This window comes from Filimonas effusa (genome assembly GCF_004118675.1).
Lineage (GTDB): Bacteria > Bacteroidota > Bacteroidia > Chitinophagales > Chitinophagaceae > Filimonas > Filimonas effusa.
The window spans coordinates 173,015-288,357 of sequence record NZ_SDHZ01000004.1; the positions used below are offsets into that span (position 1 = coordinate 173,015).

114 protein-coding genes and 1 pseudogene (2 of these 115 running past the window's edge) are annotated in these 115,343 nt (G+C 45.6%); 85 read left to right on the forward strand and 30 right to left on the reverse strand.

Translation table 11 applies throughout. The features are described from left to right. The 14 genes from ESB13_RS20355 to ESB13_RS20425 all read left to right on the forward strand — a co-directional run. Window positions 1-1,675, forward strand: the 3' portion of a protein-coding gene (locus tag ESB13_RS20355; RefSeq protein WP_129005542.1) for a TraG family conjugative transposon ATPase. Its footprint begins 791 nt before the window's first position; 1,675 of the gene's 2,466 nt are visible here — the last part of the coding sequence; its start codon lies off the left edge, out of view; it ends in the stop codon at window positions 1,673-1,675. 29 nt (window positions 1,676-1,704) lie between these two features. Then, on the forward strand, window positions 1,705-2,388 hold the full coding sequence (locus ESB13_RS20360; protein WP_129005543.1) for a conjugal transfer protein TraI: 684 nt from the start codon (window positions 1,705-1,707) through the stop codon (window positions 2,386-2,388). Window positions 2,389-2,397: 9 nt separating this feature from the next. After that, on the forward strand, window positions 2,398-3,045 hold the full coding sequence (locus ESB13_RS20365; protein WP_129005544.1) for a hypothetical protein: 648 nt from the start codon (window positions 2,398-2,400) through the stop codon (window positions 3,043-3,045). A 33-nt stretch (window positions 3,046-3,078) separates the two neighbouring features. Next, window positions 3,079-3,477: a BAR domain-containing protein gene (locus tag ESB13_RS20370; protein WP_129005545.1), complete on the forward strand. Its 399-nt coding sequence runs from the start codon at window positions 3,079-3,081 to the stop codon at window positions 3,475-3,477. Window positions 3,478-3,487: 10 nt separating this feature from the next. Next, on the forward strand, window positions 3,488-4,114 hold the full coding sequence (locus ESB13_RS20375; RefSeq protein ID WP_129005546.1) for a TerB family tellurite resistance protein: 627 nt from the start codon (window positions 3,488-3,490) through the stop codon (window positions 4,112-4,114). A 35-nt stretch (window positions 4,115-4,149) separates the two neighbouring features. Then, entirely contained in the window at window positions 4,150-5,229 is a 1,080-nt protein-coding gene (gene traJ, locus ESB13_RS20380) for a conjugative transposon protein TraJ (protein WP_129005547.1), read from the forward strand. A gap of 99 nt (window positions 5,230-5,328) precedes the next feature. Continuing rightward, a complete protein-coding gene (gene traK / locus ESB13_RS20385; RefSeq protein WP_129005548.1) occupies window positions 5,329-5,946 on the forward strand; it encodes a conjugative transposon protein TraK in 618 nt (205 codons plus the stop codon). A 12-nt stretch (window positions 5,947-5,958) separates the two neighbouring features. Further along, on the forward strand, window positions 5,959-6,420 hold the full coding sequence (locus ESB13_RS20390) for a hypothetical protein (RefSeq protein ID WP_129005549.1): 462 nt from the start codon (window positions 5,959-5,961) through the stop codon (window positions 6,418-6,420). A 5-nt stretch (window positions 6,421-6,425) separates the two neighbouring features. After that, entirely contained in the window at window positions 6,426-7,775 is a 1,350-nt protein-coding gene (traM, locus tag ESB13_RS20395; protein ID WP_129005550.1) for a conjugative transposon protein TraM, read from the forward strand. A 30-nt stretch (window positions 7,776-7,805) separates the two neighbouring features. After that, window positions 7,806-8,678, forward strand: a complete 873-nt coding sequence (traN, locus tag ESB13_RS20400; RefSeq protein WP_129005551.1) for a conjugative transposon protein TraN — start codon at window positions 7,806-7,808, stop codon at window positions 8,676-8,678. 22 nt (window positions 8,679-8,700) lie between these two features. Further along, window positions 8,701-8,970: a hypothetical protein gene (locus ESB13_RS20405; protein ID WP_129005552.1), complete on the forward strand. Its 270-nt coding sequence runs from the start codon at window positions 8,701-8,703 to the stop codon at window positions 8,968-8,970. Between the two features lie 11 nt (window positions 8,971-8,981). Then, window positions 8,982-9,884, forward strand: coding sequence for a hypothetical protein (locus ESB13_RS20410; protein WP_129005553.1), 903 nt, complete (start codon window positions 8,982-8,984; stop codon window positions 9,882-9,884). 658 nt (window positions 9,885-10,542) lie between these two features. Further along, entirely contained in the window at window positions 10,543-10,833 is a 291-nt protein-coding gene (locus ESB13_RS20420) for a DNA-binding protein (RefSeq protein ID WP_129005555.1), read from the forward strand. A 138-nt stretch (window positions 10,834-10,971) separates the two neighbouring features. Further along, window positions 10,972-13,605: an HD domain-containing protein gene (locus tag ESB13_RS20425; protein WP_129005556.1), complete on the forward strand. Its 2,634-nt coding sequence runs from the start codon at window positions 10,972-10,974 to the stop codon at window positions 13,603-13,605. Between the two features lie 226 nt (window positions 13,606-13,831). Here ESB13_RS20425 and ESB13_RS20430 read toward each other — a convergent pair whose 3' ends face one another. After that, on the reverse strand, window positions 13,832-14,179 hold the full coding sequence (locus ESB13_RS20430) for a hypothetical protein (protein ID WP_129005557.1): 348 nt from the start codon (window positions 14,177-14,179) through the stop codon (window positions 13,832-13,834). Window positions 14,180-14,430: 251 nt separating this feature from the next. Here ESB13_RS20430 and ESB13_RS20435 point away from each other — a divergent pair, with 251 nt between their 5' ends. Further along, window positions 14,431-14,922, forward strand: a complete 492-nt coding sequence (locus ESB13_RS20435) for a hypothetical protein (RefSeq protein ID WP_129005558.1) — start codon at window positions 14,431-14,433, stop codon at window positions 14,920-14,922. 84 nt (window positions 14,923-15,006) lie between these two features. Here the strand turns inward: ESB13_RS20435 and ESB13_RS20440 are convergent, their stop codons facing one another. The 4 genes from ESB13_RS20440 to ESB13_RS20455 form a co-directional block, all read right to left on the reverse strand. Continuing rightward, window positions 15,007-15,825 carry a helix-turn-helix domain-containing protein gene (locus ESB13_RS20440; RefSeq protein ID WP_129005559.1) on the reverse strand — a complete coding sequence of 273 codons (819 nt, stop codon included), beginning with the start codon at window positions 15,823-15,825 and terminating at the stop codon, window positions 15,007-15,009. A gap of 16 nt (window positions 15,826-15,841) precedes the next feature. Beyond that, window positions 15,842-16,930: an aldo/keto reductase gene (locus tag ESB13_RS20445; RefSeq protein WP_129005560.1), complete on the reverse strand. Its 1,089-nt coding sequence runs from the start codon at window positions 16,928-16,930 to the stop codon at window positions 15,842-15,844. Window positions 16,931-16,949: 19 nt separating this feature from the next. Further along, window positions 16,950-17,969, reverse strand: coding sequence for an SDR family NAD(P)-dependent oxidoreductase (locus ESB13_RS20450; RefSeq protein ID WP_129005561.1), 1,020 nt, complete (start codon window positions 17,967-17,969; stop codon window positions 16,950-16,952). A gap of 218 nt (window positions 17,970-18,187) precedes the next feature. Then, complete coding sequence (locus ESB13_RS20455; RefSeq protein ID WP_129005562.1) at window positions 18,188-18,376, reverse strand: SemiSWEET family sugar transporter; 189 nt, start codon at window positions 18,374-18,376, stop codon at window positions 18,188-18,190. A gap of 128 nt (window positions 18,377-18,504) precedes the next feature. On the opposite strand from ESB13_RS20455, the gene ESB13_RS20460 reads away from it, so the two are divergent. Then, window positions 18,505-19,986 (forward strand): alpha-amylase, encoded by a 1,482-nt coding sequence (locus ESB13_RS20460; protein WP_129005563.1) that lies wholly within the window; start codon window positions 18,505-18,507, stop codon window positions 19,984-19,986. Window positions 19,987-20,070: 84 nt separating this feature from the next. Here ESB13_RS20460 and ESB13_RS20465 read toward each other — a convergent pair whose 3' ends face one another. Continuing rightward, on the reverse strand, window positions 20,071-21,102 hold the full coding sequence (locus tag ESB13_RS20465; RefSeq protein WP_129005564.1) for a hypothetical protein: 1,032 nt from the start codon (window positions 21,100-21,102) through the stop codon (window positions 20,071-20,073). 185 nt (window positions 21,103-21,287) lie between these two features. Here ESB13_RS20465 and ESB13_RS20470 point away from each other — a divergent pair, with 185 nt between their 5' ends. From ESB13_RS20470 to ESB13_RS20505, 8 genes are all read left to right on the forward strand, one after another. After that, window positions 21,288-22,601: an MFS transporter gene (locus tag ESB13_RS20470; protein ID WP_220399731.1), complete on the forward strand. Its 1,314-nt coding sequence runs from the start codon at window positions 21,288-21,290 to the stop codon at window positions 22,599-22,601. An 84-nt stretch (window positions 22,602-22,685) separates the two neighbouring features. Beyond that, window positions 22,686-23,303, forward strand: coding sequence for an RNA polymerase sigma-70 factor (locus ESB13_RS20475; RefSeq protein WP_129005565.1), 618 nt, complete (start codon window positions 22,686-22,688; stop codon window positions 23,301-23,303). 104 nt (window positions 23,304-23,407) lie between these two features. Next, window positions 23,408-24,556: a FecR family protein gene (locus tag ESB13_RS20480; RefSeq protein WP_129005566.1), complete on the forward strand. Its 1,149-nt coding sequence runs from the start codon at window positions 23,408-23,410 to the stop codon at window positions 24,554-24,556. A gap of 194 nt (window positions 24,557-24,750) precedes the next feature. After that, window positions 24,751-28,179, forward strand: a complete 3,429-nt coding sequence (locus ESB13_RS20485; protein ID WP_129005567.1) for a TonB-dependent receptor — start codon at window positions 24,751-24,753, stop codon at window positions 28,177-28,179. A gap of 11 nt (window positions 28,180-28,190) precedes the next feature. Beyond that, entirely contained in the window at window positions 28,191-28,985 is a 795-nt protein-coding gene (locus ESB13_RS20490; RefSeq protein WP_129005568.1) for a hypothetical protein, read from the forward strand. Window positions 28,986-28,995: 10 nt separating this feature from the next. After that, complete coding sequence (locus tag ESB13_RS20495; protein ID WP_129005569.1) at window positions 28,996-29,787, forward strand: hypothetical protein; 792 nt, start codon at window positions 28,996-28,998, stop codon at window positions 29,785-29,787. 182 nt (window positions 29,788-29,969) lie between these two features. After that, on the forward strand, window positions 29,970-30,713 hold the full coding sequence (locus ESB13_RS20500; protein ID WP_129005570.1) for a hypothetical protein: 744 nt from the start codon (window positions 29,970-29,972) through the stop codon (window positions 30,711-30,713). A gap of 569 nt (window positions 30,714-31,282) precedes the next feature. Further along, window positions 31,283-31,726, forward strand: coding sequence for a hypothetical protein (locus ESB13_RS20505; protein WP_129005571.1), 444 nt, complete (start codon window positions 31,283-31,285; stop codon window positions 31,724-31,726). Between the two features lie 61 nt (window positions 31,727-31,787). On the opposite strand, the gene ESB13_RS20510 is transcribed toward ESB13_RS20505, so the two are convergent. Together ESB13_RS20510 and ESB13_RS20515 are read right to left on the reverse strand one after the other, a co-directional pair. Next, complete coding sequence (locus tag ESB13_RS20510; protein ID WP_129005572.1) at window positions 31,788-32,177, reverse strand: DUF1801 domain-containing protein; 390 nt, start codon at window positions 32,175-32,177, stop codon at window positions 31,788-31,790. A 59-nt stretch (window positions 32,178-32,236) separates the two neighbouring features. Continuing rightward, window positions 32,237-32,737, reverse strand: coding sequence for a thioredoxin family protein (locus ESB13_RS20515; protein WP_129005573.1), 501 nt, complete (start codon window positions 32,735-32,737; stop codon window positions 32,237-32,239). A 169-nt stretch (window positions 32,738-32,906) separates the two neighbouring features. Here ESB13_RS20515 and ESB13_RS20520 point away from each other — a divergent pair, with 169 nt between their 5' ends. Both ESB13_RS20520 and ESB13_RS20525 read left to right on the forward strand, forming a co-directional pair. Then, window positions 32,907-34,595, forward strand: a complete 1,689-nt coding sequence (locus tag ESB13_RS20520; protein ID WP_129005574.1) for an RluA family pseudouridine synthase — start codon at window positions 32,907-32,909, stop codon at window positions 34,593-34,595. 28 nt (window positions 34,596-34,623) lie between these two features. Next, window positions 34,624-34,827: a hypothetical protein gene (locus ESB13_RS20525; protein WP_129005575.1), complete on the forward strand. Its 204-nt coding sequence runs from the start codon at window positions 34,624-34,626 to the stop codon at window positions 34,825-34,827. Between the two features lie 60 nt (window positions 34,828-34,887). Here ESB13_RS20525 and ESB13_RS20530 read toward each other — a convergent pair whose 3' ends face one another. Together ESB13_RS20530 and ESB13_RS20535 are read right to left on the reverse strand one after the other, a co-directional pair. Beyond that, a complete protein-coding gene (locus ESB13_RS20530) occupies window positions 34,888-35,574 on the reverse strand; it encodes a DUF481 domain-containing protein (protein WP_246022639.1) in 687 nt (228 codons plus the stop codon). A gap of 152 nt (window positions 35,575-35,726) precedes the next feature. Beyond that, entirely contained in the window at window positions 35,727-37,520 is a 1,794-nt protein-coding gene (locus tag ESB13_RS20535) for an alpha-L-fucosidase (RefSeq protein ID WP_164974294.1), read from the reverse strand. A gap of 221 nt (window positions 37,521-37,741) precedes the next feature. Between ESB13_RS20535 and ESB13_RS20540 the strand changes: the two genes are divergently transcribed. From ESB13_RS20540 to ESB13_RS20580, 10 genes are all read left to right on the forward strand, one after another. Next, the gene (locus ESB13_RS20540) at window positions 37,742-38,338 is read left to right on the forward strand and encodes a Crp/Fnr family transcriptional regulator (protein ID WP_129005578.1); all 597 of its coding nucleotides are present in this window, start codon (window positions 37,742-37,744) and stop codon (window positions 38,336-38,338) included. Between the two features lie 72 nt (window positions 38,339-38,410). Then, a complete protein-coding gene (locus tag ESB13_RS20545) occupies window positions 38,411-39,295 on the forward strand; it encodes an EamA family transporter (protein WP_129005579.1) in 885 nt (294 codons plus the stop codon). 609 nt (window positions 39,296-39,904) lie between these two features. Beyond that, window positions 39,905-40,768, forward strand: coding sequence for a DMT family transporter (locus ESB13_RS20550; RefSeq protein WP_129005580.1), 864 nt, complete (start codon window positions 39,905-39,907; stop codon window positions 40,766-40,768). Between the two features lie 289 nt (window positions 40,769-41,057). Continuing rightward, on the forward strand, window positions 41,058-41,177 hold the full coding sequence (locus ESB13_RS24220; protein ID WP_164974295.1) for a DUF1266 domain-containing protein: 120 nt from the start codon (window positions 41,058-41,060) through the stop codon (window positions 41,175-41,177). 264 nt (window positions 41,178-41,441) lie between these two features. Further along, window positions 41,442-41,735 (forward strand): hypothetical protein, encoded by a 294-nt coding sequence (locus tag ESB13_RS20555; protein WP_164974296.1) that lies wholly within the window; start codon window positions 41,442-41,444, stop codon window positions 41,733-41,735. 77 nt (window positions 41,736-41,812) lie between these two features. Then, window positions 41,813-44,137, forward strand: coding sequence for a TonB-dependent receptor (locus ESB13_RS20560; protein WP_129005582.1), 2,325 nt, complete (start codon window positions 41,813-41,815; stop codon window positions 44,135-44,137). Between the two features lie 21 nt (window positions 44,138-44,158). Beyond that, window positions 44,159-44,725: a hypothetical protein gene (locus ESB13_RS20565; protein ID WP_129005583.1), complete on the forward strand. Its 567-nt coding sequence runs from the start codon at window positions 44,159-44,161 to the stop codon at window positions 44,723-44,725. Window positions 44,726-44,835: 110 nt separating this feature from the next. Beyond that, window positions 44,836-45,732 (forward strand): pirin family protein, encoded by an 897-nt coding sequence (locus ESB13_RS20570; protein WP_129005584.1) that lies wholly within the window; start codon window positions 44,836-44,838, stop codon window positions 45,730-45,732. 198 nt (window positions 45,733-45,930) lie between these two features. Further along, on the forward strand, window positions 45,931-46,830 hold the full coding sequence (locus ESB13_RS20575) for a helix-turn-helix domain-containing protein (RefSeq protein WP_129005585.1): 900 nt from the start codon (window positions 45,931-45,933) through the stop codon (window positions 46,828-46,830). Window positions 46,831-46,931: 101 nt separating this feature from the next. Next, a complete protein-coding gene (locus ESB13_RS20580; protein WP_129005586.1) occupies window positions 46,932-47,771 on the forward strand; it encodes an SDR family oxidoreductase in 840 nt (279 codons plus the stop codon). A 117-nt stretch (window positions 47,772-47,888) separates the two neighbouring features. Here ESB13_RS20580 and ESB13_RS20585 read toward each other — a convergent pair whose 3' ends face one another. The 6 genes from ESB13_RS20585 to ESB13_RS20610 all read right to left on the reverse strand — a co-directional run bounded on the left by ESB13_RS20585 (window position 47,889) and on the right by ESB13_RS20610 (window position 54,592). Further along, on the reverse strand, window positions 47,889-48,521 hold the full coding sequence (locus ESB13_RS20585; RefSeq protein ID WP_129005587.1) for a phosphatase PAP2 family protein: 633 nt from the start codon (window positions 48,519-48,521) through the stop codon (window positions 47,889-47,891). After that, window positions 48,522-49,337, reverse strand: a complete 816-nt coding sequence (locus ESB13_RS20590) for an enoyl-ACP reductase FabI (protein ID WP_129005588.1) — start codon at window positions 49,335-49,337, stop codon at window positions 48,522-48,524. It abuts the gene before it with no gap. A 54-nt stretch (window positions 49,338-49,391) separates the two neighbouring features. Next, window positions 49,392-51,047, reverse strand: a complete 1,656-nt coding sequence (gene recN, locus ESB13_RS20595) for a DNA repair protein RecN (protein ID WP_129005589.1) — start codon at window positions 51,045-51,047, stop codon at window positions 49,392-49,394. 92 nt (window positions 51,048-51,139) lie between these two features. Then, a complete protein-coding gene (locus tag ESB13_RS20600) occupies window positions 51,140-52,633 on the reverse strand; it encodes a tetratricopeptide repeat protein (RefSeq protein WP_129005590.1) in 1,494 nt (497 codons plus the stop codon). A 65-nt stretch (window positions 52,634-52,698) separates the two neighbouring features. Next, window positions 52,699-53,454 carry a zinc ribbon domain-containing protein gene (locus tag ESB13_RS20605; protein ID WP_129005591.1) on the reverse strand — a complete coding sequence of 252 codons (756 nt, stop codon included), beginning with the start codon at window positions 53,452-53,454 and terminating at the stop codon, window positions 52,699-52,701. 40 nt (window positions 53,455-53,494) lie between these two features. After that, entirely contained in the window at window positions 53,495-54,592 is a 1,098-nt protein-coding gene (locus ESB13_RS20610; RefSeq protein ID WP_129005592.1) for a Nif3-like dinuclear metal center hexameric protein, read from the reverse strand. Between the two features lie 70 nt (window positions 54,593-54,662). Here ESB13_RS20610 and ESB13_RS20615 point away from each other — a divergent pair, with 70 nt between their 5' ends. From ESB13_RS20615 to ESB13_RS23850, 3 genes are all read left to right on the forward strand, one after another. Continuing rightward, window positions 54,663-55,493, forward strand: a complete 831-nt coding sequence (locus ESB13_RS20615; protein ID WP_129005593.1) for an aminotransferase class IV — start codon at window positions 54,663-54,665, stop codon at window positions 55,491-55,493. A gap of 37 nt (window positions 55,494-55,530) precedes the next feature. Further along, the gene (locus ESB13_RS20620) at window positions 55,531-56,142 is read left to right on the forward strand and encodes a hypothetical protein (protein WP_129005594.1); all 612 of its coding nucleotides are present in this window, start codon (window positions 55,531-55,533) and stop codon (window positions 56,140-56,142) included. 109 nt (window positions 56,143-56,251) lie between these two features. Then, window positions 56,252-56,500: a hypothetical protein gene (locus tag ESB13_RS23850; protein WP_164974297.1), complete on the forward strand. Its 249-nt coding sequence runs from the start codon at window positions 56,252-56,254 to the stop codon at window positions 56,498-56,500. 543 nt (window positions 56,501-57,043) lie between these two features. On the opposite strand, the gene ESB13_RS20625 is transcribed toward ESB13_RS23850, so the two are convergent. Then, window positions 57,044-57,382, reverse strand: coding sequence for a hypothetical protein (locus ESB13_RS20625; RefSeq protein WP_164974298.1), 339 nt, complete (start codon window positions 57,380-57,382; stop codon window positions 57,044-57,046). 141 nt (window positions 57,383-57,523) lie between these two features. On the opposite strand from ESB13_RS20625, the gene ESB13_RS20630 reads away from it, so the two are divergent. The 3 genes from ESB13_RS20630 (at window position 57,524) to ESB13_RS20640 (ending at window position 60,671) form a co-directional block, all read left to right on the forward strand. After that, window positions 57,524-58,948, forward strand: coding sequence for a tetratricopeptide repeat protein (locus ESB13_RS20630; RefSeq protein ID WP_129005596.1), 1,425 nt, complete (start codon window positions 57,524-57,526; stop codon window positions 58,946-58,948). Between the two features lie 91 nt (window positions 58,949-59,039). Then, a complete protein-coding gene (locus tag ESB13_RS20635) occupies window positions 59,040-59,813 on the forward strand; it encodes a phosphosulfolactate synthase (RefSeq protein ID WP_129005736.1) in 774 nt (257 codons plus the stop codon). 126 nt (window positions 59,814-59,939) lie between these two features. Continuing rightward, window positions 59,940-60,671: a shikimate dehydrogenase family protein gene (locus ESB13_RS20640; protein ID WP_129005597.1), complete on the forward strand. Its 732-nt coding sequence runs from the start codon at window positions 59,940-59,942 to the stop codon at window positions 60,669-60,671. 161 nt (window positions 60,672-60,832) lie between these two features. Here ESB13_RS20640 and ESB13_RS20645 read toward each other — a convergent pair whose 3' ends face one another. Genes ESB13_RS20645 through ESB13_RS20655 form a run of 3 tightly spaced genes read right to left on the reverse strand, consistent with a single transcriptional unit; the run spans window position 60,833 to window position 62,996 of the window. Further along, the gene (locus ESB13_RS20645; RefSeq protein ID WP_129005598.1) at window positions 60,833-61,276 is read right to left on the reverse strand and encodes a thioesterase family protein; all 444 of its coding nucleotides are present in this window, start codon (window positions 61,274-61,276) and stop codon (window positions 60,833-60,835) included. A 26-nt stretch (window positions 61,277-61,302) separates the two neighbouring features. Beyond that, a complete protein-coding gene (gene rdgB, locus ESB13_RS20650) occupies window positions 61,303-61,893 on the reverse strand; it encodes an RdgB/HAM1 family non-canonical purine NTP pyrophosphatase (RefSeq protein WP_129005599.1) in 591 nt (196 codons plus the stop codon). Beyond that, window positions 61,890-62,996, reverse strand: a complete 1,107-nt coding sequence (locus ESB13_RS20655; RefSeq protein ID WP_129005600.1) for a mediator complex subunit 15 domain-containing protein — start codon at window positions 62,994-62,996, stop codon at window positions 61,890-61,892. Before ESB13_RS20655 ends, rdgB begins: the two co-directional genes overlap by 4 nt. 64 nt (window positions 62,997-63,060) lie before the next feature. On the opposite strand from ESB13_RS20655, the gene ESB13_RS20660 reads away from it, so the two are divergent. After that, window positions 63,061-64,125 (forward strand): branched-chain amino acid aminotransferase, encoded by a 1,065-nt coding sequence (locus tag ESB13_RS20660; protein ID WP_129005601.1) that lies wholly within the window; start codon window positions 63,061-63,063, stop codon window positions 64,123-64,125. 24 nt (window positions 64,126-64,149) lie between these two features. Here the strand turns inward: ESB13_RS20660 and ESB13_RS20665 are convergent, their stop codons facing one another. Beyond that, entirely contained in the window at window positions 64,150-64,347 is a 198-nt protein-coding gene (locus ESB13_RS20665) for a hypothetical protein (RefSeq protein WP_129005602.1), read from the reverse strand. Further along, window positions 64,325-66,868 carry an NACHT domain-containing protein gene (locus tag ESB13_RS20670; RefSeq protein WP_129005603.1) on the reverse strand — a complete coding sequence of 848 codons (2,544 nt, stop codon included), beginning with the start codon at window positions 66,866-66,868 and terminating at the stop codon, window positions 64,325-64,327. Before ESB13_RS20670 ends, ESB13_RS20665 begins: the two co-directional genes overlap by 23 nt. Before the next feature lie 572 nt (window positions 66,869-67,440). Here ESB13_RS20670 and ESB13_RS20675 point away from each other — a divergent pair. The 34 genes from ESB13_RS20675 to ESB13_RS20840 all read left to right on the forward strand — a co-directional run bounded on the left by ESB13_RS20675 (window position 67,441) and on the right by ESB13_RS20840 (window position 101,629). After that, entirely contained in the window at window positions 67,441-76,602 is a 9,162-nt protein-coding gene (locus tag ESB13_RS20675) for an Ig-like domain-containing protein (protein WP_129005604.1), read from the forward strand. Between the two features lie 104 nt (window positions 76,603-76,706). After that, on the forward strand, window positions 76,707-77,711 hold the full coding sequence (locus ESB13_RS20680) for a PorP/SprF family type IX secretion system membrane protein (protein WP_129005605.1): 1,005 nt from the start codon (window positions 76,707-76,709) through the stop codon (window positions 77,709-77,711). A 50-nt stretch (window positions 77,712-77,761) separates the two neighbouring features. After that, window positions 77,762-79,798: an OmpA family protein gene (locus ESB13_RS20685; protein ID WP_129005606.1), complete on the forward strand. Its 2,037-nt coding sequence runs from the start codon at window positions 77,762-77,764 to the stop codon at window positions 79,796-79,798. A gap of 279 nt (window positions 79,799-80,077) precedes the next feature. Further along, a complete protein-coding gene (gene rpsL, locus ESB13_RS20690; protein WP_027318727.1) occupies window positions 80,078-80,458 on the forward strand; it encodes a 30S ribosomal protein S12 in 381 nt (126 codons plus the stop codon). 79 nt (window positions 80,459-80,537) lie between these two features. Continuing rightward, a complete protein-coding gene (gene rpsG / locus ESB13_RS20695) occupies window positions 80,538-81,005 on the forward strand; it encodes a 30S ribosomal protein S7 (protein WP_129005607.1) in 468 nt (155 codons plus the stop codon). 181 nt (window positions 81,006-81,186) lie between these two features. Beyond that, window positions 81,187-81,885, forward strand: a complete 699-nt coding sequence (locus ESB13_RS20700; protein ID WP_129005608.1) for a response regulator transcription factor — start codon at window positions 81,187-81,189, stop codon at window positions 81,883-81,885. 117 nt (window positions 81,886-82,002) lie between these two features. Continuing rightward, on the forward strand, window positions 82,003-83,370 hold the full coding sequence (locus ESB13_RS20705) for a HAMP domain-containing sensor histidine kinase (protein WP_129005609.1): 1,368 nt from the start codon (window positions 82,003-82,005) through the stop codon (window positions 83,368-83,370). A 158-nt stretch (window positions 83,371-83,528) separates the two neighbouring features. Further along, a complete protein-coding gene (locus tag ESB13_RS20710; protein ID WP_129005610.1) occupies window positions 83,529-84,014 on the forward strand; it encodes a hypothetical protein in 486 nt (161 codons plus the stop codon). A gap of 278 nt (window positions 84,015-84,292) precedes the next feature. After that, window positions 84,293-86,443, forward strand: coding sequence for an elongation factor G (gene fusA, locus ESB13_RS20715; RefSeq protein WP_129005611.1), 2,151 nt, complete (start codon window positions 84,293-84,295; stop codon window positions 86,441-86,443). 162 nt (window positions 86,444-86,605) lie between these two features. Beyond that, complete coding sequence (locus ESB13_RS20720; RefSeq protein WP_129005612.1) at window positions 86,606-87,151, forward strand: ORF6N domain-containing protein; 546 nt, start codon at window positions 86,606-86,608, stop codon at window positions 87,149-87,151. Window positions 87,152-87,605: 454 nt separating this feature from the next. Further along, entirely contained in the window at window positions 87,606-87,911 is a 306-nt protein-coding gene (gene rpsJ, locus ESB13_RS20725) for a 30S ribosomal protein S10 (protein WP_129005613.1), read from the forward strand. A 352-nt stretch (window positions 87,912-88,263) separates the two neighbouring features. Then, window positions 88,264-88,881: a 50S ribosomal protein L3 gene (gene rplC / locus ESB13_RS20730; protein WP_129005614.1), complete on the forward strand. Its 618-nt coding sequence runs from the start codon at window positions 88,264-88,266 to the stop codon at window positions 88,879-88,881. Between the two features lie 16 nt (window positions 88,882-88,897). Continuing rightward, window positions 88,898-89,536, forward strand: a complete 639-nt coding sequence (gene rplD, locus ESB13_RS20735; protein WP_129005615.1) for a 50S ribosomal protein L4 — start codon at window positions 88,898-88,900, stop codon at window positions 89,534-89,536. 29 nt (window positions 89,537-89,565) lie between these two features. Continuing rightward, entirely contained in the window at window positions 89,566-89,865 is a 300-nt protein-coding gene (rplW, locus tag ESB13_RS20740; RefSeq protein ID WP_129005616.1) for a 50S ribosomal protein L23, read from the forward strand. Between the two features lie 57 nt (window positions 89,866-89,922). Further along, window positions 89,923-90,762 carry a 50S ribosomal protein L2 gene (gene rplB, locus ESB13_RS20745; RefSeq protein ID WP_129005617.1) on the forward strand — a complete coding sequence of 280 codons (840 nt, stop codon included), beginning with the start codon at window positions 89,923-89,925 and terminating at the stop codon, window positions 90,760-90,762. A 61-nt stretch (window positions 90,763-90,823) separates the two neighbouring features. Continuing rightward, entirely contained in the window at window positions 90,824-91,093 is a 270-nt protein-coding gene (rpsS, locus tag ESB13_RS20750; RefSeq protein ID WP_129005618.1) for a 30S ribosomal protein S19, read from the forward strand. Between the two features lie 24 nt (window positions 91,094-91,117). Then, window positions 91,118-91,462, forward strand: coding sequence for a 50S ribosomal protein L22 (gene rplV, locus ESB13_RS20755; protein ID WP_129005619.1), 345 nt, complete (start codon window positions 91,118-91,120; stop codon window positions 91,460-91,462). A 21-nt stretch (window positions 91,463-91,483) separates the two neighbouring features. Continuing rightward, window positions 91,484-92,284 (forward strand): 30S ribosomal protein S3, encoded by an 801-nt coding sequence (rpsC, locus tag ESB13_RS20760; protein ID WP_129005620.1) that lies wholly within the window; start codon window positions 91,484-91,486, stop codon window positions 92,282-92,284. 78 nt (window positions 92,285-92,362) lie between these two features. Next, window positions 92,363-92,782 carry a 50S ribosomal protein L16 gene (rplP, locus tag ESB13_RS20765; protein WP_129005621.1) on the forward strand — a complete coding sequence of 140 codons (420 nt, stop codon included), beginning with the start codon at window positions 92,363-92,365 and terminating at the stop codon, window positions 92,780-92,782. An 18-nt stretch (window positions 92,783-92,800) separates the two neighbouring features. Further along, window positions 92,801-93,010 (forward strand): 50S ribosomal protein L29, encoded by a 210-nt coding sequence (gene rpmC / locus ESB13_RS20770; protein WP_129005622.1) that lies wholly within the window; start codon window positions 92,801-92,803, stop codon window positions 93,008-93,010. Window positions 93,011-93,093: 83 nt separating this feature from the next. Continuing rightward, window positions 93,094-93,351 (forward strand): 30S ribosomal protein S17, encoded by a 258-nt coding sequence (rpsQ, locus tag ESB13_RS20775; protein WP_129005623.1) that lies wholly within the window; start codon window positions 93,094-93,096, stop codon window positions 93,349-93,351. A 116-nt stretch (window positions 93,352-93,467) separates the two neighbouring features. Continuing rightward, window positions 93,468-93,836: a 50S ribosomal protein L14 gene (rplN, locus tag ESB13_RS20780; protein WP_076379459.1), complete on the forward strand. Its 369-nt coding sequence runs from the start codon at window positions 93,468-93,470 to the stop codon at window positions 93,834-93,836. Window positions 93,837-93,946: 110 nt separating this feature from the next. After that, entirely contained in the window at window positions 93,947-94,285 is a 339-nt protein-coding gene (gene rplX / locus ESB13_RS20785; protein ID WP_129005624.1) for a 50S ribosomal protein L24, read from the forward strand. Beyond that, window positions 94,285-94,860 (forward strand): 50S ribosomal protein L5, encoded by a 576-nt coding sequence (gene rplE / locus ESB13_RS20790; protein ID WP_129005625.1) that lies wholly within the window; start codon window positions 94,285-94,287, stop codon window positions 94,858-94,860. The genes rplX and rplE overlap by 1 nt, the downstream gene beginning before the upstream one ends. Before the next feature lie 6 nt (window positions 94,861-94,866). Further along, complete coding sequence (gene rpsN, locus ESB13_RS20795; protein WP_129005626.1) at window positions 94,867-95,136, forward strand: 30S ribosomal protein S14; 270 nt, start codon at window positions 94,867-94,869, stop codon at window positions 95,134-95,136. Between the two features lie 48 nt (window positions 95,137-95,184). Then, the gene (rpsH, locus tag ESB13_RS20800; RefSeq protein WP_129005627.1) at window positions 95,185-95,583 is read left to right on the forward strand and encodes a 30S ribosomal protein S8; all 399 of its coding nucleotides are present in this window, start codon (window positions 95,185-95,187) and stop codon (window positions 95,581-95,583) included. Between the two features lie 119 nt (window positions 95,584-95,702). Then, complete coding sequence (gene rplF / locus ESB13_RS20805; RefSeq protein WP_129005628.1) at window positions 95,703-96,257, forward strand: 50S ribosomal protein L6; 555 nt, start codon at window positions 95,703-95,705, stop codon at window positions 96,255-96,257. A gap of 106 nt (window positions 96,258-96,363) precedes the next feature. Beyond that, complete coding sequence (gene rplR / locus ESB13_RS20810; protein ID WP_129005629.1) at window positions 96,364-96,720, forward strand: 50S ribosomal protein L18; 357 nt, start codon at window positions 96,364-96,366, stop codon at window positions 96,718-96,720. Between the two features lie 31 nt (window positions 96,721-96,751). Next, a complete protein-coding gene (gene rpsE / locus ESB13_RS20815) occupies window positions 96,752-97,273 on the forward strand; it encodes a 30S ribosomal protein S5 (RefSeq protein WP_129005630.1) in 522 nt (173 codons plus the stop codon). 3 nt (window positions 97,274-97,276) lie between these two features. Next, a complete protein-coding gene (rpmD, locus tag ESB13_RS20820) occupies window positions 97,277-97,456 on the forward strand; it encodes a 50S ribosomal protein L30 (protein WP_129005631.1) in 180 nt (59 codons plus the stop codon). Window positions 97,457-97,504: 48 nt separating this feature from the next. Beyond that, the gene (rplO, locus tag ESB13_RS20825; RefSeq protein WP_129005632.1) at window positions 97,505-97,954 is read left to right on the forward strand and encodes a 50S ribosomal protein L15; all 450 of its coding nucleotides are present in this window, start codon (window positions 97,505-97,507) and stop codon (window positions 97,952-97,954) included. Window positions 97,955-98,034: 80 nt separating this feature from the next. Continuing rightward, window positions 98,035-99,381 carry a preprotein translocase subunit SecY gene (gene secY / locus ESB13_RS20830; RefSeq protein ID WP_129005633.1) on the forward strand — a complete coding sequence of 449 codons (1,347 nt, stop codon included), beginning with the start codon at window positions 98,035-98,037 and terminating at the stop codon, window positions 99,379-99,381. Window positions 99,382-99,452: 71 nt separating this feature from the next. Further along, complete coding sequence (map, locus tag ESB13_RS20835) at window positions 99,453-100,280, forward strand: type I methionyl aminopeptidase (RefSeq protein WP_246022640.1); 828 nt, start codon at window positions 99,453-99,455, stop codon at window positions 100,278-100,280. 110 nt (window positions 100,281-100,390) lie between these two features. Continuing rightward, window positions 100,391-101,629, forward strand: coding sequence for a BaiN/RdsA family NAD(P)/FAD-dependent oxidoreductase (locus tag ESB13_RS20840; protein WP_129005634.1), 1,239 nt, complete (start codon window positions 100,391-100,393; stop codon window positions 101,627-101,629). 40 nt (window positions 101,630-101,669) lie between these two features. Here the strand turns inward: ESB13_RS20840 and ESB13_RS20845 are convergent, their stop codons facing one another. Further along, window positions 101,670-101,942: a hypothetical protein gene (locus ESB13_RS20845; RefSeq protein WP_129005635.1), complete on the reverse strand. Its 273-nt coding sequence runs from the start codon at window positions 101,940-101,942 to the stop codon at window positions 101,670-101,672. A 155-nt stretch (window positions 101,943-102,097) separates the two neighbouring features. Between ESB13_RS20845 and rpsA the strand changes: the two genes are divergently transcribed. Together rpsA and ESB13_RS20855 are read left to right on the forward strand one after the other, a co-directional pair. Further along, window positions 102,098-103,996, forward strand: a complete 1,899-nt coding sequence (rpsA, locus tag ESB13_RS20850) for a 30S ribosomal protein S1 (RefSeq protein WP_129005636.1) — start codon at window positions 102,098-102,100, stop codon at window positions 103,994-103,996. 86 nt (window positions 103,997-104,082) lie between these two features. Next, window positions 104,083-105,399 carry a cryptochrome/photolyase family protein gene (locus ESB13_RS20855; RefSeq protein WP_129005637.1) on the forward strand — a complete coding sequence of 439 codons (1,317 nt, stop codon included), beginning with the start codon at window positions 104,083-104,085 and terminating at the stop codon, window positions 105,397-105,399. Between the two features lie 251 nt (window positions 105,400-105,650). Here the strand turns inward: ESB13_RS20855 and ESB13_RS20860 are convergent, their stop codons facing one another. Together ESB13_RS20860 and mqnB are read right to left on the reverse strand one after the other, a co-directional pair. Then, entirely contained in the window at window positions 105,651-106,490 is an 840-nt protein-coding gene (locus ESB13_RS20860) for a 1,4-dihydroxy-6-naphthoate synthase (protein ID WP_129005638.1), read from the reverse strand. Between the two features lie 94 nt (window positions 106,491-106,584). Further along, window positions 106,585-107,346 carry a futalosine hydrolase gene (mqnB, locus tag ESB13_RS20865; protein ID WP_129005639.1) on the reverse strand — a complete coding sequence of 254 codons (762 nt, stop codon included), beginning with the start codon at window positions 107,344-107,346 and terminating at the stop codon, window positions 106,585-106,587. Window positions 107,347-107,416: 70 nt separating this feature from the next. Between mqnB and ESB13_RS20870 the strand changes: the two genes are divergently transcribed. From ESB13_RS20870 to fabD, 4 genes are all read left to right on the forward strand, one after another. Next, the gene (locus tag ESB13_RS20870; RefSeq protein WP_129005640.1) at window positions 107,417-107,827 is read left to right on the forward strand and encodes a 6-pyruvoyl trahydropterin synthase family protein; all 411 of its coding nucleotides are present in this window, start codon (window positions 107,417-107,419) and stop codon (window positions 107,825-107,827) included. 15 nt (window positions 107,828-107,842) lie between these two features. Then, window positions 107,843-108,259: a 6-pyruvoyl trahydropterin synthase family protein gene (locus tag ESB13_RS20875; RefSeq protein ID WP_129005641.1), complete on the forward strand. Its 417-nt coding sequence runs from the start codon at window positions 107,843-107,845 to the stop codon at window positions 108,257-108,259. Window positions 108,260-108,278: 19 nt separating this feature from the next. Further along, window positions 108,279-108,878, forward strand: a complete 600-nt coding sequence (gene folE, locus ESB13_RS20880; protein WP_129005642.1) for a GTP cyclohydrolase I FolE — start codon at window positions 108,279-108,281, stop codon at window positions 108,876-108,878. Window positions 108,879-108,965: 87 nt separating this feature from the next. After that, window positions 108,966-109,859: an ACP S-malonyltransferase gene (gene fabD / locus ESB13_RS20885; protein WP_129005643.1), complete on the forward strand. Its 894-nt coding sequence runs from the start codon at window positions 108,966-108,968 to the stop codon at window positions 109,857-109,859. A 159-nt stretch (window positions 109,860-110,018) separates the two neighbouring features. Here fabD and ESB13_RS24330 read toward each other — a convergent pair. The 5 genes and pseudogenes from ESB13_RS24330 to ESB13_RS20910 all read right to left on the reverse strand — a co-directional run. Then, window positions 110,019-110,285 (reverse strand): annotated as a pseudogene (locus ESB13_RS24330) (HipA N-terminal domain-containing protein); the annotation flags it as partial. A gap of 48 nt (window positions 110,286-110,333) precedes the next feature. Further along, window positions 110,334-110,546 carry a type II toxin-antitoxin system Y4mF family antitoxin gene (locus tag ESB13_RS20895; RefSeq protein WP_129005644.1) on the reverse strand — a complete coding sequence of 71 codons (213 nt, stop codon included), beginning with the start codon at window positions 110,544-110,546 and terminating at the stop codon, window positions 110,334-110,336. A 99-nt stretch (window positions 110,547-110,645) separates the two neighbouring features. After that, window positions 110,646-111,158 (reverse strand): GNAT family N-acetyltransferase, encoded by a 513-nt coding sequence (locus tag ESB13_RS20900; RefSeq protein ID WP_246022641.1) that lies wholly within the window; start codon window positions 111,156-111,158, stop codon window positions 110,646-110,648. A 59-nt stretch (window positions 111,159-111,217) separates the two neighbouring features. Then, window positions 111,218-111,658 (reverse strand): DUF2147 domain-containing protein, encoded by a 441-nt coding sequence (locus tag ESB13_RS20905; protein WP_129005645.1) that lies wholly within the window; start codon window positions 111,656-111,658, stop codon window positions 111,218-111,220. 33 nt (window positions 111,659-111,691) lie between these two features. Next, window positions 111,692-112,690 (reverse strand): beta-ketoacyl-ACP synthase III, encoded by a 999-nt coding sequence (locus ESB13_RS20910; RefSeq protein WP_129005646.1) that lies wholly within the window; start codon window positions 112,688-112,690, stop codon window positions 111,692-111,694. 161 nt (window positions 112,691-112,851) lie between these two features. Between ESB13_RS20910 and ruvA the strand changes: the two genes are divergently transcribed. Both ruvA and sov read left to right on the forward strand, forming a co-directional pair. Beyond that, on the forward strand, window positions 112,852-113,448 hold the full coding sequence (gene ruvA / locus ESB13_RS20915; protein WP_129005647.1) for a Holliday junction branch migration protein RuvA: 597 nt from the start codon (window positions 112,852-112,854) through the stop codon (window positions 113,446-113,448). A gap of 95 nt (window positions 113,449-113,543) precedes the next feature. Then, window positions 113,544-115,343 carry the beginning of a T9SS outer membrane translocon Sov/SprA gene (gene sov / locus ESB13_RS20920; RefSeq protein WP_129005648.1) on the forward strand. 5,412 nt of this gene lie beyond the right edge of the window, so only the first 1,800 of its 7,212 coding nucleotides appear in the window; it begins with the start codon at window positions 113,544-113,546; the stop codon falls past the right edge of the window.

Genomic DNA, 115,343 nt, shown 5'->3' on the forward strand with positions numbered 1-115,343 from the left:
TCAGTACCTGTTTATAGAAGATAGTGCAAAGACTATGAAAAAGCTGGAAAGTAAGCGGCTTCGTTTGCAGTCACTGGCAGCTTACTCACGGGAAAATGCTATATCAAGGGATGCCGTAAATGCCTTTCTTAACGAGGCTATCAGTGAACAACGCCTGCCGGTAAAAGCTCATTTCAATGTACTGGTCTGGACGGATAAGGAAGCTGAGTTGAAAGACCTGAAAAACATGGTATCCTCGGCGCTAGCCCAGATGGATGCTGTAGCGAAACAGGAAACAGCAGGTGCAGCACAGATATTCTGGTCAGGTATTCCGGGGAATGCAGGCGATTTTCCGCTGAATGATACGTTCGACACATTTGCGGAGCAGGCGGCCTGCTTTCTTAATATGGAGAGCAATTACCGTTCTTCTATCAGCCCGGTGGGTCTTCGTATGGGTGACCGGTTAACCGGGAGGCCAGTGCATGTTGATATATCAGACGAGCCGATTTTAAAGGGTGTCTGCACAAATAGGAACAAGTTTATTCTTGGCCCGTCTGGTTCTGGTAAAAGCTTTTTTACAAACCATATGGTTCGTAGCTATTACGAACAGGGGGCGCATATAGTTCTTGTTGATGTAGGCCATTCTTATAAGGGGCTTTGTGATATGGTGGATGGTTACTACTTCACTTACGATGAAAAGCACCCCATAAAATTCAATCCTTTTTATATCGGTGAGGGTGATAGTCTTGATACCGAAAAGAAAGAAAGTATTAAGGCGCTGTTGCTCGCCTTATGGAAAAAGGATACAGAACCTTTTACACGTAGTGAGTATGTAGCGTTATCCAATGCACTGCAATTGTACTATGATAAGCTGGATAAGGATAGCAGCATTTTTCCTTGCTTCAATAGCTTTTATGATTTCCTCAGACAGGACTTTGTGGAAGTTCTGAAACTGGAAAGGGTAAAGGAAAAGGATTTTGACATAGACAACTTTCTTTATGTACTTCGTCCTTATTACAGCAACGGTGAGTTTGATTACCTGCTGAATGCAACGGAGAATCTTGATATACTGCAACAACGACTGGTAATCTACGAGCTGGATGCAATTAAAGACCATCCCATACTTTTTCCAATTGCTTCGCTTATCTGTATGTCCGTATTCATTAACAAGATGCGTAAACTCAAAGGAGTGCGTAAGATGATTTTGATTGAGGAAGCGTGGAAAGCATTAATGAAAGAGGGGTTTGCTGAATATATCAAGTATCTGTTTAAAACGGTTCGTAAGTATTTCGGGGAGGCTATTGTAGTTACTCAGGAGGTGGAGGATATTATTTCTTCTCCTATTGTAAAGCAGGCCATTATCAATAATAGTGATTGTAAAATACTGCTAGACCAATCTAAGTATCAGAACAAATTTTCGCAGATACAGGAGTTGCTGGGGCTTACAGAAAAAGAAAAGGCGCTGGTGTTATCTGTTAATAAAGCCAATGACCCGGCGCTAAAGTATAAAGAGGTCTTTATTTCTCTTGGCGGTCAATTGTCGAAAGTCTATCGAACGGAAGTGTCCACAGAAGAGTATCTGGCTTACACAACAGAAGAGAGCGAAAAAGTAAAGGTTGGACAGTATACTGCCAAATACGGAAGCATACAGAAAGGTATAGCCATGCTGGCCGCAGAAATGCGAAGTAAGCGCTAATCATTACATCATTCATAAAAAATAGTTACATGAAAAAGTTATTACTGCTGATCATTATAGCAGGTATGGCTGCTGTTGCTCCATTGGAGAAAGCGCATGCGCAACTTGCTATTGCGGAAGTCATTAAAGCGGGTGTTAAAAAGGTGGTTAAAGCTGTTGATCTGAAAATTCAGCGCCTACAGAATGAAACGATCTGGTTACAGAATGCGCAAAAAGCGGTTGAGAATACCATGTCACAGTTGAAGTTGTCTGAAATTTCTGATTGGGTTGGCAGGCAGCGAACCTTATATGCCGATTACTTTCAGGAATTATATAAGGTGAAAAGCTTGATTACCTATTACCACCGTATTCGTGAAATTACTGGCATGCAGGTTAGCATTGTTCAGGAATATGGCAGAGCATGGAGTATCATTAAGCAGGATACACATTTTACCACTGACGAAATTACTTACATGGAAAAGGTGTACGGTGGCATTCTTGATGCTACGGTAAAGAATATCGATCAGCTTTCTCTTGTCATTAATTCCTTCACTACGCAAATGTCTGATGCAAAGCGTTTGGAAATGATTAATAACTGTGCATCAGAGGTGGAGCAGAACTATAGCGATCTAAAGCAGTTCAATTCGGACAATGCTATGGTTAGCATCAGGCGTGCCCGCGATTTACAGGATGCGATTACTCTTAAGAAGCTCTATGGACTGACTAATCCTTAAAACACATCTATGAAAAAGTGCTTATTCCTTATTACGCTTTTCGCTTCTGTGTCTGCTGCATTGCAAGCCCAAACGTTTGCTGAATGGTTTAAACAGAAAAAGACACAGACTAAATATTCACTGGCTCAGGTAGTTGCATTACAAGGGTATGCTGGTGTATTGCGGAAGGGTTATAACATAGCAAAGGACGGCTTAGGTATTATCAATTCCATCAAGTCGGGTGACTTCCGGCAGCATAGTGAATATTACAGTTCGCTGAGAAATGTAAGCCCTAAAGTAAAATCGGATGGAGCCTACATCACTACCGTAATGTTACAGTTGAGATTTATGGAGGTCTATAAACGCATCAAGTCCGATGCGTTGGGTAGTGAATGGCTAAGTGCTTCAGATAAATTTTACACGCAGAGGGTGCTAGATGGCGCTTTGTCTAAATGTTCTGAAAATGCGGAAATGCTTTCCAGTCTTTCTGCTGACGGTCAGTTGCAGTTGACAGATGATGAAAGGATGCAGAGGATTCATGCAGTTAAGGATGAAATGCAGGATTTATATGTTTTCATACAGCATTTTGCGGGCAATGTCCGTGTCCTGATGGCGAACCGGAAGACAGAGATTATGGAAAGCAGGAAGCTTCAAAAGCTCACCGGTGTCTCCCGGTAACACACTATTACTTAATCACATTAAAACATTATCATGAACAAAGGAAATATGATGACGGCTATTGTGGATGCCTGCACTTATATCAATGCTGCGTTGGCAAGAGTGGTAAGAAAATCCAAAGAGGCTGGAATGTTCACCGATGCAGAAAACAACTATATCATTTCTGTTTTTGGTGAAATGACTAAAGAGGGAAATCAATACATAGATAAAGTAAAAGAGTTGCTGGCACCTAAACAGCCGATTCCAGAAGATGAACTGCTGTCAACCTTAACCCGCATGTACACTATCATGCGTGGTTATTCCAATCGGGTTAAGAAGTTTGAAAAGGACTTCGATACCCTAATTAAAAAGCGAAGCAAACGCCTTACAGATATAGATGAGATTCAGAGGGTTTTCAAAACCAAACCATCCGTAACCGAAACGCTTACTTAAAAATATAGACATGCGAAAGATAGTATTATTTGTTTTGCTGTCTGTTTGCTTATCCAAAGCACAGGCGCAATCTTTTGAAGTGCAGCAGTTGATTCTGAACGTTGAAAAATTGGCGCAATTAAAACAGATTTTAACTGATCTGAAAGATGGGTATGAGATAGTGAGTAAAGGGTATAATGCTGTTCGTGATGTTTCTAAGGGAAATTTCGATTTGCACAGTGTTTTTCTGGATGGACTGATGCAGGTTAGCCCTACAGTTCGCAGGTACAGGAAGGTTGCTGAAATTACAGGTTTTCAGGTACGTATTGTAAAAGAGTATAAAACGGCTTACCGTGTTTTTTTACGCAGTAATCTTTTCAACTCTGCTGAAATCGGTTATTTGAATAAAGTGTATGATAACCTTTTCCAGAAGTCATTGAAGCACCTCGATGATCTTACTACAGTAATTACGGCAGGGCAGCTGCGTATGTCTGATGATGAACGGTTGCAGGCTATAGATGGCATCTATGATCAGATGCAGGATAAGCTAAGTTTTCTTAGGCATTTCAATAACAGTACTGGCATACTTGCCGTGCAGCGTTCAAAACAACAGAGCGAAGTAAGCCGTTTGCAGAAGCTGTTTGATGTTAAGAAATAAGGGCCGTCCATTTAGGTAACAAACAAAATCAGTTTATGAAAATGAGTGTTAGAATCATGCTTTGCATGATAGTAGGGATGAGTTTACCTTTTATCACCCATGCGCAGAGCGATGGTAGCTTGGCTGGAGATATTAAAAGTCTCCACACGGTTCTTGAAAAATTGCAGGATGAAATGTTGCCTATGTGCGAAAAGCTGATTGGCGTTGGCCGTGGAATCGGAGGCTTCGCAGCCCTGTGGTATATCGCTTCGCGGGTATGGCGGCACATTGCTAATGCAGAAAGCATAGACTTCTATCCGTTATTCCGTCCTTTTGTGGTGGGTGCTGCTATCGTAATGTTTCCTGCCGTCCTTAATATTATCGGTACAGTAATGAAGCCTACTGTGTCTGGAACAGCAGCTATGGTGAGCAATTCTGACAAGGCAATTGCTGATCTCTTAAAGCAAAAAGAAGAGGCTATCAAAAACTGTGACTTCTACGATATGTATGTAGGTGAAGATGGGCAGGGGGATATTGATAAGTGGTATAAATACACTCACCCGGAAGATACGGAGGGTAGTGCTGGTGATGGGATTTTTGCCAGCATTGGCAATGATGTAAGGTTTGCAATGGCTAAAGCATCTTATAATTTCCGCAATTCAATTAAAGCTTTTATGGCGGAAGTACTGCAACTTCTGTTTGCCGCGGCTTCGCTTTGTATAAATACTATGAGGACGTTTAATCTTGTTCTCCTTGCAATAATTGGCCCTTTAGTATTTGGGATAAGCATTTTCGATGGGTTTCAGCATACGCTGAAACAATGGTTAGCCCGCTATCTGAATGTGTTTCTCTGGCTACCTGTAGCCAATATTTTCGGCGCTGTGATAGGAAAGATTCAGGAGAACATGCTAAAGATTGATATATCACAGATAAATCAAACCGGAGATACTTTTTTCAGCAGGACAGATGCAGGTTATCTGATTTTCATGGTTATAGGTATCGTAGGATATTTTACTGTTCCCACTGTAGCAGGCCAGATTATCCACGTTGACGGCAGGGATAATTTCACAGGGAAGGTAACAGGTAATGCTGGTGGAAGTGTTTCAATGGCTTCGGGTGTTGCTGGTCTTAAATAGTTCTACCTGAACCGATCTGTATTTACGTAGAAAATGAGTAAGGCATGTTTGGATTCACCGTGCAAAGTGCCCCCTAATAATTAACTAAAGCTTACAGTCATGTTTACAAAATTCAAGCAGATAGACAGTGCTTTTAAAGCCGTGCGCTTATTTATGATGGTGGTAGTGGCTTGCTGCATTGCTTTGTGTGGTTTCGCGCTGTATAAAAGTTATGAACTGGCTGCCATTACGCAGAATAAGATATATGTATTGGCTAACGGAAAAATTCTGGAAGCGGTAGCCGGTGATAAAAAAGATAATGTTGCTGTAGAGGTGCGCGATCACGTTAAGACCTTCCATAGCTCCTTTTTTACACTTGACCCGGACGAACGGGTAATACAGGATAATATTACCAAAGCTCTGTATCTGGCTGACGGAACAGCGCGCAAGCAATATGATAATCTTCGTGAGAGTAATTATTATTCCAATCTTATATCTGCCAATATAAGCCAGCGCATAACAATTGATAGCGTGGACTTGAACCTCAATGTTTATCCGTATTACTTCCGGTGTTATGCAACTCAAAAGATTGTCCGTACTACCAGTGTGCTTTACCGCAATCTCGTAACCGAAGGGTATGCGAGGGATGTTAGCCGCTCTGATCATAACCCCCACGGTTTTCTGATTGAAAAGTGGAATACACTCGCAAATGTGGATGTGAAAATTGAAACAAGGTAAAATCATCGTTTTATGTTGAAATTATTCAAGCGCCGCAGTGCTGCACCACAGACTTCGGGTGCATGGGATAAGTTGAATGAAGCCATTCACAGACAGCAAAAGCGTTATTCCGATTTATTACAGTCAAAAACAGCTGGGTGGAGTAAGGGCAGATTGATCTTGTCGCTTGTTGCTTTCTGCTTTTTATTTGGAAGCAGTAGTATTTATGCTATCCTAAGTGCTTTTGATGAACCGACTTATTCAATAGAAGTGTCTACAATCACTGTGCCTACAACAGCTAATGCTTCTCCAGCCCACAAGCATGACCAGGTGCCGCCATCGATCACAAGGATGATAAAGTTTAAGAGGTATATGGACAGTCTTTCTTCCGCCCCCGGCGGCGTGCGCATTCATGACAGCTTAAATCAGGCAAGGCCGGGCTTACTGGATAGTGTAGAAGCTGCTATCCTTTTGTTTGAAACATCTAAAAAATAATCACAATGCAATCTCAGAATACCAAACAGGCTTTATCTGCCAAGACAGAACGCCAAAGGAAATTTTTGCTGTTCTTTCCACTATTTTCTTTTCCGCTGTTCACATTTGTTTTATGGTCACTCGGTGTCATTGTACCTGTTGATTCAACGGCCCAGACGGAACAAGCGCATAAAGGCATCAATATGACTTTGCCGGATGCCAGTATCAAAGATGAAAAGAATCTTACAAAGCTTAGTTTTTATGAACAGGCTGAAAGGGATTCTGCCAAATGGAAGGCACAGGCTAAAAATGACCCGTATTACAAGCTTCCTGATTCGGATTTATTGACTGATACTGCCGCTGGTCGTCCGTTTTCAACCGGCACCCATTTATCTTATGATCCTTCACCTTACGGACAACCCGGTTATAAGAATGATAAAGAAGCAAAGGTGTATGAAAAAATAGCGGCGCTTAATCGCCAATTAGAGCAGTCCGCAAGTGATTCTCAACCTACGGCTGTAAAAGCTTCGCCTTCGCCGGGTATGTCTGCCGGTGGCATGACTACTGCCGATGTTGACAGGCTCGAAGGCATGATGCGTTCGATGGCTGAGGGTAAAGAAGAAGACCCGGAATTGAAGCAGCTCAATGGAATGTTAGAATCCATTCTGGATATACAACACCCGGAGCGCGTACAGGAGAAGATCAGGAAGAACTCAGTTCGCAATAAGGAAAAGGTTTTTCCGGTTAACCGCCAGAAACAGCAGACAATTTCTTTATTGCAGTCTCCATCGACACCGCAGCTGCTCCCGGATACCCTTGTGAGGAAAGATAGTACTGCTCTGACGGTTAGCCCGCTGGCGCAGTCCAATGCTTTTTTCTCACTGGATGAGGATACGGATACCGGAGGTGATTTGCCAACTGCCATTGAGGCCGTTGTTCACGCTACCCAAACCATTGTGTCAGGTGCCACTATCAAATTACGTCTTACTACGGACGTATATATAAATGGACTGTTTATCCCTTCCGGAAGTTTTGTGTACGGTGCAGCAGCACTAAATGGTGAACGGCTTACAGTCAATATAAAATCTGTTGCATATAAAAATAATATCCTGCCTGTAGCGCTTTCGGTTTATGATATGGATGGTATGGAAGGTTTGTACATGCCGGGGGCTATAGCAAGGGATGTTATGAAACAGTCAACTGATCAGACTATTCAAGGCATCGGCCTCACTTCTTTAGACCCCTCTCTGGCCGCGCAGGCTACTTCTGCCGGAATTGGTGCTGCCAAAAGTCTGCTTAGTAAGAAGGTTAAGCTGGTTCGTGTAACAATCAAAGAAGGGTATAAGGTACTTCTTAGGGATAATAATGTTCAGTAATCTATTTATTCAAATATCAAATATCAAAGTATGAAAATGAAAACAGTTCGTTTGGGAGTTGTGATAGCTTTGCTATTCGGGGTGTTCTTTAATGATGTTGATGCACAGCTCAGTGGTCGTTTGCCTGTGTTCAATGAAATTCCCACATTGGATTTAGCGGTCGGTTATAGTAAAACTACAAATCTGGTTTTCCCTTATGAAATTAAGAGTGTTGACAGGGGTAGTAAAAGCCTGCTTGCGCAAAAGGCGAAGGGTGTAGAAAATGTATTACTGGTAAAGGCTGGTCAGGTTGACTTTGCAGAAACCAATCTGAGCGTTATTACTGGTGATGGGCGGCTCTACTCATTTCGTGTAGTCTATGCCGAAAATCCATCCTTACTTAACCTTTCATTCCAGCCTGATAGCGTGCCTGCTTTTGCCGCATGGCCAGAAAGAGTTCCTGCAAAAATAGATGGGGTGCTTGTAAATGATGACATTTTACATGCGGATGCGGATCATGCTAAACATGCAGCTACGTTTCTTAACAAGCGTACTAAGGAGAATAAGGTTGCTGCCGCATTACATAGCATCTATGTAAAGGATAAAGTAATGTGGTTTTCTTTGGAACTACAGAACTATTCATTGCTTGATTATGAGCCTGCATTTATCAGGTTCTTTCTGAAAGATAAAAAGAAAGCAAAGCGTACTGCTCAACAGGAAACAGAACTATATCCGGTATATCAGGAGAAAAGTTTGTCTGTTGCCGGTAACAAGTCGCTTACTACTACTATTGGCCTCCCTCAGTTTACTATACCGGCAGATCAGCAGTTGGTTATTCAAATTGGTGAGCATAATAACAGCCGATTATTGGAACTGACCATTAAAGGTGGCGTAATACTCAAAACAAGGCTGTTGAGGCCGTAGTGTTTACTGTAAAATTCTAGTTATGGACTTTGTGTTTGAAGAAACTGTGTTGATTGAAGTCTTTCTGGATGAACAGCGAACAGAAGGCAGGCACTGGGTTGCTTACGATGCGGCGCTGCCGCGGTTGGGGATGAATGATCTCTCCTGTTTTTCTGCTATATACGATGTAAAGCAATACTGTTTTGATAATTCAATTGGCGATGAACAGTTTGTTTACTGTACGATTGATAAGATGCTACAGACATTAGATAGCGCAGTAAACAAGGTTTCCAAAAAGAGTCGAAATCATTAAAAACTGTAGCTATGGAATTTGTGAAGAGTGATTTAAAACAGATAAAGGACTTTCTGGATAAGGAGCAGGTGAATGGCAACCAGTATGTAGTTTATTCCGGCGATGAACCGTTTCTTCGGCGTTGGGATATGGAATGTTTCAAAACCGAAGTTGCTGCAAGGGAGAACATACAGAAGCATGCACTTTACTTGGGTGAGTATGAATATAATTCTATCAGAAATGTGCAGTCGCAAGTCAATCTGGCGCTAAATAAACATGAGTTAACAGAACAGATCGGCCAAAGCAATATTGTAGAACGGTTTGATAATAACAGGGTGCCTTTGATTGTTGATGCTCTTCTTTATGATAATCCGGTATATGTTCATGTTCAGGATACTGTGGCCGTTCAGGATAAAGTCAGCCGGTATGATGTTGTTGCACATCCCGGCAGAACGGACAGGCAGGCTTCCCGGAATGACATAAAAGTAATTTCAACACATGGTAACTATGCAGATGCGGAAAGGGCTTTTGCTGGAAGTGTGCAGTTGGACAAACAGAAGTCAGAGGGCGAACGTAGCAATTATACGCTGATTGGCCGTTTTGAGGATGTTGAACCGAAAATGCTTGCAACCGGCCAGCCTGTTAACGGCACCGGTGTTACCATGAAGTTTGCCTACCAGTGCTATGATTCGGTAAAAAATCAGAAGGACTATGCGATTGCTACTGTTCATACTGAAAAGGATTTAGTACCGATTTATAAGCCCCGCTGGGTTACCGCCGAACCAGAAAGTAAAAAACTACAGTTCCACGAAAACAAGCCGGAGAAAGCAATGGACAGAGAGGGAAATACACTTTTCAGCAAAGAGGCTGACAAAACGCTTGTGCAACCCGGCGTTAACACCGGTAAAAAACGCGCTGATGAGTTAGAGCGGTGATTATCTAATTTTTAAAAGGGAGTGTTATGTATGTTACACAACTCACAGGCTTTTTCACAGCCATAGGTAGAGATGACAGGATTACCAGCATGCACATATCTGTATATATGGCGCTGTTTCAATTCTGGAATTTAAACAGCTTCCGTAATCCCGTGTATATCACACGCAGGGAGGTTATGCAGACTGCAAAGGTGCAGCGAAATTCCTATCATAAGTGCATGAAAGATTTACATGCTTTTGGATACATCCAGTATATACCTTCTTTTCATCCGATTTTAGGCAGTCAGGTGTATTTGCACAATTTGTTAACCACAAATAATACGTTATGCAATATTATCTCCTGATTGATAACGGTGAATATGTGATAATGAAGGTCAAGCCTGCGGACACTGACACGTTTCTGGCTTTGTACGGTAACAGATTGCTCATGCAGGCAAATAGCTTGTTTGAGTTGCTAGATATGTTTGAAGCTGATATAGTCCACAGTAATCGGTCACATTTGAATTAAGAGGTTTGCCGGAAAATGAAGCGGGCAATGCAGGAGTGCAACCCGCCAGCGATAAGGCAACAGGGTGGGATAATGAGGATAAGCCCCGCTATGGCGGGCCTTATCTCTCTTTTTCGCCCCGATTAACTAATCGAATTAAATATTTTACTTATGGGTTCTATTGATATAGTGACGAAACAGGATTTGGAACAGTTCAAAACTGATCTGTTAGCAGCGGTTAAAGTGCTGTTAGACGAAACAAGAAATGAGCCCCCACGGCGTTGGTTAAAAACCTATCAAGTGCGAGATATGTTGGGTGAAATTTCGGCAGGTACATTGCAAACTATGCGTAACAATGGGATGCTGCCATACTCACTTTTAACAGGTTTGGCATTGTATGAGTATGCAGATGTTACAAAATTAATGGATGAATTAAAGGTGCCTATAAAAAAAAGGGGATGACAACATTTAACTTAATAATGAACTAGCTGAAAAGTCTGTCCAAGTTGTTTGGACATGTTTAAGTCCATTTATTTTGGGTACGTCCGGATGAGATGTTATGAAAATCAGTATTTTGTGATTGCATAGCAAAATTTACCGATGGATAAACTCTTAGCAAAACTAGCCAATTCTCCAAAGCTTCTTGGAAGTATCCACGAATGTGAAGTTCAGGCAACTGAGGTACTAAAACATTACATTACAAATTTTCCTGAGTTCACGGATCATTCTATTGATCATTCAAAGAGTGTTCTTCGTTATGTCGAGTTTGTGCTTGGAGAAAATTTGAATCAACTTAATGTTGATGAAGCCTATATTCTGATAATGGCTGGATTTTTACATGATATTGGTATGTCCCCTACTAATAGAATGAAAGAGCAAATATTGGCCGGTGAAAAATTTAAAAAATACGGTAAAAGCTTTGAGGAATATTTAAGGGAATTTCATCACGAAATTTCATATGAATATATATCTACACATTGGGAAAACCTTAAGATTGTAAATCCAATTTACGCAGAAGCAATTGCTTTAGTGGGAATGGGCCATCGAGTTGTTAACTTGTTTGATTTTGCTAATTACAACCCAGAGTTTCCCGTTAAAAGCGGTAATGAGTATGTATGTTTACCTTATCTCGCGGGTGTTCTCCGACTAGCGGATGAATTGGATATAACCAATGATCGAACTCCAGACTTATTGTATGGGGGTTATTTTCCTACTAACAAAATCAGTCAAAAGGAATGGGATAAACATAAGGCGAATTATTTTGTAAATTTTGGCCAGAACACTATAAAAATCACAAGCGCTTGTTATAATAAGGATTTGTATTTTGCACTATTAAAGCAATATGGAAAAATCGAAGATGTAATAAAGTATCTTCAGAAACTAATTTTAGCAATTCCATTTAGAGATAGGTCGCTAAAAGTGGATTTTTATCGACTTGAGAAAGATGTGAAGGTACATGGATTTATTCCAAAGGAGATTGGTTTTACATTTGATATACAAAATACGATAGATACATTCGTTGGTCGTAATATTTATAATAGTTCTTTTGTAGCAATTAGGGAGTGTTTGCAGAATGCAATAGATTCTTGCCGTTTTAAAGCAAATAAAGAAACAATAAATTATCAGCCACTAATTAAGGTGGTTCTTCAAGATGGCACCTTAACTATTAGCGATAACGGCTTAGGCATGGATGATTTTATAGTAGAACACTATTTTGCTAAGCTTGCCAAAAGCTATTATCGCGAGGAAAGGGTGTCAAATAAATACGAAGCAATCGGTCAGTTCGGAATTGGTGTATTCTCATATTTTATGCTTTGTAATTACTTTGATGTTGAGTCAAAGCAGGAGGATAAGCAAACTATCAAATTTAGAGTAACAAAAGACGCAGGCTCTTATTTCCATTTCTATGATAGTGCTAACAGGAACTCTTCTGGAACGGATATTACGTTTCATTTGACAGATAATCTTGATTATGAATTTCTAATTGAAAAGGTACGGGAATACATTCGATATGTCGAAATTCCGATACACCTAATGTATAAAGATGATTTGTCTGTAGTTGAAAAAAAGGAAATGAATATTTCAATTCCAAAAATGCTAAGCCATGTTGATCGTTACCATTCAGGTGAACTTGCTGCGCTTCATGCTGTTGAGTTTGCTTATAGTGATTCAGAAGTTGATGGAAAAGTTGCCATTCTTTTCCAAAAGGACGGCGATGGTGTATTTTTGCCATTTGATAATTATGAAGTCTTAAAGACATATCAGTCATCCAAAGTAGAGGTTTCTCAAAAGGGAATTTTTGTCAAAAATTTTGATAACCGTGCTATGGACAATTGTATTGGTGTTTTGAACTTATTGAAGAAGAATGACATCAAACTTGGTCGTAGTGGTTTCAATGATCATGATTTTCTATTCAGAATCCTTGAACGTTTTTATGTGCCGATTCTTAATATGGTGTTTGATAATTGGAAATTATTAGATGCCAAAAGGAAGTGGGAATTGTCAAGGGAGCTTATGGGACATGTCTTTACTGATTCGCCTGTGCGCCCCTATATTAGAGAATTTTACGATCGACTGTACTATAGAGTATATCGAAATGAGCAATATGAATATCTTACAATTTCTGAAGTATTAGCCTTAGGTGAGTTTGCTTTAGTAAAAAGTAACTCAGGATTTGATAGACCACGCCAGAATATCATTGTTGAACTCGATCCTATCGCTCGAAATCTAAAGTTGCCACTTGTTTTCGATAGATGGGCCCCGCCGATGAAACTTTTATACAATTTATGCCAGTTTGAACGTTTTGATATTACTGTGCGATCTACTTCAAGGCATCTGTTTTTTTGTGTTAATTCAAATCAAAATGTTGAAGAATACAAGATAATTGATAGTAATAGAATGGAGTGCTTTGCCTTCGATGCACCTTATGTTTGCGGCTTTACTAACATTTCGATTGAGCGCCCTTTTAATACTGAGCATCGAATATTGAAGTATTATTTCCATAATTTGAATCTCATTAAATCCAACCCAAAGATTAACCGGCTTTATGATAAATTATTTTATGAAATTGGGCAGTTTATTTTTTCTACACATGCCTATCCCGGTGAAAAAGATCCAAAACAAGAGATTCAATATTTGCAGAATCTGCTACAAAAAATAAATGATTCAAGTGGTACAGATTTCTCATTAAAAAAAAGCGACTTCCCAATTTGGATACAATCTAATTTTGACTAAAAATTCTTATGTTTTGGCTATTATGATTTGTTGTCATTTCTGGAATAATGATTTTCAAAGGTTGCTTTCTGGATATGAGAGCAGGGAGCTAGTTTAAATGATTCTATTGTCGAAGGAGATAACGCCAACGCCTTAAATGGTGCCCATATACAAGGAGGTTCGGAAGCTGTTCAACCGATATAATAAAGTGCCTACCTCTCATAATGTAGGGGTAGGCTTTAAAATATTACCTACTCAGAAGCGATTTTTTTAAGTGCAGAAAGAGCGGCCTTATCTTTATACTCTGTTTTTGTTTTTCAAAAAGATGTTTTACGTTGTTTGGAATCGGGATTTTCTGACCAGTTACGTTTTCTATTGCTTCTGGAAACTTCACAGGATGGGCGGTTTCTAGGAAGAATCGCTTTTGAATGGCGTTGCTTTTTACCTGTTTATCCGTATTTTTGTCCTGTTCTTTGATCTCAAACTCTCGTGAGAAAGCGCGTGAGTGAATTTTATTATTGTCACTAAAAGGTTGATAACCACGATATTGCGGGGGCTGGTCGAATCCTGTCCTCCCGACTGACTTAAAAGCCATTACTCACCTGAAAAAGTTGGTAATGGCTTTTTTCTTTTTAAACCATTCTCTGAAACCCTTTGCTGGCCCCCAAGTTTTCAACTTGATCCCATTCCAGCTTTACGAAAATGTTTAGGGCTTTTTTAATGCGTGGTTTTTGACCGCCAGGAAAAGATATTTATACCAGTTTTATCAAATATTCAGATGCTTATCTTTCGTTACTATTTAGTAATACTGAAGATTATTTTTACCTTGTATCATCAATTAAATATATGGTACGCCCAGTCCTACTTTTATTCGCTATAATACTGGCAGGTTGCAGTTCTTCGAACATTGCCGTGCAGGATACGCCTATTCCCCGTGGTAAGACAATAGGGCTCGGTTACTTTAATATGCAGTTGGAAAAAAAGAAAAAACACAATACGGATACTGTATGTTACTGCATAGGGAAAACAATCCAGACAGCATTGATACCCTACCTTCAAAAAGCCCATTTTAAAGTAATAGACCTTCCCATTCCTGAAAAAGCAACCGACTTCCAGGCCGCAATGATCGCAGATTCCATGCATGTGGATTACCTGCTTACCGCAACCGGATTGGTAGATCTGGTAGGTAAGAGCAGTTTTGTGGATGCATTGTCTTTAAAAGCAGTAGACCTGAAATCGGGGGAAGTTGCATTTTCCGGGGCCTTTTCAGGTGTTGCTATACGCCCGGTGAAAGCTGCCGGAAAAATAGGGCAGGCAATAGTGGCTAAAATACAATAAGAAGCTTCGCATAGCAGACCTTTCATTGATACCAATCATACAAATAGAAACAAGGAAAAGAAGGAGTGCCCTACCAACAAAAAATTAAGTATTTAATTCCGTTGGTGCATATCCGAATTGCTTTTTAAATGCAAATGAGAAGTGTGAGAGATTTTCAAAACCTGTTTCAAGGTAAACATCTACGGGCCTTCTTTTATATTCCACAAGCTGGCGATGGGCAAGCTCCAGCCGTTTTTGTATCAGCCAGCGTTGCGGTGTGGTATGAAATACTTTACGAAAATCACGGTTGAATGTTGCCAGGCTGCGGCCCGTGAGATAACCGAATCTTTCCAACGGCATATTAAACATAAAGTTCTTTTCCATAAAGTCGGTCAGGTTAATCTTGCCTGGTTCTTCAAAATTGCCGAGGGAATTGAACAGCTCTTCGTCGATGAGCTTTAAGATGGAAATAGCTTCATCTGTCTTGGCTTCTGCAAGACTTTCGGGTAATTCGTTCTTTAGATCGAAATAGGGGACAAGTGAACTGAATAAACTATCAAGCAGCGGATGTTTTTCCATTTGCTTAATGCCCAATTTAGGCATCGTTGAAGAGGGTGTTTTGAGGTGGTGTTTTACAAAGTAGCCCTGCATGGCTTCGGGGGTTAAATAAATGGCCACAGAACTGTAAGGGCGCCCATCTTTCGCTGTCTTCAGCACCTTTGCCAGTTCATTTCTGGGAAAGAAAATGGTGTCGCCTGCACCAAGTACATAAGTGATACCGGGTAAGATGATCTTCATCTCACCCGATATCATTCTTATCAGTGTATTCTTTTGAACAATCAGCTCGTTGCTGTAATACGATTCCTCCGTGCAGGTGAGGAAAATATTGGCTTTTGCAACAGATCGTGTTGTATGCGATATCATACGCTAAAAATACAAATTAGTATTGGCCCGGCTGCATGTTTGAAAGCATAGGTAAGGCGGCTGGCTTAAATCCATTGATCTCTATGCCGCCATGCTGCATGATGGGGATCATGTCTTTATATTGCGACAAAAAAGTCTTCGGTGGCATAGAAAGCGCATCCAGTGAAGCGATCTCTTCAGGCGTTAAATGAATGGTTGTCGCAGCAATACTGGCTTCCAGCTGTTGCAGATCTCTTACACCGATAATGGTGGAGGAAACACCCGGCCTGTTGTTCACCCAGCTTAATGCAACTGCGGCTACATTGGTGTTGTGTAACTCTGCAATTCGTTGAAGTTCATCGATTATCTGCAGTTCTGCTTCTGTTGGTGTATTGCCGCCATTTCTTTCCTTCCATCTTCCATCGACGTTGCCGGCATTGGCACGTGTGTATTTACCTGACAGTAAACCATTCTTAAGCGGGCTCCACGGGGTGATACCCAGACCCAATTCTACAGCCATGGGTACCAGTTCCTCTTCAACGGTGCGCTGCAGTAAGGAATACTCGATCTGCAAGCCGATGAATGGCGTCCAGTCCTTAAAAAGGGCTGCGGTTTGTGCCTGGGCTACCTTCCAGGCCGGTGCATCGCTAACGCCAATATAACGGATCTTTCCACTTTTTACGGCATTGTCTAACGACCGCATGGTTTCTTCCATTGGTGTTGAAAAATCCCAGGAATGAATCCAGAACAGATCTATGTAATCTGTTTGTAGTCTTCGAAGGGAATGCTCCAGGTTCGTTATTAACGACTTGTTACCGGTGCCGGCTGTATTGGGATTGCCGGGAAATACATTGTTGGCGAATTTGGTGGCAATGACCATCTGTGTGCGGAGCGACGAATTTCGGCCTACTACATCGCCAATAATTCTTTCCGAATGATTGTTGGTGTAGATATTGGCGGTGTCGATAAAATTCCCTCCTTTTTCAATATAGGTATTGATGATTTTTGTGGATTCTTCTACGCTGGCGCCCCAGCCCCAGTCTTCGCCAAATGTCATGGCACCCAGGCATAGGGGACTTACCCGCAATCCTGATTTACCCAATGTTTTATATGATTGTAATGACATAGTTTGAATTATTAGTGAATTATAAAAAACTTGTTCTGGTTAGTGTTTCACTTAGCGACCAGAGCTTTGTCGCATTTTGGGCATCTACAGCATAAGGCATTACTCCAAATAGTTTTGTGATACCGTGTATTCTTTTCCGGGGATCGGAGCCGGTAAGGTCGGGCTCAGCTACTTCTGTATTTTCGCAATACACACCGCCTATTGCATTTAATTGTTGGCTGGTTGCACACCACACCGTTGTGGAAGCACCCTGGGCAATAGATTTTCTGCCTGTAGACGGGTCGTGTATCACCTTGCCTTCGGCATCGTATACTCCCATTTTCTTTAGATCTTCATCCGGTACGTAGCGTTTTAAATCGGTTTCTACAATAGCCCCGGGATGTAAGGAATAAGAGTGGACGCCATATGCTGCGCCTCTTTTATCCAGTTCTACGGAGAAGAGTATGTTGGCAGTCTTCGACTGGCCGTAGCCCAGCAAAGTATCGTATTCCCTATGCTCAAAATTGGGATCTTCAAAATGAACCGGGGAGAAATGATGCCCCCAGGAGGAAACATTGATAACCCTTGCTCCATTTGCTTTCTTTAATGCATCCCACAGTCTTGCTGTTAGTTGAAAATGACCAAGATGGTTGGTGGACAACTGCGATTCATAGCCGCGGCTGTCCCTTTGCAAAGGCACCCACATAATGCCGGCATTATTGATGAGCAAGTGCAGCGGACGACCCGAGGAGATGAATTTTTCAGCAAATGCATCTATGGAGTCGGGGTTCATCAGGTCAATTTCCTCCAACTCTATATTGCTGATACCGGCCAGATTCGTTTTTGCTTTTGCGGTATCTCTTGCAGGAACAATTACCGTTGCGCCTGCGGAGACGAACGTCTTCACTGTTTCCAAACCAATGCCGGCGTAACCGCCTGTAACAATAACTGTTTTCCCTGTTAAATCTATTCCTTCAATAACCTCTGTTGCGGTAGAAGCTGCGCTGAACCCTGAATTTACAGGCTTTTGTAATGCCCCGTTATAATTATTCAGTTCCATTTTATTTGTTTAATAGAACAAAATTAAAACGGAACGATACCGGCTTGTTTGTTTAAAATATCAAATTTGCTTTGTTGAGAATGTCAGTCGTTACGGTGCTTCTCCCCTTTGCCGGCGAGGCGACCAGAATATTACCGCACGTCATTGGTACAGGGCTTAGAAGCTACCGTGGCCGGCACTGCCACCCGCGATGTGGTTAGGGTTGCGGCAGGCAGTAGTTATCCATTGTTGCGATACAGGTAATTGCAGGTGTAGATCCGTAAGGCATTGCCTGTAAACATTACTATAAACATGAACAACGAAACATCCGGCGCTTTCTTTATTCGAATGATTTTAACCAGTTGTGGTAGTAATGAGGAGGCTGTGCAGATGCCTGCAACCAGGCCTAAAATATCAATGGATTCCATATTCATTCCCATTTTTATTTTTAAAGGTTGTCGTCATTCTGGTCGAAGTGATTATAAAATACTGTGACTTGCAATACATGGGCGATAGCAGGGAACAGTTTTTGCCTTTTGCATTTAAAAGTAGCCTTATGAATAACGGGACCTTACTGCAATTCTTTCATTGGTATATTACTCCGGAAGATGAACTATGGAAAAAATTAGCAAACGAAGCCTCAAGGCTTTCCGAAATGGGTATATCGGCGGTGTGGATGCCGCCGGCTTTTAAAGGAAGCAAGGGCAAGTATAGCGGAGGGTATGATGTGTATGATCTTTACGACCTGGGTGAGTTTGATCAAAAGGGGACCGTTGCAACCAAATTTGGAGCTAAAGAAGATTACTTAAATGCGATAGCTGCTGCGCATAAGCTTGGTATGCAGGTGTATGCAGATATCATCATTAATCATCTTTGTGGAGCGGATGCTACGGAACGGGTGCCGGTACGTAAAGTAAATCCGGAAAACCGGCTGGAGTTTATCTCCGATACATTCGATATAGAGGCGTATACCAAATTTACCTTTCCGGGAAGAAATCAATATTCCGATTTTAAATGGGACTTTCAATGTTTTAGCGGCGTGGATTGCGCGAAGGATCTGGATGAAAAAGGCATTTTCAGTATTCAGAATAACTATGGAGAAGGTTGGGAAGATGTTTCAAACCAGGAGCTGGGCAATTTTGATTTTCTTTTCGGTGCCGATATTGAATACCGGAATCCTGCTGTACAGGAGGAGGTCAAGCGCTGGGCCGCATGGTATTGGCAAACTGCACAGTTTAATGGTGTACGTCTCGATGCTGTAAAGCATGTTTCTCCCGGTTATTTAAAGGAATGGCTGCAGCATTTGCGAAGTGTTGCCGGCAAAGAACTGTTTGCGGTAGCGGAATTCTGGGCACCCGAACAGTTAGGAGATATGCTTCACTTTATCGACATTACGGAGAGGCAGATGTCGCTGTTCGATGCTCCTCTTAACCGTAATATGTATGAGGCTGGGAAGCAGGGTAAGGATTACGACCTGCAGACGATATTCAATGATACGTTGGTTGCAATACATCCCACCCTTTCGGTGACGCTGGTGGGAAATCATGATACACAACCGCTGCAATTGCTTGAAGCGCCGGTGGCAGACTGGTTTAAGCCGCTTGCATATGCGCTTATCCTGTTATGCGATAAAGGCTATCCATGCGTATTTTACCCTGATCTTTATGGAGCAAAATATAAAGGAAAGAATGATAAAGGAGAGGAGATTGAAATAGAATTAAAACCGGTAAAGGGACTGGAAGAACTGATCAGGGCGCGCAATCTGTTTGCGTATGGCATGCAGCGCAACTTTTTGGACTATCCTAACTGCATAGGCTGGACAAGGGAAGGTGATGAGGAACATGAACGATCTGGCTGCGCTGTATTGTTATCGAATGCCGATAAAGGACAAAAGCGTATGGAAGTGGGCAAACGGCATGCAGGAAAATACTTTTATGACATGCTTGGCAACAGCGAAGGCCGGATCTTGATAGCAGAGGATGGATGGGCTGAGTTTTATTGCCCGGCCGGAAGCCTTTCGTTATGGGTACGTGAATAAGAAGGTGTGTTGTTTATCAAATAAAAAGAGTCCGTTCCTGTGAGCGGACTCTTTTTATTTGAATGGCAGTGCTTTTATAGATCTTTATTTTACAAAAAGGCCTTCGCCGATCCCATTCTTGGTAGGATCACTCAAAGCTGTAGCCTTGCCATTCTTCCATAATTTAACAACGTCGATGTTTCCTTCCTTCTCATACCCGAGCACATAAACATCGCCGTCTTTTATAACTATGTAGCTGGCTTGTGCTTTGTTTGTGCCATCAGTAAGTGCTGTAGCAACGCCGTTTTTCCATACCATCGCCTTGCTATAGCGGCCAATTTCCTCAGATCCACAGGCATATACATCATTTCCGTTCACGAACAGGTCGGAAACAAACGCGTTGTTAGTACCGTCTGTGAGCGTGATAGGGCTTTGATTCTTCCATATTTTCGCAACCGTTTTATCGATGCTGTTGGCTTCAAATCCGCCAGCGTATACATCATTCCCGGAAACAAATACGGTTTCTGCTGAAGCATAAAAAGTGGCATCGGTGAGTGCCACTCCTTTACCGTTCTTCCATATTTTAGCTACGTTTTTTTGACCGTTGGGGGCAGTGGCTTCTCTGCCTGTCACGTACACATCGCTTCCTGCCACCATAATATCCGTGGCAGTTGCTAAATACTGGCCGTCGGAGATATTTGTAGCGACACCGTTTTTCCATACTTTGGCAACAACCGATTTGGTCTCTTTTTGGTATACCGACCCTGTTACATATACGTCTTTGTTTGCTACCCAAATGGCAGCTGAAGTCGCTTGGCTGATGGTCTTGGCAAGCGTATCTGCTTTCCCGTTTTTCCATAACAGTACAACACTGCTTCCGTCCGCAAAAGATTTGGAGCCGGAAGCATAAACATCATTGCCATCTACAAAGAAGCCCGATACTGAATAGCTGCTGATAAGATTGCTTACTGTGCCATCCTTCCATACCCTGCCAACGTAATCGTAACCTTGCGCAGTTGCGCTTTCATTGAAAGCTGCATACACTTTAAATGCCGGCTGTGTATCGGTGTCATCATCTTTACTGCACGACGTCAATAAACTGGCTACAATACATGTAGCTAAGAAAGTTCTTTTCATGTTGTTTTTATTAAATTATATGGTTTTAATTTGCCCTGCTTCGGTCAATGCATTTGCGTGTAGATTGGTGTTTCCTTTAAATTTAACAGGCAAACAAAATGTACCCGTCTGTTTGTATAAAGACATCTTATGGTGTTGGTATTTTCGGCAAAGCTCTTGAATGGCCTTGTTAATTTCGTTTACATTTGGCAAGATTTTCGGAATGCAGAAGCTGGCGAACCGCAGGTGCCCACTCTGGCGCTAAAACGCCTTTATGTATCTTTGCCATTCTTTTCGTATATATAAAGGATGAACGCACGATGAACAGCAGGAATGGAAGTGCCTGGGTAAACGGCCCGGGAGCAGTGATCGCGAAGTATGTATTGTTATCATTTTACGGCTACTTTACTATTGGGCTTACACTGGCTGTGCTGCCGGTTTTTATACATCAGCGGCTTGGATTTAATACAGTAGTTGCGGGAGGTGTAGTAAGCGTTCAGTATGTAATGACTTTTTTCATGCGCGCCTACGCCGGACATATTGTCGATAGCAGAGGGCCAAAGCCTGCCGTTATACTAAGTATGTTTTGTTTTATGGCGGCAGGTATATCGCTTTGCCTGGCGTTTATATGGGCAAGCTCTCCGGCATTGAGTCTGGCTTTATTGATCCTTTCAAGATTATTTACAGGGTGTGGAGAAGGTATGGTGGGAGCCAGTCCTGTCAACTGGGCAATACTGCATGCGGGAGAAGGGCATACAGCTATGGCCATTTCTTATAATGGTATTGCTACTTATAGCGCTATGGCAATAGCTGCACCGCTTGGGTTGTTGCTTGCCAATAACGTGGGGTATTGGAGCCTGGGTGTATTAACAATCATTACGGGCTTAATTGGCTGGTGGTCGGCCATCACAAAGACGGCGTTAAGAGGCGCCCGGGATGCGCCTAAGATCGCTTTTCTGAAGGTGCTGAGGCTGGTTACGCCCTATGGCGCGGGGCTTGCATTGGCAGGCATTGGTTTTGGCGCTATTTCTACTTTTATCACCTTATACTTCATTTACAGGAGCTGGGCTAATCCTGCGATCTGTATCACCGGGTTTAGTTTATTTTTTATACTGGGCAGGATCTTTTTCTCCCGGTCTATTTCAACATATGGGGGGCTTACTGTAGCTATTGTAAGCATGGTGGTAGAATGTATAGGACTATTGGTGTTGTGTGTTGCCGGAAGCCATCACCTGGCTATCGCCGGAGCTTCTATAACAGGTTTGGGCTTCTCTCTTATCTTTCCTGCTTTGGGTTACGAAGCTATCAGGAATGTATCGGCGTCGAATAAAGGGGCGGCACTTGGCGCCTATGGTTTGTTTATCGATATTTCTTTAGGTATAACTGGTCCGCTTGTTGGCTTTGTTGCCAGTCATTTTGGACTGAATTATATTTATCCTTTTAGCGCTTTTGTTGTGTTGGCTGGCCTGTTAATCTGTTACCTGATAAAAAGACCGGCGGTTGGCGGTTATACCGGGTAACGTTATCGTTTCAGCACTAACAATTTGTTAATACCCGCAAAACAGATAGCTGGAAACATCCGTTTATTTTTGACCTTGTTTAGCATGGAAAAGGCAAAATACGGATCTGCCGTTTTAACAGACGAAAGTTTACTGGACCTTGTCCGGTATGATGACGATCGTGAAGCTTTTGCTGCGCTGTATCATCGTTACTGGAAGCTGCTTATAAATATGGCTGGCAAACGGGTCCGATCCATGGCTATTGCCGAAGAGATTGTACAGGATGTATTTGTTGATCTTTATATTCGCCGAAAGACTATTTGCATTGAAACTTCCCTTGAAGCTTATCTTAAAACTGCAACAAAATACCAGGTATTTAAGGCTTATCGTGCGCAACAGGTTCACGAAACCTATATAAATAAGATCATCTCGGGCGCGCTTACACAGCCTGCAGAACCAGATACAATACTGGATGCAAGGAAGTTACGTGAAGAGATCTATAAGGTTGCAGAGAAAATGCCCGACACCTGCCGCCAGGTCTTCCTCCTGAGCCGGTTCGAACAATTGTCTAACCGCGATATCGCTGAAAGGCTTGATATCTCTGTGGCTATGGTACGAAAGCATATAACCAGGGCTATGAACCTGATGCGTTCAGAATTTAAAGAACACCAGGTTGATCTTCTCAACGTTGTCTTATTCGTTTATTTAGGTCATTCTATATGATCTTATACCGGCAATCTTAAGCGGTAAAAAATAAATTAAAATTTTCTTCTGATTCGTTCCCGCTTTTGTCTGGCTGCGGTACTGGTTGGTATAAAGCAAGATACATGGACGATATAAACGGGCGGATCCTGTCGCTGATCGAAAAATTTGAGCAGGGCAGGGCCACGGATGAGGAAATACAGGAACTCGACGTTTGGTTCCGCTTGCACGAAAGTAATCCGGATATAACAGATCATCTAACTAAGGAACAGCAGCTACAGGCGCAGTCTGGTCTGTTAATGCGTATCAATAGCCGTATAGACCTGGAGGAACGGCCTTCTTTTCCGCTGCGCAAAGCCGCGCCGTTGTTATGGGCAAAACTGGCAGTAGCGGCCAGCGTATTGCTGGTAATAGCTGTAGGAGGCTGGTTTTTCCTGGGACGCAATCAACCGGTAAAGCAGGCGCTTGCGGGGCATATAGAAGACTTTGCTCCTGGTAGTAATAAAGCTATTCTCACTTTGGAAAATGGCGAACATATTATTCTTGACCAGGCGAAAACCGGGGCGATTGCCAGCCAGGGGAATGCCGTTATAAGTAAAACTAATGAGGGCAATGTCGTTTATATGCAGCGAGGGAAGAGTGAGGCGGTGGCGATGAATACGCTGACTACACCGTACGGCGGATTGTACCGGCTTACGCTTGCCGATGGAACGGAGGTATGGCTGAATGCCGCTTCTTCTATAAAATATCCTTCCTCCTTCAATGGAAGTGTTCGTGAGGTTGAGATAAGCGGAGAGGTTTATATGGAGGTTGCACAAAATTCCCGGCAGCCATTTCGTGTGAAGGCCGGTTCGCATACGGTAGAAGTGCTGGGAACTCATTTCAATATCAACACCTATGATAGTATTAAAACCACGCTTCTTGAAGGTGCTGTTGCGCTTACTTCAGCAGGACGACGAAAGCTGCTGCAGCCTGGTGAACAGGGCTTGTTTATAGGTAATGCCATTCATCTGAATAAAGTAGACCTTGATGAAGTGATGGCATGGAAAAATGGTTTCTTCGATTTTACAGATGCCGGCATACAAACGGTGATGCAGGAGTTTGCGCGCTGGTACAACCTCGATGTTGTTTTCGATGGCCCCCAAACAAAAGAAACGTTTACCGGGCGTATTCCACGTTCCTGGTCTTTTGCGAGGGTAATTAAGAGTATGGAAACATTTAAATCTACACATATCACAACTCAAGGAAGGAGGATTATGGTAAAACAACAGTAAGCACTACAACAGCCAATGATGCCCTATTCCAAATAAAAAGGCCAGCGGTGGTTGCGACACTGCCGGCCGGTGTCTGGATACGGTCAAATGAATCTCGAGTCCAATTAACTTATTCACAGACAAAACAAATGTATAAAAAACATACGTACACCCGGGACGTACGCCATAGGTATGTCCAAAAAATAGCCCTTATCATGAAGCTTACTTCCTTCATATTACTCATAGGCATGCTGCAGGTTGGCATGGCGGCAGTTGGGCAGAAAATAAGCCTTTCAGAACAGAATGCCCCTTTGGCCAAAGTCTTCAAGAAGATCAGCCAGCAAAGCGGGTTCGGCTTCATGATAGAGGGGAGCCTTCTTAAAATGGCAAAACCTGTTACCATAAACGTCAGGGACGCCGAACTGGAAACCGTGCTGGCGGGCATATTTGCGAACCAGCCTTTACAATTTACCATCAGCGAACAGGCTGTTATCATCAAGGCTAAAGAACAACTGCTTGAAAAGGCAACGGAGTACAGCGTCGTGTACAATATGGCCAGGCAACAACCTGGCCGTATCAGTGGAAAAGTTCTCGATGATCATGGCCAGCCGTTGTCGGGCGCGTCTATCAGGATCGTGCAAACCGGCCAGTCTGTGCAGAGTAAAGTAGACGGTAGTTATAACTTCAGTATCGTTCCCGGGACCTACACGCTTGAGATCACCTATGTTTCTTTTCAGCCTAAACGTATTACAGAGGTAGCGGTAACGTCAGGACAACTTATCAGCCTCAATGTAGTATTGAAGGCCGCTACCGGTACATTGGACCAGGTTGTTGTTACAAGCAGTTTTAAGCGCGAAAGCACCATTGCCCTTTATGCACGCCAGCAAAATGAAGCAGGCATTTCCAATGGCATCAGCCGCGAGCAGATCTCTGCGCTGCCCGACAAGAATGTGGGTGAAACCCTGAAGCGTATTTCGGGCATCAGCACCAACGACAACCGGCGCATTGTGATACGCGGTATTGCGGAACGTTATAATCTTGCTATGATGGACGGTGCAACGCTGCCCAGTACCGATGTACAGGTGCGCGACTTTGAATTTGATATCGTACCCAGCAACCTGATCGATAACATCATCATTTCGAAAACGGCTACGCCGGATATGAGCTTTGGTTTTGGTGGCGGGTTGGTACAGATCAATACTTTATCCATTCCCGATAATAATTTTACGACCATCGGCTTGGGAGTGAAGTATATTAACGGCAGCACCGGTAAAGACTTCCTGGGTTATGGCCGTGGCAAGAACGACTATCTGGGTTTCGATGACGGAACAAGAGATCATTTTCCCAAGGACCTGATTGTATTCGATGCGCAAAACTATAATCCACGTAACCCTTATGCAGCACCGGCGCCCGGCATAACACCCGTTACGCCGGCCATGATCGCTGAACAGAACAAAAGGATAGGTGGATTGGAGCGTATGGGAACACGTACTTATACTGCGGCACCTGGCCAGAACTACCAGTTCAGCCTGGGGCGCAGCTATAATTTCAAGAACAGCCGTTTTGGGTTTGTTGGTTCGCTTAGCTATCGCAATGAACAAGCCATTGACAATATCTCTCATTTTGAACGTGGTAACTGGGAGAAAATAGAAAACCGGACTTACAATGTTGAAACAGGTGAAGAGATCACACCTACTTATTCTGCCCAGTATAACTTTAACACTACCTGGGGAGCGCTGTTCAACCTCGGCTGGAGCAGCAAAAATCATAAAATAACTTTCCGCAATTTTTATTCCCGCGTATTCAGTAACCAGTTTTCGCGCATAGTAGGATGGGGCAATGATATCGGGTTTGTTGAAAAGCCTGCCATCAGGGAGTATGACCGTCCCAAGTTTATCGACATGTTGCAGAGCCGTATCAATGGCGAGCATAGTTTTGGGGCATTCCGGCTGGAGTGGAACCTGGCCCGCAATACACTCAATAACCTGGAGCAGGATGCTGTAGAAGCCTGGTTAAACCCAACCAAAACACTCAATGAAACGACTTATAATATTATGCCTACCGCTATTACCAACGCGGGAACGGGAACATTCAACAGAGGCCAATATCATTACAGGGAAACCAATAAGATAGCAGAGGGCGCGCTAAACTACCAGGTTAATGTACTGGGACAAAAGCAACTGGTAAAGGCTGGCTATCAATTCATGGACAGGCATGGCGTGTACGACTGGGTCATATTGCCTATTGGCACTGCGGGAGGTATCAATCCCTATGTTCCTGCACATGAATGGAATCAATACCTGGAGTTTAAAGACCCTTTGAACGACTTGTTTTATTACCCGGCAGCGTTTTCAGCAAGCGGCTATGAAGGAAAGAATATCAACCAGGCTGTTTATGGCATGATGGATAATCGCTTTACATCATGGCTTCGGCTGGTATGGGGTGTACGTGCGGAATATTATAAATACGAACGGGTGAAAAGCGGAGCAAATGACATGCTTATCAATGCATTGACCGAGCAGGAGCAGAAGCGCCGCTATGTAGATCCCGAAACAGGTAAGATCGTTTCTCCCGTAGCCGATCCCGAAACCGAAGAAAAGACCTGGCGTTACCTGCCTTCAGCAAGTCTTACTGCTAATCCGTTTAAGAATGTTAATATCCGGGCAGCTTACTCAGAGTCCGTTGTAAGGCCGGCGCTCATCGAAAACTCCCGCATGGTTCGTGTTGACCCTGCTCTCGGAGGATCTTACCGGAGGAACGAAGGCGTTTTGTCTACCGTCATAGATCACTACGACTTACGCCTGGAGTGGTATCCTAAAGCAGGTGAAGTGATCTCTATGGGGTATTTCTATAAGTATTTCGATAAGCCTGTAGAACTCTATCGCCACCGTTTGGATGCAAGCTACAGGGTGTATGTAACTACCAATAACTCGGAGTGGGCTAAAGTGCATGGCTGGGAGTTTGACATGCGTAAGAGCCTGGGCTTTATCAGGCCTCAATGGAAATTTCTCGACAATCTTTACCTGAGCGGTAACCTTACGCTGCAAAGCTCTACTGTGCAGTCTGCTCAGTTTGAAGGGATGTCGATGCCGCAGGATAAATATGGCCGAAACTACGAGTATCGCACCAAAAAACTGCTAAAGGAAAAACGTCCTTTATATGGTCAGGTACCTGTACTGTATAACATAGGCCTGCAGTATACAGGCAGTCGCCTGGGAGCCAATATTGCATTTAATCATATGGGCTACAAAACATTTATGACGGCCATGGAGCCAAGCATTGTGGAGTACGAACGTCCGCGCAACCAGCTGGATGCCCAGCTCAGCTACCGCTTTCTGAAGAATAAAAAACTGGACGTAAGGCTGAATATGAGCAACCTGCTCAACAGCGCTTACCGTTTTTATGTCAACAGTAACGAAACCTACAAGTTACAAAGCAGGTGGGAGGGGATGGCTTATTCTGCGATACCGGCTTCCGAATGGAACGATATCTACGAGTGGAAATATGGCTTTTCCCAGAAATATGAAGAAGGTTATTATCAAACTTCAGCCGACGGGAAAACAAAAACACGTGTGGGAGACAGGGATTCTTTCATTCGCAAAATAGGTTCTTCATTTAGTTTGTCAGTTGCATATACCCTTTAAATTCTCTAAAAATGAAAACAAGAAATATCATAAACGGCCTTGCGATGATTGTTGTGCTGCTGACAATGGCGGCCTGCAACAAAGGCGAAGATAATTTTTTCTACAAGGGCGGTATGCTGCCCATAACAGTGAGAGGATACAATGGCAGTAATGAGCAACTGGAAGTAAAAGTAGATACGTTTAAATTTCCATATACTTTGGGAGCGGGGTCTACTTTTCACCAAAGCAGCGCCTTTACGTTTAATGGAAGCCAGACAACTGCTACACTTACTATAAAAGAAACAGGTACCGGTAAAACAGTTCTGGAAAAACAACTTGCAAAAGGTGATGGGCTTACTACGCTGAATTTCCTTTACCTGAACGGGAAGGTGAGCGATATGCCGGAGATACCTGCTATTGAAACCGGCAAGATCAAGCTTGTTTATATGTTCCAGCCGGTTCTTACAAACTATGCCGGTCCGGTTGATATTGTATTGGGAAAGTATTATTTCACACCAAAAGTATTTGAAGAAATAACACGTATCAAAAATGTAAAGCCCAATGAGTTTACAGAACCGTTAACCATGTCAACTTTTGCTACAACGGGGCAGCAGTATAATGGGCAGGCTACATCTGTTTTGTTCAGGGCATATATCTACAAAGCCGGTACAAATGAATTTTATACAAATGGAACGGGGTATACCTGGCACGAAACTTCGTCCTATGCACCGGTTCCTGCGGCTTCATCCGGTTCTTCGAAGCTTTATATTTTTAGCGAAAGCGCTGCCGGTAATTCCATCAGGTTTGTGAAAAACTTAGAATTATAAATTCATAAAAATGAAATTCTGTTATAAAAAAATATCGCTGCCGCTGGTGCTTTTGCTTACAATGTTCGCCGCCTGCAACAAGGAAGCTCCCGATGCAGAAAGAGCTATGAGTGTTGTTATAAGCGGGTATAATGGAGGCGCTCATCCGCTGCAAATGGCTATCGATACTACGGTATACGATGTCGCTGTAAGTTCCGGGAAATATATAGTCAAACCCAATGATCTCGGTAATTTCAATATAGCTTATAGCTATCGTTCAAACAAACAGCGGATGTTTACACTTACCGATACCGTTACCAAAGAAATTGTGTATCGTAAGGAACTTCCGTCTGACGGCACAAAAGCAAATTTCAATTACTTATTTCTCAATGGGAAATTGGTGGATATAAATCCGCCGGTTGCAGATCCAGTCACCAATAAGCTGGGTTTCTATATATATTACCCGGCTAGTGACGAATCTATTGATATCTCTCTTTACCGGGTAGATGGTAGTACCGGGCAGGCGTTCCGCGTTTACCTGGCAAAAGGGATAAAACCTGGAACATGGGCGTACGTGGACTATATGGCTGGTGAAAACTTTGCAACAAAGAATATGCTGGGCAATACACAGATCCACTTTACAAAGTCTGGCAATGTTGGCCAATGGGCATTTGAAAATGATGAAAGCAAGAGTGTAATATCTGCCTTTGGGATGTTTTTACCCGCTGCCGATGAAAAAGGTCTTGTACAGCCGTATTTTATTACGCCTCAGACGTATGACCTGGGACACTCGCAATTGTTCTATTACCCGGACAGGTTGTAAAAGATAGGTTGGTATGTATAAAAGCCATCAACAGGCAGCACACGCATCTGCTACTGTTATTCTACAATTGTAGGATAGCAATACGTATTCGTGCTATTGACTGTTGATGGTTTTGATTTGATTGAACTGTGTATTGCCAGGAATTGCGAGTTTTGTATATCTTCGTTACAATAAGTAAGAATATGAAAGTAGTTGCCTTATTCCTGGCAGTGTCTTTTGCCATCACAGCGCGTGCACAGAATTCCATCAATAACTATAAATATGTTTTGGTGCCCGAGCGCTTCGATATCTTTAAAACAGATAATCAGTATGGCCTGAACACGCTGACAAAAGCATTGCTGGAAAATGTTGGCTTTACCACTTTTATGACGAATGAAGCGCTACCCGCAGAACTTGCTGCCAATAAATGTAATGCCCTGAAAGCGGAACTTACAGAGAAGAAAAAGTTTCTGACCACCGTTTTGATCCTGCAATTGAAAGACTGTCAGGGTACGGTTATTTATCAGAGTGGCGAGGGGAAAAGCAGGGAAAAAGAATGGCAGGCGGCATATTCCGAAGCATTAAACAACGCCTTCAATTCACTGAATGCTGCACACTACAAATATGATAGCTCCACCGTTGTGAAGGCTGTACCGGCAACAGTAGCTCCGGCGCCTCCTGCTGCCCCTGTGGTGCCTGCTGCTACACCTGCTACGGTTGCTGAAAATACGAATGTCTTGTATGCGCAGCCTAATGCCAATGGTTACCAGCTGATAGATACCGCTCCTAAAAAAGTAATGTCATTACTGAAAACTTCTCAGCAGGATAGCTTTATCGCAGATGACGGCGTATCGAAAGGTATCGTATTCAGGAAAAACGGCGAATGGTTTTTCGAATACTACAAAGACGATAAGCTTGTTTCGCAGAAACTGAATATCAAGTTCTGATAAATAAGCAGTTCCTCTGCAGGAAGCTGGCATGTATACCAGGCCTGGCTTTTTTACTGACTTAACTCCGATTCTTCTACATTGCTCAAGGCAGCTTCATGTCTGTTGCTGATTATCCCGGACAGGAAGACCATATGCCTTGGTGTATAAGGTACATTGGAATGGAAGATGCTTTGCGTCAAGAGACATCTTTAAAGCATCTGTTTACCCTTATCGCGGCTTAATGACGGCTTTACAACGGCTTCAATGCTGCTTTTAAGATGACTAACCTTATATGCCTATCTCCTGATGGCATCAATTATACGCTTGTGGTAACTACCCCAATTTATTTTTCAATTTTCTGAAGTAGAAAATGATAGCCGGTGATCATATAGAGTTGAAATTTAACTTATTGATATTCAATTTATTGTGCAATAAAAAAATACGATGGGCATGATAAAAGTCATTGAAACTTGGTTTTTTAACCCCTATATGCCGGAATATCTTTGTGTCAGAGAATAAGTTAAGGCGTTCGAAACAGAAGGTATACCGGAACGCTTTTAAGAACAAAACATTTAAAAAGGAATTTTATGAATATACACTCTGTAAAAGCTGCAATAGCAAAATTATCAGTAGCAGGTTTAGTAGTATTAGCGATATTAATAGCTACTCCTGCGATCAGTAAAGCTGAAAACGGTACCAAAGACAAAAAATCCAAAGCTGTGCCTGTAGCTAAAAGCCAGGTATCAGTTAAGTATGCAGGAATGCAGGACAACAATGTTGTTTTCCGTGTTCAGTTCCATAATCCTACAGGTCAGAAGTTTAACCTGATAATCAGGAACCATAATGGTGACGAAATTTACAGGGGACGTTACAGCGATGTTCACTTCAGCAAAACTATTTACCTGGTAAATGACGACGAAGAAATGGCGCCTACCTTTACCATTAGCACGCTTGACCAGGATATTGACAATAGCTTTACGATAAATACCAATGTTGAAGATGCCAAAGAAGCTGTTGTTACAAAGTTGTAAATGATGATTTAGAGATATAAATTTGAAAGAGTCCGTCTCTCTGTGAGGCGGGCTCTTTTTTTTATTTAAGACGTTCAAGTAAACCTTTACGCCTGACAAGGTTTTTATAATCCCATTGAATATCTCTTGCTTTATTGAGCCAGCGTTTAAGATCGGCTTTGTTCAATTGGTTTACATCTGTATATACTATTTCTGCCGCTTTAAACTTGCCTTCGTTCTTTAATGCTGCTTCCTCAAATGACTGGCCGCTCCAGAACATCAGGTTCATGCCGGCTTTTCGCTCGCTATATCCTGTAACAGGATTTCCTTCAATGAACCATACCGGATGGCCATGCCAGACTTTGCTTTCGGCCTCTGGCAAATGCCTGCATATTTCGTCATATAATGTGGTTGCTATGGCTTGGTATTCAATAGAAAGTGAATTGTGATAGGTTTGTATTGTATTATCCATATGGCCGGTATTAGGTGCTGTATTTAGCTTTTATGATATACCCATAGCTCTGCGATGGCTCAATGGCTTTTCGTATAACTAGCCGGATCTATGGCTTTGGGCGACCAGTGCTCAAAAAACTCCAGTACTTTCTTAACGCTATGGCCGTTCCCTTCTTCAAGGTAAGCGCTGTTTTGGGTATGAAGACGGTTACCGTTTCCGTCAAGTATTACAAATACGGGGAAGCCAAAACGTTGCGGATAGCCAAGTTTGGCCAGTAAAGCCTCATTTTTATTTTCCTTGCTATAATTCACATGCACTACTATGTAGTTGTCGTTCATCGCCTTTTTTAAGGTATCGTTTTCATTTACAAGTTTATGAAAACGAAGGCACCAGATACACCAGTTACCTCCAAGCTGAAGTAGCACATGTTTGTTTTCTGCTTTTGCCTTTTTAACTGCTGCTGCAACATCTGCTGCTGCATCTGCATTAACGTTGTAAACAGTTGGTTTCTCCTGCGCCGAAATGTTGGCTGAGATTAGTAGTATTGCTGCTATTGCGAATAAAATTCTCTTTCTCATAGTTGTAATAATGATACTAAGTTAGGGAAAATCATAACGCCTGTTGGCAGGCGGGGCTGAGCTGGTTGGGGAATATAAGGGGCCGGCTGTAGAAGGCAGGTGCTAAAAACATTGGTTAACTGTAAAAGGAAGATGTAATATTTTTGCTGCTTAAACAAAAAAGTCGCAGTTGGGAGCCAGTAGCCAAAGCAGGATTTCTTATTTCAAGGATAGTTCCATAAAAGGAATTGAATTGCCCGCACGATTTACCTTTCCGTTTTACTACCAGCCCCATCCCTTAACGGAGATCGCTGCTGCCGAATTGCAGCAATACCTCGAATCCCAAACCGGTCTTGATCATAATTTTGGACTGAGTACCGATAAGGATGGAATGATTATCGGGAAAATGTTTGGTGTTCTGGTAGTGCAGGATGCTGAAGGGAAACCAGGCTATCTTTCAGGTTTCTCCGGTAAACTGGCGGGCTCAAACGACCATCCGGAGTTCGTTCCGCCTGTTTTTGATATGCTCATCGAAAACAGCTTTTTTCTGAAGGAGCAGGAAATTATTCAATCTATTAACATCCGTATCGGGCAGATGGAATCGGACGAGAGCTATTGTCAATTGCAGCAGAGTTACAGAACACTGTCTGCCGAATCCATAGAAGAGGTAGATGCTTTTAAACTGCAATTGAGAAGCAATAAAAACAAAAGAAAGCAATTCCGTGAAAAGCAAAAAAGCAGCCTGTCCCGCGAGGAATATACGATAGTGGAGGCCGGCCTCATCAAGCAAAGCTTACACGATAAACACCAGCTTAAGCTGCTTGCAAACAAGTGGGAGAGGATCCTTGCTGACATACAAACAAGGTTGGAGCAGTACGAAACAGCTATCGAAACACTGAAAAGCGAACGAAAGGACAGGTCGGCTGCTTTACAGCAACAGCTTTTCAGTCAATATCTGTTTTTAAACAAAGACGGTAAAACCAAAAGCATACAAGAGATCTTCAGCGCTACAGCTTTAGGAAAGCCACCTGCCGGAGCCGGTGAATGTGCTACTCCAAAATTGCTTCAGTTTGCATTTATGAATGGCTATAAGCCACTTGCTATGGCCGAATTCTGGTGGGGCGCTTCTCCAAAATCTGAGATCAGGAAACACAAACATTTCTATCCCGCCTGTACAGGTAAATGCAAACCTATTCTGGCGCATATGCTGGAAGGGATGGCTGTTGAAGAGAGCCCTTTTTTACGCAGCTCAGATGAGAGTGGGAAACTTGAAATAGTGTATGAAGATGAAAGTTTTATAGTAGTTAATAAGCCACCCGGGTTACGTTCTGTTCCCGGGGTAGATATCCACGATTCGGTTTACACACGGCTAAAGCATCTTCTTGCAAACAAGGAACCGCTTATCATTCATCGCCTCGATATGGATACCTCGGGTTTGCTGGTGGTGGCCAAAACCCGCGAAGCGCATAAGCATATTCAAAAACAGTTTCTGCAACGTACAATAAAAAAGCGCTACAGGGCATTGCTTTCTAAGGCAATTGACCAGGCAGAAGGCGAGATAAACCTCCCGCTGGCACCCGATTTACTTAACCGGCCAAGACAACTCGTTTGCTTCGATGCTGGTAAAAAAAGTATCACTAGATGGAAAGTTGTTGAAAAAACGGAAACTGCAACCAAAGTAGATTTTTGGCCACTTACAGGAAGAACACATCAGCTTCGTATGCATGCCGCTCACGAGCTTGGATTAAACGCACCAATCGTTGGAGATGACCTTTATGGCACTGCATCTGAAAGAATGTGCCTCCATGCAGCGCAAATTGAATTTACGCATCCTGAAACCAAAGAAAGAGTTTGCTTTGAAGTAGAAGAAAGGTTTTAGCTTACCTTGCGCCTCCAAAATCCATTCTATGACAAAACTTGAAGCCCATTTCGAGAACAGGATCTATTTCTTTATAGTGAAAAACAAGAGCTCCGATGAAGTTTCTATCGATATGTATGGTACACCTTACACCTTCATCAAAAAAGCGGGTAAATGGGAAAATAGAACCGGTAATAAAATGAACATGGTATCCGGGCTTATTGATGCTGTAATTGCTACCACGCAGCCATAATGAAAGCTGTAGCGCTTTGTTGGCAAGGTTTTCATAGAGATGGCTGATAAGGTGCCTGACCTAAAAATACTGCTCGAACGTCAATCCATAGTTCATGAACAAAGTCTCACGTTTGGTACGGTTCAACTTATTGAAATTAAGAGAGCTGGTCAGGCTCAGCCATTTCTTTAGCCTTATCCCCAGTGTGCTAACTGATTTAATGATATAGTCGCTTCCCGAAGAAAGTGAATTCTGTAAAAAATGAGTTCCGTCCAGCGTAATAATATCTTTGATAACGAAATGATACCGCAGCCGGAACGAATTGCGCATCGTTTGGTAAACATCTCTCAACGTATCTTCAAGGTAAAGATCACTCGTTTCATAAATAATTCCATTACTAACATTCAGTTGCGTATTAGGCTTGTCTAATACGCTATAGGCTCCGCCAAGTCCCACCTGCAGCCGTTTGTTGATCTTTAACGATAAACTATTCTCATAGCCCGCCAGCCCCCAGTAATAAAAGTGAGGAAAGGTTTTGTACAGGTTAAAATCAAGGTAGCTCGAAACATCATTATTGGTAGCAACTTTATTCTGTTGCCCATAGATCCAGGAAGTTGTAGAGTTTAATTCCACACTTTTTTTTCGCGTATTAAATCCCAACCCATTGTTGAGCAGGTAGGCATCACCGTCTTTTGTCCGGTTCAGCGAACCTCCTGTAGTATATTTAATATGATATTGAATGCTGTCGCTATATTGCGAAAAACACATGAGATAGCTGCAAATGCAAATGATGAATAGATACAGGCGCATAAGCAGTAGCCAAACAATTAATATGCCTGATTGCTGCCACTATGTTTTCCTGCTGTTCACCGGGTATGTCTTAGTAATGCTGGTTGTAAAGTTGAACCTGCCTGGTTTAATTATCTTACAGAGAAGCATAACGACGCGATAAATCTTGTAGTATCAGGTACTGTAATATATAATCCATCTTCCTGTTGCGACCACATGACTTTTCCGCTATACCCCAACAATTCAACCGACTTGATCGCTAATGTTCCGGCTTTCTTACCCAACGATCTTACGGTTATTTGTGAGCCAGCCTGGGGAATCATCATCGTAAAAATATTCAACCTGCCATCCTTGCCAACTGTAAACCGGAGATCTTCCTGTTCGTATTTAAAGCCGGCTTGTTTTTCCCCCAGGTTGCCACCCGGCATTACACGCAGTTTGCCGTCTTTGCCTTCACCTGCCGTTATCCATGCTTTGCTGCCATAAACCGCATTGCCATTGATCTTCATCCAATCACCTATTTCATGTAACATCTTCAGGCAATCCGGGTGTAACGATCCGTCTGGCATAATAGGAATGCTTACTGCGTATGCACCATCTCTGGAAATATATTCAACCAGGAAGCGGATAACTGAAGCGGCGTCATAAACATAACCAGGCGAGTAATACCAGTCACCAACCGCGTTTTCTCCCAGCCAGGGCTGATCCGTTTTTATCTGGCCTGGAAACCTGCCTTCAAGGGTTGTTACAATGCCCTTCTGACCGGCAGGGAAAAACTTGGTAATGCTGAATACATCCGGTTTCCCATGTCGGGCCAGGGCTTGGTTGAAATACGAAGCCACTACGCGCTGGTGGGCGTCACATCTGTAACCCGCACCTGATTTTGCGCCGAAAAAAGGCTGTTTGGTATTGCCGTCGGTATAAATAAAATCCGGGTCGTATTTGTTCACGGCATCCAGTATACGCAGTGCCCATCTGTCGGCATACCATCTTGCATAATCCAGGTGCCTGGTGAAAATTCCCTGCGGAATGGTAAACCGGAAATCATCCATGCCCTTATACTCCCTGAGGTTGATACCATATAAAAGCCTTGGATCATAACCTTCCCACCATTTGCCCACGCCATCTTTCAGTGTCAGGCGGCCATCGTACATCTTTCCTGCATAAGGCCCTGTGCTGTCACTTCTGAACGCAGTCTGCCACCACCACCAGGTGTACTCATGGTGAAAGGCTATACCATAATGCATACCTGCTTCTTTTACTGCCTTAGCCCAGGCGCCAAGCAAATCTTTACGAGGACCCATATTTATTGAATTCCAAGGTTGATAACGCGAATCCCATAGATCGTAATTGTCATGATGCACAGCCTGAATTAAAAGAAACCGCGCACCTATGCTATGGTATAATTTCACATAAGCTTTGGGATCCAGCTGGCGCGGATTCCAGTCTCTCAACAACTCCTTATAACCCGAATCTGTAGGGTGGCCGTATTGTTTAAGATGATTTTCATAAGCCAGGCTGCCTTCTATATACATTTTACGTGCATACCAGTCGCCACTTGCACCCGATGCCTGCGGACCAAAATGAACCCATATGCCAAACTTGGCTTCCCGCAGCCAGTTAGCGGCGCTATCGGAATAATGCTCTTGTATCGACTGCCACGTAGGCTCAAAAGGCCCGGCATACATAGGGAAATTTGTTTTTACTTCTTGTTCACCTGTGGTATCGCCTAAGTTAACAGAGGCAACAGGTAAAGTGGCGGGTATGTCGGGCATCGTAGCCGGTGGGGGTAGCAGGAGATTCTTTTCCCCGTTTAATGAATTGGTTCGTTTGGCGGTACGACAACCTGATAGAAATATACCAGCTGCAATAACAAAAAGGTTTATCCAGGATAAAGTAGAACGCTTCAGGCAATGATTATACATGAGGCAGGCGGAATTCGTTAGAAATATGATGACCCAAATTACGTTTAACGCTTTAAATAAAAGCGAAAACAACTGTGAATTCTTGGCGGGAACGAAACGGTGATACATCGAAATGATGACATGGCAATTCAATTTCTGCCTTACGCTTAATATGAATCTATGCTTGCGTGTGGTGCTCCATTGGTATAAATACCCATCTTTGCAGATTAATACGTCCGAAGATGGATAAAGCAATAGTGTTGGAGCGTTTTTTCAAGGCCATACAGTCTTATTACCCCATAGAAAGCAACACGATAAAGGCTCTCGAAAAAATATTGAGAATAAGGGCTGTTCCGGCCGGTACACGGTACCTGGCTGCCGGCGAGATTCCGGTCTTTGTTGCTTTTATCTGTAAAGGCATTTTCTCTTATTATCATCAGTTTGAAAACGGTGATACTATCATTAAAAAGTTCTTTTCAGAAAACAGCTTCATTGCATCTACCTCGGCCCTGATATTGCAAATTCCTGGTAAGTACACGATAGAAGCGCTGGAAGATAGTTGGCTGGCGGAATTTAGTTTCAATGAATTTAAACACCTGATGCAAAAACATCCTGACCTCGCTTTTTTCTGGATCAGTTATCTGGAGAAAAACTGGGTAGTTGCAAAAGAAGATAATGAAGTCAACCATAAGTATCTGCCCGCACAAATACGATATCAGGCTTTTGTAAAAAATGAACCGCATATCGCTGCCCGTTTGCAACAGCAGCAAATAGCTTCTTACCTCGGTATTACACCTACTCAGTTAAGCCGGATTAAAAAAGCGCTGACAAAAAAATGAAATCTGCTGCTCAACATATGTAAAGCCGGCTATGATATTTTAAATAGACCTTTGACCGGCTAAAAGGATGGAATGAAAAAGCTGAAAGGGATCATTTTCGTTATTGCGGGAGCTGCCAGCTATGGCATCCTGGCCACTTTTGTAAAGCTGGCAGGTTCGCAGGGCTATAGCACCGCATCTGTTACGTTTGCACAGTTTATAACTGGCTTTATTGTACTGGCTGTTGCCGATCTGTTGTTCAGGAAAAAAGCTGTTTCACCACCGGAAGCTTCTGCGGCTGGCAAAAAGGATTTCCGGAAATTAGTGCTGGGCGGTACCTGCCTCGGCCTTACCAGTACATTCTACTATTTATCGGTACAATACCTGCCGGTATCTGTTTGTATTATATTACTCATGCAAACCGTTTGGATGGGCATACTCGTCGATTGTGTCAGGAACAAAAAGCTGCCGCAACTTAGCCAGATCCTGGTGATCCTGGTAGTTTTAGCAGGTACTGTACTCGCTACGGGCCTTATTACAGCAGGCGCACAGTGGAGCTTCCGCGGAATGATATATGGTTTCATGGCGGCAATGACTTACACCGGATCAATGTATGCAGCCAACCATGTAGCGCTGCGTCGCCCGTTGTTCTACCGTTCTAAATTATTGGTGTTGGGAGGACTGCTTGCCATTATTATCTTCTGGAACCTGCATATTATCAGCGATTTTCGTCCCGAAGTGTTGCTCAAATGGGGGATCTTCCTGGGGGTCTTTGGCACAATCTTGCCTCCGGTATTATTTAGCAAAGGGTTTCCTGCCATAGGCCTGAGCCTGGGGAGTGTATTGGCGGCCATAGAAATTCCGGTTTCTATAGTTACAGCCCATATTGTATTACACGAAAACGTGACCCTGTTGCAACTCCTCGGCTGTGCGTTGATAATTCTGGGCATTGCACTTCAAAATAAAGCCCATACCTGATACCCGGAGCGTCCGAACAGGCTGCAACCTTCCGCGCCGGGTTTACAAAGCAAGTCCTTAAAAGAAATGATAAATTCAGCGATAGCGGAAGGGTATGTAATAAGATAGGCGTGATAGAACAGGGCATCATGAAATGTGTTTTTGATAAGCGATCGATTGGAGTATAAAGCATACCATGTGGCATTGCGGCCAGTTAGGAACGAACTATTAATGGTGAAGTATGGCTCCCCGTGGCTGTTATTTTTTAAATCAATTGATAGCAGCAGCAAAAACTTTAGCGTTGTATAAGCTACCTGCTACCTGTCCTTCTGTTATCCTGTTATCTCTCCCGTGCTAATATGTCCCGCATGTTACCGATGCATCATTGATAAAGAAAATGTTAAGAGTAGCCAATGCAGGATCACTTCAACCCCCGTTTTTAGCTACCTTTGCCCCAAAGTCACTGGATATGAACAAAAAGGGTTGTCTTTCCCCTCCTTAAGGTTAATTTATTTCTCTCATCTTTTACGGAAATCCGTCCTTTGAGGCCACGCATTAACGTGAACCTCCCTGTTATCAATTATTGAAGCATATTTAAAATTTGCCTTAGGAAGCAAGGGATAATTCTTTATGAAAAAGTCATATCTGTCATTACACATAGCTGTTTTGCTTGCCGGACTTACCGGTGTTTTTGGTAAACTGATTACACTTAACGAAGGCCTGCTGGTCTGGTACCGCGTCTTGTTTTCATTTCTTTTTTTACTCTGCATCCTGAAATTGTTCGGTATATCTGCCAATATCCCGGCAAGAAAAAAATGGGACATCGGGAAAGTAGGCATGCTGTTAACCATCCATTGGGTGCTCTTTTATGCAAGCATTAAATATTCCAATATCTCGATAGGTGTTGTCTGCTTTTGCCTTACCAGCTTCTTTACTTCTGTTTTTGAACCCCTCATCAATAAACGGAAGCATGCGCTGTCTGAGTTGCTGTTAAGTATGCTTACCCTGCTCGGCATTGCCCTTATCTTCCACTTCGATTCTTCTTACCAGGTTGGTATAACGCTTGGTGTGGTCTCTTCAGTATTTTCGGCTCTTTATACTATTTATAATGAAAGGCTGGTGAAGCTGTACGATACCAGATTGATCAATTATTACCAGATGCTCGGCGGAACGATAGGGCTGGGCATCTTCATCCCGGTCTATCTTCATTTCTTCCCGGTTGATAGCCTCATCCCCGGCTGGAAAAACACGCTGTACCTGCTGGCCCTGGCTTTGTTCTGCACTGTAGGACTCTATATCCTTTTTGCGGAAGCTTTGAAAAAGATCCCGGCATTTACAGTAAACCTGAGTTTTAATCTGGAACCCGTTTACTCCATTATCCTTGCTTTTCTTTTTTTTAACGAAGGAAAAGAAGTCAACTTCTCATTTTATATAGGGCTGTTCCTGGTAATGACTTCAGTGGTTTTGCAAACACGCTTTTCTATGAAAAAGTAGCAGCGATAGGTGGGGCCCGTTTGGCAAAGTATTTGTAAAACCTCCCACCTATGCCACAATTACCATGGTTCGCCTATGTTATGTTAGGAATAATGCTTGTCTCTTTCCTGCTGGTAAAAGTATTGCCGGGTAGTAGAAAGTGAAACATGCATTTAGTAAAGGCTATAAAAAGAATCCTGATGCCAATCTCACTGACGAACAACAGGTCAACATTAATGCCGGCGCTGTAAACGGAGAATAAACCGGCTCTTATATCAATAGTCTTACTGCCGGGCAGCATAAAGACGATATGAAGTCCAGCCTTGCCCAATGGTGGGGCATTTCCGACAACGCATCCGCTATGGAAACCATCAGCTGGCGCTCAATGAAGGGCACAGGGCCTATTACGATAGGCTACGTCCTATTATGAAAGATGTCCCTGCCGTTCAAAAAGCACAGAGAAAAGCCATGATTGCGCAGTTGTTCGAAGACACGGAAAAAGCCACTGAATATCTCAATAACCTCGAAGACACCAAAGAGGAATTAAAAGAAGATGGGTTCGTTCACTATCATACGCGCCATCCCCCACATAAAAAAAACTGCTGTCTGCCATCCTCCATCCGGCATCCATTCCTATATTTGCAACTTCGTTACATTAATGCATCGTCGCCGGTTCATACGATCCCTTGGGCTAGTGCTGTTACTACTGAGTTTTGCCTTTGGCACCACTCCCAAATTGATTTGGCATGAACTCATCGCCGATCATACCTACGCTTCTCATGAGCGCTCAGGCGACCACGATGCCCAGGTGAATCTCGACTGTCATGCCGATCATCTCGTAGTACAATCGTCCTTTATCAGCGAATTACCTGTATTCCATTACGCAATAAGACAGTTCTTTGCTATCCTCCCCGCCGGGGCAGCTGAAGCGTCACCACTCGTATATCTCATCTTTAACTCCCTGAGAGGCCCGCCGGCTATGGCCTAAACCTTTTTTGCCTGCCATATTATTTCTCCTGGTTCCCTTTTTAAGGCGGCCTATTTATTAATTTTTATTTCGTCGTAGTGAACAAGCTTTTATTAGCTGTTATACTGGCATTACTGTCGGTAGCAGCTGGCGCGCAGCCTTGTAGCCTTGTGCTTACAGGTCATGTAATTGACAGTGATAGTAAGGAAAAGTTGACGGCAGCAACCGTTGTCATCAGGGAAACGGGGCAGCAGGCATTTACCGATGACAATGGCGATTTCGTTTTTACACGGCTTTGCGCCGGTAACTATATGATCGAAGTAAGGCATGTCGGTTGCGATACGCTTCATCAGCCTGTAAGGCTCACCGCCAACGCACATATCGACCTTGCGCTGCCTCATATGCGACATAACCTGGCAGGCGTAGTAGTAGCCGCCCAAACAACGCCAGCCATTGCAGGATTCAGTCAGCAGCTGGCAGGGCGAAGCCTCGAAGAAACACGTGGCCTCTCTCTTGCACAGGCATTGAGCAGGATCAATGGCGTTAGCATGTTCAGTACCGGTTCAACCATCGCCAAACCCGTTATTCATGGCCTGCATAGTAACCGTATCCTCACCATCAACAACGGCGTCAGGCAGGAAGGACAGCAATGGGGAAATGAACATGCCCCGGAAATAGACACCTACCTGGCCGATAAACTGACCGTGATCAAAGGTGTCGATGAATTGAAATACGGCTCCGACGCCATCGGTGGAGTGATCCTGGTTGACCCCAGGCCATTACGCCGCCTCCCGGGATGGGCCGGAGAATGGAATACAGGCTACTTTTCCAACTATAGAGGATATGTTGTTTCAGGTATCATCGAACAACAGCTCGAAAATAACCCCGCACTTGCATGGCGTATACAGGGCACATTTAAACAGAATGGTAACGTGGCAACTCCGGGTTATCGCCTGAATAACACAGCACTGAAAGAACTGAACTTCTCAGCTACCGCCGAATGGAGAAAAGAACACTACCACATACAAGCCTACTTCAGTCAGTTCTCTACAGATCTTGGTTTGTTCACCGGCTCTCATACCACCTCCGTTACCGACCTTAAAACAGCTATCGCACAAAGCAAACCCAACGACGTCTTCCTGGGTGAGCAAACATATGCGATTCAAAGACCCAGGCAGGAAGTGCTCCACCGCCTGTTCAAATTATCGGGAGCGTTTACCAGGAACAGGCACCAGTTTAAAGCTACACTGGCCGCTCAGTATAATAACAGGAAAGAATACGATATCGTACGCGACAGGCAGAAAACGACACCCGAAGTCAACCTCCGCATTCTCACATTGTCCGAAGAGTTGGCATGGGAGCATCCCCAAACAGGTAACTTCAAAGGAACCGCTGGCCTCTCTTTCATGCAGCAAAAGAACGCATACTCAGGACGCTACCTGATACCAAACTATTTCTCGTATACCACAGGCGCCTACTGGATCGAAAAATGGAGCCGTAAAAAACTGGGCATAGAAGCAGGCGCGCGATTCGATTATAAGAATATCGATACAAAACGCATCCAGTACAACCAGTCCGAGATCAACCATAACTTCTCCTTTTCTACCCTGGCGGGCTCATTGAATACGCATTATGCATTTACAGACAATTTCAAAACAAATCTCAATGTTTCCCTGTCCTCCCGCGCACCTCATGTGAATGAACTGCTCGTTGCCGGCATACACGGCGGCGCAGGTATTTATGAAATAGGAGATATGAACCTGAAAACCGAGCAGTCCTTTAATACCAGCCTGGGCCTGTCTTACACTACTCCCGGTAAAAAATTCTCTACGGAGGTGAATATCTATTATAACCACATCAACAACTTTATCTACACCCAGCCAATGGCCAACGACTCTATGGTAACCATCACAGGCACATTCCCGTTATTTAGATACAGGCAAACAAACGCCATCTTAAAAGGACTCGATGCCTCGGTTATATGGAAACTAACAAAAGGCTTCGAATGGAATTCCAGACTCGCACTGCTGAGAGCACGTAACACGCAGATCAGCGATTGGCTGATCCTGATGCCTTCCGATAGATGGAGTAATAAACTTACATACGACTTTAACAATAAAGGTTGGTCCAGCAACAGTTATATCGCCGCCGAATGGGCAACAGTGTACAAACCAAGAGTACCCGGACCGGAAAGCGGTATGCAGGATTATAAGGCGCCGCCCGATGCCTACTCCCTGATGAACATCTGGGTGGGAACCACAATACAGGCAAAACACTGGCCCTTAACAATAATGGTAGGCGTACAAAATCTCTTTAATAAAGCCTACCGCGAGTACATGAACAGCTTCCGCTACTATGCCAACGATATGGGAAGGAATATTAGTATTCACCTGAAAATACCTTTTCAGAATTTTTATAATTAAACATCATCTAAAACAAAAACAATGAAGAAGACAATCAAAATGCTCCTGGCAGCAGGACTTATCTCTGCAGCGGTCACCTCTTGCTCCAAAGACGACGAGGCGCCGGAAGTAAACGACAACGAAGTAATAACCACCGTAAGAGTAAAAGCGGTAGCCACCGACAACACAAAAGACACTCTGACGTTTAACTGGAAAGACGCTGATGGCGACGGACCTGGACTGCCCGTTATAGATCCCATAAACCTTAAAGCAGGAAAAGTGTATAACGTGCATATATTATTGCTCGATGAAACAAAAACTCCGGTAGATAACGTAACAGAAGAGGTGGAGTCGGAAGGCCACGACCACCGCTTTTACTTCGACCCCTCAGGCGCAAACATCACCGTTTCCGATCTCGACAAAGACAAAAACAATGTATCCCTTGGCCTGCAAAGTAAATGGACTACAATCGCAACTGCAGCCTCCGGTACTATCAAAATCACCCTGCGGCACTACCCCAACGGTGGCAAATCGGAAACGGACCTGGTAAACAGCACAAAATCATCCACCGATGCCGAAGCGGTGTTCCCGCTGAACATTACCTTATAATTCCCCGTTGATAAAGCCCTCGAACAACAAAGCCGCACCTCCCAATGGGTGCGGCTTCACTATATGATCACGCCTCAAAAAATCTACCATCTATTCCTTAAATTTACCCTATGTCCAACATCAATCTCATCATCGAAGAACGTCCCACAAATCTGGGGAATTTTATGGTAGGCCGCTTGCTGCCTTTCCGTGATAAAAGAATGGTAGGCCCTTTTGTATTTATAGATCATATGGGACCCGTGCGTATGAACGAAAGAGAAAATTTTGACGTTGGCCCGCATCCGCATATTGGCCTTTCTACACTCACTTATCTCTTCGAAGGCAATATTATGCACCGCGATACGCTTGGCTCAGAGATCGAAATTGTACCAGGACAGGTTAACTGGATGACAGCCGGAAAAGGTATTGTTCATTCCGAAAGAACGCCCGGATACCTCAGACATTCCGATAAGTTTTTACATGGACTCCAGATCTGGGTGGCCTTGCCAAAAGAACTGGAACAAATGGAACCGGCTTTCTTTCACGTAGAAGGCGATGCTATCCCCCATTGGGAGCAGGATGGTGTTTCATATAAGCTGATCGCAGGTGAAGTCATGGGCCATCGTTCTCCAATCCCCGTTTATAGTCCCTTATACCTCCTCGAACTGAAAACAAAAGAACGTAAGACCATCAACATAGGTAGCTCGTTGTTTGGCGAAGTGGGTATGTATATCCTCGAAGGCAGCATAGAAAACGATGGTAATAAATATGAACCAAAGCGTATTCTCGTAGCAAAAGAAACAGCGCTGTGCTCCTTCGTTATGGAAGCAGGTACAACAGTTTACCTCTTCGGTGGCACTCCCTTTCCGGAAGAAAGGCATATCTACTGGAACTTTGTTGCTTCCGATATTGCATTGATAAAAAAGGCAAAAGAGGATTGGGCCGCCCATCGCTTCCCGCTGATAAATGGCGATAACGACTATATTCCCTTGCCGGAACAATCGCCCTCGGTCCATCTGAAAAAGTAATTCCGGAATGCCTCACCCTGCCTCCGGGAAAATGGTGCCGCCCGCTACCCCTTGAAGAACTGATTTTGTTTGAATTTTGCAAGTATTCATTTGAAATACGCAATCTGGTCGGCAAACTGCCGCGTAATTTTGATTGAAGCTGCTAAAATGGCGTACAACGCATTGGAATGCCGTCGCTGCCGCTTAAAACAAAAGGCTATGGTAACCGAATCTCTCGAAGAGTTTTATAAGAAAAAAATGAACTGGCTGCCCGATAACCTCAAACAGGATATCGGACACTTCAACGTGTTCCGGCTCGAAGACTGTATAGGCGCACACGGAACGCCCGTTGTATATAGCCGCAGGGATTTCTATAAGATCAGCCTTATGAGAGGAAAAAACCTCTATCATTACGCCAATAAAAGCATAGAGATCGACGGACCTACACTCATTTTCTTCAATCACCATATCCCCTACAACTGGGAACCCCTGAGCGACGAACAAACGGGTTATTTCTGCATCTTTAAAGAAGCTTTCTTCTCCGAAAAACTCCGTGGCAACATGAACGATTTACCTATGTTCGCCCCCGGAGGCAAACCGGCATATCCGCTGAACCAAACTCAGGAAGCATACGTGGTCGCTGTCTTTCATAAAATGAAAGAAGAAATAGGTTCCGACTATAAATACAAATACGATCTTATCAGGAACTACGTAACAGAGCTAATGCACTATGCTTTAAAGATCCAACCCTCCGAAACGCTTTACCATCATGCCGATGCAAATGCCCGCATCACAGCTATCTTTACCGAGCTGCTCGAACGCCAGTTCCCTATAGAATCTCCTGCGCAGCGCTTTACGCTTCGCTCTGCAAAAGACTTTGCCGACCAGCTGGCAGTACACGTTAACCACCTTAACCGCGCCATCAAAGTCACTACAGGTAAAACAACAACGCATCACATCTCCGAACGTGTTGCCTCCGAAGCCAAAATGCTCCTGCGCCACACCAACTGGAATATCTCCGAAATAAGCTACACGCTTGGTTTCGAAGAACCTGCACACTTTAATAATTTCTTTAAGAAACACACCACGTTAACGCCCTCCGCATTCCGTATCGCCTGATCCGCGGCCCCCTTGTTTGAATTTCGCAATTATTCCTTTGAATAACGCAACAGCGCCAGCCCTTTCACATACTAGCTTTGTTCTTGTAAAAAAACTAAAGTATGAATAACAACAACGTATGGTTTGTAACAGGAGCTTCTAAAGGTTTAGGTCGCTCCCTTGTAAAACACCTGCTCGAACAGGGTTTTAAAGTGGCTGCCACCTCCCGCAGAAAAGAGGATCTCGAAGAGGCAATTGGTGGTCACGACAACTTCCTGCCGCTTAAAGTAGATCTTACAGCAGAAAGCGAAGTGCGCGACGCAATCGGTCAAACAATCGAAAAATTCGGAAGTGTCAGCATAGTGGTGAACAACGCAGGCTACGGCCAGCTCGGTAGCCTCGAAGAATTAACCGATGCCGAAGCACGTGAAAACTTCAACGTAAACGTGTTTGGAACACTGAATGTGATAAGGCAGGTAATGCCTTTCCTGAGAGAACAGGGTAGAGGACATATCTTCAATATTTCTTCTATCGGTGGTTTTTATGGCAATTTCCCCGGCTGGGGCATTTACTGCGCAACCAAATTTGCAGTGAATGGCTTAACCGAATCCCTCGCCGAAGAAATAAAAGCCTTCGGCATAAAAGCAACGGTAGTGGAACCAGGGTATTTCCGCACCAGCTTCCTCGCCTCCGGTTCTCTTGCTACACCTGCTAATGAAATAGATGCCTATAAGGCCGTAAGAGAAAGCCAGGATATGCACCGGAACTTAAATGGAAGCCAGGCAGGTGACCCCGATAAAGCAGCGCTCGCGCTTATCCGGGTGGCCGCACAGGAAGAAGCCCCCTTGCATCTCTTCCTCGGACAGGATGCCTACAACATGGCCCAATTGAAAATCCAGACTTTACAGGAGAATATAGAGAAATGGAAAGCAGTAACAGTATCTACAGGATTTGAAAACTAGCACAACCCTCTAAGGCAGTTATGGAGAGTGGCTCGTAAATAAAAATAGCCGCTGAGAATTGCTTAAACGGGAACCCTTCTCCATCAGTTACCCGAGAAAAATGAGGCCGTATCGCGCTTATGATACGGCCTCTTTTTTAGCTTGTATCTTTTGTTGTATCAGTAAAGCGCCGCTTGCCGAAAGAAACGCAACGATCATACCCGCGCCAAGATCTAAAGGGAAATGCTGCGCCAGGTATACCCGTGAATAAGCCACAGCCAATGCATATAACAACCCAATGCCCACCCACGCCCTCTGCCTTATCAGCAGGCATAACAACAGGTAAATAGTAAAAGCAGTGGCTGTATGACCCGATGGGAAACTGGATACGGTATGCAACTCAACACCCGGTACGGTATGTATAAGGGAAATATCGGCTATAGCCTTCGTAGGCCTCGCCTCATGCGGAACGATTATATACTTGCAAACCTGCGTCAACAACGTAGTAAGCGCAAAAGAACTGATAAGCAAAGGCAATAACTCCTTTCTGCGTTTAACAAGCACCCATATCAGCAACGGCACCCATACGGCCCCGTCTCCCAGGTAAGTAGCGCCGGCAAAGAAATAATCCGCCACACGTCCCAGATCAGTATTCAGTAACAGGAAAAGCGCCTGCTTGCCAACCGCGAACGAACAGGCCAATACGCTGATGCCAAGCACCAGCGTAATTATCGCTCCCGTTTTAAATGAATTCGTATTTAAAACCCGCATCTATTCTACACCCAGTTTTTGCATCACTTCATTGCTCACACCGGTAGAAGAATAACCGCCGTCATGGAAAAGATTCTGCATAGTAACCATACGGGTAAGATCAGAGAACAGTGTGATACAATATTTAGCACAGTCTTCAGCAGATGCATTGCCCAACGGTGCAATAGAATCGGCAAAATCATAAAAGTCCCCGAAACCTTTGATACCGGTACCGGCAGTGGTTTTGGTAGGTGACTGTGATACGGTATTGATCCTTACTTTCTTTTCTACACCATAGTGGTAACCAAAGCTGCGCGCAATAGATTCCAGCATAGCCTTGATATCAGCCATATCAGTGTAGAAAGGATAGGTTCGCTGTGCCGCCATATAGCTCAAAGCCACCACACTGCCCCACTCGTTGATAGCATCAAGCTTTTTGGCTACCGCCAGCATCTTATGAAACGACATGGCAGAAACGTCAATGCCCTTCATGAAATATTCATAATTCGATTCTGTATAAGGTATTTTCTTGCGGATGTTAACGCTCATCCCGATAGAATGCAGCACAAAATCAATTTTTCCACCTAATATCTCCTGTGATTCAGTGAATAAGGTGGTCAGGTCCTCCACGCTGGTAGCGTCCGCAGGAACAATTTTGGAGTTGGTTTTCTCGGCCAGCGCGTTAATTTCACCCATACGCATGGCAATAGGGGCATTGGTAAGTACAAACGTAGCTCCCTCTTCATGAGCCTGCTCGGCCACTTTCCAGGCGATGGAATTTTCATCTAACGCCCCAGTGATAATGCCGCGTTTGCCTTTTAGTAAGTTGTATGCCATAGTTTATTTAGGTTTTGTTTGTTGAGAACGAGCGCAAAGAAAACAATTTTTAACTTACTGTACCACCATTTCCCTCGCATTTTCCAGCGCGGCCTGCGTTGGCTGCTCGCCGCTTAGCATACGGGCTATAGCCAGTATACGCTCTTCCTTGCTCAATTCACGAATACCGGTGGTCACCTTATCCCCATTGGTTTCCTTATATACAAAATAATGGGCATTGGCTTTACCCGCTATCTGAGGCTGATGCGTGATGCATATGATCTGACGCCCCTTGCCCAGTTGCTGCATGATAATTCCCACCTGTTTCGCCGCCTCTCCCGATATCCCCGTGTCAATCTCGTCAAAAATAAGGGTAGGCAGGTCTATAGACTGCGCTACAAGCGATTTTATACACAACATCAGGCGGCTAAGCTCCCCACCGCTGGCCACCTTGCGGATTGGCTCAAAACGGTTGCTCTTATTGGCGTCAAACAGGAATTCAATAACGTCCGTCCCGTCTGCCTGTAAAGCCGAAAGGGTAATGCTCACCTTTAGCCGCGCATTAGGCATACCTATCTGCGCCAGCAGGCCGTTCACCTTGCGCTCCAGCTCAGGCGCCTGCGCCAGGCGCGCTTTCGATAACTGCTGCGCCAGCGCGGTAGCCTGCTTCAATAATTGCGCTACCGCCGCCTCCTGGCTCGCAATAGCATCGTCGATCTCTAATACCGACTGCAGCTTTTGCCCCAGCTCCGCCTGCAATGCCAGCAGCTCACCCGTCGTCTGTAATCCGTGTTTTTTCAATAAACGGTAGCCAAGCGCAATACGCTCATTCACATCCTCCAGCCTTTTGCTGTCCGATACCATCGTATCACCCATACTGCCCGCTTCCGATGCAATATCCTGTAATTCTATATATACGCTCTGTAACCTGCCCGCTAACGCAGGAAGCAAAGAATGATGCTGCTGGTACTGCTGTAACTGGTTGGCCAGCTGCCTTACAATAGTGATAACAGGCGCGTCACTCTCTTTTAGATCAAAACTTACCTTCGATAATAATGTTTTTATCTCTTCAGCATGACTTAAAGCCTGTAACTCCTTATCAAGATCTTCCAGCTCATTATCCTTGAAACAAGCCTCGCTCAACTCATCAAAAAGGAACTGGTTATAATCAAGTTCCTTGTGAAAGCCGGCTTTCTGCTCCTGTAAAGCTTTTAACGTAGCCTGCGTTTTCTGCCATTGCCCATACAATTGGCGATACTGCTGCAACAAAGGCAGTTGATTGGCCAGTGCATCCAGTACAGTCCGCTGAAACCCGGCATTACCAAGCTCCAGCGTATCAAACTGCTGATGCAGGTCTACCAGCAACGAGGCAATCTCCCGCAGCTGCTGTACAGTGGCAGGCGTATCATTGATGAAAGCACGCGACTTACCGCTCGCCGCAATCTCACGCCTTACTACCAGCTCCGCTTCCTCTTCCAGGTCATGCTCACGCAGAAAACGGCTGATCTCCGGCTTGCCGGCAACAGAAAAAACACCCTCTATATAACACTTCTGACCCGGATCACGCAACGCCGAAGTATCGGCACGCTCACCAAGTATAAGGCTCAGGGCGCCCATTAATATACTCTTGCCCGCCCCGGTTTCCCCCGTTATAATGTTCAGTTGATCCGAAAACCGGATGGTTAGCTTATCAATGATCGCATAGTTCTGTATGTGCAGGCTCTGTAGCATATAACTTCATCAAAAGTCTAAAAACATTAATTCTAAACGAAGCGGTCAAATGTAAAAACAAATCAAACATCCAACAACAGTAACCGCACTGTTTACTGCCCTTTGCAACGGGCAATACCAGCTTTGGCACGCTGGTCCAGTGAATCCTTGTATTCATGGTCGTCCATATCCAGGCACTGTTGGAAATAGGTGATCGCCATGGCCTTGTTTCCCTGGCGTTCATAAATATAAGCTATTTGTAATGCCGCCCTGGCAGCATAATATTCCGTACGGTTCTGCCCCAGCTTCATAGCCGCTAGATAGGTCTGAACAGCATCGCTGTCACGCCCTACATCATCATATATACGGGCCACCCGGTAAGCAAACTCCAGCTTCTCTACCGGCAAACTAAAACTGTCCGTCGTTTTACCGGCAAGTATTACCAGCGCTTCCTTGTTATAGCCGCCGTCATTCAGCAGCCGCGCTTTCAGTAAAAGCGCATTGGGCCAGCCACCCGCTTTAGCGTCTTTGAGCGCCTTTTTATCCGCATCCGTATCCGTTCCGCCCTTCCTTATTACCTGCTGCCGCGCATTATTGGCCGCCTGCATATTCCCCTGCAGGTAATAACACCAGCTCAGCTTTTCATAAACATCCTTCACATAAAACTTACCCTTGAAAGTGTTCACGAATCGCTCAAAATGATGGATCGCCTCCGTTAACTCCAGGTGACGCAACCGCGCATATCCCAGCTCAAAATCCCAGGCAGGGGTCGATAAATATTCGGGCGACATATTCCTGTTCAACACCACATTCTTACCGTATTCCGTCTTTTTATCGTTGATGCCCAGGTTGGCCGCCAGGTAAGTGAACAAATGATTATTCACAACATCGAGACGACGGTGCTGTATGAAACTTAACACCTCGTCAGGTTTGTTCTCTATATAGAACATCAGGTAACAATAATAGAAAACGGCCTCATTGAAAAATACCCTGTTCCAGCCGTCTGTGCCGTTCAGGAAATGACGCATCTTCGCCATCCCATCCTTTACCGAACCCTTCATCCCAAACAGGTTGGCCAGCCATTTATAACCATCGGGGATCGTCCCCGCAGCCACTTCCAGCGGACCATAAATAAGGTCATTGGGAGCAAACGAAGGAAAGGCCTTCCGGTTGTCTTTGATAAGTGCAAACGCACGCCTGAAATCCCAGCCCGCACTCCAGCGCTCCCCAAACTTAATGGCAACAGTAGCCTTGTGCAACGTAACCACCGACTGGCAATATTTATAAAAAGGTGAATTCTTCGGACCGGTGGCAAGCAACTTGATCCGCTCCGAAAAATGAGATTTCCTTTCCGAATACTCCGCCGGATCTTCATTAAAGAACAGTATGAAAAAATCAATATAACTTTCAAGATAATCAACCACCAGGTTGTCAGGATTGCTCCTCCTGGCTTCCTGCAAGGTCTGCTGGCCCGCACGTAAACGCAAACTGGTGATCTCGCCGTAAGCTTTCTGGCAAGTGGCATTGAAATCGAAAACTTTTTCAGCGCGTACCTCCCCGAGGTAGCTTATCAGTGCAAGCAGGAAGAGTAGTGACTTTTGTATCATTCGTCCAAAATAAAGAAGGGTACCTTTTAAGTACCCCTCCGTTTATCAAATACTGTGCTGCATTCTTATTTTACTTCAACTGAGTTATTCAGATCATCATCCACCAGGATCCTTCCGCAGTTCTCGCAAACCATTACTTTCTTGCGCTGGCGGATCTCACTTTGTTTCTGTGGAGGAATAGCATTAAAGCAACCACCGCACGCATCCCTTTCAACAGGAACAACAGCCAATCCATTACGGTAGCTCTTGCGGATACGGTCATAAGAGTAAAGTAAACGGTCATCCATTCCTTTGCGCGCTTCAGCAGCAACGTCGTTGAAATGAGTTTCCTCTTTCTCTGTATCGGCAATGATCTTTTGCAGTTCACCTTTCTTGTGAGTCAGCGTGCCCTCTTTAGTGGCAATTTGCTTCTTCGCGTATTCAAGTGATTTTGCTTTCTCTGCCAGCTCTTCATTGGCATCACGAATATGCTTTTCAGCCAGCTTGGCCTCGAGTTGCTGCATCTCAATCTCTTTGTTGATAGCTTCAAACTCACGGTTGTTTTTAACGCTGGTGCTCTGCTTTTCGTATTTGGCGATCAGTGCTTCCGCTTCTTTGATAGCATTTTTCTTCTGCTCAATGAATTCGGTGATGCCGTTGATCTCTTCTTCAATTCTTGTTCTGCGGCTGGTTAAACCAGTAATCTCATCCTCCAGGTCACTCACTTCCATAGGAAGCTCTCCCTTTAGTATCTGGATCTCATCCAGTTTGCTATCAATTTTCTGCAACCTTACGAGGGCGGAGAGTTTTTCTTCAACAGAATAATCCTTTACTGTTGCCATATTCAGATGTTACTATTTTATATAACTGTGTTTGAGACCCTTAAATATAGTAAGAAACCGGGTTGGTTTTCACTTTTGATTTAAGGAGGGCAAAGGTAGGGAATTTTGCCAGCAAAATATCATAAAGCAGGTCTATCGTGAATTGTTCGCTTTCCCAGTGCCCTATATCCGCCAGCAAAATGCGGCCGTCAGCATCAAAGAATTCATGATATTTTATATCCGACGTCACATAAGCATCAGCCCCCGACGCTATAGCCTTCCCCGTCAGAAAGCTGCCCGCACCCCCGCACAATGCTACTTTTTTAACCAGCTTTCCCAATAGGGGAGTATGCCTTACCACCGCTAATCCAAAGGCCTCCTTCAATAGCGCCAGGAAATCCGCCTCAGGCATCGCAGAAGGCAATTCTCCCAACAACCCACTCCCAACTTGCTGAAAATCATTGGCTAAAGGTATTAGGTCATAAGCTACCTCCTCATAGGGATGCGCCTTTAACAGCGCAGCCACCACCGTCTGCCGGTGAACCGCCGGTAATATTACCTCGATCCGCTCTTCTTTTTCCATATGTTGCTCTCCCGGTGTACCCACAAAAGGCTGCGTATCCGCGGCCCCCTTGAAGGTCCCCGCACCACTCACCGAAAAACTGCATTCACTGTATTGGCCAATCTGCCCCGCACCCGCGCCAAATAAAGCCTCCCGCACCATCCCCGCCTGCGCAACAGGCACAAAGGTCACCAGCTTCAGCAGCAACCCGCCTTTGGGCAACAGTATCCGCCGGTTTGTCAGCCCCAGACGCTCCGCAATCCTGTCATTCACCCCCGCAATAACATTGTCGAGATTGGTATGAATAGCATAAATGGCAATATCATGCCGTATGGCTGCTATCACCGTCCGCTCCACATAATTGCTCCCGGTAAGCCGCTTCAGCCCCCCGAAAATAACAGGATGATGCACCACCACCAGGTTACACCCCAGCCCGGCAGCCTCAGCTATCACCGCCTCGGTAACGTCCAGCGCACATATAACCCCCGTACATTCCCATTGCCGCTGCCCCGTAAGCAACCCGGCATTATCGTAACTTTCCTGGTAAGCCGCCGGCGCCACCGCCTCCAGCTCCCGTATAATATCTCCCACTGTCATAACACAAACCTAAGCAAAAAAAATCCGCACCTGCCGCCGGTCATCTGTCATCTACCATCTAATTTTACGCATGCCCCACATCAACTTTAATGGAACCATCGCTACAGAAGTAGCTATCTCCCCCGATTCCCGCGGATTCAAATTCGGCGACGGCTTCTTCGAAACTATTAAAATGGTGAATGGCAAAATGATTCTCGCATCATATCATTTCGACCGACTGTTTCAATCCCTGCAACTCCTTCAGTTCCAACCCCCGCCATCCTTTAACGCCAATGCCTTGCACGAACAGGTGCTGAAATTGACGCAGCTTAACGGCCACGCACAACACGCCCGCATCCGTATTACCGTCTTCCGTGGCAACGGAGGATTATACGATCCCGAAAACCATCTCCCTAACTACCTTATCCAGTCCTGGCCCCTCCAGCCCGCCACCTGGAACGAACACGGGATCACCATCGGTATCTTCCGCGATGCCTGTAAACCAGCCGACAAATATGCATCCGTTAAAAGCAATAATTACCTGGGCTACGCCATGGCAGCACTATGGGCGCAGCAACACAACCTGCACGATGCCCTCCTGCTCAACGCCGCCGGCAGGATCACAGACGCCACCATCGCCAACGTTTTTATTGTCCACGAAGGCACCATCAAAACCCCGCCTTTAAGCGAAGGCTGCGTAAATGGAGTCATGCGCCGCCACCTGCTCGGCATGCTTAAAAGCGAAGGAATGTCTGTAGAAGAAACCCCCGTTACCGAAACCATGCTGCTCGAAGCCTCAGAATGTTTTCTCACAAACGTGATTTCGGGAATCAGACCGGTACGTACATTGAAAAACAATACGTTCCGTGATAATTTGTCTGCGATGATATATAATACCATGATTAAGCCGCAGTTATGGTAAAAAAGATTATTTTTATCACTCACGCATCATCATGTTTATGAAGAAAATCCTGATCGTTTGTCTGTTCTTTATAACCAGCGTATGGTCGCAGGCCCAGAATCCTAAAGTGGTAGCAGATTGTACCGTCAGCTTCGACGTTATCATCGACGGTGCCTCCAAATCTCCTTCCACTAAAACCCTGTATATACGCGGTGTGGAAACCAGGACCGACCTGGTGAACAGCAATTTCGTCCAAACTACTTTCTACAATAGTAAAACGGAAACCGCAGTCATCCTGCGCGAAATAGGCGGCAACAAGTATATGACCACCCTTAGCGCAGAACAGTGGAAAGCCCAGAACAAACGCTACGAAGGAATGGAAGTGGTCCTGACCGACGAAAGCAAAACGATCCTCGGCTACTATTGCAAAAAAGCGCAGCTGAAACTGAAAGATGGCTCAACTCTTAACGTCTACTATGCTACAGGCATTACGCCTTCCGCCAGCGAAAACAACTACCAGTTCAAAGGCGTGCCGGGTTTCCCCCTCGAATACGAAACCGCTGGCGAAAATGGAAAGGGCAACGTTAAATTCACTGCCACCCGTATTAACCTGAACCCCGTCCCCGCTTCCAGGTTCGAAATCCCCCAATCGGGATACAGGATCCTGTAACAAACAGCTCCTGCCACAATTACAGCCCAACATACCGGCAAAGATTTTGCCGTAACAACGCGCTGTCCCCACACCGGCAACACACCGCCGTCGCAGTAATACGCCGCGAATGAAACAGCAAAAAGCGGGATTTTTACCCTGTTGTTTCCCGCCGCGTTATAATTGCTGTAAGCAGGTCTCGAAAACTACGCTTTATATAGCCGTCTTAAAGCCGCACCAAAGCCGCCTTGGAACTACTATCCCCGTAACCAGGTTTAATAACGGCACTGAAAGCCTCATCACAGGAGGAAGATCTCCCGGCCGCTGCCGCTTCCCCAATCATACAACCACCGGTCCCGCCCCGCTTTCTCAATCCTAACACTCAAATAATCATATGAAACCAGCTCCCCGGACACTTAATGCTATAAATATGCCGTCGGTATCCGGCAGTATACCCTAAATAAGCCATAACCGTACTTACATCGTACTTGTATCGCACTTACATCGCACTTGTATCGCACTTGCATCGCACTTACATCGCACTTACATCGCACTTACATCGCACTTACATCGCACTTACATCGCACTTGCTTCCTGCCCGGCATTACCGGTGTTGCTTCTAAAAAACAGCCACCTGCAGCCAGCCCCTAGGCCAACGTTTGCGCAGCACCCTGCTGCCAATGCAAAGCTTTGCTATCCCCTTACGCCCACAACCGCATTCAAGCGCACTTGTAGCAGGCTAACAAAACATTCGTAAATAACCGGGAGGGAAATACAACGTGCCTGGCAGAAATACTTGTAACAGGCAAACAAAAAACACCCGGAACAACCTCGGGAGCAATAGTTGTATTAACCATGAATGGTGACAGGCAAACAAAAACACCTGCAAACAAACAGGAAACCAATAACTTAAACGTAAAACTTAATTAGTAGGAGAGGGAGTCTTGAACTTGGTGGATTTCACCTTGTACTTATAAGGAAATACATAAGTGGTATTGCCTCTTTCCATACGGATCATGGAATTTACTTCCAAGCCACCGCCCGTATTCTGAATATCCAGGTCCTGGCTGCCGCTGAAACGCAAAGCAGTAGGACGTAACCCCGTTAAAGAATAGGATTTGCTGTACTTTTTCAGACTTTTAAGGCTGAACTTCGTAATTCTGTCGTCAGAAGAGCCAGTAAATGACGCAAACGCAGCATGTGCTACCGTAAAAAGTAACATTGCAGTGAGTATGGTGATATTTAAATGCTTTCTGGACATTTCTAAATGCAAATTTATGTTATTTCTGCAAATTATTTAACAACTTTTTATTGTTTTTGTTAAAAAGGATGAAATATTAATTTCAGGCGACAAAATTGGAAATATGCACGATTTCCTTTACTTTTCAGAAACGTGAGTAATATGAGAGAAGAGAATCCATTTCGTGAAGACCGGGAAGAATTACAGGAACTGCTGAATCAGTACGAACGTTTAAAAAACGGAGGAAGCCACTCGTTCCTGGAAGAAGATGCCTTCGAACGCATCATCGACTATTTCGACGACAGAGAAGAATATGCACAGGCCCTCGAAGCAGCTGAAACAGGCCTCGAATACTTCCCCTACTCCTCACAGCTGCTCATCAAAAAAGCCGACCTCTTACTCGCAACACGCAAATACCACGAGGCCCTCGAAGTCCTCGAACAGGCCGAACTGTTCGACTCTAACGATATTAACCTCTATATCCTCAAAACCGACGCCTACCTCGCCCTCGACCAACAGGAAAAAGCAGTCGTCCTCCTCGAAGACGCCCTCCTCAGATTCGATGGCGAAGAACGCATCGACCTCCTCTTCGAACTCGCCGACGTGTACGACGACTACGAAGAATTCGACAAGGTCTTCGATTGCCTCAAACTTATCCTCGAAGAAGAACCGGCAAACGAAGAAGCACTCTACAAGATCTGCTTCTGGACCGATTTCACCGGCCGCAACGAAGAAAGTATCCGCCTCCACCAGAAAATAATTGAAGAACAACCCTATAACGAACTGGCCTGGTTCAACCTCGCCGCTTCCTATCAGGGCCTCAAACTGTACGAAAAATCGATCGACGCCTACCAGTTCGCCATCGCAATCGACGAAAAATTCGATTACGCCTACAGGAACATGGGCGACGCTTTCATCCGCCTCCGCAAATACAAAGAGGCCATAGAAGCCCTCGAAAAAGTGCTCGAGCTCTCCCGCCCCGAAGAAGTCATCTTCGAAGCCATCGGTCACTGCTACCACAGGCTTAGCAACTTCGCCCAGGCACGCTTCCACTACCGCAAAGCCTCCCACATGAACCCGGAGGATAGCAAACTGCAATATAAAATTGCTCTTACTTATATTAATGAGTCTCAATGGGATAGCGCCGTAAAACATCTCGATAATGCCATGCGTATCCAGAAAACGGTGCCCGAGTATAACCTCGCCATGGGACAATGTAAAATGGAACAGGAAAAATACAAGGAAGCCATCGTTTTCTTCAGTATCGTCGTCCGCTCCAAACCCCGCAGCGTTACAGGCTGGGAAGCCCTCATCCGCTGCCTCTATAAAGCCGGCTTCTACGACGAAGCAGTGACCCAGTGCCGCGCCGCACTCGCCGCCACCGAAAATAAACCGGTGTTCTATTTCCACTACAGCGCATCCCTCTTTGCAGGCGGAAAAATGAAAGAAGGCCTCCTCCAACTCGAAAAAGGAATGAGCCTCGCGCCTAAACTCGTGAAAAAACTGGTCGAAATGGCGCCCGCTATCTTACAGAAAAATCAGGTCGTCGATTTGATCGCCCGCTACAAAAAAGGACGAAAAATTTAACCGTTCACGGACAAATACGCCCCTCATACCTATCCAAAAAAATTCATATGCGCTGCGTTCCCTATTTTTGCAGCCTTCAAAGAATGTTATGATGAATTTTTCTTTATCTCAGATGCCGGATAGAAATCGTAAGCCCAGGACAGATGGAATAACAATGGTGATGGATAAGGGGCTTAGCATAAACGAAGTGCACAATTTTTTAAGCGTAGCGCTTCCGCATGTCGATATCGTTAAATTAGGTTTTGGTACCTCGTTCGTAACGCCCAACCTCAGGGAAAAAATTGAAGTATATCAGTCCTACGATATACCCGTCTACTTCGGCGGTACCCTCTTCGAGGCATTCCTCGTTCGTAACCAGTTCGAAGATTATATCCGCGTTTGCGAAGACTATAACATCAACTACATGGAAGTGAGCGATGGCTCCGTTACCATCCCCCACGCCGAAAAATGTGGTTATATCGAAAAACTGACCCAGTACGGTACCGTATTGAGCGAAGTTGGTAGCAAAGACGCCGCCCACATCATCCCCCCCTACAAATGGATCGAATTGATGCGCGCAGAACTCGAAGCCGGCGCCACTTATGTGATCGCCGAAGCAAGGGAATCCGGAAACGTAGGTATCTATCGCGGTAGCGGTGAAGTAAGGGAAGGCCTGGTGCAGGAGATCCTTACACAGATCCCCGGCGAAAAGATCCTCTGGGAAGCGCCTCAGAAAGCACAACAGCTTTACTTCCTCGAACTACTCGGCTGTAACGCCAACCTCGGTAATATCGCCCCCTCCGAAGTCATCGCCATGGAAGCCATGCGCGTAGGCCTCAGAGGCGATACCTTCGAACTCTATCTTAACAAAGAAACCCTCCGTTAATAGCACACCACCCCTGATATATAAACGCCGCCCGCGTCGCCAGGGTAAACTCGGTGAAACCTGGCGCGCTTGATGAAATGAAATCATTCCGACAACAAACGGCATCAGGGGAAAAAACAATACAGTATGAGAACTTTTGGAATCCTCGGCTACCCGCTGACTCACTCCTTCTCGCAACGCTATTTTGAAGAAAAATTCCAGCGCGAAGCAGTCACCGATGCCCAATTCAAATTGTTCTCCTGCCCGGATATAGCGTCCCTGCCGCAAATGCTGGCAGCAGAACCCGCACTCGAAGGTTTCTGTATCACTATACCACACAAAAAATCTATCCTGCCCTGGTTAACGGAAGCGGATGAAGTGGTGACCGCCATGGGCGCCTGCAACTGCGTACGCATCCGCAACGGCAAATTATACGGCTACAATACCGACGTGGCCGGTTTCGAAACCTCCTTTACAGCACAGCTGCAACCGCATCATACCAGGGCGCTTATCCTTGGTACAGGCGGGGCAGCTGCCGCTGTTCAATATATTCTGCAGAAAAAAGAAATACCCTATCACTTCGTCTCCCGCCAGCAAAGACCAGGACATTTCACCTATGACCACTTATCCCCCGAAGTGATCGCCACTCATCCGGTGATCATCAATTGCACCCCACTCGGCACTTACCCCGATGTGCAAACCTCACCCGATCTTCCCTATCACCTCCTTACCCCAAACCATTACCTGTACGATCTGGTATATAATCCACCCCTTACCCGCTTCCTCCAACTCGGACAACAACAAGGAGCCATCATCAAAAACGGCTACGACATGCTCGTCATCCAGGCCGAAGCCAACTGGCAGATCTGGAATAGCTGATCTAACGCCTCCCAATACAGTACACAATAAATTCCCTGCCCGGGTACATAACTCCACGGTGCGCACATAACCCGTGAAATGAAAATAGCTAAGCCCCGGCATTAACAAGCGCCGCCACCTGGCTATTCGATCTTATAATTTCTTTAAACGAAGGGATGAACCTAAGGAATAAAATGCTGCACTAGCTTCTGCTGGGCATACGCAGGTACCGCAACTTTTTTCTTCTCTTTATAATCAAAGCATAGCATCCCCGTTTTCACTTTGCCCGCCAGCCTGCTTCCATCAGGCGTAAGTAATTCAATCAGGTAGTAAATATCAAACCCAAGCTTGTCAAAACCTCCTGCCGCAACAGATATCCTTACACTATCGCCATAGGCCAGCTCATGTTTATACTCTATGGCAGCATCAGCCATGATAAGCCCGCATCCTTCAAACGACGTCTCCGAATAACCATAATGATGCAGGAACTGCATTCTGGCCTCATGTATCAAAGAAAGAAACGCATCATTCCCAACATGCCCGCCATAATTAAGATCCGTGATCCTGATCGTGATCTCTGTAGCAAAAGAATAACTCTCCGGTAAACTAACTTTAATCCTGTTCATACTTATTGTCCGTTTCTGGTTTTAAATTAGCCGTCTATCCCCCTCAAAAATGCCTCCAGCTTATCCATCGCCTTACGCCTGTGACTGAAACTGTTTTTCTCTTCAGTGGTCATCTCCGCAAATGTCCTGTCACTGCCTTCAGGAATGAACACAGGATCATACCCAAAGCCTTCTGTCCCCCTTTGCGTAGTGATGATCTGACCTTTACAGATCCCTTCAAAAAGATACTCATGATCATTCCAGATGAGCGAAATAACAGTTCGGAACTGCGCCGAGCGGTCACTGCTGCCTTCCAGCTTATATAAAAGCTTCGCGATATTCTGCTGAAAATTACGGCCATCACCCGCATAACGCGCGCTTTTAACACCCGGCTCCCCGTTAAGTGCAGTTACTTCCAGGCCGCTGTCGTCACTAAAACAATTTTTACCCGTCATCTGGTGTATAACGGCCGATTTCTCTCTGGCATTGGCTTCCAGTGTATCATGTGGCTCCGGTATGTCAGTGGTGATACCCGCTTCTTCAAGGGTTAATAGCTCCAGCTTGTCGCCAACAACCGCTTTTATCTCGGCCACCTTGTGAGCATTGTTGGTGGCGAATATTAAGGTAACTGTACTCATATGTTAAAGATGTTTTTCAGGCACAACCATAATTTGCTTTTCAGCAGTTTCGCCTCTTCCGATCCACCCAGCATCCGCTGCAGCGCAGGTGCACTCAAAAAAGTACAGCTGTCATGCTGGAATACCTGGAAAGGAGGGATCGCAAACGCCAGCTGCATCTCCTGCATACTAATGTCGAAAAGAAAACAGTAGTTGACCTGTAGTTGTTGCCTGATTTGAGAAAAGTTGAAATGATTCCGGCTCATATTCACCACTGCCACATCCCCCATATTCAGCCGGCACGCAGCAAGTATACCACTTAAAAGCTGAAGCGCATCCTCTGCAAGATGTACATTCTCACCATCCTTTACAAGAATAACGATGCCCTTCGCATTATTCCCAAGCATACTAACAGCAGCATTCCCCGCCGCTCCTCTTTGTCCGCTCTGCACATTCCCCGCCGCACTTCCTTGTCCTCCCTGCATATTCGCTGCCGCCCCTCCTTGTCCTCCCTGCACATTCCCCGCCGCTCTTCCTTGTCCTCCCTGCATATTCGCTGCCGCCCCTCCTTGTCCTCCCTGCACATTCCCCGCCGCTCCTCCTTGTCCTCCCTGCATATTCGCTGCCGCCCCTCCTTGTCCTCCCTGCACATTCCCCGCCGCTCTTCCTTGTCCTCCCTGCATATTCGCTGTCGCTCCTCCTTGTCCGCTCTGCACATTCCCCGCCGCTCCCCCGGCAACACCGTAGCCGTCAGCTGCCGGCATACCCTGTGCCGGATTACTTTGCACATCACCAGGCATAGGCACCGACAGTCGGCCGTCACCCTGCATCCCCGGCTGTTGCATCCCGCCTGTTCTAGGAGTTTCACCCTGCATCCCCGGCTGTTGCATCCCGCCTGTTCCCGGAGTTTCACCCTGCCTTGCCCCCTGCTGCATCTGGTCTGCTCCTCCTTGAACTGCCTGGTGCAGCCCCCCGGCAGCCGCAGCACGCATCTCCTGCCCGGGAACTGCAGCAACAGCACCCGGTTTTTCCGCCAAAGGCGCATCCTCATCTGAGGCGATAAGCGTATCTTTGTACAGCCCCGCCAACAGCGTATTGGGTATGGTAAAGTTGAAACCTGACATATATTTATATTGTTAACGGTTGTTAGCTTCCGTTTTTTTGTTTATTTGCAACAAATTTAGTGTTATGATAGATGCTTTTGAAATACAGGTTACCAAAGTCGGGGAATCTAAGTTAAAGAACCTCAGCCTGGAAAACTTGCCTTTCGGCCGTTTTTTCACAGACCACATGCTAGAGGCTGAATATGAGAACGGCGAATGGAAACTGGCTGAAATTAAACCCTACCAGCCATTGCTCCTCGATCCTTCTCTTGCTGCTTTGCATTATGGCCAGGCTATTTTCGAAGGCATTAAAGCTTATAAAACAGATGCGGGAGAACCCTTCATCTTCCGCCCTTACGATAACTACAGAAGGTTTAACCGCTCTGCAGCCCGTATGAATATGCCCGAAGTTCCCGAAGAGATCTTTATCGAAGGTATGCGCCAGCTCATCAATATCGATAGCAACTGGATCCCCGCAAAACCAGACCATTCTCTTTATATCCGCCCATTCATGTTCGCTACCGATACCATGCTCGGCGTTAAACCCTCCGAAACCTATAAATTCCTCATCATCTTAAGCCCCACAGGCCCTTACTACGCGCAACCCATGAAAATTGCCGTGGAAGAAAAATATACCAGGGCCGCTCCCGGTGGCGTCGGCTTCGCTAAAAATGCAGGTAACTACGGCGGTAGCCTCATCGCTGCAACAGAAGCAAAAAAACTCGGATACGACCAGGTGTTATGGACCGACCCCTTCGAACACAAATGGTTACAGGAAGTAGGTATGATGAACGTGTTCTTCGTGATCGATAACGTAGCCGTTACCCCCTCACTCGAAGAAGGTACCATCCTCGAAGGTGTTACACGCGATACCGTTATCACCCTCCTGAAAGAAATGGGCGTCAAAGTAGAAGAACGCAGGATCAGCGTCGACGAACTCGTAGAAGCACACAAAGCAGGAAAAGTATCCGAGATCTTCGGAACCGGTACCGCAGCTGTTATCTCTCCCATTAAAGAACTGAAATATCAGGACTATGTAATGGAGTTCGATACCGACAAAGTAACTACTGCTCCCGAAGTAAAACGCCGCCTCACCGCCATCCGCGAAGGTAAAGCAGAAGATACCTACAACTGGATCTTTAAGATCTAAATAACATAAAACAAAGATCCTGGTTCACAAGTGGCTGCTCAACCAGCCTCCCTTATGAACCAGGATCTTTTTGTGCCTATAGCTGCCACCCGCATCCATCTGCCGCCCATATCCATCCGCTACCCGCATCACCTGCCACCCATATCCATCCGCTACCCGCATCATCTGCCACCCATATCCACCTGCCACCCGCATCCATCTACCACCTGTTCCCCGCTCCATCCCTCCCTTCCTGCAGCAACTGCTTCATATCGCCTTCTGCCTCCGCAGCCATATCAGCCTGATCTGCCAGCGTATAAGCATGCTTCAGTATCCTGAACGATAATAAACTCAGCAAATGCAGCTGATGAGCCGCAGCAAGTGTATTGGCCGCTTTCGCCAGCGCTATACACTTATTCAGATCCTTCTTCTTCTCATAGTAACGCGCCGATAACAGGTAAAACAAGGTCTTATTCAGAATATCAGCCTCGGGAATCTGCTGCTCTTTTAATAACAGCTCCTCCGTGCCCTTGCGGGCATGAATGCTTTCCAATCCCTTATGCATCAGCTCCGCATATTTACCCGCATAGTCCGAAAGGGTTTTGATAAAACCATAGGCTTCCTTCTGCTCAGGCGTCAGCCCAACCTGTAAGGCTATTGCAAAGCGATGTAATTCTTTAAACGATTCCATATACAACAAACCGTATATCGCCAGTATCATATTCAGATGTATCACACAGTCACTGGAAGCCCTGTTCTCCAATACATCATCGGTAAAGCGCTTCAGTATCTCGGGCAATTGCTCACTGCATATATCATAACGCGCATAGTCGAGCAGAATAGCCATGATATCACGCGCAAATTGCATCTGCAGCCCATCGTCTGCCTTCGATATTTTACGATATTCTCTTAAGTAAGCTTCTGCATGATAGGTCTGCAAATGCAGCATGGCATTCAGGTAAAGTAATACCAGCGAACAGTATTTCCAGCGCGTTTCAGGAGCCAGCTCAAATAAAGTGGTCAGCAGCTTATTGTTCTTCGCCCCAATATGACGGTATAATAATCCTTGCTCAAAAAAATGCGCGATGAAGTCGCTGCCAAGTAATAATGTTTCTATGATCTTCTTCTGGTTGCTGTTATCCGAAAGGTTCACCAAAAAGTCGAAATAATGCAGCTTGCCCGCAGGCGATAAATGCCCCGAATGAAATATCTCCTGTATCGCCCTGGTATTGTTGGCATACAACGTACGCAACAGGTACCATTTGATGATATAACGGCTGATAGGCTGCAACGAAGTCGAGCTGCGTATATGATCAACGAGCGTAGTATTGATGATATTATCATTCTTTTTAAGCAGCAGCAGGCTGGCAAAATAATACTCGATGTATTTGTTGCTGAACCGTATATGTTTGGGATAGGGAGAACTGCCCCAGCTGGCTTTTTCCTCTACAAGCATATAGTCGTCTATAAGTTGATTATATGCAGTGGTAGTAAGTGTATCCTTAACAAAGAACCATTCGTTGTTGGCGTCTGGCGGCGCGCCTTCCACAACCGGTCCAAGTATTTTATCGAGGATCCTCGTTTTTACTGCCGAATGTGTATCAAACTGCGAATGATAGCTCACATCAGTATGAATGATACGATACATCAGCGCTTCTTCTGTTTGATTACTGGTAGCGTCCGGTGCTATGATCGAAAATAAGATCTCCAGGAAACGGGGATAGGAAAGCAGCTCCAGCAAATCACTTGAAAAACTGACCGGCATTGTATTGCCAAAACGCCCCAATGCTATTATCTTTTTTATTTCAGCAGGAGTAAAAGGCAGCGTATGATGTATGGTATTCTCGTTGGGATAAGAATTATCGATGAATACCCGGTTATGAAAGAATACAGGATTCAGATAAGTATGCGCGAGTTTAGCCCAGGAACTGGGCCGCATGGTAAGTATGATCTTGATCCAGTGATACTGGCTGTTGTAATTGATGAACTCTATAATGTTGTTGTAAACAAGCTTCAGCTTGTCGGCCGAAAATGTCTTTTCGTCAAAACCTTCAATGATGATCACCAGCCTGGCATCAGCTTCTCTCGAAGCAACCAGCGAAGCTATCTCATCATAAAGCAAATGCAGGTACTTGCCAAGCCATTCCGTTAAAGAATGTTTGTAAAGCGCAATCGTCTGAACCTGGTGAACATTGATGAAACAACAGATATCCTGAGGATAAACCGCTTCAGCGCCATGCCATAATTTTAACACGGTATGAGCCATGCCTACCGATTTGCCAAACCCCGTAGGGGCAATAATAGGCGCGATAGACTGGTTCGTCTGAAGAAACTTCCGGATAAACTGTGTCAGCTCTTCACGATGTATGGTCTCCGGAAAAGGTATCCCCGAACTGTTCTTGATGGTCTGAAGGGTATAACCGGAATATTTGGCACAGGTCTTCCGTAAGGCCTGCCACTTGTTTACATCATCTCCCCCCGCCTTGGAAAATTCTTTCGCATTTTCCTTGCTGAAATTTTCCCAGTTCGAATACCCGACATATTCAGAAAGTGTGTCTAATGTGTAGATCGAAAACTCAAAGCTCCGCCTCGCAAAGCCAAACAAACGTTTTAAGGTGGTCTCGCTTATCGTTTTCTTGGTACTGGCAAGCACGGCTTCAGAAAGTGATTTGCAATCGGCTGGCGTGATAGTTGCTTTTCCAAACTCAGTTAATACCTTGCCCATCAATAACTTAATGGAATCGTCTTCGAAAAATGTTCTCATGCAATTACAAAGGTTTTAAATAGGTAAACAACCCAGGGTTTTTATTCACGTAAAAAAAGCAATAAATGAACTAATTGTTTGCTTGTGAACAAAATGAACAAGTCTTGTTTTGCTGGCAATCGTGAATGGGTTTCTCTTTGTGAATATAATGAATGTTTCTAATCTCATCGAGATATTAAATTTGTTACAGATTTGTAAAAGTTTAATTCCTTTAAGCTTTTTTAAAGCAGGTCTTCCGCCTGTTTTTATTATCTTTTTTTTAAAGGAATCCGTTGAAATCCAATACCTTAAAGCTGCTGCGTTCCTTTATTGTTTCTTTCAGGTTTCGCTCAGCTCCTGATGAGCCGCTTTTAAATTATCCACCATTATCCTCGAAATCCGCACCCGGTCCAAGTCTCCTTTTTAAGGCTTTTTTATACGCTTTCCAATATCCCAGTGATGGCCATCCGTGAACGGCTTAAAATTTACGCGCCGTTCAGGATCGTTCAACATCGATTAAATAGCAACTGTATATGATCAACATTTACACTGGGCGATTCAACTTTATGAAAACTGGCTTCCCATTATCATTCATGATAATGCTCTGTTCATTCTTCATGAACAGCGAAGCTTCTGCTCAAAGAACCTACGCCAATACCGTAACCATTGGCAATGCTGCAGCCGACCATGTTACCAACGCCGGTAATGCTACCAACAGCTCAGAAACGAGCTTCGCCACGCTTAACTCCTATGGAGGCCTTTTGCTGGGAGGTGGAGCTTACACAGGACAACTCGAACTAAGATTCCCTAACCCCGTCAGCGCAGGTGTTACCACCTACATCCGCATCAGCTCCGATCAGAATTTGCTGAACTCGCTGCTCGGTGGTAGCCTCGGTAACCTCCTCGGAAATGTAGTGGGTACCCTCGTACTCGGAAACCACTACTTTAACGTTCAGGCCCGTAACGGCGCTACCAACGTCCTGGGCGGCAGTAGCACTACCCCCTTTACAAATAATAACCTTCGCCTTATCCAGGACGCAAACGGGTATTTTTACATCGCAATAACGCCCTCCGCTACTTACGACAGGGTGTTTATCGAAGACGTAACCAATGCAGTCCTGCTGGGCACCAGCAATACTACCAATGTCTACTATGCCTTCTATAATAACTCAACCAGCGCTAACCCCTGCGTTCAGGGCTTTGCTACCTCTTTCGATGGTCAGGGCATTACCCTCGACCTTTTGCGTTTAGGTAACGCAGGTGTTACCAATGCTCAAAATGTGATCGATAACGATACCACTAATTTCTCTCAGCTGGGCCTCGGCGCACTCGCCGTGGCAGGCGCTATCAGCCAGGATATTTATTTCGAAAATCTCTCAAAGGCCGACGATGAGTTTCATATTAAACTCCAGTCTTCACCAGCCTTGCTTAATGTAGGCCTTGCCAATAATATTACTATTACTACCTATAACGGAACCACACAGGTTTCCAGTCAGCCGTTAAATACCCTGCTAAGCCTCGATTTGATCGGCTTGCTCAATAACGGACAGCGTATTACAGCCGTAGTACGCCCGGGGCAGGAAGTGAACCGTGTCAGGGTTACTTTCAACTCTCTTTTAAATGCCAATCTTACCCAGGTCATCCGCCTCTTCGGCGCTTACCGAACCGCAGGACGGCCAACTTTCACAGGTGCCCAGTCTCAGAATTATACCATCTGTACAGGCGGCACTGTTGGCCTGGCGGCTACTACCACCTCCGGAAATGAGATCCGCTGGTATGTCGATTCTACTACTGCAACCCCGCTGGCTACAACTGCTTCAGGCGGCATCTACACAACGCCTGCATTGAACAATACTACCGTTTACTACGTGGCAGCCGCCAAAATCGGCTGTACCTACGAATCCGAAAGGGTTCCTGTAACCGTGACGGTTAGATCCATACCCCAGGCACCGGTTGTGCCACCGGTACAACCTATTTGTACCGGTAAAACAGCCACCTTCGCTGTGAGCAATCCTGAAGCAGGAATTACCTATAACTGGTATGCCGCCGCTACAGGAGGCTCGCCGCTCGGTTCCGGCGTCTCATTTATTACACCGGTTCTTACCGATTCCACTACTTTCTATGTAGAAGCTACCAATGGCACCTGTACCAATACAGCTGGCAGATTAGCCGTATTGGTGCCAGTTGGTCAGCTGCCTGGCGCAGTAGTGCCCAGCCCGCTTACACGTACCATCTGCGCAGGAAGCACAACAACGTTTACCGTGCAAAACCCCGCAACAGGTATTACCTATAATTGGTACGATGCGCCAACGGGTGGTAACCTCATGTTCACAGGCACTACTTTCGTTACGCCGCAACTGGCCGCTAATACTAATTATTATGTAGAAGGACTGAACGCCACCGGCTGTACCAGCGCTTCACGTACGCAGGTAACTGTGATCGTAAATCCTGTTCCTGCCTTACCGGTTCTGGTGAACCCCGTTGCTACTATTAACCCGGGCGGTACCGCTACTTTCACCGTCTCTAATCCGGTCGACTCCTTAACTTATAACTGGTACAATACCGCAACAGGAGGTACGCTGCAAGGTTCAGGAAGAACGTTTACCACTCCGGTGCTCAATAGCTCCGCTAACTACTACGTAGAAGCTGTCACTCCAGGTGGTTGTGCAAGCACTGCCAGGGCGGCTGCTACAGTGAACGTTCAAACGGATGTTGTCTGCGGATATGCTACTGCACAACAAACGCTGCTGAATGGCGCCTGCGTACTGTGTAATGTGGCCGATGCAGGTAACTCCATCGATAACGACTATACCAACTATGCAACTGTAAATACTACCATAGGTGCAGGCGGATTTGGCCAGCTCCTCAGGTTCGGTAATACTTACCTCGCCGGCGATAGCGTAAGCCTGGTGCTCGAAGTGCCCGGCCAGATCCTGGGCGCACAGTTACTCGGAGGTATTTCTCTCGAAACCTATAGCGGTAATAACCCCAACGGCGATCTTACCACCCTTAACGCTCCATTGGTGAATGTTCACCTGCTGGGTTCAGGTAATACTGGTAAGTTCAAAGTAACATTGCCTGTAACTAGATCTTTCGACGGGGTAGGTATAACCATTACAGGTGTATCTGCACTCTCTCAGGTAAGGATCTATACCGCACAGGCATTTACGCCAATGCCTAAACTCGCGCCTTCTTCTGTACTGGTACGCGCCAGCAGCCAGCAAAGCCCTATCCTGAATGGCGTGGCTTGTGTTGCTTGTACTGTACTCAACCCGCAGCGCGCAGTGGATGCCGATACTACTACCTTCAGCACTATCACCGCTACAGTCGGTGTATTGAGCGGTGTTGGTCAGCTGGTTCAGTTCCCTGCCAGCTTTAACGCAGGTGATAGTGTTCAGTTCGACCTCGAAGTGCCCGATCAGGTGCTAGGTGCAAATATCCTGGGAGGCATCCAATTCGAAACTTATACCAACGGCGTAGCCAATGGTAATGCCGTTCAGGCCAGCTCTTCTTTGGTTCAGCTACAACTGCTGGGCTTGGGAGGTAGCAAATTCAGACTGAAATTTGCCGCCAACAATTCTTTCAACGGTGTATTGGTTAGAATAAATGGAACCGTAGCAGCGCTGAATACATTAAATGTATATGATGCAGCCGTATTCGCTTCCAGTCAGAATATCGTAAATATCTGTACCGGATCATCCGCCGTGTTAACAGTGTCTTCACCACTGGGCGGCGATATCCGCTGGTACACGACCGCTTCAGGTGGTACACCTGTATTTACGGGCAGCACCTACACTACTGCTCCTATTACAGCAAATACTACTTATTATGTTGAATCGGGCAGGTTCGGATGTGTGAACCCTAACCGCACAGTGGTGAACGTGGTTCCAAACACTATCCCCGATAACTCTACCCTCAACGTAACCGCAGCCAGCATCTGTCAGGGCGATTCTGCCAAACTTTGGGCTACCGCTCCTGTCGGCCGTATCTTCAGATGGTATACGGTTAGCGCTGGCGGTACACCGGTATATGTAGGCGATACATTGAATACAGGTGCCCTTACTGCTACTACTACTTATTATGTCGAATCTGTGAACAACGGTTGCGCTAGTAACGGACGTACTGCTGTAGTGGTAACCGTTAACAATGCGCCTGCCGGTATCGCGGTGATTCCTCCTTCTGCTACTATCGGTAGCGGACAAACAGCAAGCTTCACTGCAAGCTCAGGCACTGCAAATACTACCTTCAACTGGTATACCCAGCCCACAGGTGGAACTGCTGTCTTCACAGGTCCGGCTTTCGTAACACCTGCTTTAACAGCTTCCACTACTTATTACTTACAAGCTACTAGTGCAGGTAACTGTACGCCTGCCAGCAGAATTGCTGTCCCTGTAAATGTTATCACCGGTTCAGGTGGCCCTGTACCTTGTGACGCCGCTACTTCACAGTCAACTGCTGTAGGTGGAATATGTATTGGTTGCTCTGTCGACTCTGCCGCGCTTGCAGTGGACGGCGATGCTGTTACTGCTTCAAGATTACACGTGATCGCAGGATTGACCAACGCATATGTACAGCAAACGCTGGTGTTCCCATTCACGGGTGATGCCGGTGATACAGTGGCTGTTCACGTTCAGCTGCCGGTAGGCCTGGCCGACGTTGGATTACTTTCTACTGTTCAAATAGCTTCCTATAACGGAACAACTTTCAATAACGATAGAACAGCCGCTACCAGCAACTTGATACAACTGCAGCTACTGAACGGTTCCGAAGCTGTCCTTAAGTTCAAACCAGCCCAGGCCTTCGATAGGGTAGAGGTACGTGTGAACTCAGGATTGGCTACGCTCTTAAGTGAACTGGCTATCCGCTACGCACAGCGTGTGAAAGCATCTCCAACAGTAACAGCTGTAAGTGCTTCCCTCTGCGCAGGATCTCCGGCTACTTTAAATGCAACCGGTAATGCAAATACTACTTTCAGATGGTATAGCACACCAGCGGGCGGTACGGCATTGTTCACAGGTACAACCTATACAACGCCTGTATTAACCGATACTACAGTTTATTATGCCGAAGCGGTAAGCAACACCGGTTGCGCATCCGCATTACGCACACCTTTCACAGTGAACGTGGCAGAAGCGCCTCAGGCTCCTGCTGTAAATAATCCTACTGTTGTCTGTACCGGTAATGCCGCTGCGCTTGCAGTACAGTCCCCTTCAGCCGGTATAACTTATAACTGGTATGCAACCGCAACCGGTGGTACGTTGATCGCTTCCGGAGCTACCTTTACTACCCCGGCCTTAACGCGTGATACGGTATTCTACGTCGAGGCTGCAAGCACCGCCGCAGGATGTGTCAGCAATACCCGCACCGCGGCTAACATTACAGTCAATGCAGCCTTACCGGCGCCGGCAGTTACCAACGGTAACGTAACAACCTGCGCAGGTAGCACAGCTACACTTAGCATCCAAAGCCCGCAGCCTGGTATAACCTATAACTGGTACACCACAGCTACAGGCGGAACAGTAGCAGGTACAGGTAATAGCTTTACCACACCTGCAATAACAGGCACTGCTTCTTTCTATGTAGAAGCTATGGGGGGCAGCGGAAGCTGCGTGAGCCCACGCACCCAGGTAACGGTAACTGCCGCTCAGGCACCAGATGCGCCGGTATTAACAGTACAGGCGCCAGGTGCCGTGATCAGTGCAGGTGAAACTGCTACCATCAACGCTACTTCTACAACGCCTTCGGCTACATTTAGCTGGTATCTCCAGCAAACAGGAGGAGTTGCCATAGCAACAGGCGCAAGCTTTACTACACCACCTTTAACGGTAACAACTACCTATTATGTAGAAGCATCTCTTGCAGGTAGCAACTGTCCAAGCGCAACACGTACAGCCGTAACTATTACAGTACGTCCTAATGTCAATCTCGCTTGCGACGCAGCTACATCACAAACCAATACAACAGGCGGTATCTGCGCACTGTGTAGTGTTACCAACCCTGGCGGATCTGTTGATACCGATACTGCTACAGCTGCCAGCCTGAATATTGCTGTAGGCATCGCTAATGCCTATTCAGAACAGATCCTGCGCTTTGGAAGCAGCACTGCGCCCGGCGATACGGTGATCGTGGCGCTCGAAAGCCCCGACGCGCTCGCAGCAGCAGATATCCTCGGAGCTATCTCTATTGCTTCAATGAACGGAGCTTCGGTAAATAGTGATGAACTGTTACTCAACAACGGACTCATCAAGATCCAGCTGCTCGGCGCAGGTAACTCGGGAAGATTCCTGGCACGCTTTGTACCCCAGGCTAATTTCGATGGGGTGCGTATACGCCTCACCAGTGGCCTTGTAAGTGCACTTAATACAGTGAATATTTACTATGCTACCCGCCAGGTAGCGCCTCCGGTGATCACAACTGCACAGCCGGTAAATATCTGTAGCGGAGCTACAGCCACATTAACCGCAACTGCTTCTCCAAACGCTACCATCCAATGGTTTAATACTGCTGTAGGTGGTACGGCCGCAGGTAACGGTACCAGCTTTACCACGCAGCCGCTCACTAATACAACTACCTACTATGTACAGGCCAAACGTACCTCTACAGACTGTCCTAACTTCAGTCGTACACAGGTAACGGTGATCGTGAATCCGGCTCCGGATGCTCCCGCTGTGGCAAGCGCCAGCGTGGCCGTGTGTACCGGTGCTACAGCTGTCCTCGAAGTGGCCAACCCGCAAACAGGTCTCACCTACAGGTGGTACGATGCTTCAGGTGCAAGCGCAGGAACAGGTGTAAGCATCACTACGCCTGCCATTACAGCAGCTACTACCTACACCGTCGAAGCAGTGAACAGCTCAAACTGTGCAAGTAGCAGCCGTACTACAGTAAATGTTACAGCTAATGCTATACCTGGTAACAGAACCATTGCCAATAACGGCGCTGTCATCTGTTCAGGAAGCACTGTGCTCAATATCGAAAACCCTGAAACAGGCGTTACCTATAACTGGTATAATGCCGCAACAGGCGGAAGTATTATCAATACAGGCGTATCTTATACTACACCGGTATTAACAGGTACTACTGTTTACTACATCGAAGCGATTAGCGCAACAGGATGTAGCAGCGGTACCAGAACAATGGCAACAGTGAACGTAAACCCTGTATTACCGCCGCCAACAGTGGCAAGCGCTAATGTTACGTCTTGTGCAGGAACGCCCGTGACGCTTTCTGTCTCAAATCCGCAAACAGGTATCTCTTATAACTGGTATACAACAGCAACTGGCGGTACACCGGTGTTCTCAGGAGCTGATTATGCTATCGCTTCACCCGCTTCCGCTACTTATTATGTAGAAGCGGCAAGTACCACAGGCTGTCTCAGTGCCAGCCGCACAACTGTAACTGTTACAGTGAACGCACAGCCTGCTGCTCCTGTACTGGCAAGTGCTTCAGTTGCAGTGTGCTCAGGTGCTGCAGCTACGCTCTCAGTTCAGGATCCGCAATCTGGTATCACCTACCGTTGGTACGACGCTGCCACAGCTGGTACATTGCTCTTTACCGGCCCCGGCTTTACTACTCCTGCTTTAACCGCTACTACTACTTACTATGTAGAAGCTACGAGCGGAACAGGTTGTACCGCGGCCGCCAGAACTTCAGGCACTGTAAATGTGAATCCTATTCCTGCTATCCCTGTTATTACAGGCGGCAATACTACTGTTTGCTCAGGCAGCGTAGTAACATTTAACGTGCAGAACCCTCAGTCAGGCATTACTTACCGCTGGTACGATGCGGCTGCAGGTGGCAACCTGGTGTTTACCGGCGCAAGCTTTACTACAACTCCGCTCACTGCCAATACTACTTATTATGTAGAAGCGGCCGGAACTGCAGGATGTGCTGCAAGTGTAAGGGCTGTGGTAACAATAAACGTAACTGCTATACCTTCAGCGCCGGTGATTGCCGGTGCTGGAGCAGTATGTGCTAATACTGCCGTAACGCTCAGCGTCCAGAATCCGCAGGCAGGTGTTATCTATAACTGGTACGACGCTGCTACAGCAGGTAACCTGCTGTTCACAGGTACCAGCATCACTACACCTGCACTCACAGCTAATACCACTTACTATGTACAGGCAGGCAGCGGTACTTGTGCCAGCGCCGGCAGAACGCAGGTAACAGTAACGGTAAATGCCCGTCCCGATAACCCTGTGATCTCTGCAAACGGCACTACCGTATGTATCGGTCAGTCTACTACCTTAACAGTACAAAATGCGCAAACAAACCTGGTATACACCTGGTATAGCGCTGGTAGCGGCGGTACAGCCCTGGCAACAGGTTCCGGCTTTACTACCCCTGCATTAAGCAGCAACGCTTCCTACTATGTAGAAGTAAGCAATGGCACCTGTACAAATACTACCCGTACCCGTGTCGATGTAACAGCAGTTCAGCCGCCTCCGGCTCCGGTAATTGCAGCTGGTGGTACTACCATTTGCGCAGGCAATGCTACCACGCTTACTATACAAAGCCCGCAAACAGGTTATACCTATAACTGGTACGATGCACCTGCCGGCGGTAATCTGTTATTCTCAGGTACTTCATACACTACCAATGTCTTGAATTCAAATACTACTTTCTACGTGGCCACAGCGCTGAATACAGGCTGTAGCAGCAGCTCACGCACCAGCGTAAACGTAACCGTTAATACGGCTCCGGCAGCACCAACAGTTACTGCTGCTAATGTCAGTGTTTGTTCCGGTGGCGCTGCTGCACTGCAGGTAAATAACCCTGTATCAGGAGCTACCTACCAATGGTATACAACGGCATCAGGTGGAACCGCAGTGTTCACAGGACCTAACTATACAATCAATAACGTAACCGCCAATATGGTGTACTATGTTGGAACAACCAGCAACTTAGGCTGCTCCAGCTTAACCAGGGCCTCTGTCAACGTAACCATAACAACAGCGCCGCCTGCACCTTCTATTGCAAATGCAACACCTGATGTATGCGCTGGCAGCGCAGTTACCTTAACCGCTACTTCAACAGTTCCTGGTGCAACTTTCAACTGGTACGCTACAGCAACTGGCACCACGGTCATCGCTACAGGTGCAAGCTTTAGTGCCGGTCCTATCACTTCTGATACCAGCTTCTATGTAGCCGTCACAAACGCAGGCAGCTGCGTAAGTGCCACACGCGCCCAGGCTACCATAGCACTGGTAAGGCCGCTGGCAGCGCCCACTGTCACGGTCGATAACACCACACCACAGTCTGTGACCTTCAGGTGGAATGCCGTAACAGGCGCTACAGGCTACCAGGTAACGCAGGATGGTGGCAACACATTCATCGTTCCAAACGGATCAGGAGGATTATCCCACACCATCAGCGGCTTACAACCTAACCAGTCTGTTGCTATACAGGTGCGCGCTTTGGGTGCATTAAGCTGCCAAACAAGCCCGCTCTCTGCAAGCGTTACTGGTACTGCTACCAACCCGTTGGGTAACAGCATATACGTGCCCAACATATTTACACCGAATAACGATGGCCGCAACGACCTCTTCCAGGTCTTCGGTAACAACATCAGATCGGTTGAAATGTGGATCTTCAGCCAGTGGGGCCACCAGTTGTTCTATACGCAGGATAGAATGGGCTGGAACGGTATGTCCGGTAACAAACTCCAACCGGTAGGTGTGTACATCTATGTTGTAAAGGCCATCCTCAACGACGGTACTGTCGTTGATAAGAAAGGAGCTGTAAACCTGGTTCGTTAATAAAAAAAGCAAAGGAGTCTGCTGTGACAGCCTTAACACCCTGAAAGGCAAGTAAGCTGTCACAGCAGCAACATCCGGCTATCATCACCATAAAAATTAAACGGATGAAAAAGATAACTAAGTTGTTGATACTATGGAGTGCAATAGCGGCCGGTCTGGCTGCAAAAGCACAGGTCGACCCGCATTTCTCTCAATATTATGCATATCCACTCTGGCTTAACCCCGCACTCGCAGGCGCTATCGACGGCGACTACCGTGTTTCTGCCAACTACAGAAGCCAGTGGAACAACATCTCCAACCCATTCAGCACTATTGGAGTTTCTGCCGATTTCGTAACGCCCAAGAACATTAATATAGGCGTTAACGTCTTAAACCAGAAAGCAGGCGATGCCGGCTATAACTATCTCAATGCATACGCCTCCGTAGCCTACACCGGCATCAAGTTCGGCGCACAGGGCTACCAGCGCCTCGTAGTAGGCCTCCAGGGTGGCGTCCTCAGCCGCCGCTTCGATCCCGCTAAATTCCAGTTCGGAGACCAGTGGAACCCTATCACAGGTTATAACCCAAGCAATATGAGCGGCGAAGCATTAAGCCGTAACTCCTCAAACGTATTCGACGCCGGAGCAGGTATCCTCTACTTCGATGGAGACCCGAATAAATCCCTGAACCCCTTTATCGGTGTGTCAGCATTTCACCTTACCCAACCCGATGACCCGTTTGTTTTCGGCAGAAAAGAAAGACTGCCCATCCGTTATGCCGTACATGGCGGATTGCGCTTCATCTTGTCCGAACAAATCACCCTTACTCCCAACGCATTGTTCATGCGCCAGAATAACTCCGATGAAAAAATGGTCGGAGCCTACGCACAAATCAAAGCCAACACCTTTACCGACTTCCTCATCGGTGCCAACTACCGCTTCGATGATGCCGTTACACCATTCCTGGGCTTCCACTACCAGAACATGGTCCTAGGCTTCAGCTACGATGCCAATACATCACGACTCGGTAACCTGGCACGCTCCAGCAATGCATTCGAGATCTCTCTTTCCTTCATAGGAAGAAAGTCAAGGGCATTCCCCGATATGAACTTTATATGCCCACGCTTGTAACAAAAGCCAATTCCATTAACATGAAGAACCCTATAAACTCCTGATCAGATATGAGACACAAAAATAAATTTGTAAAGGTTGGTTGTATTGCTGCATTTGTACTGCTGGCCGGTTCTAATACGCTGAAGTCGCAATATATGTCCGACTTCAAACGTACAGCAGACGCTTTTTTCGAAAAAGGTGACTTCTATTCTGCATCCCAGTATTACGATAGATACCTCAATAGCAAACAAACGAAAATAAACGCGGAGAATTATAAACCTTATATGCTGCAGATCGCATCCAAATCTGCAAAAAAGGAACTGAATACTTATGAAACAGTGGTTTACCGCCTCGCTGAATCATACCGCCGTTACAACGATTTTGCCAATGCCGAACGCTATTACGCCATCGCCACCAGCTTCGATACCGCAGCTTATCCTTTAAGCCGCTACTGGTATGGCGTAACCCTGCGCGCAAATACCAAATATGCCGACGCCGAAAATCAGTTCAACCAGTTCCTCGATAATTACAAGGCTACTGACGAATACGCCGAAAATGCAAGACGCGAATTGGCAAACTGCCGCTTTATCCAGGAACAGCTCGCTTCCCCTCAGAACACCATCGTCGTGCGCAAAATGGGCGGCGAAATTAACCAGGGAGGTGCCACCTATGCGCCCTTATGGCTTGGAAATGATAATTTCATCTATACCTCCTCCAAGGCCGATAGCGTAATGATCGTGAGATCAAAAGGTAAAAACCCTTATTTCAACAACCTCTACCACACCGTACGGAAGGACACCAGCTTCTCACGACCCGAAAAGCTGCCGGTCGAAGTTTCAGGCAACCTGCAACAGGGCGCCGCTACCTTTACCCCTGATGGCAATAAAATGTATTTCACCCGCTGGGAACAGAAAGAAGGTAAGAACTGGGGCGCCATCTATGTAACGGAAAAAAAAGGCGATAAATGGTCCGACCCGGTAAAACTCAACGGTAATATTAATATAGAAGGTTATAGCTCTATTCAGCCCTTTGTTACCTCCGATGGAAAATATCTCCTGTTTTCGTCCGACAGACCCGGCGGATTGGGAAAATACGATCTCTGGTTTGCCACAATGGATGCAGGTTTGATGCCGGGTTCGGCAACAAATATGGGCACCGGCATTAATACCAAAGACGATGAGCAGGCACCTTACTTCCATGCATCCACATCCACCCTGGTATTTGCCAGCAATGGACGCGTAGGCATGGGAGGGTTCGATCTCTATAAAACTAACGGCGACTTCCGCAACTGGTCGGAGATAAAGAACCTCGGGCTGCCCATGAACTCTACCAAAGACGATATCTATTTCTTCAGCAAAGGCAAAAAGTTCATGATGAGCGACGTCTACTTCAGCTCCGACCGCAATTCAGTTTGTTGCCTGGAATTATACGATGCCCGGAAGCTGAACCTGTATATTACCGGTAAAGTGGTCGATTGCGCTACCCAAGAGCCAATGGTAGGAGCGAAGATCAGCGTGGTGGATACTATTCTTAACAAGGTGGTGTACACGCAAACGCTTGATGCCACTGGAAGTTATGGTTTTGAGCTGGAAGAATACCAGCCGCTGAAGCTGGTAGCGGAGAAACAATATTATTATCCCCGTTCTTTCCATTTCTTTAAGCCAGGCGTACCGGATGCCGATACCCTGTTTAATCCTGTTTTGTGCTTACCACATGAAGACACCGCCAAACCTTACCCTGTAGGTAAACCAGTGGTAATGAAGGATATCTATTACGATTTCGACAAAGCTACGTTAAGGCCTGAATCGTATCCTGTACTCGATACGCTGGCTAAAGTGCTGAGAATGTATCCGCAAATGGAAATTGAAATAGGGGCGCATACCGATAGCAAGGGTACAGACGCTTACAACGACAAGCTGTCCGCGGCCCGTGCTAAATCCTGCGTTGAATACCTCATTAAGGTAGGTATAGAGCCTGAGAGGATGCACAGCATCGGATTTGGCGAGCGTATGCCAGTGGCGCCGAATACCCTGCCAAACGGTAAGGATAACCCGGATGGAAGGGCACTGAACCGCAGAACGGAAGTAAAAGTATTACATTATTAATAAGGCAATAACCTGGTAGTGCACATACTGCCCCGGTAATGCCCGCATTTGTCTGGCTAAGCTCCTGACAGCCGGAGAGCGGGAAACCGGCTAAAAATGACAAATAACCGGCCCATGGATGTAATTTGCAAAATTATACCAGGGCCGGTTATCCATTTTGGTGGATAAATAGTTTCTGAAGCACGTAAAATGCAGGGAAATCCACAGTTTTCCGATATTTATTTGGAATTTGTTCGTACTACTGCTACCTTTGCCGTCCCAAAAATTAAATGGTTTAGAATGCCTACAATACAACAATTAGTAAGAAAAGGCCGTGAGATTATCAGGGCAAAGAGCAAATCCCGTGCGTTGGACGCTTGTCCGCAGCGCCGTGGCGTTTGTACAAGGGTGTACACTACTACCCCTAAAAAACCAAACTCAGCTTTGCGCAAAGTAGCGAAAGTGCGTTTGACAAATAAAATTGAAGTTATCGCCTACATTCCTGGTGAAGGCCACAACCTGCAGGAGCACTCTATCGTGCTTATCCGCGGTGGTCGTGTGAAGGACTTACCTGGTGTTCGTTACCACATCGTTCGTGGTAGCCTCGATACCGCCGGTGTTAAAGACCGTAAACAAAGCCGTTCTAAATACGGTACCAAGAAAGAAAAGGCTAAAAAATAGTTCATAATTATTTGTACTGAGTAAAGTTTTAATACTTGAAGAAATTCAGCTACACCAGTCCAATTAAAAATTAAGAATCATGCGTAAAGCACAAGCGAAAAAATTACCCTTAGCACCCGATGGTCGCTTCAACGACAAACTGGTTACACGTTTCGTGAATAACCTGATGTGGGACGGCAAAAAAAGTGCTGCTATCACTATATTTTACGATGCAGTTGACAAAGTAAGCAAAGTAACCGGCGAAGACGGATACGAAGTTTGGAAACGCGCATTGAACAACGTAACTCCTGGTGTCGAAGTACGTAGCCGCCGTATCGGTGGTGCTACCTTCCAGATCCCTACTGAGGTACGTCCCGACCGTAAGATCTCCCTCAGCATCAAGTGGCTTATCCGCTACAGCCGTGAGAGAAATGGTCGTACTATGGCCGACAAGCTGGCGAATGAAATCGTAGCAGCGGCTAAAGGTGAAGGTGCAGCTTTCAAAAAGAAAGAAGATACCCACCGTATGGCAGAAGCAAACAAGGCATTCTCTCACTTCCGTATCTAATCACAGATATTCAGGAAAGAGAAATATTCTTTAATAATTTTGGGAAAAAGGGTGTATCACATGATACACCCTTCTTTTTTGCCACCCTGCTTCCCAAGCTCCATACCCCGGCATCCGCAATTCTCCCCGATTTTATGGCTTACCTCCCGTTGTTTTGCAATTCTGTCGTAGTTTAGGGGATATGAAGGTCCTACTGATTGAAGATGAAGTGAATGTAGCGTCGTTTATCCAGCGTGGTCTTACCGAAGCCGGCTACGAGGTCACAGTAGCCATGGATGGCGTATCAGGACTTTCCATCGCCACCACCCACGAATTCACAGTCATCCTGCTCGATGTAATGCTGCCGGGAATGAACGGACTCGAACTCTGCCGGAAACTCCGGCTAACGAACCGGCAGGTCCCCGTTCTCATGCTTACCGCCCTTGGCTCTACAGAAAACATTGTTGCCGGCCTCGATACCGGCGCCGATGACTACCTCGTAAAACCTTTTAAACTGGCCGAATTGCTGGCACGTATCCGCTCACTAACCCGCCGCCAGCCCCAGCAACTCACCGACTCCACCCTCCTGGTAATAGATGATCTGGTAGTAGATGTTAACGCCAAAATTGTAAAACGCAACTTTAAACCCATAGCCCTTACCGCCACAGAATACCGCCTCCTCGAATTCATGATGCGCAACCAGCGAAAAGTGCTCTCCCGTGTCGAAATCCTGGAACAGGTCTGGGGTATCGACTTCAACATGGGAACCAACGTTGTCGACGTTTACGTTAACTACCTCCGTAAAAAAATTGATAAAGGCTTCGATACCAAACTCATCCATACCGTAATTGGTATGGGCTACATCATGAAAGAAGTCTACGGCAACGAAACAACAGACTGAATAACCCCGGAAGCTTCCGCAAACGCACTAAAAGCGCTCTGTAATTTTGTATCATTGCAAAGGCGAACGGGCAGGCCCCGCTCCGGTGCTTGCCTGGGAAACAGTCCGCCCTTATAAATGAAGATCCAGACGAAAATAACCTGGTTATTTACAGCGGTTACCGCATCTATTATCCTGCTGCTCAGCGGGTTCGTTTACTTTTTTGCCAGCCGTAAATCATTTGAAGATTTTTATAAACGACTCGAAATTAGGGCTATTGTTACGGCTAAGGCAAAACTCGAAGCCAATAGCGACAGCAATTCCGCCTACCATGAGATCCGCCGCGAACACTTGGAAAAACTGCCTTCCGAAAAAGAATACTTCTTTAAAATAAATAAACAAACAGGCCAGGTCGATAGCGCCGCCATCCTGCCCGTTCCCGTCAGCTTTTTCAAACACGTGATCCAGAACGGAGAAGCTGTGTATCGCCGGAAAGATCTGTTTTACCTGGGCTTCCTGTACAAACAACCACAGGGTAGCTCAGTTGTGGTTATTTCAGCGATCAACGACTATTCCCGTGAATATCTCGGTAACCTGAAGAACGTATTGCTGATCACTTTCTTTTTCTCGATGGTAGTGGTCCTTACCGTAGGTATCATGTTCTCCAGGCAGATCCTGAAACCTGTACGCCTCATTACCGAACGGGTAAAAGAGATCAGTAGCACTAACCTCCACCTTCGCCTCTATTCCGGGAAGGGCAAGGATGAAATTGAAGAGCTTTCCCAAACTTTCAACAACATGCTCGACAGGCTGGAAACTTCTTTTGAATCACAGAACAATTTTGTGAGCAATGCTTCCCACGAACTAAGCACACCGCTCACAGCTATAATAGGAGAGGCCGAGCTTACATTGAACCGCCCCCGCACACAGGAACAATATGTCAGATCCACCCAGATCATCCTTAATGAGGCAGAAAGGCTGCGCAACATTACAACAACCCTCCTGAACCTCGCCCAAACCGGCTTCAATGGCAAAAAACAGGATTGGGAACCGCTCCGGGCCGATGAATTGGTATGGTCGGTAAAAAAATCGGTAGACAATATCAACCCGCAGAACCAGGTTTTCTTCGATACCAGCCACTTGCCCGAAGAAGTGAAAAAGCTCAGTATGCTCGGTAATATGCAGCTGCTGATCCTCGCTTTAAGCAACATTGTGCTCAATGCCTGTAAATATTCTAATAACCAAACCGTTACAATAGGGGTAGCAGCCACCGACGAACGTATTCTTATCGTGATCAGGGATAAAGGTATCGGGATCCCTGAGCCCGAAATCCCTTACGTGTTCGATCCGTTCTTCCGCGCTTCCAATGTGCAGCATCTGAAAGGCTATGGTATAGGCCTTCCTTTGTCCCGCAATATTATTCGTATGCACGGCGGCGACATCGTTGTCAACTCCCGTGAAGGAGAAGGCACCATCATCCATATCTCTCTGCCAATAAAGGACTAAAACTTTCACCCCAAAAGCTCCCTTTCTGTTAGCTGCCTGCCATCCGTTACCCCTTCCATATCTCTAATTCCATTCTAATAGCTCTCTTATATCCTCTTAATGCATCTGTTTTAAAATTGTAAGATGGAACACAATGCTCACTAATTAAACCGGGAAATATGCGAAATGTATTGATTCCAACAGATTTTACAGTGCATTCACTGGATCTTGTGGTAGCAGTGGTTGAGAAATACAAAGACGAAGCGCTGAATATTACATTGTTGCATGCGCTTGCCATGCCGGATTCAATTATGGATCTTATCCTGTTATCCCGTAATAACGATCGCTACAACCTTATTAGCAAGGAATTCAGAAATGCCTGCACCATTCTAAAGAACAGGTATGCCTCTTCTATTAAGGATATTAACGTACGCTTTATGCATGGCGGCACAAGAGGTGTCTTCCGCAATTTCGTGGAGGCTACCAAAGCCGATGTATTTGTGTATCCTACTGATTATACGTTTAAAAAAGCAGGCAGCAATAGCATAGAAATCAGTAAGTTGTATAAATACGCCGATTGTACGCAGCTGCCTGTGGCAGTAAGTAAAATGCATACCGATGTGCGCCGGCTGAATATGGCGGATCTTTTACTCGCCGTAAGCTAAAGCGTTGCAATGTCCGGAACAGTAAAATGCCACACATACCTTGGCCTCTCACGATTGCCCCCGCCGCTTCCGGTTGCTTGCCATTCTCCCGGAAACATTGAAAATCAGTAGAAATATTCTCCCCGTGCAATCTATTATCCGCTATCTGCCATCTCTTTACTACAATTTAATGCGTAGGAATTCCTGCGAATCATTTTAATCACTACTTTTGCGCCTCGAAAACCAGGTGGGATTCTTGTGCCCGGTTTTCTTCAAATACTTAAACTATTAATTTTTTTATGGCGGACTTGAGATTTCAACGCAACTTTGGTATTGCCGCTCACATTGATGCCGGTAAAACTACCACTACCGAGCGTATTCTGCGCTATACCGGTATGATTCACAAAATTGGCGAGGTGCATGATGGTGCAGCTACTACTGACTGGATGGAGCAGGAGAAAGAGCGCGGTATTACCATCACTTCAGCTGCGGTAAGCTGCCAGTGGAACTTCCCTACCGTAAAAGGTAAGGCTGACGCCAATACTAAAAAATATTCTTTTAACATCATCGATACTCCCGGTCACGTGGACTTTACTGTAGAAGTAGAACGTTCTATGCGTGTTCTGGATGGTCTGATTGCCCTGTTCTCTGCCGTTGACGGTGTGGAACCTCAGTCCGAAACTGTATGGCGCCAGGCTAACCGCTACCGCGTACCACGTATCGGTTTCGTTAATAAAATGGACCGCTCCGGTGCAGACTTCCTCATGGTGGTTAACCAGGTGAAAGAAATGCTCGGCGCTAAAGCAGTTCCTTTACAGTTACCTATCGGCGCTGAAGATAACTTCACAGGCGTGGTGGATCTTATCAAAATGAAAGGTATCATCTGGCACATGGAAACAGAAGGTATGACTTTCGATGAGATCGACGTTCCTGCCGATATGGTCGAAGAAGCCAACGAATGGAGGGCTAGCCTCGTTGAAGCGGTTGCTGAATACGACGATACCCTGATGGAGAAATTCTTCGAAGACCCTAATAGCATCACCGAAGCTGAAATGCACGAAGCTATCCGTAAGGCTACCATCGACCTCAGCATCGTTCCTATGATGTGTGGTTCTTCTTTCAAAAACAAAGGTGTGCAAACTGCGCTTGACGCCGTTTGTCGTTACCTGCCTTCTCCTGTAGATATCGAAGATACTACTGGTACCGATCCCGATACCGGTGAAACCATCACCCGTAAAGCTGATGCCAAAGAACCTTTCTCTGCACTGGCTTTCAAAATCATGACCGATCCTTTCGTAGGTCGTCTCGCATTCTTCAGGTGTTATAGCGGTCACCTCGACGCTGGTTCTTATGTCCTGAACGTAAGAAGCGGTAAAAAAGAGCGTATCAGCCGTATCATGAAGATGTTTGCCAACAAACAAAACCCGATCGACTTCATCGAAGCTGGTGATATCGGAGCGGCAGTTGGTTTTAAAGAAATCAAAACCGGTGATACGCTTTGTGATGAAGATCATCCAATCACACTTGAAAACATGTTCATCCCTGAGCCGGTGATCGCTATCGCGGTAGAACCTAAAACGCAGGCCGACGTTGACAAGATGGGTATGGCTATCGCTAAACTGGTAGAAGAAGATCCTACCTTACGCGTTAACACCGATGAAGATACCGGTCAAACCATCCTCCGTGGTATGGGTGAATTGCACCTCGAGATCATCATCGACCGTATGCGTCGTGAATTTAAAGTAGAAGTGAACCAGGGCGCTCCCCAGGTGGCTTATAAAGAGTCTTTCGGAACTACTATCGAACACCGCGAAGTGCTGAAAAAGCAATCTGGTGGTCGTGGTAAGTTCGCCGACATCCAGTTCTCTATCGGCCCTGCTGATGAAGAATGGCTGAAAGCGAACGACGGCAAAAGCTTCCAGTTCGTTAACGATATCTTCGGTGGTTCTATCCCTAAAGAATTCGTTCCTGCTATCCAGAAAGGTTTCGAAACCGCTATGGCTACAGGTGTTCTGGCAGGTTTCCCTGTTAACAACATGAAAATCAGGGTATTTGATGGTAGCTACCATGATGTCGATTCCGACTCTATGAGCTTCGAATTGTGTGCTAAATCCGGTTTCCGCGAAGCTGGCCGCAAAGCGAAACCTACCTTGCTGGAACCTATCATGAAAGTGGAAGTATTGACTCCCGACCAGTACATGGGTGACGTAACAGGTGACCTGAACCGTCGTCGTGGTATGCTGGAAGGTATGGACAGCCGTGCTAACCTGCAGGTTATCAAAGCTAAAGTTCCATTGAGCGAGATGTTCGGTTACGTAACGCAGTTACGTTCTCTGTCTTCTGGCCGTGCAACTTCTACCATGGAGTTCTCTCACTACAACCCTGCTCCTAACAACGTAGCGGAAGAAGTGATCGCGAAGTCTAAAGGCAAAGTGAAAATTGAAGAATAACCCTCCGGTTATCCTTTAGGAATACTGAAAAGGCGTCTCATCCGTGAGGCGCCTTTTATTTTACCTTATATAAGTCATTTTAACCTGCAGTCCCGCCTTCTGCCGCCAAATCTGTAGATAAGCCCGTCAGGATAGATTACATTTATATTAAAAGTAAGTAAAATGGCAGGCAGGGATAAAGAACTGGTGACGTTGGTAGCCGAACAAAAAATACTGAACCGTATCTATGTAGTACGAAGCCAAAAAGTAATGCTGGACGAAGATCTGGCAGTCATGTATGGTGTGGAAACAAAGCGCCTGAATGAACAGGTAAAACGCAATCTGAAAAGGTTTCCTAAAGATTTCATGTTCACACTGACCGCCAAAGAACTGGCCGGGTTGATATCGCAGAACGAAGCCTCAAATTGGGGGGGCAGAAGAACGCCGCCAAATGCCTTTACAGAGCAGGGAATAGCCATGTTATCCAGCATTTTAAATAGTGACACAGCTATAGAGGTGAATATCCGGATTATCCGCGTATTCACTAGATTAAGAGAATATGCTCTTACGCACAACGAGATCCTGGTGCAGCTGGCCAGGCTCGAAAAGGAGGCAAAAAGCAATAGCAGAGACATCGAAAACATCTTTTCTGTCCTCAAAGAATTAATAGAAAAAGAGCGCAAACCCTTGCCCAGAAAGAGGATCGGCTTTAAACCCGACAATGGTTAGCGCCACTTGAAGTCGCAATTTGCGACCTCAAGATGCATATTCAAATGGTTATCAGCAACTTACCACGCCTCCGTTTCTTCCTTTTCTAAGTAGCTTGTTCATCTGGATGCAGCACTAATCTTCCCACTTGAAGTCGCATTTTGCGACCTCAAGTTGCATATCTCAATGGTTTTCTGTCACTTGCTTTATCATCTCTCCTCAAAATTTCCATCGCGGATCAATAAAAAAACGCCGGGCTTATGCCCACTTGAAGTCGCATTTTGCGACCTCAAGTGGTTCGCCATCTGTCTAAGTGTTCCCGGAAAAATGCCATGCCAAAGCTTTTTAACATGATTTTTTACCCAAAAACGGTGGATAAAGCCGATTTTAAGGAAAAATAATTCACACAATACTTGCAGTTGTTGAATCTTACGCTTACCTTTGCGCTCCCAATTAGAAATTTTGGGTTAAGGTTATGTCGCAAAGAATCAGAATTAAATTACAGTCATACGATCACAGCCTGGTTGATAAATCAGCTGAGAAAATCGTGAAAACAGTTCGTAGTACAGGTGCAGTAGTAACAGGTCCTATTCCTTTACCTACTCATAAAAAAATATTCACTGTTCTGCGTTCACCCCACGTGAATAAAAAGAGCCGTGAGCAGTTCCAACTGTGTACACACAAGCGTTTACTCGACATTTACACTTCTTCTTCCAGAACTGTAGATGCACTGAGCAAACTCGATCTGCCTTCTGGTGTAGAAGTAGAGATCAAAGCGTGATAGATTGATTTCGAGCGATATTTGGTTCTTTTAGTAAAAATAAAAACCCCATCTCCCAACCTGTCAAAAGAGAAAGGAGCTCTGGTTAAGATAGTTTAAATATAAACAAGCCCTTCGAGGTTTGTTTACCTCCGGTACTTCTACCAGCCGCCAAAGCTAAAGCAAAGGCGGTCATCTAAAAAAGATGGCGGATACCACAGCAGCCAAAAGGGCTCCTCGATGGTCTCCGTTGAACAACAGAAAAGGTCGGTGGCGAACAAAGGATTGAACCCTTTTCGAATCTGCTCAGGGTTAAGAGAGCAGCAAACAAAAGGGATGTCCTTCCAACCTTGCGGGGCATAAACCGCAACAAATGAAAGGAATTATTGGAAAAAAAATCGGGATGACCAGCATCTTCAGCCCCGATGGCAAGCAAACTGCTTGTACTATCATCGAAGCTGGTCCCTGCGTAGTAACCCAGGTTAAATCTCAGGACACTGATGGTTACACTGCATTACAGTTAGCTTTTGGCGACAAAAAAGAAAAACACGCTACCAAGGGCGATATCAATCACTTCTCTAAAGCCCAAACTGCACCCAAGCAGTTCGTTAAAGAATTCCGCGATTATTCTCTGGATAAAAATTTAGGCGAAACTATCACTGTCGACATCTTCGCAGAAGGCGAAACCGTTGATGTAGTTGGTACATCAAAAGGTAAAGGCTTCCAGGGCGTTGTTAAACGTCACGGATTCTCTGGTGTTGGCGAACAATCTCACGGCCAGCACGACCGTCAGCGCGCTCCAGGTTCTATCGGTGGTTCATCTTATCCTTCCCGCGTTTTCAAAGGAATGAGGATGGCTGGCCGTATGGGTGGCGACAGGGTGAAAGTTAAAGGCCTCAAAGTGGTTAAAATCTTCGCCGACAAAAACTACATCCTGGTAACTGGTTCTGTTCCCGGACATAACGGTTCCATCGTTTTAATCCAGAAATAAATTTAACTGAAGTACGATGCAAGTAGAAGTATTAAATACAAAAGGACAAAAAACCGGTAGGTCTGTTGAGTTACCGGACGATATATTCGGTGCAGAACCTAATGACCACGTTCTTTACCTCGCAGTTAAGCAATACCTGGCAGCTCAGCGTCAGGGTACTCATAAAGTAAAAACCCGTGCCGAAGTACATGGCGCAAGCCGTAAACTTCACCGTCAAAAAGGTACCGGTGGATCCCGTAAAGGTAATATCCGTAACCCTTTATATAAGGGCGGTGGTACCATCTTCGGACCTAAACCACACGGTTATGGCTTTAAACTGAACAAGAAAGTGAAAGACCTCGCTAAGATCTCTGCTCTTTCTTACAAAGCGAAAGACAACGCTATCGTGGTTGTTGAAGAAATGAACTTCGACGCCCCAAAAACAAAACAATTCGCTGAAACCCTGAAGAGCCTCAACGTGGCTGGTAAGAAAACCTTACTGGTACTGGCTGAGTACAACGACAACCTGTACCTGAGCCTCCGCAACATCTCTTCAGTGGGTAGCACCTTACTTACCGACATCAACACTTACGATATCGTAAATGCAGACGTACTGGTATTGACTGAGAATGCTGCTAAAGTGTTCACCGAGACAGAAACAGGTGTTGAAGCCTAGTAATTTTCAAATTCTCAAATTGAGATAAAATGAAACTGACAGAAGTTTTAGTAAAACCAATTTTAACAGAAAAAGCAAACGCTCAGCAGGAAAAACTTCGCAGGTATGCTTTCAAAGTAAACCGCAAAGCCAATAAGCTGGAAATCAAATCCGCTATAGAAGAATTCTACGGCGTTTCTGTAACTGAGGTTAACACGGTAGTAGTACCTGGTAAAAATAAAACCCGCTATACAAAAGCTGGCTTTATCAAAGGTGTGAAACCTGCCTATAAAAAGGCTTATGTAACTGTAGCGGAAGGCGAAACGATCGACCTGTACGCTAACATTTAAGAAGTAGTATGGCTGTCAAACGCCGCTAAGTATTGACTTTAAAAGAACTCAAAGAAAATGGCACTTAAGAAGTACAAACCAATGACCGCAGGCACCCGCTGGAGAATCGGCAATGCCTACGCTGAAATCACTACCAACGAGCCTGAAAAAAGCCTCCTGGAGCCTATCAGCAAAACCGGCGGTCGTAACGCGCAAGGTCGTCGTGCTATGCGCTACATCGGTGGTGGTAACAAAAAACACTACCGTATCATCGACTTCAAGCGTAACAAACGCGATATCGATGCAAAAGTTGTTTCTATCGAATACGATCCAAACCGTACAGCTTTTATTGCTTTGCTGCAATACGCTGATGGCGAAAAAAGATATATCCTGGCTCCCCAGGGCTTACAGGTTGGCGCTACCGTAGTAGCAGGCGACGCTGTTGCTCCGGAGATCGGTAACGCACTCATGATGAAGAATATGCCCCTCGGTACTATGATTCATAACATCGAACTGCAGCCTGGCCAGGGTGGTAAAATGGCTAGAAGCGCTGGCGCTTCTGCCCAGCTGGCGAACAAAGAAGAAAAATATGCAGTATTGAAAATGCCTTCCGGCGAACTGCGTAAAGTGCTCATCAACTGCTACGCTACTGTAGGTGTTACCTCTAACGGCGACCATAACCTCGAACGCGCTGGTAAAGCCGGTGTAAACCGTTGGAAAGGTATCCGCCCCCGTAACCGTGGTGTTGCAATGAACCCTGTCGATCACCCAATGGGTGGTGGTGAAGGTAAATCTTCAGGTGGTCACCCACGTAGCCGTACAGGTAAGTACGCTAAAGGTGAAGTTACCCGCAGCCGCACCAAGAGCTCTAATAAGATGATTATTCAGAGAAGGAACGGAAAGAAATTAGCTAAATAATATCATTGTTAAAATGGCCCCGGCCTGATAACCGGGGCAAATAAACAGACAAAAAACAACTATGGCTCGTTCAATTAAAAAAGGCCCTTACGTAGATAGCAAACTGGAAACAAAAGTTCTGGCTATCAACGAAGGAAAAGCGAAGAAAGGCGTTGTAAAAACCTGGAGTCGTCGCTCTACAATCACTCCTGATTTCGTAGGACACACTTTCGCGGTTCACAATGGCAACAAATTCATCCCTGTTTACGTAACAGAATTCATGGTAGGCCACAAATTAGGCGAATTCGCTCCTACCAGGAACTTTAGAGGTCACGCAGGAAGTAAAAAATAGTTGGTAAACGTATAATAAATAAAAATGGAAGCAGTAGCTAAATTAAATAATTACCCTACCGGACCACGTAAAATGCGTTTACTCGCTGATGTGATCCGTGGCATGCAAGTGGAAAAAGCACTTGCCACCCTGGAACACCACCCACAGCATAATGCCGTTCCTTTGGCAAAACTGCTGAAGAGTGCTATCAGCAACTGGGAACAAAAAAACAATGGTCAGAGTGCAGCCGACGCAGGCCTGATAGTGAAAACCGTATTTGTGGATGGTGGCCGTATCTTAAAACGTATGCGCCCAGCCCCTCAGGGCCGTGGCTACCGCGTACGTAAGCGTAGCAACCACGTAACTATCATTGTTGATTCAAATAATTAATAAAACCTATTAAACCATTATATGGGTCAGAAAGCAAATCCTATTGGTAACAGGTTAGGCATCATCCGCGGATGGGAGAGTAACTGGTATGGCAGCAAGAAAGACTATGCTACCAAGTTGATTGAAGATAACAAGATCAGGACTTACCTGAATGCGCGTATCAGCAAAGGCGGTATCGCTAAAATCGTTATCGAGCGTACATTGGGTAAACTGATTGTTACTATCCACACTTCTAAGCCTGGTATCATCATCGGTAAAGGCGGTAACGAAGTAGATCGTATCAAAGAAGAACTGAAAAAATTAACCGGTAAAGACGACGTTCAGATCAACATCCTGGAGATCCGTCGCCCTGAGCTGGACGCAACTATAGTTGGCGATACTATTGCCCGTCAGTTAGAAAACCGTATCAACTTCAAGCGTGCTATCAAAATGGCGATCGCTTCTACACTCCGTATGGGTGCTGAAGGTATCAAAGTGAAAGTTAGCGGCCGTTTAGGCGGTGCTGAGATTGCACGTTCTGAAGAATTCAAACAAGGTCGTACTCCGCTCCATACCTTCCGTATGGATATCGACTACGCTAACGTCTTCGCTCAAACAGTTTACGGAAAGATCGGTATTAAAGTATGGATCTGTAAAGGTGAAGTGTTAGGCAAACGCGAGCTCAACCCCAACTTCGTAGGTGGCAAAAATGACATGAACGACAGAAGGGAACATCGTGGTGATGACCGCAGAGACCATCGCGGTGACCGCAGAGATGATCGCAGAGGCGGTGGTGACCGTCGCGGCGGCGAAAGAAGAGGCGGCGGAGATAGGAGGAACTAGAATTTAAATTTTCTAATTGTCAAACGGTAGTTCCTCTTGACCATAAGAAACATTATTCACAAGAGAAATTAAGGCAAAATGTTACAGCCAAAAAGAACGAAACATAGGAAAATGCAGAAAGGACGCATTCGTGAAGTTGCCAAAAGAGGTAACTACATCGCGTTCGGTTCTTTCGCTTTAAAGGCGCTTGAGCCTATATGGTTAACTAACCGTCAGATCGAAGCCGCTCGTCAGTCAATGACGCGTGCTATGAAACGGGAAGGTAATGTGTGGATCCGCGTATTCCCCGACAAATCCGTTACCCGCAAACCACTTGAAGTGAGGATGGGTAAAGGTAAAGGTAACCCCGAATTCTGGGCTGCCGTAGTGGAACCAGGACGTATCCTGTTTGAGGTGGACGGTGTAAGCCAGGAAGTAGCTCAGGAAGCTATGTTATTAGCCTCTCAGAAGCTTCCCATTAAAACAAAATTTGTTGTAAGGCGCGACCTGCAAGCTTAATATCAAAAAGATACAGCAATGTCAAAAAGTATTGAATTCAATAAGAGCATTAAAGACCTGAGCGAATCAGATCTGAAAGCTCGTATCCAGGAAGATGAACTGCGCTTGAAGAAGCTCGAGTTTGCTCACGCGATCTCTCCGCTCGAGAATCCAATGAGTATCCGTAACCTCAGAAGGGATATTGCCCGTCTGAAAACTCAACTGGCGCAAAAAGCTGCAAAAGCTTAATAGCAAATCAATAACAACAAGCTCGAAGCTACATCCTGCCCTCCGGCAGCGGGGGCGGAGACAGAAAGCTAAAAAGAATAACAATGTCTGAAAGAAATTTGCGTAAAACAAGGACAGGGGTGGTTAGCAGTAACAAAATGACTAAAACCATTACTGTTGCTGTTGAAAGAAAAGTAAAACACCCTATCTACGGTAAGTTCGTAAAAAAAACTACCAAGTTTCATGCTCACGATGAAAAAAACGAAGCCACTATCGGCGATATCGTGAAAATCATGGAAACCCGTCCCCTCAGCAAAACTAAACGCTGGAGACTGGTAGAAATCGTAGAAAAAGCGAAATAAGGCACAACGCCTTCATGCTATGCAGTGCGCCTGCGGGGCATAGCCTCTGAACTAAACAATAATTTACCGGGAAACGGCCTGCCGCTACCGGAACAAACAGCTTAAAGCTAAATAAAATGATTCAGCAAGAAAGCAGACTCAATGTAGCTGATAATAGTGGAGCAAAAGAAGTACTCTGTATCAGGGTATTAGGCAACTCCGGCCAGGATTACGCCAAAATCGGAGACAAAATCGTTGTCACTGTAAAGGATGCGATCCCTGCAGGTGGTATTAAAAAAGGTACCGTTTCTAAAGCGGTTATCGTACGTACAACCAACAAATTACGCCGTAAAGACGGGTCTTATATCCGTTTCGACGACAACGCGGTGGTTTTATTGAACAACTCCGACGAACCTAGGGGTACCCGTATCTTCGGACCTGTGGCTAGAGAATTACGTGATAAGGGATATATGAAGATCATTTCCCTCGCACCCGAAGTATTATAGTAAGCGGGAAAAATTAGTTACCTTTGCGCCCCTTTCGATTCCCAAAGTTTCGGAACCCGGGCTAAACATAAAGAAGCAATCATAAAAGTTGACTTCATAAACATAAAAAAATGAGCAACAGATTTAAACCTAAATACAATATCAGAAAAGGCGACTCGGTTGTTGTGATCGCCGGTGATGATAAGGATTTAAAAAAGCCCCGTACGGTTCTGGAGGTTATCATCGATAAGGGCCGTGTAGTAGTAGAAGGGGTTAACATCATTACCAAACACACCAAACCTTCCGCACAAAACACGAAAGGTGGTATTGTAAAGAAGGAAGCGCCTATCAGCATCTCCAACGTGATGCTTTGGGACGCTAAAGCAGGTGCACCTTCTAAAGTGACCCGCAGCCGCGAAAATGGTAAATTAGTTCGAATCTTTAAAAAGTCCGGGGAGGCAGTTAAGTAATGAGTACTACAAAATACACTCCGAGATTGGCAGATAAGTACAAAAACGAAGTACTTCCTGCTTTAATGAAAAAATTTGCTTACAAAACTGTAATGCAAGCTCCTAAACTGGAGAAGATCTGTATTAACCGCGGCGTTAACGGCGCCGTTGCCGATAAGAAAATGGTGGATATCGCCATCGAAGAGTTAACAATGATCACAGGCCAGAAAGCAGTGGCTACTACCAGTAAAAAAGACATCTCTAACTTCAAACTGCGTAAAGGCATGCCTATCGGCGCCCGCGTTACGCTTCGTGGAGAAAAAATGTTTGAATTCCTGGATCGTTTGATCGCGGTTTCATTACCTCGTGTACGTGACTTCAAAGGTATCAGTGACAAGGCTTTCGACGGCCGTGGTAACTATACCTTGGGTGTTACCGAGCAAATCATTTTCCCTGAGATCGATATCGATAAAGTGAGCAAGATCACTGGTATGGATATCACTTTCGTAACTACTGCCGGTACCAACGAAGAAGCTTACGAATTACTCAAAGAAATGGGTATGCCGTTTAAAAACATTAAAAAGGATAACAACTAACATAATATGGCAAAAGAATCAGTAAAAGCCAGACAAAGGAAACGCGAAGCAATGGTAGCCAGGTATGCTGAAAAGCGTGCTGCCTTAAAAGCTGCCGGTGATTACGCTGCGCTGGATCAATTACCACGTAACGCTTCTCCAGTTCGTCTGAAGAACCGTTGCCAGTTAACAGGTCGTCCTAAAGGATATATCCGTTACTTCGGATTGTCCAGGGTTATATTCCGCGATATGGCCCTGAATGGTAAAATCCCAGGTGTTAAAAAAGCAAGCTGGTAATCCCATTCTGCATAATAATATTTTTAAAAGAAGCAACTCAACATAATTATGGTAACTGATCCTATAGCAGACTTCCTGACCAGGATTCGTAATGCGCAATTGGCGGGACACAGACTAGTAGAGATTCCTGCATCTAATCTCAAAAAACGTATGACTGAAATCCTCTACGATCAGGGTTATATCCTGAAGTACAAATTCGAGGACGACAGCAAGCAGGGTATTATCAAAATCGCTTTGAAATACGATCCTACCAGCAAACAACCTGCTATCCGTTCCCTCGAACGCGTAAGCCGTCCAGGTCTGCGTCAGTACGCTAAACCAGCTGAGTTTAAGCGCGTGATCAATGGTCTCGGTATCGCTATCGTCTCTACCTCTAAAGGGGTTATGACCGATAAACAAGCGAAAAACGAGAATGTAGGTGGTGAAGTCCTTTGCTATATCTACTAAAATACCCCAGGAGTACCCCTCCTGCAACACAAACGGTTTTAAACAGTCCCCGATACATTAAGCTGCACATACACGGCTGACCGGTTGGGGATAATATATCATAAATAAAATACTATTGTATGTCTCGCGTAGGTAAAAAACCAATTGCTGTTCCTGCCGGTGTTACGATCACCGTTGGTAAAGACAATGTGGTAGCTGTTAAAGGTCCCAAAGGCGAATTGAAACAAGCCGTTGACAGGGATATCCTGATCGAAGTAAAAGATGGCATCTTAACAATTGGCCGTCCTACTGACCAAATCCGTCACAAAGCACTCCACGGCTTATACCGTGCACTGCTCGCAAACCTCGTAAAAGGTGTGACCGAAGGCTACAAAAAAGACCTCGAACTGGTGGGTGTGGGTTATAAAGCAGCAAACCAGGGCAATACCCTCGACCTGTCTTTAGGTTACTCTCACAATATCATCTTCGAAATCCCTTCAGAATTAAAGGTGACTACCTTAACCGAAAAAGGTCAGAACCCTAAGATCTTCCTGGAAGGCATCGACAAACAATTACTCGGCGCTGTAGCTGCTAAAATCCGCAGCCTGCGTAAACCAGAACCGTACAAAGGTAAAGGTGTTAAATACAGTGGTGAATTCATCCGTCGTAAGGCTGGTAAAGCTGCTGGTAAATAATATATCTGATTATGTAAGGTTTGGCATTCTTATGCTAAACCTTACATTTCATCTAAATGTTAAACGTTGCTTTCCGGCAGTATCGGAAAGTGCTAAATAAAGAACAATGAGCAACGCTAAAGTTGTAAGAAGACAAAAGATCCGTTACAGAATTCGTAAGAAAGTAGCGGGTACTCCTACCAAGCCAAGGCTGTCAGTGTTTCGCAGCAACAGCGATACTTACCTGCAATTGATCGATGATGAAAACGGTAAAACACTGGTTTCTGCATCTACAAAAGACAAAGATATCGCCGCGCAAAAAGTAACTAAATCTGAAAAATCTAAACTCGCTGGTGCAGCCGTTGGCCGCAAAGCAATCGAATTAGGTCTTCAGACTGTTATCTTCGACCGTAATGGTTACCTGTATCATGGCCGCGTAAAAGCTGCTGCTGAAGGTGCCCGCGAAGCTGGTCTTCAATTTTAATCAAACTAGTACATCGTATAAATCGATATAAATGTCTAAAGTAAACGTAAATAAGGTTAAAGCTGCCGGTGACGTTGAATTAAAGGAGAAAGTGGTTGCTATTAACCGTGTGGTAAAAACAACCAAAGGTGGCCGTACTTTCAGCTTTTCAGCGTTAGTTGTGGTAGGTAACGAAAACGGTATCGTGGGTCAGGGCCTCGGTAAAGCAAAAGAAGTTCAGGAAGCTATTACCAAAGGCATTGAAGATGCTAAAAAGAACCTGGTGAAAGTTCCTATCATGCACGGTACTATTCCTCACGACCAGTTAGGTAAAGAAGGCGCCGCTAAAGTGCTTATCAAACCTGCTGCACATGGTACTGGTGTAATCGCCGGTGGTAGCATGCGTTCCGTTCTAGAAAGCGCTGGTGTTACCGACGTATTGGCTAAAAGCCTTGGTTCCGCTAACCCACACAACGTGGTGAAAGCTACTATCAAAGCCCTGACATTATTACGTGAGCCTGTAGCGGTTGCTAAAAACCGTACCTTACAATTAAAGAAAGTTTTTAACGGATAGTCCATGAAGAAGATCAAAATAACACTGGTTAAAAGTGCCATCGACAGACCTCAGCGCCAGAAGTTGACTTTGCAGGCTTTAGGCTTGAATAAGCTGAACTCCTTCAAAGAAGTAGAAGCTACGCCTCAGATCCTGGGCATGGTTACTAAAGTGAATCACCTGGTAAAGGTTGAAGAAATCTAATTTAATTAAGCGAGGGGAGATTCCCCGTAAGTAAAAATCAACAGTAAGATGAAACTGCACAATTTAAAACCAGCAGAAGGTGCTACGCACAAAGAAAAACGTTTAGGCCGCGGTGAAGCTTCCGGTAAAGGTGGTACTTCTACCAAAGGTAACAAAGGTAGCCAGAGCCGTGCCGGTTATCAACGCAAAAACGCACACGAAGGCGGTCAGATGCCTATCCAGCGTCGCGTTCCAAAACGTGGTTTTAAAAATAACAACCGCATCGAGTATAAAGTATTTAACCTGGGCCAGATCGACCAGCTGGTTGAAAAATACGGTATCACTGAATTCAGCATGGAGAACCTGTACATGAATGGACTGGTTAACCGTACCGACAATGTTAAAGTATTGGGCCACGGTGAGTTAAAATCCAAACTGACCTTCAAAGTAAGCGCTATCAGCGAAAAAGCAAAAGCAGCAATTGAAGCGGCAGGTGGATCAGTTGAAGTTTTGAACTAAATTTTAACGATATTTGTCAGACGCATCTACGGGTGCGTCTTTTTTGGTTTTGATGCTATCATTTATTTAACTGTAGTTCAGTGAAAAAATTCGTTCAGTCTTTAAAGAACATCTGGAGCATTGATGAGTTACGTAGTAAAATACTGGTAACCTTAGGGCTCATTCTGGTTTACAGGATCGGAACCCAGATAGTGTTACCTGGTATTAATCCTCACTTGCTGGAGGCTGCCAAAGCAAACGCCGGTAAAAACGGTTTACTTGGCTTGTTCGACATGTTCGCAGGTGGTGCATTTTCTCAGGCCTCTATCCTTGCCTTAGGTATCATGCCTTACATCTCTGCCTCTATCTTCATGCAGCTGATGACCATCCTCGTTCCCCAATTACAAAAAGTTCAGAAGGAAGGAGAAAGCGGTCGCAAGAAAATCAACCAGTGGACACGTTACCTTACTGTTATCGTTACTGTTTTCCAGGCAGGTGCTTACGTAGCCTACCTGAAAAGCCCCGGTTATAAAGAGGCTATCATCCCTGCTTACCAAAGTTTCTTCTTTATCAGTACGTTGATCGTATTGACTTCAGGTACTTTGTTTGTGATGTGGCTGGGCGAAAAAATTCAGGATAAAGGTCTTGGTAACGGTACCTCTATCATCATCATGGTAGGTATCCTCGCCCGCTTCCCGCAGGCGATCATCCAGGAATTCGGCGCCAAACAGGCAAAAGGCGGCGGCGGATTGTTGATCTTCCTCGTTGAAACCGCTATCCTCATCGCTATTATCATGGGCCTCATCATCCTTATACAGGGTGTTCGTAAAGTCCCTGTTAACTACGCCAAACAGATCATCGGTAACAGGCAGTTCGGCGGAGCACGCCAGTTCCTGCCACTGAAAGTTAACGCCGCAGGTGTAATGCCTATCATCTTTGCTCAGGCCATTATGTTCCTGCCTACGCTGTTCTCTTTCACCAACCTCGACTCTACCAAAGGCATCGTTCGTATCTTCAACGACCACAGCAATGCCTGGTATATGGTGATCTACGCTGTAATGGTGATCGGTTTCACATTCCTTTATACTGCATTGATCTTCAATCCTAAACAAATGAGCGAAGACCTCAAACGCAATAATGGTTTCATCCCCGGCGTTAAACCCGGTCAGCCTACTGCCGATTATATCGGCTCTATCATGGATAAGATCACCTTACCAGGTGCAGTCTTCCTGGCACTGATCGGTATTTTACCCGGCTTCGCACAACGCGTAGGTGTTACCCAACAGTTTAGCGCCTTCTTCGGGGGTACTTCACTCCTCATCATGGTTGGTGTTGTCCTCGACACATTACAGCAGATCGAAACGCATCTGCTCATGCGTCAGTACGACGGCCTGATGAAAGGTGGACGCTTACAAGGCCGCCAAACAACAGCAACAGCCAGTTACTAGTACTAATTATAAATAGCTTTATTAGGTAACCTGTTGGGCTTTTGCTTAACAGGTTCCTTTTTTTAAGGATAATGAGTAGGAGATATAATATGATCATTCAAAAGACAGATGCAGAAATTGCTATCATGAAAACAAATGCCACGCTGGTAAGCCAGCTGCTGGCAGAGGTCGCTAAAGTATTGAAGCCGGGTATGACTACCCTGCAGATCGATGCACTATGCAAAACCTTTATCATGGACCAGAAAGGGGTGCCTACTTTTTTAAACTTTCACGGTTATCCCTTCACCATCTGCGCCTCAGTGAACGACGTCGTGGTACACGGATTCCCTAACGAAAAAGAACTGAAAGACGGAGATATCGTATCTATCGACGTCGGCATTACACGCGACGGTTACGTCGGCGAACACGCCTACTCTTTTATCCTCGGTGAAGTGAGCGACGAAATTTCTCAGCTGGTAAAAGTGACAAAAGAAGCACTTTACAAGGGAATTGAACAGGCTATAGCAGGCAACCGCGTTGGCGACATCGCCTTTGCTATACAACAGCATACCGAAAAAAAATACGGTTATGGCGTGGTAAGAGAACTGGTAGGACATGGATTAGGCAAAACAATGCACGAAGATCCGCAGGTGCCCAATTATGGCAGACGAGGCACCGGCACAAAACTCAACGAAAACGTAGTGCTGGCTATCGAACCCATGATCAATATGGGTAAAAAGGAAGTCTATACAGAAGAGGATGGCTGGACAATACGTACTGCCGACGGTTTACCTTCAGTTCACTTCGAACACGATGTATGTGTCAAAAAAGGCAAAGCACTGATCTTATCCGATTACAGCCTTATCGAGGCCGCTGAAAAAACGAATTCTAATCTTAATATAGCCTACCAGCTGGCATAATACCGGTTGATCGGGGCAAAACCCGGGGCCATACCGCAAACCCTGCTTGCCTGTCGGATAGCAGGGTTTATTGTGTAATAGATTAAAGACAGGACAAAGCAGGTTAACAAATGGCAAAAATACTGGTCGTGATAGGAGGGGGAGCAGCAGGCTTTTTCTGTGCGGTGAATGCAGCACGGCAGAACCCGCAGCTCCGGGTAGTGATCCTGGAAAAAACAGGTAAATTATTATCAAAGGTGAAAGTAAGCGGAGGCGGCAGATGTAATGTAACCCATTCCTGCTTCGATATTCCCGAACTGGTACAGCGTTATCCACGCGGCCAGCATTTCCTCAAAAAAGCTTTACACTGGTTTGGCCCCTCCGATACCATTTCATGGTTTGCCGAAAGAGGAGTAAAACTAAAAGCAGAGGCCGACGGCCGCATGTTCCCCATAACAGATAGCGCTCAAACAATTATTGATTGCCTGCTAAAAGAAGCAGATACCTATAAGGTTGAAATAAAACTAAACCATGAGGTCACGGGAATCACACAAAACGGAGATGCCTTCGAACTATCCCTCGGCGGCGACAAGCCCGCTGTAAAGGCTGATTTCTTATGTATTGCATGTGGAGGTTACCCTAAAACAGCACAATTCAACTGGCTTTTGCAGTCAGGGCACCATATAGAACCACCGGTTCCGTCCCTTTTTACATTCAACATGCCCGGTAACCCCATTACCTCTCTGATGGGCGTAAGTGTACCTATGGCACAGGTAAAGGTAACAGGAACCAAAATGGTTCAGGAAGGCCCCCTGCTTATTACCCATTGGGGAATGAGTGGTCCCGTTATATTACGTACCTCGGCATGGGGAGCACGCCTGCTGGCGGAGAAAGACTATCGCTTTAGCATACAGGTAAACTGGCTCTATCCTGAATATGCTAATGAACAAAGCCTGAGAAACGCCTGGCCCGATCTGAGGAGCCGCCTCGCAGGTCAGGCATTGGGTAATAAAAATCCGTTTCAGTTGCCGGCACGCCTATGGGCCTACCTGTTACAACAGGCTGGCATCCAGGAGCAAACCCGCTGGGGCGACCTGGCAGCAAAATTGCAGAACAGGCTGATTCAACTGCTCACAACGCAATCCTTTGATATACACGGAAAAACAACTTTTAAAGAGGAATTTGTTACCTGTGGCGGCATTCAGCTGTCCGAAATAGAAGCGAATACAATGCAAAGCCGCCTGGTACCCAACCTGTTTTTTGCCGGCGAAATCATGGACGTCGATGGCGTCACCGGTGGCTTCAATTTCCAGCATGCCTGGTGCAGTGGTTGGGTAGCCGCTAAAGCCATTGCAGAAAAACAGGGCTGACTATTAGTATCCGTTATGTGCTAATAATCAGCCCTCTATGCTAACTTTTAGCTTTGTTGGCTTTGTAACGTTTATCGGGTGTGCCATCTTTTTTCAACGGGCCGGCCGCCTTTTCCTTCGCAGCCTTATTTTCTTTATACCGCATATCCGGTGTTCCATCCTTTTTAGTAGGACTGCTGGCCTTCGCCTTGGCCGCTGTACTATCGGTTTTTACTTTGGCAGTGGTTGCCTTCTTCTTGGCTGGAGCCGTTTGGGCAAAAATGCCGCCTTGCAGCAGAAAGCTGGCAAGGAAAATCAACAGGAATCTTTTCATAAAGGAGCATTTATTTTAGAAAGAAAAATTACCAATAAAAAACCTCGGAAAATAGAGCGGCCGATGAAAATTGCCTTAAATATCACGATACGCCTGATTCCGGGAAAAATGGTTACCTTTGCCTCCCCGAAATCAAATCCCTTCGGGAATATTGTATGTTTCAGAATTTAATTGTTAAACATTTAAACGCAGATGCACAGGAGGGTGAAGCTTCAGCTGAACAGCCTACTGCGACAACAAACGCACCTGTTGCTGAGCCCGTTGCTCCTGCAACTGCTCACGACGACTTCGATTGGAGTATCGACAAACGTAATGTTGCGCATTACTCTGCAGAAGAAAAAAACAAATACGACAAAGTGTATGAAAACACTTTCGTTGCTATTGAAGATGGCGAGATCGTAAACGGCGCTATCGTTGCTTTAACTAAAACTGATGCTGTTATCAACATCGGATTTAAAAGCGATGGTCTGATCTCTCTCAACGAATTCCGTGACCTCCAGAATGTTGCCGTAGGTGACACTGTTGAAGTGATGGTAGTTGAAAAAGAAGACAGGCAAGGTCACTTACACCTCAGCCGCAAACAAGCTCGTATCCACCGCGCATGGGAAAGAATTGTGGAAGTGCACAAAACTGGCGAAGTGGTTACTGGTACTGTTACCAGCAAAACTAAAGGCGGTCTTATCGTTGACGTATTTGGTATGGAAACATTCTTGCCAGGTTCTCAGATCGACGTTAAACCCGTTACCGATTACGATCAGTTTGTTAACAAAACCATGGAATTCAAAGTGGTTAAAGTTAACGAAGCAATCAAAAACGCGGTCGTTTCTCACAAAGCACTTATCGAAAGCGATATCGAAGCACAACGTGCCGAAATCATCAGCAAACTCGAAAAAGGCCAGGTGCTGGAAGGTACCGTTAAGAACATCACTGACTTCGGTGCGTTCATGGATCTCGGCGGTCTCGACGGTCTGCTGTACATCACCGACATCAGCTGGGGACGTATCTCTCACCCGGGTGAGGTGCTGAAACTCGACCAGAAACTGAACGTGGTGGTGCTCGATTTCGACGACGACAAACGCAGAATCAGCCTCGGTCTCAAACAATTAACGCCTCACCCATGGGACGTGCTGCCTGAGTGGATCCACGAAGGCGCTACCGTGAAAGGTAAAGTAGTTAATATCGAAGACTACGGTGCATTCCTCGAAATTCAACCTGGTGTTGAAGGTCTCGTTCACGTAAGCGAAATTACCTGGGCTAACACGCCAATCAATGCGAAAGAGTTCTTCAAACTGAACAATGAGCATGAAGCGAAAGTGGTTACCCTTGATAAAGAAGCACGCAAAATGAGCCTTTCTATCAAACAACTCACTGAAGATCCTTGGAGCACTATCGAAACTAGGTTCCCTGAAGGAAGCAAACACCAGGGCCTCGTTAAAAACATCACTCCTTACGGCGTGTTTGTTGAACTCGAAGCTGGTATCGGTGGTATGATCCACATCAGCGACCTGAGCTGGCTCAAACGTTTCAACCATCCTTCCGAGTACACGAAAGTGGGCGAACATATCGACGTTATCATCCTGAGCATCGATAAAGAAAACCGCAAACTGCAACTGGGACACAAACAACTGGAAGAAGATCCTTGGAATGCCCTGGAAGACACTTTCGCAGTAGGTTCTATCCACGAAGGTACTGTTACCCGTAAAGATGAGAAAGGTGCTATCGTTCAACTGCCTTACGGTCTCGAAGGTTTCGCGCCTAACCGTCACCTGGCAAAAGAAGACGGTAAAACCGTTAACGCCGACGAAACTGCTCAATTCGTAGTGATCGAATTCGACCGCAACGAAAAACGCATCGTAGTAAGCCACGCGCGCATCTGGGAACAAGTAGCCGCTGATGAAAAAGAAGCTGCTAAGAAAGAAGCAAGAGCAGAAGCCGATAAAACCAAGAAAGCCGTTAAAACCCTTCAGGGTAAAGTAGAAAAAGCTACTTTAGGTGATCTCGGTGCACTCGCTCAGATCAAAGAAAAACTGAAGAAAGAAGAAGATAACGGATAATCCTTATCACACTTTCTTTAATTGATATAGCCTCCCGGTGAACGCCGGGAGGCTTTTTTTGTCTATGTTAGCATAAATACCCGACTATGCCGTTACCCCAGGTGAACATTATATGGTTCAGAAGAGACCTGCGTCTGACCGACAATGCCGCATTGTACCATGCCCTGAAAGCAGAACTGCCCGTGGTGCCGGTCTTCATTTTTGATACCAATATCCTCAACGACCTGCAGGATAAACAAGATAAACGGGTAACATTCATTTACCACGCCCTGCAGCACATGCAGGAACAACTTGAAAAGCTGAACAGCAGCCTGGAAGTCTATCACGGCACCCCGGAAGAAGTTTACCGCAAGCTGTTGAAGAAATACCAGGTAGAAGCGGTATATACCAACAGGGATTACGAACAATACGCCATTGATAGGGATGTGATGATAGCAGAACTGCTTACTCAAAATGGCGCAGCCTTCCGCTCCTATAAAGACCAGGTGATCTTTGAATACAAAGAAGTGGAAAAAGACGATGGCCTTCCCTATACTGTCTTTACACCCTACAGCCGCAAATGGAAATCGACGCTCAACGATTTTTACCTGTCTTCTTACCCTGCCAGAAAATATTATAGGTCATTCTACCAGCAGAAGCCGGTAACTTTCCCTTCACTGGAAAAAATGGGATTTAAAGAAGCAGGACTTGACTTCCCCGGCAACGCCATGGATGGTCACTTGATAGAACAGTACGACCGTACCCGCGACTATCCCGGCATTAATGGAACCAGCAGACTGGGTATTCATCTGCGCTTCGGTACAATCAGCATCCGCACACTGGCCCGCAAGGCCAATCACAAGAACGAAACCTTCCTCAACGAACTCATATGGCGCGATTTCTACCACATGATCCTTTCCCGTTTTGCCCATGTAAGAGCAGGAAATTCGTTCCGCGAGGAATATGACAATATCCGCTGGCGTAATAATGATAAAGAATTTGAACGCTGGTGTAAGGGCCAAACAGGCTATCCTATCGTCGACGCAGGCATGAGAGAGCTGAATACCACCGGCTTCATGCACAACCGCGTACGCATGATCACCGCCTCTTTTCTTACCAAACACCTGCTCATCGACTGGCGTTGGGGCGAAGCCTATTTCGCCGAAAAGCTCCTGGATTATGATTATGCCGCCAACAACGGCGGATGGCAATGGGCAGCAGGATCAGGCTGTGATGCCGCGCCTTATTTCCGCGTCTTTAATCCCACCCTGCAAACCCAGCGTTTCGATAAAGATTTGACTTATATCCGTAAATGGGTCCCTGAATTCGATACCCTCAATTATCCCGCTCCCATGGTAGTACATGAAGAAGCCAGGAAGCGGGCACTGGAAACCTACGCAAAAGCAGTAAAAAAGCAGGACTGACAAAATAGTTGTTGGGCTTCCAACTGAAAACGTTGTCTTTTAGAAATAAGCGGTTTTTCCTTGTTTGCAGGTTTGGGCTGCAAAAAAACGCATTAATATGCATCTTGTCCCTGATTTCTCAAAGCTTCTTCAAAGCATCCTTAAAGCATCTCTAAAGCTTCCTTAGAGCTATATGCAATAAAACCAGCAAAAACATGCAATTATGCTTCCTGACCTTTCTTTTCTGATGAACATCGATCCGTCGAAAGGCCTTAACCGCCGTCATGCAGCTTCCGGTAAACCTCGAGCAGGGTATTAACCGCCTTTTTCCCTTCTTCGCCAAGCGAAAGAGAGTAATTATTGACATAAAGATCTATATGTTGCCGCATCACGGCATCGCTCATCTCCTGGGCATTGGCACGAACATATTCCGATAATTGAAGATGCTGATGCCGGAAGCTGTATGCCAGGCTTTCCCGGATCAGCCGGTCTATCTGGCTTACCAGCGAAGCATCCAGGATATCTTTGGCTATAATGCCGCCCAGGGGAATGGGAGCGTGTGTAGTGGCTTCCCAGTATTCGCCAAGGTCAGCAACCTTATGCAAACCCTTTGTATGATAGGTGAACCTGTTTTCATGAATGATAACGCCGCCATCAACCTCACCGTTTAATACAGCGTCCTCTATTTCGTGAAACACCTTGAACGCCTTTCTCGTCGCATCGGGAAAAGCCAGTGAGAAAAGCATATGCGCTGTAGTATTCTTACCGGGAATGGCAATAACAGGCTCCTTACCATCTGAAGCCAATTGCTGAAAACGTTCCTGCAAGGTGGCGCCGCTAACAGGCTGTTTGCTGATCAGCAACGGCCCAACACCCTTACCCAGGGCGCCGCCGGCGTCAAGCAAAGTATATTTATCCATTACCAGCGGTAATACACCATAGCTGATCTTCGACACATCAAGCTTGCCTTCCATTGCCCATTCATTCAAAGTCTGTACGTCTGCCAGAACTGTTTCAAATTCAAGTCCGCCCGTATCGATCTTGCCATTTACCAGGGCATCGAAAATAAACGTATCGTTCGGGCAGGGGCTAAATCCAAGTGTCAGTTTCATATCCGGATATTTTGCTGTTCTTTAATTATTAATTGTTTACCCGTCCATCCATCCCTGCTTAAATAGCTGCCATCCATCACCCTGCCATCTGTTATTAGCTGTCCTCCCTTTCTTCATCCATCCGCTTAATCAGCTCCAGCAGCGTTTCATTCAAAATAGCAATAGCAGGCCCGATGCTCCATTGCTTTTTATCTCTTACACCCACGTAATTGCTTACAGCGCGAAGCTGCAGAAATGGAGTATGGGTCTCCCGGCAGATGTAATGTAATACAGCGCCTTCCATACTTTCCAGTACCGGCTTGTATTTTTCTGTAAGCCTTGCTATCTGCCCGGGGTCGGTACTTATGGCATTCACAGTAACGCCGTCAACAATGGGTAACTGAAGCAGGTTATACGCCGGCAACCAGGGATTGGGAAGGGCTTTATTCTGAAATGGAGCGTTATCTGCTCCTTCCAGTTTCAGGTCAAACAGGTCGCGCCACACATTGTTTTCCAATACGCCCGTATCCCCAAGGTATTCATTGTCTACAACGAATACTTTGGAAAGAGGACATTGCGTATCAAAAGTACCGGCAATACCTGCCTGTATAATCAGGTCAGGTCGCTGCCCCCAGATCAGCTTTGATAAAGAAAACGCTGTCGCCAGCATCCCTACCCCCGACTGGTGAAACGATATCCGTAAAGGTGTTCGTAAACCAAACGGCCCCGGAGCGCGCAGCATAAATGTCTCGGCCGGTAAACCAGCCAGGGAAATCCCCTCTGTCTCAGATGCTGCTGCCGGTAAGCCGGATTGTTGCAATGCCTGCAACGCAGGCGCCCATTCTGCCGCGGTGGCTGCTGTAACTACAACGTGCATAAGGGCAAAGGTCGTGGAAAATGGCTAAAAAGCCAGAATCCGTTAACTTTGCACAAATTTTTGGAGCGGAATGGTTTATCTTACCCGGTTAGAGCATTTTAATGCTGCCCACAAGTTGTTTAATCCCAACTGGAGCAGGGAGCAGAACGATGCAGTATTTGGAGTGTGCGCCAACGAAAACTGGCATGGACATAATTTTGATCTCTATATCACTATAAAAGGAGAAGTAGACCCCGAAACGGGATTCCTCATGGATGTGAAGAAGCTGAGTAAGCTCGTACAGGAGAAGGTGATCCGGAAACTGGATCACAAAAATCTTAACCTGGATGTCGATTTCCTGAAGGATAAAATGTGCAGCACAGAAAACCTGGCCATAGGAATATGGGAACAGCTCGAGCCGCATTTGCCGGCGCAGGTAAAGCTGCATTGCATCAAACTGTACGAAACGAGAAGGATTTATGTAGAGTACTTTGGAACCTAATTCAAGCTATTACTGATGGAAAACAACAAGGTGGCAGTATTCAGAACAGAGCATTTTAATGCGGCCCATCGGTTACATGTGCCTGACTGGAGTAAAGCCATGAATGAGTCGGTATTCGGGAAATGTAATAACCCCAATTACCATGGACACAATTACGAGTTAACGGTAAAAGTAACAGGTGTGCCTGATGAACGTACCGGCTATGTAATTGATCTGAAAATATTGAGCGATATCATTCAGAAACAGGTGCTCGACAAGTTCGATCATAAAAACCTGAACCTTGATACCGAAGAGTTCCGGCAGTTGAATCCTACAGCCGAGAACATCGCTATTGTAATTTATTACCTGCTGCGTCCGCATATCGATGAGCGGCTCTTGCTGCAGGTGCGCTTATATGAAACACCGAGGAATTTTGTGGAATACCCGGTATAACACAAGTAAAAACAGCGTTATGGCATACAGGAAGATTGATCAATATGATGAGGAGATTACTTCAGGATTAATGGCGCATTACAGGTCAGCATTACAATTGTTGGGCGAAGATGCAGAGCGCGAAGGATTGCAGAAAACCCCTGAGCGTATGGCTAAAGCCATGCAGTATTTAACGCAGGGCTACGAAATGGATGCAAAAGAGATCCTGTTATCGGCAAAGTTCAAGGAAGACGTGAGTGAAATGGTGATCGTAAAGGATATTGAATTGTATTCAATGTGCGAGCACCATATGTTACCCTTTTTCGGGAAAGCACATATTGCCTATATCCCCAATGGTTATATCACTGGGCTGAGCAAGCTCGGCCGCGTAGTAGATGTTTTTGCACGCCGCTTACAGGTGCAGGAACGCCTCACCACTCAAATACTGGAAGCCATCAAAGAGGCGTTGAACCCATTGGGTGTGGCAGTAGTGATAGAAGCAAAACATTTGTGCATGATGATGCGTGGCGTACAAAAACAAAACTCAACAACCACAACATCGGCATTCGATGGAGAGTTCCTGCACAATCACATTACAAGGAATGAATTCCTGAAGCTGATTGCTTCAGATTTAAGTTAGTAATATATCAAACCCCTTATTTATATGCGTAGGTAACAGTAGCACGAAAGCATTGTTATCACTACGTTTGCACAAAGTAAACAGAGTATGAGTAAACACGCCTTTGTATTCCCCGGCCAGGGAAGCCAGTTTTCCGGCATGGGAAAGAATTTATATGAGTCGAATGCTACAGCCAAAGCAATGTTTGAGCAGGCCAACGACATCCTCGGTTTTCGCATCAGCGATATCATGTTCGAAGGTACCGACGAAGCATTGAAACAAACCAATGTTACACAGCCCGCAGTATTCCTGCATTCCGTTATAGCTTATCAAACCATCGAAGGAGCAACCCCCGATATGGTTGCCGGTCACTCACTCGGTGAGTTCTCAGCCCTGGTAGCCAACAAAGCGCTTTCTTTTGAAGATGCATTACGCCTCGTAAGCATCCGTGCACAGGCCATGCAAAAAGCCTGCGAACTCCACCCTTCCACAATGGCGGCAGTACTGGCATTGGATGACGCAAAAGTAGAAGCCATCTGCGCCGCCATCACCGAAGAAACAGGTGAAGTGGTAGTAGCGGCTAACTATAACTGTCCCGGTCAGCTCGTGATCAGCGGCAGCATCAAAGGAATTGAAATAGCCTGCGAGCGTATGAAAGCTGCTGGCGCCAAACGTGCGTTGGTATTGCCTGTAGGTGGTGCTTTCCACTCTCCGCTCATGGCTCCCGCCCGCGAAGAACTGGCTGCTGCCATCGAATCAACAACATTCAACACACCTATCTGTCCCGTGTATCAGAACGTAGTGGCAACAGCTGTAAGCGATGCCGCTACTATCCGTCAGAACCTGATAGCCCAGCTTACCGGCGCCGTTAGATGGACGCAAAGTGTTCAGGCCATGGTAACCGATGGCGCTACTGAATTCACGGAAGTAGGCCCAGGTAAAGTATTACAGGGCCTGGTAGCTAAAATCGAAAAGACCGCCATAACAAACGGCGTAAACTAGACAAAGGTTTTTGCCAACTATATACAACAGCAGCTATGATAAGTCTTATTCATAGCTGCTGTTGTATAGTAGAAAGCGGAGGTTTCCTTTATTCTTAACTCAATCTCGTGACCTTATCTCCGGTAATTCAGAAGTACCAAAGAATCTTTTGCAGCACAGTTATCCATTTTCCTCCTCCTCTTCAATAGGCCATACAGTAACAGCTCCTATAGTATCTCTGCATAGTGTAAGTAGTAATTCAAAACGATCTGTTCCTTTTATATGCCAGTGTTGGGTAGCTATATTCAGTAGCCATCCCTCAGGTATTAAGCCATCAAAAAAAGAGAACAGTATGTGGCTGTAGTGCGGATGTTTGCTTAATGGAAGTGTTTGGCTAACTGGCAAAGCATTTCCACTATTCAGATAGTCGGAAGTGTAGGTGAATCTATAACCGCTATCGTGCCAGCAATACTATTACCGTATATGACTTTTGCTTTAGTTGCCATGATCTGGTTCTTTATCAGTTACACCAACCTGTTTGCCAAACATATTCAGTACCGCATTCACTTTGTCCAGCTGTACTGTCGTTTTTCCTCTTTCCAGCTCACGTAAAAATCGAAGGCCTACGCCTGCTTTGAATGCCAGGTCTTCTTGAGTGAGTCTGTGCTTTTTACGCGACTCTTTTATAAAGTGTATTATGGAATTCATATAGGTACCCTTTCGGGTACAATTTAGAAGTGTTTTTTCGTTTTTATACCCGTAAGGGTATTGTTTTGTTTTATACCCGAAAGGGTGCATTTGCCTCTTTTATTCAATCTCCACCGTACAATTAATCCATTCCGGATCAAAGCTGGCATTGAGTTTTTTGTAGAAGTTAATAGCAGGCGTGTTCCAGTCGAGTACCTGCCAGGTTAAGGCAGGCAGGTTCTTCCGACGCGCCTCCATGAAAAGATGATCGAATAAGAGCCCTCCAATACCCTTTCCACGCCAGGCTTCAGTAACGATAAGGTCTTCCAGGAACATACGCTGGCCTTTCCAGGTGCTATACCGGATATAATAAAGCGCAAAACCAGCTATAAATGGTTTGCCATCTACCTGCACTTCCGCTACCAGTGCCCACCAAACGGGATTGGGGCCAAACCCGCTTTCAACAAAATGATCCATGGAAACAGTTACCTCTTGCGGAGCTTTTTCATAGTCTGCTAATTCCTGCACTAGTTCCAGCAGGCGTATACAGTCGTCCTTTTGAGCGGAACGTATAATTACTCCTGTATCAGATGCTTTATGAATGGGTTGATTACCGGCGTGCATATTATTCATCAGGGCAAGGTACGGTAATATTTTTGCCTGCCTTATTGCTTACCTGCTAACTGGCCGGGTTATTCCGCCAATGTCCAGGTAGAAGATCTTCCAAGCAGGGAAAACCCGCAGATGAAACCTTTAAGCTTTATCTCTTTTCCGTTGAGTGTAAGTTTGCCACAGTAGGTTTTACCGCTGTTGGGATCGTAAACGGTGCCGCCTTCATAAACATTTGCATCATCCTTGCTTTTAGAAAAGCCTTTCAGGATCAAAGCATTCAACAACGGCTGGGTACGCAGTTTTTCGTTCGTGTTTTTGATATCGGTCCTGGGTTTGCCGCTATCGTCATTGGGCTTTTGCAGCCACACGATCTTACCGTAAAATTTACCATCGGTGGCTTTGTAAACCTGGATCTTGGATGTTTTCTCGGCATTATACCAGGTGCGCTCGATATTGTCCTTTTGCGCCCAGGCGCCTAAAGTGCAGAATAAGGCCAGTAAAAGAAAGAAAATCTTTTGCATAATTGACAAGCTTTACTGTAAGATAACCTTTTTCTACTTTCCATCATACCCCCACTTCACCCAGCAGGAGCCCCATGTGAAGCCGCCGCCGAAAGCTGCGAGAATGATATTATCGCCTTTTTTGAGTTGTTTTTCCCATTCCCAGAGGCAAAGCGGTATGGTTGCCGCCGTAGTATTGCCAAAGCGGTGAATATTGATCATCACCTTTTCCTTGGGAAGACCCATACGGTTGGCAGTAGCATCAATGATACGAAGGTTAGCCTGGTGAGGTGCCAGCCATGCAATATCATCGGCGGTGAGGTTGTTACGCTCCATTATCTGGGCGGCAACATCGGCCATGCCTGTTACTGCAAATTTGAACACCGTTTTACCTTCCTGGTAAGCAAAGTGCTCGCGGGCGGTAACAGTATCTATGCTGGCGGGTTTCAGAGAGCCGCCGGCTTTCATATGCAGGAATTCACGGCCGCTGCCGTCGCTTTTCAGGATAGCGTCACGAAGACCATATCCCTCCGTACCAGGCTCCAGCAGGATGGCGCCCGCACCATCACCAAAGATGATACAGGTATTACGATCAGTGTAGTCAATAATGGAACTCATCTTATCTACACCCACCACTATCACTTTCTTATAACGGCCACTTTCAATGAAAGAAGCGCCGGTGGTAAGAGCAAAGAGAAAACCGGAACACGCAGCGCTAAGGTCAAAGCCCCAGGCATTGGTGGCGCCTAATTTATCGGCTACAATATTGGCGGTAGCAGGAAACACCATATCCGGGGTCACCGTAGCGCAAATAATGCAATCGATATCTTTAGGGTCGAGATTTTTCTTGCGCAGGATCTCCTGGATAGCAGGCACGGCCATATCACTGCTGGCTTTTCCTTCTCCTTTCAGAATCCTTCTTTCTTCAATTCCCGTCCTGGTCTTGATCCATTCATCATTGGTATCCACCATTTTTTCCAATTCCTGGTTGGTGAGTCTGTATTCAGGAACAAAACCGCCAACTGATGTTATGGCTGCGTGTATTTTGGTCATGCTTGTGCTATTCGAAATTAAAAGTTGCCAAAGGTATTGACATTTTCCCTAAAACCGGAGTTACAATTTAAGGGAGTGGGTCGGATTAAATTTTCATAAACCTGTGTTAATAAAAAGTGCGGGATTACGCCGAATACTATATTTTTGATGTAATACCGGATATGATAGCATTTGTAAGAGGCCTCTTTGTAAATAAAACACCCGCACAGGTGATCGTTGACGTAAACGGAGTAGGTTACGACCTGCATATTAGCCTGAATACCTATTCGGCTATTGCTAATATGGAAAAGGGACAGCTGCTTACTTACCTGCACATTACAGAAAACGGCCAAACGCTTTATGGTTTTTATGAGCAGTTGGAAAAAGAACTCTTCCTGCAATTGATAAGTGTATCAGGTGTTGGGGCTTCAACCGCCAGAATGATGCTGTCGGGGATGAAACCGGATGAAATTGTTAGGGCCATCGTACAGGGAAACGCTAAACAACTGGAAGGAATTAAAGGAATTGGTAAAAAAACGGCAGAAAGGCTTATCCTGGAATTACGCGACAAAATGAACAAACAGTCGCTTGAAACAACGCTGCTACCCGGTATCACACCACAGCATTCCATTGAAAACGACGCTGTGAACGCCTTGGTAAGCCTCGGTATTGCACGGCCAATGGCTGAACAGGCATTGAAAAAAGCCCTGAAATCCCATCCGCTATCGGAAACCACCAGCTTGGAAGAGCTGATCAAATTGGCCTTAAAAAATATATAAGCCTATCGCAAAAACTTCTACTTAACCAGAGCTGAAACGGAAAATTGACCAACCATAACTACTCTCTCTTACGTTATTGCATTTCGATAACGGTCATGTGCTTGCTGTGCATGGGTAATGCCTATAGCCAGCAGTCAGATTCGCTGCGCTTTCCGCTTCAGGACAGAAGAGGCGACCCATTTACCGCAGGTAAAACCAACCCCTTCGATATAAAAGACTCCGCCTACGTAAAACGTTCGGTAGAATACGATCCCAAAACAAAACAATATTATATCGTTGAGAAAATAGGCAACTCCTATTATCGCAAACCAACCTATCTCACTTACGAAGAATTCTGGCGCATCCGCCACCAGCAGGCCGAATCAGAATACTTCAGTCAGCGCGCACAAACTTTATTCGATCTCAATAAAAAGGTGAAACGCCCACCCATGCAACTATACCCTAAACTGTTCGACCGCATTTTTGGTGTCGACAGCGGTGGCCTCAAGGTAAACATCAGGCCACAGGGTAACGTCGACCTTTTATTGGGATACCAGGGACAATCTATCAACAACCCTACACTGCCGGAAAGGGCACGTAAAACAGGTGGCTTCGATTTCGATATGAACGCCAACCTGAACGTGATGGGTAACATAGGTAACAAGCTGAAACTACCTATCAACTACAATACCCTTGCCAACTTCGACTTCGAAAACCAGATCAAGCTCGATTATAAGGGAATGGACGATGAAATTATCCGCTCTATTGAGGCCGGTAACATCTCATTCCAGACAAAAGGCACACTCATGTCAAGCGTGCAAAGCCTGTTTGGTATTAAAACGCAGTTGCAATTCGGCAGGTTAGGTATTACTACTGCACTCGCCAACAACCGCTCTCAGAAGCAGTCACTGGGTTTACAGGGAGGAGGTATAAGACAAAACCTGAACAAGAAGCTCGATGATTATGAAGAAAACAAACACTTCCTGTTAGGTCAGTACTTCCGCACCAACTATAATAAAACCATGAGCAACCTGCCCATCGTTACCAGCCAGGTGCAGATCCTGAGAATGGAAGTTTGGGTAACCAACAGAACAGGAAGCACTACCGATACGCGTTATGTAGCCGGTCTCATGGATCTGGGCGAAAACGCTCCCTATAATAATAATATCAACTCATTAACGCAGAATACACTGCCACAGAACGGCGCAAACGACCTTTATTCTTTCCTCGTTGGTAACCAGTCAAACCGTAACCCCAACCTCGTAAGCAGCCTGCTGCAGGCAAAAGGCCTGCGACCCGTAACTGATTTCGAAAAAACATTTGCACGTAAACTTAACAGCAGCGAATATTATTTCAACCCCCAGGCAGGTTTCCTCTCATTGAACCAGCAGCTGCAATCCGACCAGGTACTGGGCGTGGCTTATCAATACACTTATAACGGTCGTGTATACCAGGTGGGTGAATTTTCACAGGATGTGGCGGTCGACTCTACACAGGGCGTTCAGAAGGTATTGTTCCTGAAATTGTTAAAAGCAACTTCACAGCGCGTGAACCTGCCTATATGGGGACTGATGATGAAGAACGTTTACTCGCTGGATGTTACAGGTTTACAACAGGCCGATTTTAAACTGAACGTCCTATACCAGGAACCCAGCGGTGGTTACAAACGTTTCCTGCCCGAAAGTGCCCCTAATGTAGAAGGCCGCCCGTTGCTCAGTATACTTAACCTCGACCGGTTGAATTCTACCAACGCACCAATGCCCGATGGGGTGTATGACTATGTAGAAGGCTTTACAGTATTATCACAACAGGGTAAGATCATCTTCCCTGTACTGGAACCCTTTGGGCGCGACCTCGATACACTCGCTTTTGCCGGCCAGCCGCAGGAACTGAAGAATAAATATGTCTTCTACCAG

Excerpts from the sequence above, each read along its gene's own strand:
- ESB13_RS20500 (WP_129005570.1), top strand. The coding sequence starts at position 29,970 with ATGAAAGTAGTTGCCTTATTCCTGGCAGTGTCTTTTGCCATCACAGCG.
- traK (WP_129005548.1), top strand. The coding sequence starts at position 5,329 with ATGTTTACAAAATTCAAGCAGATAGACAGTGCTTTTAAAGCCGTGCGC.
- ESB13_RS20860 (WP_129005638.1), bottom strand. The coding sequence starts at position 106,490 with ATGAAACTGACACTTGGATTTAGCCCCTGCCCGAACGATACGTTTATT.
- ESB13_RS20675 (WP_129005604.1), top strand. The coding sequence starts at position 67,441 with ATGATAATGCTCTGTTCATTCTTCATGAACAGCGAAGCTTCTGCTCAA.
- ESB13_RS20475 (WP_129005565.1), top strand. The coding sequence starts at position 22,686 with ATGGAAAAGGCAAAATACGGATCTGCCGTTTTAACAGACGAAAGTTTA.
- ESB13_RS20460 (WP_129005563.1), top strand. The coding sequence starts at position 18,505 with ATGAATAACGGGACCTTACTGCAATTCTTTCATTGGTATATTACTCCG.
- ESB13_RS20445 (WP_129005560.1), bottom strand. The coding sequence starts at position 16,930 with ATGTCATTACAATCATATAAAACATTGGGTAAATCAGGATTGCGGGTA.
- ESB13_RS20870 (WP_129005640.1), top strand. The coding sequence starts at position 107,417 with ATGGTTTATCTTACCCGGTTAGAGCATTTTAATGCTGCCCACAAGTTG.
- rpsG (WP_129005607.1), top strand. The coding sequence starts at position 80,538 with ATGCGTAAAGCACAAGCGAAAAAATTACCCTTAGCACCCGATGGTCGC.
- folE (WP_129005642.1), top strand. The coding sequence starts at position 108,279 with ATGGCATACAGGAAGATTGATCAATATGATGAGGAGATTACTTCAGGA.
- rplX (WP_129005624.1), top strand. The coding sequence starts at position 93,947 with ATGAGCAACAGATTTAAACCTAAATACAATATCAGAAAAGGCGACTCG.
- ESB13_RS20640 (WP_129005597.1), top strand. The coding sequence starts at position 59,940 with ATGAGAACTTTTGGAATCCTCGGCTACCCGCTGACTCACTCCTTCTCG.
- ESB13_RS20900 (WP_246022641.1), bottom strand. The coding sequence starts at position 111,158 with ATGAATAATATGCACGCCGGTAATCAACCCATTCATAAAGCATCTGAT.
- ESB13_RS20630 (WP_129005596.1), top strand. The coding sequence starts at position 57,524 with ATGAGAGAAGAGAATCCATTTCGTGAAGACCGGGAAGAATTACAGGAA.
- traN (WP_129005551.1), top strand. The coding sequence starts at position 7,806 with ATGAAAATGAAAACAGTTCGTTTGGGAGTTGTGATAGCTTTGCTATTC.
- rpsS (WP_129005618.1), top strand. The coding sequence starts at position 90,824 with ATGGCTCGTTCAATTAAAAAAGGCCCTTACGTAGATAGCAAACTGGAA.
- ESB13_RS20505 (WP_129005571.1), top strand. The coding sequence starts at position 31,283 with ATGAATATACACTCTGTAAAAGCTGCAATAGCAAAATTATCAGTAGCA.
- rpsN (WP_129005626.1), top strand. The coding sequence starts at position 94,867 with ATGGCAAAAGAATCAGTAAAAGCCAGACAAAGGAAACGCGAAGCAATG.
- ESB13_RS20530 (WP_246022639.1), bottom strand. The coding sequence starts at position 35,574 with ATGTGTTTTTCGCAATATAGCGACAGCATTCAATATCATATTAAATAT.
- ESB13_RS20910 (WP_129005646.1), bottom strand. The coding sequence starts at position 112,690 with ATGACCAAAATACACGCAGCCATAACATCAGTTGGCGGTTTTGTTCCT.
- ESB13_RS20615 (WP_129005593.1), top strand. The coding sequence starts at position 54,663 with ATGCCCCACATCAACTTTAATGGAACCATCGCTACAGAAGTAGCTATC.
- ESB13_RS20550 (WP_129005580.1), top strand. The coding sequence starts at position 39,905 with ATGAAAAAGTCATATCTGTCATTACACATAGCTGTTTTGCTTGCCGGA.
- ESB13_RS20490 (WP_129005568.1), top strand. The coding sequence starts at position 28,191 with ATGAAAACAAGAAATATCATAAACGGCCTTGCGATGATTGTTGTGCTG.
- ESB13_RS20405 (WP_129005552.1), top strand. The coding sequence starts at position 8,701 with ATGGACTTTGTGTTTGAAGAAACTGTGTTGATTGAAGTCTTTCTGGAT.
- ESB13_RS20455 (WP_129005562.1), bottom strand. The coding sequence starts at position 18,376 with ATGGAATCCATTGATATTTTAGGCCTGGTTGCAGGCATCTGCACAGCC.
- rpmC (WP_129005622.1), top strand. The coding sequence starts at position 92,801 with ATGTCAAAAAGTATTGAATTCAATAAGAGCATTAAAGACCTGAGCGAA.
- ESB13_RS20420 (WP_129005555.1), top strand. The coding sequence starts at position 10,543 with ATGGGTTCTATTGATATAGTGACGAAACAGGATTTGGAACAGTTCAAA.
- ESB13_RS20565 (WP_129005583.1), top strand. The coding sequence starts at position 44,159 with ATGAAGAAGACAATCAAAATGCTCCTGGCAGCAGGACTTATCTCTGCA.
- ESB13_RS20580 (WP_129005586.1), top strand. The coding sequence starts at position 46,932 with ATGAATAACAACAACGTATGGTTTGTAACAGGAGCTTCTAAAGGTTTA.
- rpsQ (WP_129005623.1), top strand. The coding sequence starts at position 93,094 with ATGTCTGAAAGAAATTTGCGTAAAACAAGGACAGGGGTGGTTAGCAGT.
- ESB13_RS20515 (WP_129005573.1), bottom strand. The coding sequence starts at position 32,737 with ATGAGAAAGAGAATTTTATTCGCAATAGCAGCAATACTACTAATCTCA.
- ESB13_RS20510 (WP_129005572.1), bottom strand. The coding sequence starts at position 32,177 with ATGGATAATACAATACAAACCTATCACAATTCACTTTCTATTGAATAC.
- ESB13_RS20600 (WP_129005590.1), bottom strand. The coding sequence starts at position 52,633 with ATGATACAAAAGTCACTACTCTTCCTGCTTGCACTGATAAGCTACCTC.
- ESB13_RS20670 (WP_129005603.1), bottom strand. The coding sequence starts at position 66,868 with ATGAGAACATTTTTCGAAGACGATTCCATTAAGTTATTGATGGGCAAG.
- rplD (WP_129005615.1), top strand. The coding sequence starts at position 88,898 with ATGCAAGTAGAAGTATTAAATACAAAAGGACAAAAAACCGGTAGGTCT.
- rdgB (WP_129005599.1), bottom strand. The coding sequence starts at position 61,893 with ATGAGTACAGTTACCTTAATATTCGCCACCAACAATGCTCACAAGGTG.
- ESB13_RS20660 (WP_129005601.1), top strand. The coding sequence starts at position 63,061 with ATGATAGATGCTTTTGAAATACAGGTTACCAAAGTCGGGGAATCTAAG.
- rplV (WP_129005619.1), top strand. The coding sequence starts at position 91,118 with ATGGAAGCAGTAGCTAAATTAAATAATTACCCTACCGGACCACGTAAA.
- rpsH (WP_129005627.1), top strand. The coding sequence starts at position 95,185 with ATGGTAACTGATCCTATAGCAGACTTCCTGACCAGGATTCGTAATGCG.
- ruvA (WP_129005647.1), top strand. The coding sequence starts at position 112,852 with ATGATAGCATTTGTAAGAGGCCTCTTTGTAAATAAAACACCCGCACAG.
- ESB13_RS20610 (WP_129005592.1), bottom strand. The coding sequence starts at position 54,592 with ATGACAGTGGGAGATATTATACGGGAGCTGGAGGCGGTGGCGCCGGCG.
- ESB13_RS20540 (WP_129005578.1), top strand. The coding sequence starts at position 37,742 with ATGGATAAAGCAATAGTGTTGGAGCGTTTTTTCAAGGCCATACAGTCT.
- ESB13_RS20680 (WP_129005605.1), top strand. The coding sequence starts at position 76,707 with ATGAAAAAGATAACTAAGTTGTTGATACTATGGAGTGCAATAGCGGCC.
- ESB13_RS24220 (WP_164974295.1), top strand. The coding sequence starts at position 41,058 with ATGAAGTCCAGCCTTGCCCAATGGTGGGGCATTTCCGACAACGCATCC.
- rpsC (WP_129005620.1), top strand. The coding sequence starts at position 91,484 with ATGGGTCAGAAAGCAAATCCTATTGGTAACAGGTTAGGCATCATCCGC.
- ESB13_RS20425 (WP_129005556.1), top strand. The coding sequence starts at position 10,972 with ATGGATAAACTCTTAGCAAAACTAGCCAATTCTCCAAAGCTTCTTGGA.
- map (WP_246022640.1), top strand. The coding sequence starts at position 99,453 with ATGAGTAGGAGATATAATATGATCATTCAAAAGACAGATGCAGAAATT.
- rpsA (WP_129005636.1), top strand. The coding sequence starts at position 102,098 with ATGTTTCAGAATTTAATTGTTAAACATTTAAACGCAGATGCACAGGAG.
- rpsE (WP_129005630.1), top strand. The coding sequence starts at position 96,752 with ATGTCTAAAGTAAACGTAAATAAGGTTAAAGCTGCCGGTGACGTTGAA.
- traM (WP_129005550.1), top strand. The coding sequence starts at position 6,426 with ATGCAATCTCAGAATACCAAACAGGCTTTATCTGCCAAGACAGAACGC.
- ESB13_RS20435 (WP_129005558.1), top strand. The coding sequence starts at position 14,431 with ATGGTACGCCCAGTCCTACTTTTATTCGCTATAATACTGGCAGGTTGC.
- ESB13_RS20450 (WP_129005561.1), bottom strand. The coding sequence starts at position 17,969 with ATGGAACTGAATAATTATAACGGGGCATTACAAAAGCCTGTAAATTCA.
- ESB13_RS20370 (WP_129005545.1), top strand. The coding sequence starts at position 3,079 with ATGAACAAAGGAAATATGATGACGGCTATTGTGGATGCCTGCACTTAT.
- ESB13_RS20875 (WP_129005641.1), top strand. The coding sequence starts at position 107,843 with ATGGAAAACAACAAGGTGGCAGTATTCAGAACAGAGCATTTTAATGCG.
- mqnB (WP_129005639.1), bottom strand. The coding sequence starts at position 107,346 with ATGCACGTTGTAGTTACAGCAGCCACCGCGGCAGAATGGGCGCCTGCG.
- ESB13_RS20480 (WP_129005566.1), top strand. The coding sequence starts at position 23,408 with ATGGACGATATAAACGGGCGGATCCTGTCGCTGATCGAAAAATTTGAG.
- ESB13_RS20570 (WP_129005584.1), top strand. The coding sequence starts at position 44,836 with ATGTCCAACATCAATCTCATCATCGAAGAACGTCCCACAAATCTGGGG.
- rpmD (WP_129005631.1), top strand. The coding sequence starts at position 97,277 with ATGAAGAAGATCAAAATAACACTGGTTAAAAGTGCCATCGACAGACCT.
- ESB13_RS20665 (WP_129005602.1), bottom strand. The coding sequence starts at position 64,347 with ATGGAGCGGGGAACAGGTGGTAGATGGATGCGGGTGGCAGGTGGATAT.
- ESB13_RS20365 (WP_129005544.1), top strand. The coding sequence starts at position 2,398 with ATGAAAAAGTGCTTATTCCTTATTACGCTTTTCGCTTCTGTGTCTGCT.
- ESB13_RS20390 (WP_129005549.1), top strand. The coding sequence starts at position 5,959 with ATGTTGAAATTATTCAAGCGCCGCAGTGCTGCACCACAGACTTCGGGT.
- ESB13_RS20905 (WP_129005645.1), bottom strand. The coding sequence starts at position 111,658 with ATGCAAAAGATTTTCTTTCTTTTACTGGCCTTATTCTGCACTTTAGGC.
- ESB13_RS20525 (WP_129005575.1), top strand. The coding sequence starts at position 34,624 with ATGACAAAACTTGAAGCCCATTTCGAGAACAGGATCTATTTCTTTATA.
- rpsJ (WP_129005613.1), top strand. The coding sequence starts at position 87,606 with ATGTCGCAAAGAATCAGAATTAAATTACAGTCATACGATCACAGCCTG.
- rpsL (WP_027318727.1), top strand. The coding sequence starts at position 80,078 with ATGCCTACAATACAACAATTAGTAAGAAAAGGCCGTGAGATTATCAGG.
- ESB13_RS20590 (WP_129005588.1), bottom strand. The coding sequence starts at position 49,337 with ATGGCATACAACTTACTAAAAGGCAAACGCGGCATTATCACTGGGGCG.
- ESB13_RS20495 (WP_129005569.1), top strand. The coding sequence starts at position 28,996 with ATGAAATTCTGTTATAAAAAAATATCGCTGCCGCTGGTGCTTTTGCTT.
- rplO (WP_129005632.1), top strand. The coding sequence starts at position 97,505 with ATGAAACTGCACAATTTAAAACCAGCAGAAGGTGCTACGCACAAAGAA.
- ESB13_RS20625 (WP_164974298.1), bottom strand. The coding sequence starts at position 57,382 with ATGTCCAGAAAGCATTTAAATATCACCATACTCACTGCAATGTTACTT.
- rplE (WP_129005625.1), top strand. The coding sequence starts at position 94,285 with ATGAGTACTACAAAATACACTCCGAGATTGGCAGATAAGTACAAAAAC.
- ESB13_RS20485 (WP_129005567.1), top strand. The coding sequence starts at position 24,751 with ATGAAGCTTACTTCCTTCATATTACTCATAGGCATGCTGCAGGTTGGC.
- rplP (WP_129005621.1), top strand. The coding sequence starts at position 92,363 with ATGTTACAGCCAAAAAGAACGAAACATAGGAAAATGCAGAAAGGACGC.
- ESB13_RS20645 (WP_129005598.1), bottom strand. The coding sequence starts at position 61,276 with ATGAACAGGATTAAAGTTAGTTTACCGGAGAGTTATTCTTTTGCTACA.
- ESB13_RS20685 (WP_129005606.1), top strand. The coding sequence starts at position 77,762 with ATGAGACACAAAAATAAATTTGTAAAGGTTGGTTGTATTGCTGCATTT.
- ESB13_RS20705 (WP_129005609.1), top strand. The coding sequence starts at position 82,003 with ATGAAGATCCAGACGAAAATAACCTGGTTATTTACAGCGGTTACCGCA.
- fusA (WP_129005611.1), top strand. The coding sequence starts at position 84,293 with ATGGCGGACTTGAGATTTCAACGCAACTTTGGTATTGCCGCTCACATT.
- ESB13_RS20845 (WP_129005635.1), bottom strand. The coding sequence starts at position 101,942 with ATGAAAAGATTCCTGTTGATTTTCCTTGCCAGCTTTCTGCTGCAAGGC.
- rplF (WP_129005628.1), top strand. The coding sequence starts at position 95,703 with ATGTCTCGCGTAGGTAAAAAACCAATTGCTGTTCCTGCCGGTGTTACG.
- ESB13_RS20655 (WP_129005600.1), bottom strand. The coding sequence starts at position 62,996 with ATGTCAGGTTTCAACTTTACCATACCCAATACGCTGTTGGCGGGGCTG.
- ESB13_RS20840 (WP_129005634.1), top strand. The coding sequence starts at position 100,391 with ATGGCAAAAATACTGGTCGTGATAGGAGGGGGAGCAGCAGGCTTTTTC.
- ESB13_RS20700 (WP_129005608.1), top strand. The coding sequence starts at position 81,187 with ATGAAGGTCCTACTGATTGAAGATGAAGTGAATGTAGCGTCGTTTATC.
- ESB13_RS20410 (WP_129005553.1), top strand. The coding sequence starts at position 8,982 with ATGGAATTTGTGAAGAGTGATTTAAAACAGATAAAGGACTTTCTGGAT.
- ESB13_RS20720 (WP_129005612.1), top strand. The coding sequence starts at position 86,606 with ATGGCAGGCAGGGATAAAGAACTGGTGACGTTGGTAGCCGAACAAAAA.
- fabD (WP_129005643.1), top strand. The coding sequence starts at position 108,966 with ATGAGTAAACACGCCTTTGTATTCCCCGGCCAGGGAAGCCAGTTTTCC.
- ESB13_RS20575 (WP_129005585.1), top strand. The coding sequence starts at position 45,931 with ATGGTAACCGAATCTCTCGAAGAGTTTTATAAGAAAAAAATGAACTGG.
- ESB13_RS20545 (WP_129005579.1), top strand. The coding sequence starts at position 38,411 with ATGAAAAAGCTGAAAGGGATCATTTTCGTTATTGCGGGAGCTGCCAGC.
- ESB13_RS20635 (WP_129005736.1), top strand. The coding sequence starts at position 59,040 with ATGAATTTTTCTTTATCTCAGATGCCGGATAGAAATCGTAAGCCCAGG.
- ESB13_RS20375 (WP_129005546.1), top strand. The coding sequence starts at position 3,488 with ATGCGAAAGATAGTATTATTTGTTTTGCTGTCTGTTTGCTTATCCAAA.
- ESB13_RS20895 (WP_129005644.1), bottom strand. The coding sequence starts at position 110,546 with ATGAATTCCATAATACACTTTATAAAAGAGTCGCGTAAAAAGCACAGA.
- ESB13_RS20585 (WP_129005587.1), bottom strand. The coding sequence starts at position 48,521 with ATGCGGGTTTTAAATACGAATTCATTTAAAACGGGAGCGATAATTACG.
- ESB13_RS20620 (WP_129005594.1), top strand. The coding sequence starts at position 55,531 with ATGAAGAAAATCCTGATCGTTTGTCTGTTCTTTATAACCAGCGTATGG.
- rplR (WP_129005629.1), top strand. The coding sequence starts at position 96,364 with ATGAGCAACGCTAAAGTTGTAAGAAGACAAAAGATCCGTTACAGAATT.
- rplC (WP_129005614.1), top strand. The coding sequence starts at position 88,264 with ATGAAAGGAATTATTGGAAAAAAAATCGGGATGACCAGCATCTTCAGC.
- ESB13_RS20360 (WP_129005543.1), top strand. The coding sequence starts at position 1,705 with ATGAAAAAGTTATTACTGCTGATCATTATAGCAGGTATGGCTGCTGTT.
- rplB (WP_129005617.1), top strand. The coding sequence starts at position 89,923 with ATGGCACTTAAGAAGTACAAACCAATGACCGCAGGCACCCGCTGGAGA.
- ESB13_RS20710 (WP_129005610.1), top strand. The coding sequence starts at position 83,529 with ATGCGAAATGTATTGATTCCAACAGATTTTACAGTGCATTCACTGGAT.
- ESB13_RS20855 (WP_129005637.1), top strand. The coding sequence starts at position 104,083 with ATGCCGTTACCCCAGGTGAACATTATATGGTTCAGAAGAGACCTGCGT.
- ESB13_RS20440 (WP_129005559.1), bottom strand. The coding sequence starts at position 15,825 with ATGATATCGCATACAACACGATCTGTTGCAAAAGCCAATATTTTCCTC.
- ESB13_RS20465 (WP_129005564.1), bottom strand. The coding sequence starts at position 21,102 with ATGAAAAGAACTTTCTTAGCTACATGTATTGTAGCCAGTTTATTGACG.
- ESB13_RS20535 (WP_164974294.1), bottom strand. The coding sequence starts at position 37,520 with ATGTATAATCATTGCCTGAAGCGTTCTACTTTATCCTGGATAAACCTT.
- rplW (WP_129005616.1), top strand. The coding sequence starts at position 89,566 with ATGAAACTGACAGAAGTTTTAGTAAAACCAATTTTAACAGAAAAAGCA.
- ESB13_RS20430 (WP_129005557.1), bottom strand. The coding sequence starts at position 14,179 with ATGGCTTTTAAGTCAGTCGGGAGGACAGGATTCGACCAGCCCCCGCAA.
- ESB13_RS23850 (WP_164974297.1), top strand. The coding sequence starts at position 56,252 with ATGAAACAGCAAAAAGCGGGATTTTTACCCTGTTGTTTCCCGCCGCGT.
- recN (WP_129005589.1), bottom strand. The coding sequence starts at position 51,047 with ATGCTACAGAGCCTGCACATACAGAACTATGCGATCATTGATAAGCTA.
- ESB13_RS20605 (WP_129005591.1), bottom strand. The coding sequence starts at position 53,454 with ATGGCAACAGTAAAGGATTATTCTGTTGAAGAAAAACTCTCCGCCCTC.
- rplN (WP_076379459.1), top strand. The coding sequence starts at position 93,468 with ATGATTCAGCAAGAAAGCAGACTCAATGTAGCTGATAATAGTGGAGCA.
- traJ (WP_129005547.1), top strand. The coding sequence starts at position 4,150 with ATGAAAATGAGTGTTAGAATCATGCTTTGCATGATAGTAGGGATGAGT.